The sequence below is a fragment of the Rhizobium oryziradicis genome, from assembly GCF_001939045.1.
GTDB lineage: Bacteria > Pseudomonadota > Alphaproteobacteria > Rhizobiales > Rhizobiaceae > Allorhizobium > Allorhizobium oryziradicis.
This window is the reverse complement of sequence record NZ_MKIM01000021.1, coordinates 115,123-230,465: the sequence shown is the minus strand read 5'-3', so window position 1 is coordinate 230,465 and position 115,343 is coordinate 115,123. Positions and strand designations below refer to the sequence as shown.

Sequence of the window (115,343 nt, the reverse complement as noted above, 5' to 3'; positions counted from 1 at the left end):
CGACCGCTTTCGGCTGCGCGCCAAAACCCCTTTCAAAACAAGCACGATGCCTACCGGAGCCACGCCGATCACCGAAAACAGACCATACAGCACACTGGCCGAAAAGCCCTGCGCACTGGTAAAGCCCAGCAAGGGCCAAAGGCTGGCCGCTGCCGCTTCCCGCGTGCCCCAGCCCCCGACACCCACGGGTATCAGCATGGTCAGCAGACACAGGGGAATGACGGTAACCGCCGCAATGGCGGGCAGCGGCGTTCCCACGGCACTGGCCGCAATGAAAAATGTGGCAACGTAGCTCACCACGATGGTTATGCTCAAACTTGTCTGAACGGCAAATGCCCGGTCCTCCCAAAAGGCCGCCATCAAATCGGGTTTCAAACCGTTCAGCCGCGCGGGCAGGCGCGCCTTGCCAAATCCGACAGCAAGCGCTGCAATAACGATTGCAATGCCCAGGCAAACCCATACCAGTGTTGCGAATTCCTTGGGCAGGTCATCACCCGCAACAAACGGCCAAACCACAAGACCGATTCCCGTCAGCGTAAAAAAGGCGATCTGGCCAGAGAGCCTTTCCAAAAATACGGCAGCGGCGGGCCGTTTCCATCCCCCCTCGCCGTCTTCGGTGGCGCGATAGGCGCGCAGCGCGTCTCCCGCCATGCCTCCGGGAAGGATCTGGTTCAAAAAACTACCGAGGTAATATTCACGCACGGCAAGGCCAAGGGATATGTCATGGCCCAGCCGATGGGCCGTAAAGCGCCAACGCAAAGCCGACAAAATCACCTGAAGCTGCACGATCAACAGCCCCGTCACGATGTGACCGGGTGGAACATTGGCAAAGGCCGTGGCAATCTTTGCTGGATCTACAGCAAGAACGAGGCCTGTGACCAGCGCGAGGCAAAAGGTGATTGTCAAAATTCCGAGTGCGGGCAAGATCAATCCTTCCAAAGCCCCATCCGTGCTGGCAGCCTTTGGGTGAGCAGAGAGAAGTCATGATGCGACGATACAGATTTGACAAGCGCATTCTCGCGGCCGTTGTTTTTTTCCTGATCGCTTTTGTTGTCCTGACACTGCCCGATCATCCGGATGCTTTCTCTGCACGTGCATTTCTACGGCTTCCCGTGGAAGTTCCTTTGCTTGGCTTGACCCTGCTGTTGTTGCCGCAACGGCTCACGGTTTTGCTCAAACCGATCTTTGTCAGTGCAATCGGCATTATGCTTTTTTTGAAAATAGCTGATATTGGCGTTCAATCCGCCTTTCAGAGGCCATTCAATCCTTATCTCGATACCAAGATGCTGGTGGATGGTTGGCGGTTGATGCGCGGCACCATCGGAACGCCTGCTGCTGTGCTGACGATTGGAGCGCTCATCAGCGCATTTTCTGCAGTGATCTACCTCTTTCACTGGTCGGCGACAACGCTCGCTTTGAGGGAACGAGCCAGCGAAAGAAGAGGGGCGGCAAATCGCGTGCAGAAAATCGCAAAGGTTTACGCTGGCATTTTGCTTTTCGGAGCGGCAATCTCGGCAATAGGACCAATGTTTGGCTTCCAGCCTGTTATGGATGCGCGTGCCCTGCCCTATCTCAGTGCTCGCCTCACGTTGGTGGCGGAATCGGTGGCAGATATGCGCCGCTTTGAACGGGAGCTTGCCGCCTACCCATCCCAGGCATTTCACCCCGGCTTGTTTCAAGCGGTGCGCGGTCGTGATGTCGTGTTGATTTTCATCGAGTCCTATGGGCGAAGCGCCGTTGACGATCCACGCTACCGTCCTCTTGTTCGCGCCCGGCAGGCAAGCATGGAGCATGCGCTTAAAGCTGCCGGTTACGGATCAGCAAGTGGTTGGAGCGTCTCTCCCACGGTGGGTGGTATCAGCTGGCTGGCCCATGGCACGTTGTTGTCCGGGCTGTGGATCGATAGTCAGGCCCGCTATGATCGCTTGATGATGAGTGATTGGCCGAGCCTTAATCGCCAGTTTCAACAGGCAGGCTGGCGCACAGCTGCTGTTATGCCCGCCATTACCATGGATTGGCCTGAGGCCAGCTATTTCGGTTATGATCAGGTTTTGGCGTCCAAGGATCTGGGCTATAAAGGCAAGCCCTTCAATTGGGTGACAATGCCCGATCAATATACGCTACATGCTCTTGATCAACTGGTTCGCCAACCGGCAAGGCGCGCGGCAAAGCCGGTTATGGCTGAGATTGCGCTGATTTCCAGTCATGCGCCATGGACACCGATACCAAAGCTGGTTGACTGGGACCAGATCGGTGACGGGACTATCTTCAATGCGCAAGCGGAAGAGGGGGACAGCCCGGCGGTGGTCTGGGCAGATCAAGACCGCGTTCGGCACCAGTATATCCAGACCATTGACTATACGCTGCAGACCGTCAGTGATTACATCACTCGGTTCGGCGATGATGCGGTCTTTATCATTTTGGGAGACCATCAGCCCGCCGCGCTGATCACCGGGTCAAACGCCTCACGCTCGGTTCCTGTTCACATCATCAGCCGGGATCAAAAGTTGATAGAGCGCTTTGGAGCAGAAGGGTTCAGTATGGGCATGACGCCGCAGGCCGATGCGCCCGAGGTGAGAATGGGTAAGCTGCGTCCTCTTCTGGTGCGGCTGTTCTCCACACAATAGGGTTCGGCAAGGGCTGGCTTCACTTTTCCCTGACAAACTCGAGGACATATTTCAGCAAACCAATGGCTGCGAGTGGCCTACCAAAACCCTGACAGCTGTCAGGGTTTTGGTCGCATCGCTTTGGGGTGCGTGTTCGGCTCGACCGTTTATCAGTCTGGTAGGGCAGGGGGCTTGCTTTTCGAGGATGCCGCAAAACGCGTCTGTTTGTAAAACGCTCTTGACAGAAAAAACGATTTCTCTATTTTGAGAAAACGATTTCTCATGTTTGTTTTACCGGTAAGGTCGTGCAAGATCGCAGGTGGGGTGCCAATGAAAAATGCTGACGCGAGCCTGTTGGATGCGACGGGAACAATCGCCCGGGCGACCATCAAGGATGTCGCGGCCGCGGCCGGGGTCTCTGTTTCAACGGCATCCAAAGCCTTGAATGAACGGGGCCGCATGGCATCCGAGACGCGTGAGCGAATTCAGGCGGTTGCCCAGCAGCTCGGATTTCGACCAAATGCGATGGCGCGTGCCCTGGTCGGGCAGCGCTCGTTCACGCTTGGGCTGTTGACCAATGACACCTATGGCCGTTTTACCTTGCCTATTGCAGCCGGGCTGTCTGCGGCCATGGCCGATCGTGGGGTTTCGGTCTTTCTCTGTGCCATCGATGATGAGCCCGAGCGCGTGCGGCTGAATGTGAATGCGATGGAAGATAAGCGGGTCGATGGTCTGGTGGTGTCCGGCAAGCGCGTTGATCGCGTTCTGCCGGTTGATCTTCCTGCGGTTCATATGCCCGTGGTCTATGTGAACGCGGCTTGTCCTCCCGGCGCGATTGGTTTTGTTCCGGACGATGAAGGGGGCGCCCATGCGGCGGTTTCGCATCTTATCAGCCTTGGTCGAAAGCGGATTGCGCATGTGACCGGTCCTCGCAGTTTTAGCGCCGTTGGTTTGCGCGAGCAGGGCTGGCAACGAGCACTTTCCGAAGCGGCGCTCCTCTGCTTCGGCGAAGCGCTGTCTGGCGAATGGTCCGAAGCATTCGGATATGCGGCCGGACAGCGCTTCGTGAGCTATCCGGTGTCTGAGCGGCCAGATGCGGTGTTCTGCGGCAATGATCAGATCGCCCGCGGCCTGATTGATGCATTGACGCTGTCCGGCATCCGGGTACCGCAGGACATTGCCGTTGTTGGCTTCGACAATTGGGAAATTTTTGCAACAGCGACGCGTCCGCCGCTGACGACCGTGGATATGGCGTTGAAAGAGCTTGGGCGTCAGGCGGGGTTAACGCTGCTCGATATGATTGACGGAAAGCCAGTGGAGGCTGGCCAACGTCGATTGCCCTGTCGCTTGAAAGTGCGCGAATCCTGCGGTTCGCCAGCGCCGTGGGCGGAATGAGAGTTTAACAGCACCGGGATCGGTGCGATCTGGGAGGAGACTAGAATGAAAAACTGGATGCTAGGGCTCAGCGGCCTTGCCGCGACAGTGCTCGCCATGCCTCTATCCGCCAACGCGGACACTTTTAGCCTTTGGACACGGTCCGATAGCTCGACCTTCATGCCGAAGCTTGTCGATGCCTTCAACGCCAGCCAGAAGGAGCATCATGCAGATTTGCAGATCGTTCCGGTCAATGAGCTGGTGCAGAAATATGCAATTGCCACAGCCGGCGGCACGGCTCCCGATGCACTGTCTCTGGATTTGATTTATACCCCGGCATTTGCCGCAGCCGGTCAGTTGGAGGACTTGACCGATTACGCCAAAGCTCTGCCGTATTTCAACGCGCTGTCAAAAGCCCACATTTCTGTTGGTACGTATAAGGATCACATTTTCGGCCTGCCATTTTCTGCCGATGGTTCCGTGCTGATCTGGAACAAGAAATTGTTCAAACAAGCTGGGCTCGATCCGGAAAAAGGACCCAAAACCTGGGCTGAAATCCGCAGCGATGCTGAAAAAGTCAATGCGCTTGGCGGCGACATCAAGGGTTTCTATTTCTCGGGCAATTGTGGTGGCTGCAACATCTTCACCTTCACGCCGCTGATCTGGGCGTCAGGCGGCGATATCTTCTCGGCAGATGGCCGCAAGGCAACGCTGGACACACCGCAAATGCGCGATGCGATTGCTTTTTATCAGGGCATGGTCAAAGACAAGCTCGTTCCGGCCGGATCGCAGACCGATACCGGCGCGAATTTCTTTGCCGCTTTTGCCACTGGAAAAATCGGCATCACGCCTTCAGGCTCTTTCGCCATTGGTGCATTGGCAGCTCAAAGCCCGGATCTGGAATATGGCGTGACGCCCTTGCCGGGCGAGGATGGCGGGTCGTCGTCTTTTGCCGGTGGTGATAATTTCGTTGTGACCAAGGGCACGAAGAAGCTGGACGCGGTCAAGGCCTTCCTGACCTTCTCCTATTCGCTGGAAGGGCAGAAACTGCTTGCCCGCAATGGTTCGCTTCCGGTCCGAGGCGACCTCGCCAAGGAAGCGCTGGCAGGGCTGGATTCGCGATATATGATTGCAGCGGAGGCCATGGCGAAAGGCCGCACGCCCTATTCCACAGTGTTCAACGATCTGATCAATTCGGCCAATGGTCCGTGGATCACTATGTTGAACACCGCGTTTTTCGGTGGTCCTGATAGCATCGAGCCGGCAATTCAAACGGCGCAAAGCGCCATGCAATCGATCATCGATACGGCTCCCTGAGGGCGCACAATCCGTTTGTCTTTCGGGAAAGCAGGTTTCCCTCGAAAACTCCGGGTGCGGAGCTATCCCGCTCCGCCTCATCCATCTCATTGGAGGAACAACCTGATGTCGGTCCAAAGCCAGGTGCCCGCCCGTGGTGCGCCTAATGCCTCCCCGCGCCTTGCGCGCAATGCCGCTCGTGGCCCTATGCGCAAGCCCCATCGCGATTGGGCGGGCCTTCTATACGTTGCTCCGGCACTGGCGCTTGTTCTCGTGTTCTTCCTTGTGCCGCTGGGTATGACAGCGTGGATGTCGCTGCACAATTGGCCGCTGATTGGTCTGCCGCGCTGGATCGGACTCGCCAATTACAAAGCGCTCTGGAACGACATTAATTTCTGGAATGCGCTGTCTTTCACCATCCGTTATACGCTTGCGGCAACCTTTGGACTGATGCTGGCGGGCTTCGGGCTTGCGCTGCTGATCGAGCGGCCACGGCCCTTTGCCGGTCTTTACCGCACCGCCTTTTTCCTGCCGGTGGTTATCGGCTTTGCCTCGGCCAGTTTGCTGTGGAGCTGGCTTTCCAATGTCGATAGCGGCGTGTTTTCACCGCTGGCCGAAACGCTTGGGCTCACACACGGTCGCGTCAATCTGCTGGCAACATTTGCGCCCGCCTTCTGGTCGGTTACCGCCATGGTGATCTGGAAAATGGCCGGCTTTTACATGGTCATTTTGATGAGTGGCTTACAGGCCATTCCCGCCGACTTCATCGAAGCTGCGCGGATCGACGGGGCAAATGCGTTTCAGCGCTTTCGCTTCATCACCTTGCCACTGGTGCGGCGCTCTTTCGCACTGGCGCTGATTCTTTGCGTGTCAGGCTCCATGCTCGCTTTTGATCAGTTTTACATCATCCTGGCTGGTGGGCCGCAAAACAAGACGATTACAGCCGTGTACTGGATTTTCAGTCAGTCTTTCGTTTCCTTCCGGTTGGGCTATGGGGCAGCTCTTTCCATGGTGCTGCTTGCCATTCTGGTGGTGCTGAGCGTGATCCAATTGCGCCTGCTGAGTGACAAGGAGCCAACACAATGACCCATGCAGCATCGTCTTTGCCCGCATCGCTCACAGCATCCAAGCCATCACACAGCCGTCGGCGTAGCCGCTTTGGTTGGTACACGGTGCTGTTTCACATCACCTGCATTTTGGTGGCGCTGCTGTTTCTGGCTCCCATCCTTCTTGTGTTGCTGGCGTCTTTCCGCCCGCCTGCCATGGTTGGCAACGGCTTCCTGTCGCTGCAGGGGCTGGATCTCAGCAATTATGGGCGGCTTGAAAATTTTGGGGCTGGCATTTTGCATTATTCTGGCAACAGCCTGTTTGTTGCCTTCGCGACAGCCATTCTGACCATTTTCGTTTCCGTGTTTGCGGGCTACGGGTTTTCGCGCTTTCGCTTTCCCCTCAAGTCGCTCGCTTTCGTGCTGATCCTGTCCACAATCATGGTGCCGTTTCAGTCGATCTTGACGCCGCTTTTTCTCATTCTCGTCAAGCTCGGATTGCAAAACACCTTGAGCGGGCTGGTGTTCATTTACGTGACACTGCAATTGCCGTTTTCGGTCTTCATGATGCGCAATGCTTTTGATGCGGTGCCCAAAGAGATCGAAGAAGCGGCCCGTATTGATGGCGTGAAGGGGCTGCGGTCGCTGATCTATGTCATGGGGCCTCTGGTGTTTCCGGGCATTGTCTCGGTTGGCCTGTTTGCCTTTCTCAATGCGTGGAACGAGTTTCTCGCGGCTCTGGTGTTGCTGACGGATCAGGACCGCTACACGCTTCCAGTGCTGGTGACGGCGGTTCGCTCTGGCCATTACGGCTCCATCGACTGGGGCGCTGTGCAAGCTGGCGTCACCGTCATGATGATCCCTTGCCTCATTCTCTTTGTCACTCTCCAGCGCTTTTACATCCGCGGCCTCACGGCTGGTGCGGTGAAATAAGCCATCTCTTTTGTGAAGGAACCCATAGTATGACGAACTTTTCTTCTGCAAACTCCGCTCATCTCGCTGCAAAATTCCGCCCACCGTCTGTTGATCAGGTGCGCGTCGGTGGCTTTTTTGGCCCGCGTATCGAAACCATTGCCACAACCACCGCCCATACGTTGCTGGATCGCTGTATCGCTGCGGGCATGCTGGATCAGGTAGACCCGGACAGGCCCAATCCGGGGCTGCGCATTCCCTTTCAAAACGGCAATGATACTGTCAGCACCCAGATGTTCTGGGATTCGGATTTTGGCAAAAGCATTGAGGCCGCCGCCTACGGGCTTTTGCACAAGCCGGATGCCGCCCTTGAAGCGCGTATTGACGAGATTGTTGACGCCTATGGACGGCTGCAGGATGAAAACGGCTATCTGAACTCCTGGTATCAGCGCATCGAGCCCGGCAAGCGCTGGACCAATCTGCGCGATTGCCATGAACTGTATAACGCGGGCCACCTCATGGAAGGTGCCGTTGCCTATTACCATGCCACCGGCAAGCGCAGGTTTCTCGATATCATGGCCCGCTATGCCGACCATATCGCCAGCATTTTTGGGCCGGGCGACGGCCAGAAGAGGGGATATTGCGGCCATCCGGAAATCGAGTTGGCACTGGTTAAACTTGGTCGTGCGACGGGAGAGCGGCGCTATCTCGATCTTGCCCGGTTCTTTGTTGATGAGCGCGGTCAGCGCCCGAACGGTCAACATTATTATGATCGCGAAGCACGGGAGCGGGGGAGGGACCCATCGGACTATCATTTCGCCACCTATGAGTATTCGCAGAGCCACATCCCGGTGCGCGATCAGCGCCATGTGGTGGGCCACGCTGTTCGCGCCGCCTATCTCTATTCGGGCATGGCCGATGTTTCGACCGAATTTGGTGATGGCAGTTTGAAGCCCGCTCTGGAAACCATATGGGGGCATTTGACAGACAAGAACCTCTATGTGACCGGCGGGTTTGGCCCTTCCGCCCATAACGAGGGTTTGACGTTCGATTATGATTTGCCCAATGAGACCGCCTATGCGGAAACCTGCGCTGCCGTGGCGCTGGTGTTTTGGGCCAGTCGTATGCTGGGGCTTGGTCCCGACCGCGCTTATGCGGATGTGATGGAACGGGCGCTTTACAACGGAGCCCTTGTCGGACTTTCGCTCGACGGAACGCAGTTTTTCTATGACAACCCATTGGAAAGCCGCGGCAAGCACCATCGTTGGACCTGGCATCGCTGCCCATGCTGCCCGCCCAATATTGCGCGCTTGGTGGCGTCAATTGGCACCTATCTTTATGGCGAGGCGCAAGACGAAATTGCCGTCCACCTCTATTGCGACAGCGTGGCCGAGCTCAAAACCGCAGGGGTTGCGGTTCGCATTCGGCAAGAGACGGCGTATCCCGTCGAAGGCAGCGTGCGGCTGACGCTGGAGCCGGAGCATGCTGCCGAATTCACGCTTTCCTTGCGCTTGCCCGGTTGGTCGCCTCAGGTGACGATCCGTGTCAACGGAGAGGTTTTGGATCCAGCAGGTGTTGAAGAGAAAGGCTATGCCAAGCTCACGCGGCTGTGGCAGGCTGGCGACCACATTGAGCTGGAATTTGCCATGCCGGTGCAGCGCCTCTATGCAAATGCGAAAGTGGGTGTCGATCAAGGGCGTGTCGCCTTGCAGCGTGGGCCGCTGGTGTACTGCCTTGAAGGTGTTGATAATGGCGAAGATCTCAATGCGCTAGTGTTGCAGCCGCAAAGTGGTTTCCGTTGTGAAGTCGTCGACGGGATTGGCGGGCTGCCCGCCCTTGTCACAACAGGATGGCGGGAGAAGAGCGAAAGCGACCATCTCTACACGCTCAGCGCACCGCAGCGGGTGCCAACTGAGATCCGCGCCGTGCCGTATCACGTCTGGGACAACCGCGATGACGGCGAAATGCTGGTGTGGATTCGTGCGGAGGCTGATCAATGAAGCCCGTGAACAGTCCCAAATCCGACACCATGACAAGCGGTGTTGCGTTGAATGGTGTGTCCAAAAGCTTTGGCGCGGTCGACGTCATTCACGACATTGACCTCACTATTGCATCTGGCGAATTCGTTGTGTTTGTTGGCCCTTCTGGCTGCGGAAAATCAACGCTTCTGCGGCTGATTGCCGGATTGGAAGAAACCAGCCGCGGCGAAATCCTTATCGGTGGGCGTGACGTGACCGATGCTGACCCGTCTGATCGCGGCATTGCCATGGTGTTTCAGTCCTATGCGTTGTATCCGCATATGACGGTTGCTCAAAACATGGGTTTTGGGTTGCGCATGGCCCATCGTCCTAAAGAGCAGGTGGCCGAGATGGTGCAGCACGCCGCCGAAATTCTGCATCTTACGCCCTTGCTGGATCGGCGGCCGGGCCAGCTATCCGGAGGCCAGCGCCAGCGTGTGGCCATTGGTCGGGCCATCGTCCGCAACCCCAAGGTTTTTCTGTTCGACGAGCCGCTTTCCAATCTCGATGCGGAGCTGCGCGTCGATATGCGCATTGAAATTGCCAAGCTGCACAAACAGCTTGGCAATACGATGATCTACGTGACCCACGACCAGACGGAAGCCATGACGCTGGCCGACAAGATTGTGGTTCTCAGGGCTGGGCGTATCGAGCAGATCGGCTCACCGTTTGAGCTCTATAATGATCCCGACAATCTGTTTGTTGCCGGTTTTATTGGCAGTCCTAAAATGAATATCCTGCCGGTTGGTGTTGAGCCGCATGCGCTTGTGATTGACGGCCAGCGCTTGCCGTTTGAAGCGCCGATTGCCTTGGCAACCCATGCGACAGTGCAGCTTGGCATTCGCCCGGAACATTTGCGGCTTTGCGATGAAGGCGGGCAGGGGCTTCATCTTGATGTGGATTTCACCGAATTTCTGGGCGGCGTAACCTATCTCTATGGGCATCTCGCATCAGGATTGCCCGTGGTGGTGCAAGGCGCGTCAGGCCTCGCCCCCCGCCTTGGTCAGTCGATACGTGTGACATTCGATCCTGCACATGCGCGATTTTTCGATGCAGACGGGCAGCGCATCCGCGACAACAAGGATGAAGTTGCCGCAGCACAGGCCATTTCAAAGCGGTAATCTTCTATCCCGTAGGTGGTTAGGGCTCTACCCCTGGAAAGTGACAGGCGACGCTGCGCCCTTGGGAGACTGGGGCGAGGGGTGGCCGCACCTGACCACAAATGTCGCGCGCGATGGGACAACGGGTGGAAAATTTGCAGCCTTTGGGCGGATTGAGCGGGCTTGGAATTTCGCCTTTCAGCAGAATGCGCTCCGGCCGTCCTCGTCTATGCGGCTGTGGAATGGCAGATAGAAGCGCTTGCGTATAGGGGTGGCTGGGATTGGCATAGAGTTCATCCGTCTCGCCAACCTCGACAATGGAGCCGAGATACATCACCGCCACACGGGTGGAGACTTGACGTACCACGGCCAGATCATGGGCGATAAACACGTACGTTAAGTTGAGCTTTTCGCGCAAATCGCTGAACAGATTGACGATCTGTGCCTGAACCGACACATCGAGCGCAGACACCGGCTCATCGGCGACAATCACCTTTGGCTCGATTGCCAAGGCGCGGGCAATGCCAATGCGCTGCCGCTGGCCGCCAGAGAACTCATGCGGATAACGGTCGAGGTATTCGCGGCGCAAGCCAACAAGATCCATCAATTCCACCAGACGGTCTTCGATGGCCGAACCCTCGCGGATTTTATGAACTTTCAGCACTTCACCCAGCACATCGCGGATTTTGCGGCGTGGGTTGAGCGAGGCGGAAGGGTCTTGAAAAATCATCTGCATTTTCCGGCGAACCCGCAAAAGATCAGCCCCTTCGGCCTTGGTGATGGTGTCGCCATCAAAATCCAACCCGCCATCGGTGATATCGTAAAGCCTTGTGAGGCAACGGCCGAGGGTGGATTTTCCGGAGCCGGATTCTCCCACCAGTCCCAAGGTTTCGCCTGCGAAAACCTCAAGGCTGATCTTGTCCACCGCATGAAGCGTGCGGCCTGAGCCGGGACGGATGGTTTTGCCAACGGTGAAATTCTTGGTCAGCTCACGGGCGGCCAGAAGAGGCTTTTGTGGTGCAGGCGTGCTCATGCAAGTTCCTCCAGAGGCAAAACGGTTGAGCGCAGCAGGTCTCGTTCTGGCGTATCGAGAACGCAGAGGCAGGCTTGGTCCTGATGGCGGCGTAGCGGCGGATGGGTGCCACAAGCGGCACTTGCGAAGTCGCAGCGGGGTGCAAAGCCGCAAGCCTCAGAGATCATATCGGGCGTGGGCGGCATGCCGGGGATGGATTTCAGCCGAGAGAGCCGCGGACCGGTCAGAGGCGGAATGGAGCCCATCAAGCCCCAGGTGTAGGGATGCATGGGATTGGTGAAAATCTGATCGGTCGGGCCACGCTCGACAATGCGGCCTGCATACATCACCGCCACCTGATCGGCCACTTCGGCAACCACGCCCATATCGTGGGTGATGAGAATGATGGCCGAGCCAAAATCCTTGCGCAACCGCAACAGCAGATCCAGCACCTGCGCCTGCACCGTGACATCCAAAGCGGTTGTTGGCTCATCCGCCACCAGCAGAGCCGGATTGCACGACAGCGCCATGGCAATCAACGCCCGCTGGCGCATGCCGCCGGAGAGTTGATGCGGATAGCGATCAACTGCTTCACCGGGGTTTGAAAGGCCAACCTCGCCCAACAGCTCGATGGCCCGCAGGCGCGCAGCGCGGGCCGAGATAGTCTCATGTGCCCGGATTTGCTCGGCAATCTGCCAGCCGATGGTGTAGACGGGTGTGAGCGCCGTCATTGGGTCCTGCGAGATCAAGCCAATGTCTTTGCCGCGAATGCGGCGCATCTGCTGGGCCGACATTTCCATGATGCGCTTGCCGCGAAAGGCAACGGCACCATCCACCTTGGTGGTTTTTGGATCATGCAGACCCAACAGCGATAGCAATGTGACCGATTTTCCAGAGCCGGATTCACCGACGATGGACAGGATTTCGCCCTCGCGCACCGTAAACGACACATCGCGGACCGATTTAACCATGCCACGGTCCGTGGCAAACGAGACTGACAATCCGTTGACATCGAGCAGGACAGGTTTTTCAACAGCACTCATCGCTCAGTTCCCTCTCACGCGCGGATCGATCAGCACATAGACGACATCCACCACGGCATTGGCCAACACCACGAAGAACGAGGCATAGATCACCGTGCCGAGGATGACGGGAAGGTCGAGGTTTAAAAGCGCCTGATAGGTCAGGCGGCCCACACCGTTGAGGCCAAACACCACTTCCGTCAGCAGCGCCGAGCCGCCGACAAGTGCTCCAAAATCGAGGCCAAACATGGTAACAAAGGCAATCAGCGAGGTGCGCAGCGCATGGCGCAGCATCACACGAGCAGGACTGAGCCCCTTGGCACGGGCGGTGCGGATGAAATCCTCCTGATAGGCTTCCACCAGATTGGCGCGCAGCACCCGGCCATAAATGCCAATGTAAAGTGCTGCCAGCGTGATCCATGGGATGATCAGGGTTTTGAACCAGCCAATCGGGTCCGACAGCAGCGGCTTATAGCCCAGCGACGGCACCCATGAAAACAGCCAGGTATCGTGAAACCGGCTTTGCGATATCAGGTTCATGACCTCGCCCAGCCAATAGACCGGCATCGAGACACCAATCAGTGCCAGCACCATCAGCCCCCGGTCAATCACCGTGTCGCGGGTCATGGCGGCCATCACGCCAACAAACACCGCGCCCAGCACCCACAGCACCGCAGCCCCGGTGACCAGCGACAGGGTGACGGGTGCTGCCTCCATCACCCGAGGCACGACCCGCATGCCGCGATTGACGTAGGAGGAGAGGTCTTGCGTGACAAACAACCGCTTCATCATCAGCACGTATTGCACCGGCAAAGCACGATCAAAACCGAATTCCTTGCGGATGGTTTCAATGGTTTCGGGCGATGCATTGCGTCCGGCAATGCGGGCGGCAGGATCGGCCCCTGGCGTTGCAAAGAAAATCAGAAACACCAGCGCCGAAATGCCAAACAGAACGAAAATCATCTGGGCAAAACGCTGAACAATGGCAACACTCATGATACGCTCCTCAAATGACTTTTGTGCGCGGATCAAGCGCATCACGCACGCTGTCTCCCAGCACATTAAGGGCCAACACGGTCAGCACAATGGCAATGCCCGGTGCCAGTGCCACGATCGGGCGGCTGTAAAGCAGACCTTGCCCGTCCTGAATGATTGTTCCCCAGCTGGCATCGGGGGCCTGAACCCCGATGGAGAGAAAGGACAGCGAGGATTCGGTGATGATGTTGAGCGCCATCATCAGCGGCACAAACACAATCAGCAGCGTGGAAATATTGGGCAGAATATCTTTTAGCAAAATGCGCCAACGCGGAATGCCAAGGCCAATGGCCGCCAACACAAACTCGCTGTTTTTCAAGGCCAGCACTTTGCCGCGCACAGGGCGGGCCACGTAAGGCACATAGATGATGCCGATAATGCCAATGGGCAGCAGCAGGCTGTTGGCGTTGATCTCAATCGGCCCAAGGGTGAGGCCCTGCGAGATCAGCACAATGGAAAGCGAAATGGCGAGCAGATAGACCGGAAACGCCCAGAGGATATCGAGAATGCGCGACAGGATCATATCCGTCGCCCCGCCAAAGAAGCCCGCACAGATGCCGATCAATGCTGCCAAGCCTAAACAGATGACGGTAGCGGAGGCCGAGATGACCAACGAGTTTCGCCCACCATACAACAGCCGCGCCGCCACATCGCGCCCCTGGCTATCGGCCCCCAGCACATATTGCCGCTCCCAGGTAGGGCCAATGGGCGTAACCCCCAAGCCCAAGCCTTCGGTGGATGGCTGCATGACCTTGATGCGTTTGCCATCGACCGTGATTTTGCCGCTCAAATTGGAGCGAAACGGATCGGTCTGCGAGACATAACTGGCGTAAAGCGGAGCCGCCAAGCTGGAACAGATGATTAACAACAGCACGATCGTGGCGGCAATTGCCGAGCGATCGCGGCGCAAGATCCGCCAGGCCCGTTGCCACGGGCTGGAGCCGGCCCTCAGTTTTGGTGCCTCTGCAGGCAGCGTCGATGCGACGATGCCGTTGGACAGGTCAGTCATGTCATATCCTTCAATGGGCGCGTCATTCTTTGAGCTGCGTCAGATGTGTTTTGGAATCTGTCGTTTTGCGGCAGTGCAAGAGGCACCCCCCCTCTGTCCTGCCGGACATCTCCCCCTCACGGGGGGAGATCGGCCATGAACAGACATCTCGATCCTATTTCCTACCCCTTTGTCGGGATGTGCAGCGAATGAGACGGAATGACAGGTTACATCTGACTGATCTCCCCCCGTGAGGGGGAGATGCCTGGCAAGGCAGAAGGGGGTTGCATCCCCACTGCTGTGTCGTTTAGGAAATCACTTCACCCAAGATTGCGACATCACCCAGCGGTTCTGCTTGTTGAACAGGTAATTGCCCAACCGCGCCGAGGTGAAGTTGACGCTTTTTGGCGTAAACAGCGGGGCCAGAGGGGCCTGTTCCATATAGGCCTTGTCAATCTTGGCCCAATTGGCATTGGCTGCATCCGGGTTGGTCACGGCCAGCGCCATTGTTTCCTGCATCTGCTTGTCCAGATCCTTGTTGCAATAGCCTGAGATGTTGATCGAGGAGTCGCTGCCGGGATGGATGCTGTCGCACGAGAGCAGCACGTTGATAAAGTCCGAGGCTGCCGGATAATCCATGAACCATTGCGAGACGCTGATCTGCACATTGTTGTTGGTGTTCTGGATATAGGTGAACTGGATATTGGTGGAGATGGCCTTCATGGAGGCATCAAAGCCCAGCTCGGTCAGCAGGCTCTGCACATAGGTGCCAATGCCGCGGCCAACGGCCGTGTCTTCGGCAATCACCGTCACCTTCTGTCCAGCCGTGCCGCTTTCCTTGATTAGGGCCTTGGCCTTGTCCATATCCGGCTCGCTCCAGCTTTCGCCGGGGTTTTTGGTGTAAAGGCAGCTGGGTGCAAAGCCGGGGAAGTCTGGCGGCAGGATTTGGCAGGTGGGTGTGCCCAGAACGTCACCGCCGTAGAGGCCCACAATTGCATCACGATCCAGCGCGTAATTGACGGCCTGACGCACTTTGACATTGTTGAACGGCGGCAGATTGGTGTTCATTGGCAGATACCAGAAGGCCGCCAGTGGATCGATATGCATCTGCTTGGCATATTTCGAGCCCAATTCCGGCAGGCGGTCCGTGGGTGGTGGGTCAAACATCCAGTCCACCTGACCATTCTGGATGGCGTTGATGGTGGCTTCTTCCGTCATGCCGAATTTGTAGTCGATCTCATCGACATAGCCATCGGGCTGGGCGTCCACGCTCCATTCCTTGAAATGCGGATTGCGCTTCAGCACCATCTGTTCATTGGGATTGTAGCTGACAATCATATAAGGGCCGGTTGCGGGAAGCGGCGTGGTGCCTGCATCCTTGAGGGGCGCATCGGCTGGCAAAATACTGGCATGGGGAACAGCCAGCTTGTCAAAAAACTCCGAATCTGGTGCGACCAGATGAAAAGTGACCGTGCTTGCCGCGTCATCGGCAATCACGCCGCCATCCAGCGTGCAGGTTGCGCCATTGGCAATGCATTTATCCGAGCCAACAAAACCATTGTAGAAGCTGCCAGTGGTGGGGCCATTGACCTTGAAAATGCGCTGAAACGAGGCCAGCACATCCGATGGCTTCAGCTCCTTGCCATTGGAAAACATGATGCCTTTGCGGATTTTGAACACATAGGTTTTGCCGCCATCCTGTGGCTCTGGAATAGCCTCGGCAATATCTGGAACGATCTTGAAACCTTCGGTGCCTGCGGCCTGTTTGAACTTGACGAGGCCGTCATTGGTCATCTGGAAAATCTGCCAGAACTGGCCGGTGTAATTGATGGCCGTGTCCAGCGTGCCTGCGGCGGCAACCGCGGAGAGCACCATGGTGCCGCCGCGATGTTTGGCCATCAGATCCGCGCGCTCATCAGCATGCGCCATGCCGCCCAGCGCCGTATAGGCCAGCAGGCAGCCCGCAAGCCATGATGCCTTCTTTTTTGAGAAAGTCGTCAAACCCAGTGTCATGATCGTGTTGTTCCCGTTGTTATTGTTGGGCAGTTCAGTGTTCTTCACGGAGTTTTCAGGCCGCTTTGGTGTCTAGAAATGCCTGCACAACAGCCATGCAGGCTTCTCTTTCTTCAACATGCGGCATGTGGCTGGAGTGTTCGAAAATGTGCCAGCGCACATCCGGAATTTCATCGGCATAGGGCTGCACGCAGGCCTCGGTGGCCTCATCAAACCGCCCTGAAATCAAAAGGGTTGGTACATTGATGGTGGAAAGACGACCCTCAATGGTCCAATCCTTCATCGTACCGATCACGTGGAATTCGTTGGGACCATTCATGGTGTGATAAACGGTCGGGTCCGCTGCAATCGCATCAAAGGTGCGCTGCACTTCCGGCGGCATAGGCACAATGCGGCACACATGGCGCTGGTTGAAAACATCGCTGGCTTCGACATATTCGGCGCTATCGGTGGTGCCTGCCTCTTCGTGTTTCAACAGTGTGGCCTGCACCTCTGCCGGCAAGGCCTCACGCAGGCGATTTGCTTCTGCCACCCAGGTTTTCAGCGAGGCGGGCGAATTGGCAATCACCAGCGCTTTCAAGCCTTCGGGCTGATCAACGGAGAATTCCGCACCCAGCATGCCGCCCCAGGATTGGCCCAGCAGGCAATAGCCGCCGCGAATACCCAGATGGTCAATCAGATTGTGCAGCTCTGCCTTGAAGAAATCGACAGTCCAGAAATCACCGCCCTTTTCGGGCAGGTGGGTGGATTTGCCATTGCCAACCTGATCATAGTGAATGACCGCGCGACCGGTAGCGGCAATATCCTTGAAACTATCGACATAATCATGGGTGCAGCCGGGGCCGCCATGGGCAACAATCATCGGCACCTTGCCCGATGTCAGATCACCGGTGATGCGATACCAGGTTTGATAGTCGCCATAGGGTGCAAAGCCTTCAACAATAGACACGTCTTTCAGTCTCCCATTTTTATAATGTTCGGCAAAGGTTTATGCTTTTTTCGAAAATGCCCTGTCCTGCCGACAGATGGCCTCAGCCGCATCTTCAAGGGTCATGCCCCAGTCCATCGCCACCCGGCGCAATTGCTGCCAGGCGTCAGCCTCGCTCTCGCTTCCACGCCGCAACAGCTCTAAAATGGCATGCACCACGATTGGCCGTTGCCGCAATCTGGTTTCCAGCACGCGAATATCTTCCGCCTGTGCTCTCGCGCCGTCATAGGCATGGGCGGCAATCAACAAGGCGCTGTAGGCCCCTGTTGATCCCACCGGCTTCAACACATGGGCGTTGGAGCCTTGGGACAGCGCCCAGGCAATACGCCCCGGCGTTTCCGAGCCAATCAGCGCAATCATCGGCATGGGAGCAAACCCGGCGGGCCACGGAAATTGGCCGTCATGGCCCATGTCGGCATCAAAAAACACCACATTGGCGTCAGTGTGGGATTCATTCAGTTGCGGCCAGACCACAGTGACCCGAATATGCAAGGCCTCCAGCTGACGCTTCAGCGCATCAACGGAAGGGTGATCGCGGTGCAATATCACCGCATGCCAGCAATTCAGATCAGGACGGTTCGGGCCAGTCATTTGATCACCGTGAAGCTGCGGGGCGGGCGCGATAATATGGAGGACGGAGTTGAGGACGGGAAAAGCGTTTCCCGGTGGTGGGAACGCAGCAGATAGGGGTCTGCATCCACCGCATCGCGGGCCTGCTGGAAGACGTGGTATGCCCCGCTTGCAGTGGAAACCCCGATATGCGGCCTTAAAGCCGCATGGTGAGTCTTCGGATCAATCCGCAAACTGCCGATGGGTGTCTCAAAGGCGCGGGTTGTCACCATGGTGCGGATGGCCTCCGGCGCATCGGTGCCAGCATCCGCGAGGCAATCTGCCAGCACGCACACCGCCGTATAGGCCGACACAAACGGGGTGGTGAGACAGCGCTCAGCGCCATAGCGTTTTGCGATCTGGGCTTTGAAGGCGGCATTTTCCTGGGTTTCCAGCCCATCGAAATAAACCGATGTGGCAATATGGCCAGCCTTTGCCGTTTCACTCAGATCGATGAGATCGGTTTCGCACAGATTACAGGCGACAACGGGGCGTACCTCAGGCGCAAAATCAGGATCTTCGCGGCGAAGGCCATCATAGGCCTGCAAAAAGGCCATGGCCGATTGCCCGACCAGATTGCTCAAAATGAAATCGGGTTTCTTGTGGCGGATTTCATCAATCAAATGGTCGAGATCGGTTGCGCCAAGCGGCACAAAACGCTCAGATACCACCTCGCCGCCAGCCACCTCGGTGATTTCGCGCGCAATCCGGCTGATCTCCCAGCCCCAGATATAATTGGAGCCGACGATGAAGGGACGACGGCCAAACCGGTTTAGAACATGCGCAAACAGGGGCAGGAGGTGCTGATTGGGGCAGGCACCCAGATAGATCACACTGTCGCTGGCCTCGTAGCCCTCATAGGGAAAAGCATACCATAGCAATGCCCCATGGCGCTCAACCACGGGCAAGATTTCTTTACGGCTCCATGACGTGATAGAGCCAATGATATGACGACAGCCTTGCTGGCGCACGGCCGTCTCGGCAAAATTTGCGTAGCGTTCGGCGTTGCCGCCGGGATCAGCAATCACCGGCTCGATCTGAAATGCATTGTCAGCATTGGAATTGATCTGGGCAATGGCGGTCATGGCACCATCCACGGCCTCCCGCCCCAGCGCACCATAAGCACCGGTGGTGGAGTAAAGAAGAGAGACGGGAACAATGGTCCTGCTCATCGCGCCGGTTCCCGATCATTCCAGTTCACAGCAAACCGCGTCATGCAATCACCTGTCTCTTTGCTCTCACCCGTGTGCAGATGAACCGCAGATGGATGCTGATTTTTGCAAACAAAAAGCCCCGATCCGTCGGCAGACGGAAGTCGGGGCTTTTTTGCCATTGGCACCAATGCCATGTTGATAGCAACGCTACATTTGGATTAGTTTTTAGTCAATAATTTTTTGTGCCTATATTTTGACCCTCTCGAAAACGTGACTGTCTCTCGAAGGTGTGCTGTGCAGGGGCTTGCCTTGTTGTCAGAGCGTCTGCCCCTGTTGGGGGCTATCAATATTCCCCGCTGAGACCTCAGCGTCACCGCGCGAAATTCGGCGCGCCATGGCCGCAATGAGGTCGGTTCTTGTGACGATTCCGACGATCTTGTCATATTCCAGCACGGGAACGGCATCCACATCCCCTTCGCTCATCATGGGCATCAGCACGCTCATCGGCGTTGAGGTGATGGCCCGAGGAATCGTAACGCTCATGATATCGGCGGCCAAAACCGGTTTTTCCCTTTTGCGGTCCACCAGTCGCTTCAGGGCTGGCAAAAAACCACGGTCGAGCCGCAGTGCGTCTTCACGCGCACGGCTGATGAGGTGGATCTGGAAGATAACGCCCAGAAATTTCGAGTTTTCTCCGACCACGGGCAAGGAGGTAAATTTATGCCGCCTGAACAGGTCCGCCACCTCACTGAGCGGGGTGTCTGTCTTCACCGTAATCAGGTTTCGAGACATGATATCGGCGGCTGTTGTCGGGCTGGCGTGGTGGGTTGCGGCCTGCATTTCTGCGGCACCAATCAGACGCGCAAGGTCTTCGACACCCAGATTGAACGTTTGCCGGTAGCGATCGAGAATGGTTGTCAATTCCTGTTCGGAAAGACCCAGCCTGGTCAACGGCTCGGCATCTTGTGTTCCATGCTGGTTTGGAGCATCGAATTGCCGGAAGGGATAGTGCCGACCGGTTAACTTGGCATAGGCGATTGCGACCAGAACAAGGGCGGTTGTTCCAACAGCAACGGGTGTCAGCGCGAACCAGAAACCGAGATCGTGAACGGCAGCAGGGCTCATTGCCGCCGTCATGGCCACCGCACCGGCTGGCGGATGAACCGCGCGAAGCGTCATCATGGCGGTGATGGCAAGCCCGACCGCAAGCGCAATCCGTAAAGCAGGATCGCCCACCATCATGGAAACCGCCACGCCAACCAAGGCCGCAGTGGTATTTCCCACAATGGCAGACCAAGGCTGGGCAAGAGGGCTATTGGGGACCGCGAACAACAGAACCGAAGTGGCACCAAAGGGTGCAACAAGATAAAGGCCAAGCTTTAAATCAACGCTGGGAGATAGCAAAAGCAGCCCGACCAGGCCCAAACCAACGAGTGCGCCGAAGCCCGCCCGAATGGCTTCCACAGAGGAGGTGCGGGCCACGACGGGGCCAAATGAGCGGATAATTTGCAAGAGCTGTTCCTTCTCCAAAATGTCAGCAAAATTCAGACACGTCTCATGGTTATGATATTTGGCAATCGCCGGGTTTCAAAGGCGATGATGATGGCCCGTCCCCTCTCCGGCCATTGTCATGGCAGGGGAGGGGGATTTTCAGGGATGAGGAGCAGAGGCTGGGACATATTCTCCCGGAACATGGGTTCCGCGCCGCGATAATTTTTCGGTCATGATCGTGGTTTTCATGCCGAAAGCAGAGACCAGAAAGGCCGCGACGCAGCCGGTGATCAGCGGCAGCAGGGTGTTGAACTGTCCGGTGATCTCCATGGCAAACAGAATGGACGCAAAGAGGGCACGCGAAGCCCCGGCAAAGCTTGCGGCCATGCCAACAAGCGCTGCCATACGCAAATCCACAGCCAGCCCCATCATGCCAAGCCCTTGGCCAAGAAGAACGCCGAGCGCGCCACCAATTGTAAAGATGGGCGCAAGCGTGCCGCCAGATGTGCCACTGCCAAGTGCGACAGACCACGACACAAATTTCAAAAGGCAGAAAACACCGAGGGCCGCGCCGACGAACTGGCCGCTGAGGATGCGATCAATATTGTCATAACCCACGCCCATGGTATTGGGAGCCACAAACCCGATGATGCCCACCACGAGCCCGCCAATGGCTGGCCACCACATCCAGTGAAGGGGGAGTTTCTCAAACAGATCCTCGATGTGATAGACGGATTTTGTGATGAGAATGGAGAAGGCCCCGAGCGCAAGCCCCTCCAGCGCATAGGTTACGAGCATATCCTGCGTGGCCGGTGGCAAAATAGGCACATTGAAAACGGGAGCCACGCCAAAAAGCAACGGGCGCATTGCCATCGCGACCAGAACGGACAGAATAAGCGGCACGAAGGAGCGGGGACGAAATTCAAAAACCAGCAATTCGATGGCCAGCAGCACGGCGGCAAAGGGGGTGGCAAAAATGGCTGTCATGCCTGCAGCGGCACCTGCGGCCAGCAGCACTTTTCGCTCGTGTGCCGAGACATGAATAAACTGACCAAACACCGAGCCAAGCGCGCCCCCTGTGGCGATGATGGGGCCTTCCGCGCCGAACGGTCCGCCCGTGCCGATGGAAATTGCCGCTGACAAGGGTTTTAGAAATGTCATGCGAACAGGAATGCGGCTTTCATTGGTGAGGATTTGTTCCATGGCTTCTGGAATGCCATGTCCGCGAATGGCCTTGGCCCCATATTTTGCCATGAAACCGACGATGACCGAGCCCACAATCGGCACAAGCACAACCCAGGCCCCAAGATGATTGTTGGCCGGTGACACCAGATCGCCTGAAATGCGACCATAAAAAGCGAGATTGGTTGCAAACCCAATCAGATAGACGAGAAGGCGGGCAACAACAGTCACCACAACCGCAACTGTCATGCATAGCGCGCAAATCAGCAAGCTACGTGCGTCTAGGGCGCGTGGATGTTTCTCCACGGCCGCATTTTCGATCAACGGTGCAAGGCCCGCGGACAGCGGCAGGCCTGCGGTCGTCGAGGCTTTGTCAACATCATGGAAACTCATTGGTCGCTCCCTTCAAAGAAAAGCTGTGGCACCGTCTCGCTCAGACCGGCAGCCTCGGTCAGCGCTTTCAGTCCTTGCGCCAGAGCCGTGCGGTTTTCGCTGGTAAGCGTGGCGATGGCGTCCACGATCTCTTCCTGCGGTGTGCGTCCTTGATCGCGCACAACATTGCGCCCCGATGCAGACAGATAGAGCTCAACCCTGCGCCGGTCGTCCTTCGCAGTTCGTCGCTCAATCAAGCCATTGGCCTCGAGCCGTGCGACCATTTCCGAGGCCGTGCTTTGGTGTGTGTGGGTCAAAGCGGCGAGATCATTGATTGATGCGCCTTCGCTTGTCTCAAGCGTTCTCAAAACAAATATCTGCGCGCTGGTGAAGCCTTCGTACTGCGTCGCGGCCCTTCGGAGTGCCTGGACAATACGGCGAAGGGAATCCATGATGGCTTGCGCCTCAGAGGTCGAATGATCAGTGTTATTCATAATGTATCGGTTCCAATTCAATTGGAACCGATACATTATGAATTGACAAATGTCTACATCGATCAAACCTGACTTAGCCGTTACGCAAAACGCCTTCCGCTCATGGGCGCTGTTGCGCGCGGAACCCTTGGGCATGCTGATCAATTGCCATTTCACGCAACCGTTCATCAACGCATGCATGCGCCGCACTTACCAAAGGAGGATCTGTAAAATATGTAAATATAAGTGGATTAATAAATTGACTTTTAAGGAAATTTTGAAAAAATAAAGATAACAACTTGCCAACGTGGATGAATGTATGCTCGCAATCTTTGCCGACGATCTGACGGGTGCGCTGGACTCTGCTGCTCCTTTTGCGGCACGAGGCCTGCATACCGAAGTCGCACTGGATGCAGACGGCATTGGTCTGGCGCTTGCACTGCAACCCGCCGTCGTCTCCATTAATCTCGGGTCTCGCGATGGCAAGCCAGAGGCGGCTGCTGATGCCACGCGCAGCGCTTTGTCGCAGCTGCCAGCGGGCACACAAGTGTTAAAAAAAATCGACTCCCGATTGAAAGGCCATATCGCCATTGAGCTTGCCGCAATACCCTTTCATCACGCATTGGTGGCACCGGCGATCCCCGAATTTGGGCGCATTGTTGCATCCGGCACTGTCACCGGCTTTGGTGTCGACACACCCATTGCGATTGCCGAGAAGTTGAGCGCGCGGGCCAAGGATTGCACCATTCCGGACATTGCCACTGAGGCCGAGATGCGGGATGCCCTGGAGCGGGCATTTACTGCTGGGGTTGATTTGCTTGTGGGCGCACGCGGGCTTGCAGACGCACTTGCAAGGCGAATGACGGGCGATGCTGCGCCAAAGCTGGCATCCATTCCCAAGGGCAGGGCGCTGTTTGTGATTGGCTCGCGTGATCCGATCACGGTGGCGCAAATTGATGCCCTGAAACGGCTGTGCGAGGTTGATGATCGTCTGGCACCCAACGGACAATTGACGGATGCTGAGCCAAATGCGCAATCGCTTACCCTTGTGCGCGCCGTGCAGGGGCAGGGCGTGTGCTCCGGGCAGGAGGCTGCGGCCTGTCTTGCCGCGTCGGTTGTTCCGGCCATGACGCATGCTGCATCAACATTGCTGCTATCGGGTGGCTCAACGGCGGAAGCCGTGCTTTCGCGCATGGGCATTTCGAGATTTCGGTTGCTTGGCGAATGCCTGCCGGGTTTGGGGTTGGCCTATGTGGATGGGCAGTGCATTATTGCCAAATCCGGCGGCTTTGGCCAACCTGATACGCTGGTGAAAATTGCAGCAGCAACCGGCGATGAGATGGGGCGATAAATGGCAATGGTGAATGGAACGCCGCGAAAAGGCCTTCCCGATATTGTGTTTGAGCGAATGCACCGCGCCATCAAATCGGGAGCGTATAAGCCGGATGAGCGCTTGCCGACCGAGCATGATCTGGCCTCGGAGTTTGAGGTGTCGCGCCCGGTTATTCGCGAGGCGCTCAAGCGGTTGCGCGATCAGGGGCTGGTCTATTCGCGCAGAGGGGCCGGAAGTTTTGTGCGCGCTCTTGGCCTGCGTGAGCCGCTGGGGTTCGGCCAGCTGGAAAATATCGCTGATCTGCTGAATTGTTACGAATTTCGCCTAACCTTGGAGCCAGCGGCCGCCGAGGCTGCGGCTGTGCGCCATGACGAGGCGGCGATGACCGGGATTTTTCAGGCACTCGAATTGATGCGCGATGCCACAAACCGCCAATCGCACCGCGAAGATGCCGATTACCAGTTTCATCTGGCCATTTCACGGGCGGCTCAAAACAATTATTTCTCAACTGCCATGGAGGCGTTGAAAGAGCATATTGCTGTTGGCATGAAGTTTCACGGTGCCTCAATCAAGAAAGAAGCCTCCGGGCTTATTCGGGTTTTTGACGAGCATGAAGCCATTGCCAAAGCCATTTCTGCGCGGGACGGCAAAGCTGCCCGTCAGTTGATGCATGCGCATCTGGCGGGCTCTCGCGAGCGGTTGTTTTTATCCTCGGCGCGCGAATGATGCTCCGGCGTGCGCCTAAGCATCACGACAGACTCTAAAAAGCGCTTTTATAAATCGACAGCACATCCTCAATGCTCATATCGACGGGATTGTTATCCATCAGCCGACGAATGGCGTGCGCATCGGCGGCAAAGTCTGGCAAGTCCTCTTCTTTGGCACCATGGGCTGCAAGAGACATCTCGACGCCCAAATTTTCGCAAAAGCCAAAGGCGGCCTGGCGGAGTTGAGCCTGATCGAGATTCTGGCCGAGCCCGAGAGCATCCGCAACCTCTGCCGTTTTTTGCGGCGTAACCGGCTGGTTGAAGGCCAGAACATGCGGAAAGATAATGGCATTGGCCAGTCCGTGCGGCAGATGCAACCGGCTGCCCAGCGGATAGGCAATGGCATGACCTGCCGCCGTGTTCACCGGCCCCAGACAAATCCCACCATAGTAAGACGCCAGCATCAGACCTTCGCGTGCTTCGGTGTCGTCGCCATTGCGCACGGCGCGGGCCAGAAATTTTCCAACCAGATGGAAGCCCATGCGGGCAAAGCCGTCAATCATCTGATGGGCGCGGCGATTGGTGAAGGCTTCCACACAATGGGCCATGGCATCAATGCCGGTTGCCGCCGTCACCGCCGCAGGCACAGAATAGGTCAATTCAGGGTCTAATACGGCAAGGTCTGCAATCAGATGCGGGCTTTCAACGGCAATTTTGCTACCTTTTTCCGGATCAGAAATCAAAGAGCGGATACCGGCTTCTGAGCCAGTCCCTGCTGTGGTGGCCACCTGGGCAAGCCGTGTGTTGCGTCCGGCAACCTTGTTGGGTCCAGCAACATCGGCAAGTGTCTGGTCTGTATCCCAAAGGGCGGCAACCAGCTTGGCCACATCCATGACGGAGCCGCCGCCAAGGCCAATCACCAGATCGGGTTTGACCTTGCGGGCTTGCAAAAGGGCCGCATCCAGCGTGGCAATATCGGGCTCTCCGGGAATGGCATCAAAGATCGACACTTTGCCCTTGAGCTGAAGGCGATCAGCAAAGCCGGCCGTCATGGGGGTTGCAATGATCAGCGTCGAGCCAACCGCGCCAGCCCAGGGACCAACTTCGCCAATGGTCTTGGCACCAACGATAAGCCGTTTCGGCTGGTGAAGTGTTATCGCCAAAATAGCCATGGGCCTATCCTTTACCGGGGCGGCCGCTGACGAGCTTGCGCGCGTAGGCAATGGCCGAATTCATATTGCCGTGGTTGGCGATGCCCTTGCCTGCAATGTCAAAGGCGGTGCCGTGGTCCACAGAGGTGCGATCAATCGGCAGATCCACAGACACATTGACCGCCGTATCAAAGGCCACCAGCTTGATCGGGATGTGGCCCTGATCGTGATATTGGGCAACGACCAGATCAAAACTTCCGGTATAGGCGCGGTGAAAGACGGTATCCGCCGAAATCGGGCCGTGCACATCAATGCCCTCGCTGCGGGCAGCGACAACGGCGGGGCCAATCTGATCGTCATCTTCTGTGCCAAACAGGCCGTTTTCGCCGCAATGGGGATTAATGCCCGCAACAGCAATGCGCGGTGCGTCATAGCCGATGCGTTTGAGATGGGCATTGCCAGCACGAATTGTTGCCAAAACCCGCTCCGTGGTGGCGCGCCGAATGGCCTCTTGCAGGGACACATGGGTGGAGACGTGGATGACTTTCAGCCGCTCCGAGGCCAGCAACATATAGGCAGCCGCCGAGCCGGTGAGGGTACGCAACATGCCGGTATGGCCGTCATAATGATGGCCTGCGAGATTGAGTGCTTCTTTATTGATGGGAGCCGTGACAATGCAGCCGATTTTGCCCGCCTCCGCATCGCGCACGGCGCGCTCGATGAAGCGAAAGGCCGCATCCCCCGCCACGGGAGACAAATGCCCCCAAGGCAGGGGAGCGCCCTCGACGGGCAAATCCACCACAAAAGGGGTAAGATCAAGGCTGATGCCCAAAGCATCCCGCGCCGCCTCAAGCGTTGGCAGATTGCCGTAGATTTTGGTGTTGGCGCGATCGGTCTCCGACATCTCATTGAGCGCTCGAACCGTGATTTCAGGTCCAACGCCGCAAATATCGCCAATGGTGATGCCAATTGTGGTGCTCATCCGTTTCTCCTGCTTGTCGTCTCGGCCCAGCCTGGAGCCAAACGGACATATTTGATTGCGCGGCGATGATACGTGTAGCTGATATGCAGGCTGCCATCGGGGCCTTCCAACAGCCACGGATAGGACATTTCCTGATTGCGGCCATCGGTGGAATCGTTGGACAGGCAGGTGCCGGGGCCATCTTCCACGACAATCCGGTGCGGAAATGTCAATCCGCCATCTTCGGAGAGGCAAAGGCTGACAGGTGCACGCGGCACGCCCCAGATGGGCACGCAGCCACCAGTCGGGTCGGCGTCAGGCCTGCCATCCTCTATTCCCAATTCGTCATAGAGCGAGGCACGGCGATCCGAGGATTGCGCCGCATTGACGGGATTGCAGATCATGGCAACGCGCCCATCGCTCAAGCGAGTGGCGGCGATGGAGGAATTGTTGTTGGGAACATCGGTGGCTTGCGGCTCTGACCACTGTCGCCCGCCGTTCATGCTGTGCGTTCTATACACAAAATCGGCTTGCCTGCGGCGAAAAAGGGCAATCTGTTGATTATCATCCAACATCACCGGGCTCATGTGAACGCAGCCCGTCGAGTGGGCAACCTCCTCCAATTGCCAAGTGCGCCCCCCATCGCTTGAAATGCCGATTGCTGCATGATCGTGACTGCCGTTCCATTTTTGGCCGGGCAATTGCACGCACCGGAAGATGGGCAGCATCCACGCACCATCCTCACGCAACACCAAAGGGGCGCGGATAAAGCAGCCGCGCGGCAGATCGAGGTAATGGCCGCTGTCTGTCGTCAGAGCTGTTGGATCGTCGCTTGAGCGATGAATTTCCGCCATGCGAATCCGGCATTCATCCTGATTGCCAGACGGCTGCGAGGTATGAAACAGCCAGAGCCTGCCATCGGGGGCGTTAAACAGCACCGGGTTTTGCTCGGAATGCGCATTGTCAAAGCTCAAACGCTGCGGCGGCCCCCAAACATCTGCACCGGGTGTGAGAACGGCTGCAAAAATCGAAATATCCGATTTGCCCTCCAGAGTGCCGCCAAACCAGGCGCAGACCAGGGATCCATCCTTGAGCCAATGAAGAAAACTGGCATGGTTTTGCACCATCGGTGATGGCAAAATGGCTTCGTCGCGATGGGCGCTCACAGATGTGATGGTTCCCGTCATGGCGCGGGCAATGTCGTCAGGCGTCATACTGCACTCCTCTCAAGGCTGGAGCATTGCTGATTTTCAAAAGTTGTCAAGTTTTATGAAATTAAAAAGATGATGAAATTGTGCGATCTTTGTTTTTAACTATATGTTTTTAATATATATTTTTTGAAGACAAATTTTTTGTAAAAATTACATCCTGAAATAATTTGACAAATTTAATCGAACGGGTGATGCTTGGTCAGGAGGAAGGCAAGGCTTGCTTGGTCATTGTCTTGAGATTTGTCGATCTGTCTTTGTGTGCGGCCAGTTTGTGCTGTCAACACCCTATGGCAAGATGGCCTCGCTGTTGGCGGGGCGTAAGGTGAGGGTGCAGAGGACGTCGGAGGTCCAAAAAATTTATCAGCTGGGAGGAGGAAGCGATATGAAATCAATAGTGGTGATGGGCTCGCTCATCATGGCCAGTCTGGCGGCGACTATGTCTCCGGCATTGGCGAAATCGGGCGACATCAAGATTGTCTTGCCGGAAGAGGCGGATCTGCTGGAGCCGTGCATGGCAACGCGCTCAAACATCGGCCGCGTTATCATGGAAAATGTCAGCGAAACACTGACAGAGCTGGATGTGCGCGGCAAGAAGGGCGTCATGCCCCGGCTTGCTGAAAAATGGGAGCAGAACCCGGATGGCAGCTGGCGGTTTCATCTGCGCCATGGGGTTAAGTTTTCCGATGGCACAAGCTTTGATGCCAAGGACGTCAAGCATAGCTTTGAGCGCATCAACAGCGACAAAAACGCCTGTGAATCGCGCCGTTATTTTGGCGGCATCACCGTGAAGCCCGAAATTGTCGACGACTATACCATTGATTTCAAAGCTGATCCTGTTCAGCCGATCATGCCTTTGCTGATGTCCCTGGTGACGATTGTTCCCGAAGAAACGCCGATGGAGTTTATTCGCGAACCGATTGGCACTGGTCCTTACAAGCTGACAAACTGGACGCCGGGGCAGAAAATTGTTCTCACCGAGCGGGATGATTATTGGGGCCAAAAGCCTGAGGTCAAACAGGCGACCTATGTTTTCCGCTCTGATCCATCGGTGCGGGCTGCCATGGTGCAGACCGGCGAGGCCGATATTTCGCCCTCTATTTCGCAGCTGGATGCCACCAATCCGGCAACAGATTTTTCCTATTTGGACAGTGAAACTGTCTATCTCCGGATTGATCAGAACATCCCGCCTTTGAATGATGTGCGGATCCGGCGTGCGCTTAATCTTGCCATCGACCGGCAAGCTTTCATTGGCACATTGGTGCCCGCAGGGGCGGAATTGGCCACAGCCATGGTGCCACCAACAACGCTTGGCTGGAACCCGGACGTGAAGGTTTTTCCCTTTGATCCAGAGGGTGCGAAAAAGCTGATCGCAGAGGCAAAAGCTGATGGCGTGAAGGTGGACACACCGATCACCATCATCGCCCGCACGGCCAATTTCCCCAATGTGACAGAGATTATGGAGGCCATTCAGGCGCAGCTTCAGGAGGTTGGCTTCAAGGTTGATCTCAAGTTCGTTGAAGTGGCAGAGCATGAGACCTATTACTCCAAGCCGTTCAAGGAAGGCCGTGGCCCGCAGCTGGTTGCTGCCATGCATGATAATTCCAAGGGCGACCCTTCCTTTTCGATGTTCTTCAAATATGACTCGAAGGGAACCCAGTCTGGCTTTTCCGATCCCAAGGTGGATGATCTGATCAAGCGGGCATCGGCGGCTGTTGGTGATGAGCGTGCCAAGCTCTGGTCGCAGCTGATTGCCTATCTCCATGATGATGTGGTGGCCGATGTGCTTCTGTTCCACATGGTTGGCGTCTCTCGCGTGTCCGAGAAGCTTGATTTCAAGCCCACCATTGCCACGAATTCGATGCTGCAACTGTCGGACATCAAGTTCAAATAGGTCGGATTATGTCATTGGCGGCGGGCATCACCCCGCCGCCTGTTTTAAACATGAGGGCGATATGCTCAGATTTATCCGCAAGCGCTCCATCGCCAGTTTGATCTCTTTGGTTGGTCTGATGGTGATGGTGTTTTTTCTCTCCCGATTGACGGGTGATCCAGCATCGCTGTTTTTGCCGGTGGAAGCCTCGGAAGAGATGAAGCAGCAGTTTCGTCAATTGCATGGGCTGAATGATCCCATCCTCGTGCAATTCATGCATTATGTTGGCGATGTGCTGACCGGAAATCTTGGGGAATCCTTGCGCAAAGCCCGGCCTGCGCTGGGCGTGGTAACCGAAGCCTTCACCTGGACCTTGCAACTGGCCCTGATTACCATGACACTGGTGACCACATCGGCCATTGTTGTCGGCTCGCTTGCCGCCTTTCGGGTTGGTGGCATCTTTGATCGTTTCTCGTCCGTGGTCTCGCTGATTGGCGCATCTGTGCCTGATTTTTGGCTGGCAATCGTCGGTATCGTGCTTTTTTCGGTGTATCTAGGCTGGTTTCCAACGTCGGGAACGGGGTCGCTGCTGCACTGGATCATGCCCATTGCCGTGCTGTTTGTGCGCCCCTTTGGCATTATTGTGCAGGTGGTGCGCGGCTCGATGATCAGCGCGCTCTCTTCAGCCTATGTCAAAACGGCGCGCGCCAAGGGGGTCAAATCTGGACCGATTATTTTCATTCACGCCCTGCGCAATGCTATGCTGCCAGTCATCACCGTGATTGGCGATCAGGCCGCCAGCCTGCTGAATGGTGCTGTGGTGGTCGAGACCATTTTCGGATTTCCGGGCGTTGGCAAACTGATGATTGATTCCATTTTGCAACGGGATTTCAATGTTGTGCTGGCCGCTATTCTTGTGACCGCACTGGCGATTTTCCTCATGAACCTGCTGATCGACCTTGCCTATGCATTGCTTGATCCGCGCATCCGTCACTGAGGAGCCATTATTATGAGCCTTTCCTCCATCGATCCGGTCACCGCCGATGAGCCGTCGTGGGCAAAGCGCATGGCGCGCATGCTCTGGGCTGATAAGTTTGCCCTGTGCGCTGCCGTGTTTTTAGTGATCATGGTTGTGCTTGCTATCATTGGCCCGGCATGGCTTGGTGATGTGGCGATCAAGCAAAATCTGCGCGGTCGCAATCTGGCGCCCTTTGATTGGCAACGCGAATGGGTGTGGTGGATCGGAGCCGATTCTCTCGGCCGCCCCTTGCTGGCCCGCATCATTGTGGCGGCCCAAAGCACCTTGATGGTGGCGGCAGGCGCTGTGCTGTTTTCGTCGGTGATGGGCACCGTTCTTGGCTTGGTGGCGGGCTATTCATCGCCGCGCGTTGGCCAGATTGTCATGCGGCTTGCCGATGTGATCATGTCGTTCCCGTCGCTGCTGATTGCGGTGATTGTTCTTTATCTGCTTGGCTCTTCTATTCTCAATCTGGTTCTGGTGCTGTCGATCACCCGCATTCCGGTTTATTTGCGCACCACACGGGCTGAAGTGCTGGAAATTCGCGAACGCATGTTCGTGCAAGCGGCCAAAGCCATGGGGGCGTCCTCCAATCGCATCCTGTTTCGCCATATTCTGCCGGTGGTGTTTCCGACATTGACCACCCTTGCGACGCTGGATTTTGCCTATGTGATGCTGGCAGAAAGTGCTTTGTCTTTTCTGGGCATCGGCATTCAGCCGCCGGACATCACCTGGGGGCTGATGATCTCGCAAGGTCGGCAATATCTGACCAACGCCTGGTGGCTGTCGTTCTGGCCGGGGCTTGCAATCATCACCACCACCATGTCGCTCAATCTTTTGTCGAACTGGTTGCGCATTGCGCTGGATCCGGTGCAGCGCTGGCGGCTTGAAATGAAAGGTGGCAAAAATGGCTGATCATTTGCTGGAAGTGCGCAATCTTTCCGTCGAATTCCACACCATGGCAGGCGTGGTGAAGGCGGTGCGCGATATGTCCTATCACCTCGACCGCGGCGAAACACTGGCAATCTTGGGCGAAAGCGGCTCGGGAAAATCGGTATCGTCCTCTGCCATCATGAACCTGATCGATATGCCACCGGGGAAGATCACGTCCGGGCAAATTTTGTTGGATGGTGAAGACCTTTTAACGATGGATGTGCAAGCGCGGCGCGAGGTGAATGGTCGGCGTATTGCCATGATCTTTCAAGATCCGCTCAGCCATTTGAACCCCGTCTATCCTGTGGGCTGGCAGATCCGCGAGGCCATGACCACCCACGGCATGGCTGCAGACAAGGCAGCCGCCGAAGCTTTGCGGCTTTTGGGTCGGGTTGGTATTCCCGATCCGGCTGGTGCTTTGGCAAAATACCCGCACCAATTTTCCGGCGGGCAGCGTCAGCGTGTGATGATTGCCATGGCGCTGGCGTTGCGCCCCGATATTCTGATTGCCGACGAGCCGACAACGGCATTGGATGTAACCGTGCAGGCCGAGGTGTTGGCGCTGCTCAAAGAGTTGCAGCGCGAAACGGGCATGGCTGTTTTGATCATCACTCACGATCTGGGCGTCGTGGCCGACATTGCCGACCGGGTTGTGGTGATGGAAAAGGGCGTGCTGGTGGAAACCGGCAGTGTTCGTGATGTCTATAAAAACCCGACACATCCTTATACAAAAAAGCTGATTGCCGCCGTACCGGGGCAGGGGGCTTTGCACGCGCAAGAGCGGCAGGGGGAGATTTTGCTGTCCGTGCGCGATGTGCGCAAGCATTATGGGGCTTTTGAAGCGCTAAAAGGCATCTCTTTTGATTTGCGTGCAGGCGAAACGCTGGCCATTGTGGGCGAAAGCGGCTCTGGAAAATCCACCTTGGCTCGCCTGTTGTTGCGCCTTGATGAGCCGGATTCCGGCTCGGCCCTTTGGAAGGGCCGCGACCTGTTTCAGCTCTCGCCTGCAGAGCTTTATAAACTGCGCCGTGATCTGCAAATGGTGTTTCAAGATCCAACGCAATCGCTCAATCCGCGCATGACGGTGTTTCAGCTGATTTCCGAGGCGTGGGCAATCCACCCGGATCTTCTGCCAAAAGCAAAATGGCGGGCGCGCGTGGCGGAGTTGCTGGAGCAGGTCCAGCTCAGCCCGGAGCATATGGCCCGTTATCCGCACCAGTTTTCGGGCGGTCAACGTCAGCGCATTGCCATTGCCCGTGCACTGGCCTTACAGCCCAAACTGATTGTCTGTGACGAGGCCGTATCCGCCCTTGATGTCTCGGTTCAGGCGCAGGTCATTGCTTTGCTGGATGGCTTGCGTCGCGATATGGGCATTGCCTTCATTTTCATCGCCCATGATTTGCCGGTGGTGCGCGATTTTGCCGATCACGTGATGGTTATGCAGCATGGAGCAGCCGTGGAGCTTGGCACAGTGCAGCAAATTTTCGAGGCACCAAAACAGGCTTACACGCGCGCTTTGCTGGCCGCCAGCCTTGATCCAGATCCCGATATACAGGCGGCCCATCGCGCAGCACGGCAGGCAAGCGCCGTCTCATTATGATTTTAGCGGAGTTTTCCATGACCAAAGAAATGCCCAAACAAGCCTTTGTCGCACTCGTCACCTGCTTCCATGAGGACGAAACCATCAATTATGACGCCACGCGCGCACAGGTGCGGCGTCAGGTGGCCGCAGGCAATAACATTATGTGCGCAGGCACCAATGGTGATTTCAGTGCTCTGACCTTTGAGGAAAAGGTCAAGCTGACGGAGACCGTGGTGGATGAGGTGGCCGGCCGGGTCAAGGTGATTGTCAACGCCGGCATGCCCGCAACCTTTGAAACATTAAAGCTGGTGCGTGAATTTGACCGCATCGGTGTGGATGCCATTGCGGTGATTACGCCCTTTTTCATCGCCTGCACGCAAGACGGCTTGATCCGCCATTTCTCGACTGTTGCCGATGCGGTGAAAACGCCGATCTATCTCTATGATATTCCGGCACGCACCCAAAACCACATCGAGCCGGAAACGGCGAAAATTCTCGCAGGCCATGGTAATATTGCCGGTATCAAGGATTCCGGCGGGGCGCAGAAGACGCTGGAAGCCTATTTGGCGGTGGCCAAGGAGGTGCCGGGCTTTGAGGTCTATTCTGGCCCGGATCATCTTGTGCTTTGGGCTTTGCAAAATGGCGCGGCGGGCTGCATTTCCGGTCTGGGCAACGCCATGCCAGATGTATTGGCGGGTATTTTAAAGGGCTTCAACAGCGGAGATCTTGTTGATGCCGAGCGACAACAGGACATCTACACCGCATTTCGCACCGATCTATACGCGCTTGGTTTCGCACCCGCCATGGTGAAACGCGCATTGTATCTGCAAGATGCGTCGGTTGGGGCCAGCCGCCAGCCTGCACTTTTGCCAAATGATGAGCAGGACGCGCAAATCAAAGTGATCTTGCATCGCTACGGCCTTCTTTAAGGCATAGATATCCCGTTCAACTGGTGTTGAACGGGGTTTAAGTTTTTGTTTTTAAATCATAATTCAAGAAAATTTAACGTTCGCCTCCTCATAAGACACAAAAAGACGCTCACCAAAGCGGTGCTAAAACCCTTGACTATGATTCGAGGAAGTGCGATTCTCTGCTTGCTACAGTTCGAGAAGGGCTTCCACGACGGAAACGTTTGGGGGCCTTTTTCTTTTGATACGTGTCCTTTCCGAAAAGATAAAAACCCTGCCACCTGTCAGGATTTCAGGTCATTGCGGTGTTGCGAAAAGCGGGCAGCCAGGTCTGGCAATTCACCTTCCAGAAATTTCAGGAATTCACTGCCCAGCGCACCCTCTGCGGATAGGCGAAATTCTTTGGCTGATGTGCTGAATTCACCCAGTTTTTTGCCGTTGCCATCAGAGAGCACGTTGGTGCCGCGCTTCGAATCCGCTTTTGGCCTCACAGCATTCAAAGCACGCTGAAATTTTTGGTCTGAACTCTCGGCCACATCCATTCGGGTCGACAAGACAGATCTCAGCATGTCCAGCACGGCGGGTTCTTGCACAACCGACTTGGCCAACTCCAGCCAGCGCGGGCGCCCGATCTTGGGTGCACGACCGATTGCTTCGATCACATCAGAGGGAAGCGCCCGATACACACTGCGCATCCGCGCCAATTCGGCATCCTCGATAGACAGTGCCGCATAAATATCACGAGGCTTAATGCCTGCGTCATCCATGCGCGAGGCAAACAAGGCGCGCTCGATCCAGGTCAGGTCTTGTCGGCTGGCATTCTCAATACCTTGCGCAACCACGAGATCAAGATCGGAAATCTCGACCTCGATGGCACCAACCGGACGCCCGAGTTGCTTGGCAGCAAGCCAGCGGCGATGTCCATAAACAATCTGATAGCGGCCCGCAGTGCTAGGATGCTTGCGGATCTGGATGGGCACCTTTTGGCCATCGGTATCAATCGAGCGCTTGAATATCTCGAAATCGGAATCATCGTCGTCAGGAAGCCTGTCCGGATAAGGCGAGGGATCGATCAGCGATGGATCGATTTGGCGCACCACAGCGCCGCCCGATTCCACCAGCGCTTTCAGCCGGTCACGTTCTGTCCTGATGTCATCTATGGCTCTATGGGCGGCACCAATGACACCGGCACCAACCCGGTTGACCACAGGCGGGGCGGGCGGAGGGGAGGGATTCTGCTCTTTCTCAGCCGCCAGTTTGCTCTCCAGCTCGGCCGAGAGTAGCCCAAAACTTGCAACAATCGATTTGCGCGGTGATTTGCTCATTCGCGGCCCCAACTTTTGGTAATCAAACTGGCAATCGCCTCATTCACGGCATCAACCGCTTCGCGGGCGCGCTTGTGCGTATCGCGTCCCAACTGCCCCATTTCCAATTCATAAATGGAGCGCTTGGCCAGCCCCGCCGCTTCCACGGCAGTGCTTTCAATCGCAGTGGGCAGCAGCACATCGGTGCCAAACAGGTGACGCATCATCGCCACCACCTGTGACTGAGGGGCGTCATTCGGATTGTGCCGGGTGACGAGATAGCGAATAAAATCCTGATCAAGCTGGGCACCGCTCTCATTGAGAACATTGATCAAATCGCCCATCATCAACAGAAACTGGCTCATGGAGGCCACATCCAGCATGGCCGGATGCACCGTGATGATCATGCTGGTCGCAGCGTAGATGGCGCTGAGCGTCAAAAAGCCGAGCGATGGCGGCGTATCGAGGATAACGATGTCGTAGTCGTCTTCAACCTCGGTCAAGGCCAGCTTGAGGCGTTCAAAAAAGATGGCACCGGAGCTGGATTTATTGGCGAGCACCCGTGGTGTCTCGTGCTCATATTCCATCACTTCCAGATTGCCGGGAATGAGATCAACACCGTCGAAATAGGTCTTGCGGATAATATCACGCAAAGGCCGCCGCTCGGCTTCATCATACCGCAAGGCGGCATAGACGGTCTCATTGGCGCCAACATCCACCTCTGGCTGCGCGCCAAACAGGGCAGACAGAGACGCCTGCGGGTCGAGATCGAGAGCCAGAACGCGGTAGCCTTGCAACGCCAGATAATGGGCCAAATGAACGCAGGTCGTGGTCTTGGCGCTGCCGCCTTTGAAGTTGGCAATGGCGAGAACCTGCAAATGCTCGCCTTCACGCCGACGCGGAAGAAACCGCAGGGCTTCGCTTGGCTTCTGCTTGGCAAAGAGCTCACGCAACTCATTGATCTGCTTGAGCGTATAGACGCGGTGATTGTTCTCAAGCCTGCTTGGAATAGGGCCGCGACCTTCGCTGGACATCAGCTTCAAGGTGGAATCGGGAATGGATGTCAGCTTGGACACTTCATTGGTCAGAAACTGCCGCAGCATTTTCTCCGATTTCGGCGGATACATCCGCGTGCGAAGCTGCTGCAATTGACCGGAGAGCAGGGTCGCATGGCGCGCAATCTTGCTTCCGGCGTCCTCTTTGGAGCCAATTCTCGATTCCAACTGCTGTTCTATCGCCATATTTCCCTCTTGGCGGCCAAATGCCGGTTTGCCGACTGTCGCCCGACAAAAGCTAAAGCATGATTCTCGTAGGCAGTCCAGAATTTTAAAGTTACGAAACAATAAATGGCCTGGACTTGGAACAAAGGACGCGCAATCGGACCCATCAAAAGTGCAGAGGGATCAAAAAAAAATGGCACCTCGAAGGTGCCATTTTTATGCGTGTGCTGCCTGAATGGATCAGGTTGCCCGACCGTCAGCAGCGTTTGGCCGCCACTTGATCAAACGGTTTTCGACAACATCGAGGATGAGGTCGATGATCAGAACGAAGATGGCCAGAATGATAATGCCCGCGAAAACGCCAACCGCATCGAAATTGCCTTCGGCCTGAGCGATCAGGTAGCCAAGGCCTGCAGAAGAGCCGAGATATTCGCCAATGATGGCACCAACCACGGCAAAGCCGACAGATGTGCGCAGCGATGACAGGATCCAGCTGGCTGCCGCCGGGAAGTAGACGTGCCGCAGAAGGTCCGAGCGTTTTGCACCCAGAATCTTGGCATTGGCAAGCACCACCGGATTGACTTCGCGCACGCCCTGCATGGCGTTGAAGAAGGTGATGAAGAACACCAGCGTGACCGCAAGCGCCACCTTGGACCACAGGCCAAGACCGAGCCAAAGCACGAAGATGGGAGCCAAAACCACACGCGGAATGGCGTTGAGGCCCTTGATGAACGGGTCAAGAATACGCGCCGTGCTGCGGCTGAGACCCAACCAGACACCGGCTGCAACACCAAGGCCAGTACCGATGACATAACCCAGAACGGTTTCTGTCAGGGTGATCGAAACGTGACGGTAGAAATTGACGTCCGTGACCCAGGTGATGATCTGTTTGAAGATGTCGACCGGTGCCGGAAAGAAAAACACGTCAATGACACCGGCGCTGACACCCAATTGCCATCCGCCGAGAATGAAAACCAGCAAAGCCAGCTGGATTGAGCGTTCAGTCGCGGTGTTCATAGCTTTTCTCCACTTCGCCGCGCAGCGACGCCCAGATGTTGCGATAGAGATCCATGAAGCGTGGATCGAGTTTGATTTCAGCCACATCGCGCGGCCGCTCCAGATCAACCGGGAAGCTCTCGATGACCCGTGAGCGTGGACCGGCTGCCAAAATGGCGACGCGGTCGCCCAATGCGATGGCCTCTTCGAGGTCATGAGTAATCATCACCACGGCGCGGCGTTCTTCCTGCCACAGACGCAGAAGTTCGTTCTGCATTAGGTGGCGGGTGTGGATGTCGAGGGCCGAGAACGGCTCGTCCATCAGAATGACCTTAGGGCCGGTGATCAGCGCTTGTGCCATCTGCACGCGCTTGCGTTGGCCGCCGGAGAGCTGGTGCGGATAGCGTTGCTCAAACCCGCGAAGCCCGACCTTGGCAAGCCAGGTCATGGATTTTTCACGCCGCTCTTCGGTGCCGACGCCGCGAAACATCAAGCCAAGCTCGACATTTTCGATAGCGGTTTTCCAAGGCAACAGCGCATCCTGCTGAAACAGGTAGCCGATGTCGTTTTGAACACCCGACACTTGCGTGCCGTCGATGGTCACTGCACCCTTGGCCGGCTTGAGAAGCCCGGCAATGGCATTCAGGATGGTGCTCTTGCCGCAGCCCGTTGGGCCGACGATGGCGAGAAATTCGCCATCCGCAACGGTGAGATTGACATCCTGCACGGCCACATAGGCACCGAAGGACATGGTGACCGCATCGATGGACACCATCGCTTTCGGTTTATTCGGCTCAACGCTCAGCGTTGATGATTTTACGGCAGCCAAAGCCATGGCCTCCTCCCTTTTTATCAGTTCGCTAGGGCCTGTGCCTTATCGACGAACGTGTTCGTGTATGTCTTGCTCAAATCAATAGTCTTGGCGGCGACTTTTTCATTGAAGCTCTTCAGCACAGCCAATGGGGTTTCGATGTCGGTGGTGTTGAACTTGCCATCAGTGGAGAAAATCGCCTTGGCGTTGGTGACAGCCTGTGTGTAGGTTTCCTTGTCGCCGGAGATGAACTCGGCGGGCAGGGTTGCGACAATTTCCTCGGCCGTATGGGTGTTCATCCATTTCAGCGCCTCAACGGTGGCGTTGGTGACTTTTTGGATGGTTTCCGGGTTGGCATCGATGTAGCTCTGGGTGGCATAGAGCACCGAGGTCGGATAAATGCCGCCGTAGATTTCCTTGGCACCTTCATCGCTGCGGGCATCAATGAGGATCTTGCCGACGCCCTTGGCGACAATGAAGGTCGCCGCCGGATCGTAATTCACGAGGAGATCAACCTTGCCTTGTTCAAGAGCGGCAACGGCTGCCGAGCCAGAGCCAACGCCAATCAGCGAGACAGAGTCGGCTGGAATCTTATGGCGCTGCAGGTAATAGCGCACAAAGAAATCGGATGACGAACCTGGCGCAGTGATGCCGATCTTCGCACCCTTGATGGTTTCAGGCTTTGCCGGATCGAAGGTTGCATTCTTGCCCCCTGCCAGCACAAGGCCGGAGTTGCGGGCAAGTTCGACAAAGCCGACCACAGACTTGTTCTGCGATTGCATCTGGATGGTGTGGTCATAGAAGCCAACGGCGATGTCGGTTGAACCGGCAACGAGAGCCTGAAGGGTTTTTGAGCCGCCTGAGGCAAAATTCTCAACCGTGACATCCAAGCCTTGTTTTTTATAGAGGCCAAGACCCGCCGCCACAGGAAAAGGCAGGTTGTTGAGATTGTAAGACCCGACACTGATGCGGACCGGCTCGGCATGGGCTGCTGCTGCAAAAGCCACTGTGGCTGCTAGGGCGAGCATCAATTTACGCATGTATTCCTCCATATTATGTGGTGCCCTCCCGGCAACCACTTCAAATTAAGCTGCGCGATCCACCTGCGCAAAAGGTTTGGCAAAAACTCTGCCTTCAAACAGGCGGCGCGCAGTGCGCAAAATGCCGGCAATCATCTTGCCGTCGCGGGTTTCAAGCTTCACATTGAGGCGACCACTGGGATGCTCAAGCGCGAGAAGGGCCGGTGGTTCACGACCGCCAATCAATTGAAAAGCGACCGTATCCGGTGTTACGCAGGCTGTGGCAATGCCAACGGCTCCGGTTGTCGCCAGCGATGGATGGCATTGATGCGGCATGAAATAGCGAACGTTGAGATCGCCGCCAGCTTTGGGCTTGGCAATCAGCACGGGCTTGGGCGTCACCTGATTGCTGACGTCGCCCATGCCCATCCGCCGTCCGGCTTCCAGCCGAAGGGCTTCAATGCGCGCGAGCAGGTCTGCGTTGGCATTGAGTTCGCTGGCACTTTCATAGCCGCTAACGCCCATGGCGCTCGCCTCGAGAACCATCATCGGCATGGCGCAATCGATGCAGGTCACGTCAATTCCGTCGATCGTGTCCCGTGGGTTGCCGGTTGGAAACAGCTTTCCCGTTCGCGCACCAGCGGCATCCAGAAATGCCAGCGCAATCGGTGCCGCATGGCCGGGAACACCGTCAATGGACGCGTCCCCCAGGTAGGCGACATCACCGTGCGGCGTTGGCACTTGGGCCTCAATCAGCTTGCCGGTGTTGACGTTGTGAATGCGCACCCGCGTCATGGCACCGCATGACGCCACAAGACCGGCCTCAATGGCAAATGGGCCAACGGCGGCCAGCATGTTGCCGCAATTGGGCGAGGTATCAACCATCTGTTGATCGACACGGACCTGGGCAAAGAGATAGTCAACATCAGCGCCTTCCACAGTTGCGGGGCCGACAATGGCAACCTTGCTGGTGACAGGGTTGCCACCGCCAATGCCGTCGATTTGCAAAGGATGGCCAGAGCCCATCACCGATAGCAGGATATGGTCACGCTCTTGTGGAGAGGCAGGCAGGTCGGATGCGAGAAAAAATGGTCCCTTAGACGTGCCGCCGCGCATCAGAACACAAGGTATGGAGATCAGATCGTTCATGAGTGCCTGCCAAATACTGATGTGATTTTGATATCAATTCGGTTATTTGTTGCAATTAGCGGCAAAATGATTGATATGTAAAATGCAAATTTCAGATGGAATGATGCGTTATGAGCATTAATTGCGAAATCCTTGACCTTCGTGCTTTTCTCTCAGTGGTTGAGTTGGAAAATTTTCACCGGGCGGCTGATGCGCTGAATCTGTCGCAACCGGCGCTCAGCAGGCGTATTCAAAAGCTGGAACTGGCCATTGGTGCGCCGCTGCTGGAACGCACCACGCGTCATGTTTCAACAACGGCTCTTGGGGCCGAGTTGATCCCTCTGGTTCGGCGCATGCTGGAGGAGTTCGACACGTCGCTGTTTTCGGTTCGTGATGTTGGATCGCAGCGCAGCGGCCTGGTGACCATCGCCTGCTTGCCCACCGCCGCCTTTTATTTTTTACCGAAGGTTATCAAGCAGTTCAGCCTCGAATATCCCAATATCCGGTTCCGTATTCTGGATTTGCCCGCCACTGACGGCCTTCAGGCCGTTGCCCGTGGCGAAGTTGAATTCGGCATCAATATCATGGGGTTTTCAGATCCGGATCTGATGTTTGAACGGCTGATCGAAGATCCGTTTGTTTTGGCGGCACGCAAGGATCACCCTCTGGCCGCCAAGAGTGAAATTCAGTGGGGTGATCTTGCACCCTATCAGCTGATCACAGTGCACCGCTCAAGCGGCAATCGAACCCTGCTCGACGCGGCTCTTGCCAAATCCAATCTCAAGTTGCGATGGTCCTTTGAAGTGACGCATCTCTCGACATCCTTAGGCTTAGTGGAGGCAGGATTGGGGATTTCCGTTTTGCCAAAACTTGCCACGCCGCAGGAGGATCATCCGTTCCTTGTCACGCGACCTATTCGCAATCCCGAGATTTCGCGCACCATCGGTATCGTGCGGCGTCGCGGAGGAACACTGTCTCCGGCGGCGGAACGGTTTATGAGCATGCTGATTGGCACTTGGGCCGAGCCGGCAGCAGCACGGTAACGTGTTGGAGCCGGTGCTCGGTTATTGGCCGTGGAATGCGGGCCGCTCTGCTGGAAGGCTATCCAGCCAATGCGGATCCAGCTTTGGAACCGATGAGAACAACAGCTGCGAGTAGGGGTGCGAAGGCTCAGTCATGGTTTCCACGGCCAGTTCTTCGACGGCCTTGCCACGATACATCACGATAACCTTGTCGCATATGGCCTGCACCACAGACAAATCATGGCTGATGAAAATGTAGGACAAGCCCAGTTCCTGCTGGAGTTCGCGCAAGAGATCAATCACAGCGGCGACAACCACGGTATCAAGCGCCGAGGTGACCTCGTCGCAGATGATCAATTTGGGCTCGGCGGCCAGCGCACGGGCAAAGTTGACGCGCTGTTTTTGTCCGCCGGACAATTCACTTGGTCTGCGACCGCGCACGCTGGTGGGCAGTTGAACCATATCAAGAAGGCCGTTGATTCTTTTGGATTGCGCCTCGCCCTTCAGGCCATGGTAAAAGGCCAGAGGTCGTCCCAGAATGTCATCAATGGTCTTGGAGGGGTTGAGGGCCGCATCCGCATATTGAAACACAATCTGCATTTCCCGCTTTTGCTGCGCGGTCCGTTCCTTGTAGCCCGCGCCAAGCTCGCGGCCATCGAAAATGATATTGCCCTCGGCTGCCGGTAAAATTCCGGAAATGGTCCGGGCAAGCGTTGATTTTCCGCAGCCGGACTCGCCAACAATGCCGAGATTGCGGCCCCGATAAAGCTTGAGGCTGACATGATCGACAGCTTTCACCAGCAAGGAATTGCCAATTGCTGATCGACCGTAGCCCGCCACCACATTTTCAACTTCCAGCAACGGCCTCTGCTGGTCTATGTTGCCCAACACCATAGGAGCGCGATGCGGCTCAAAGGCGGCAATCAGTTCGCGGGTATAGGGATGCTGCGCCCGTTCCAGAATCTGCACCGTGTCGCCAATTTCCTGAACCGCCCCATTGCGCAGCACGGCAATCCGATCAGCCAGTTGCGCAACCACGGCAAGATCGTGCGACACATAGATTGCGGCGGCACCAGCGCGCCGCATCACATCCTTGAAGGCGCGAAGCACTTCGATCTGGGTTGTCACATCCAGTGCGGTGGTGGGCTCGTCAAAAATAACCACTTTCGGATTGGCAATCAAAGCCATGGCCGCCGCAAGCCGCTGCAACTGCCCGCCGGAGACCTGGTGGGGATATCGCTCGCCGATCGTGTCCGGATTGGGCAGGGACAGGGCGCGAAACAGCTCAATTGCCTTTTGCCGCGCGTCCTGAGCGGGCATGATCGCGTGGATCTGTGTCACCTCAATCACCTGATCCATGATGGTTTTTGAGGGATTGAAGGCCAAGGCAGCCGATTGCGGCACGTAGCTCACCACGGCTCCGCGCAGCTTGGCGCGCTCACGCTCCGTCATGGATACTACATCTTGCCCATCGACCATCACGGAGCCTGCGGAAATGGTGCAGCCGGTGCGGGTGTGGCCCATAAGGGTGAGGGCAATGGTGGTCTTGCCCGATCCGCTCTCTCCAATCAGGGCGAGGATTTCGCCGGGGGCAATGTCGAGATCAATGCCCTTGACGATTTCGATCCGGCGGTTGGCATCGGTTTTTGCCTCGACTTTCAGGCCGCGAATTTCAACAGGATTGGCCATTTACGCGCTCCGATCCCGTATTTTGACAGGAAGATTGTCGATGAAAAGATTGATGGCGATGGTGAGGCTGGCAATGGCAAGACAGGGCACAATCACGGCTGGCGCTGCGAATGGCAGACCGTCGATGTTTTCGCGCACCAGTCCGCCCCAATCGGCGTCAGGCGGCTGAACACCAAGGCCGAGAAAGGACATGCCGGACAGCAAAAGCACAATGAAAACAAACCGCAATCCGAAGTCGGTCAGCACCGGGCCAAGAATGTTGGGAAACACTTCCGCCGTGATGATATGGAGCATTTTTTCACCGCGCAAGCGTGCGATGGTGATGTAGTCCATGGCTGCGATGTTGACGGCCAGTGCACGGGCAAAGCGATAGGAGCCGGGAATATAGATCACGGCTAGCATGCCGATCAGAACGGGAATGGATGAGCCAACGGCAGACACGACCACCAGCGCAAAAAGCTTGCTGGGAATCGAGCTCATTGCATCGAAAAACCGGCTTAAAACACTGTCAAACCACCCGCCCGTAACGGCGGCACTCATGCCCAGCACGACGCCGCAGGCACAGGCAATGGTCGCGGCGGCCAGAGAGATCCCAAGCGTATAGCGTGCGCCATAGACAATGCGCGAGAACATGTCGCGGCCCAGATAATCAGAGCCGAGCCAAAAGGCACGCGATATCGGGCCAAAATAGTCCTGATCGACGATATCGCCAATGCCATAGGGCGCGATATGCGGTCCAAAGAGGGCAATAACCAGCCAGAACAGGATAATGAACAGGCCCAACATGCCCGTCGCCTTGATACGGTAGCGCGGCCTTTGTTGGGTAGTGCTTGTGGTCTTGGCGGTCATCGCAACCTCGGATTCGACAGAATGGCAATCAGATCGGCGATGGTGACAAGCACAAGATAGGCGAGACAGAAAATCATCGCGCAGCTCTGAATGAGCGGCAGATCACGGGTTGTCACGGCATCGACCATCAGTTTTGCAATGCCCGGATAATTGAAGATGGTTTCAATGATGATCACACCGCCCAGCAGGTAAGAGAGCGACAATGCCACCGCATTGGCAATGGGGCCAAGGCAATTGGGAAGCGCGTGCGAAAGCACCAGCCTTTTTCGCGAGGCACCTTTCAGCAAGGCCATTTCCACATAGGGGCTGTCGAGGGCATCAATCACCGCCGCTCGGGTCATGCGGATCATTTGTGCGGACACCACGCAGGTAAGCGTGATCACTGGCATCGCATAGGCTCGCATCAAACCCCACAGGCTGTGCACATCACCGGTGAGCGACAAGGCGGGGAGCCATTTCAAATAGACCGCAAAGATCAGCACAGCCGTGGTTGCCACCATGAATTCCGGAATGGAAATCACACCAATCGTAAAAACGGTGACGGTCCTGTCATACCAGGAACTGCGAAACATCGCGGTCGTAATGCCCAGAAACAGCGAAATCGGCAGGGCAAAACCTGTCGTCACAGCGGCCAGTTTCAACGAGTTCAGCAGGCGTGCGCCAATCAACTGGGCAATGGGCATATTGTTTGCGTAGGAAATCCCAAGGTCGCCATGCAAAAAAGCGAGGATCCAGGCCAGAAACCGGAAGAAAGCGGGTTCATCCAGATGCATGGCCTTGCGCAAGCCCGCAATGGCTTCGGGCGTTGCCGATTGTCCAAGCAGGATTGTCGCGGTATCGCCGGGCAGCAAAGTTGTTGCCACAAAGACGATCACTGAAATGATCATCAACGTTAAGATCGTGATGAACAATCGGCTCAGAATGAGAGATAGGATATGTGTGTTCACGGCTCTGCTCCTGTAGAGATGCCTGCGAAAGCAGATGACGTTTGACCGGCGGCTGAGACCGCCGGTCAATCATCGCATCAGGCAGCAAACCAGATGTATTCCGCAAACGAGCCACCCATCAAACCGCCAAACGGACTGGAGGTATAGCCCTTGATCTTCGAGCTCATGGCATCCACGCTTGAGAGATAGGCCGGAATGATGGTGCCAGCCTCTTCGGACACCATGCCCTGAAGCTGATTGTAGATCTCTCGGCGCTTCGCCTCATCCAGCAAGCCACGCGCCTCCAGCAGGAGACTGTCAAACTTCGGCGACTTATAGCGGCTTTCATTCCACGCGGCATTGGAAGAATAGAACAGCGAGAACATGATATCGGGCGTTGGGCGCGGATCGATATTGCCGAAGTGGATCGGTGCCTTGAGCCAGTAATTGTTCCAATAGCCATCCGATGCAACACGCTGCACATCAAGCTTCAGGCCGATCTTGGAGGCCGAGGCCTGGATCATCCCTGCCATCTCGATGGAGAAGGATGCCGCGTCTGAGGCAATGACGGGAATGGTCTGGTTGAGCATGCCGGACTTGTTGAACAGGAATTTTGCCTTGTCCGGGTCAAAGGCTTTGGGCTTGAGTGCCGCGTCATGGAAGCGGTTCGCTGGCGAAATGGGCTGGTCGTTTGCCACCTGACCATAACCCCGCAAGACAGACTTCACGATCTGCTCACGATCGACGATATATTTCATACCGTCAACAAAGTCTTTCTTGTCGCCGGGCGACATGTCCAGTCGGAGATTGAGGTTGGTATAGTTGCCAGCCGAGGCCTGCACCAGCACAAGTGCGTCGTTGCTTTCGATCAATCGCTTGGAGCGCGGGCTGATTTGACCGGCAAGTTGAATATCACCCGACATCAGCGCATTGGCACGGGCATTATCATCGACAATGGCAAAGAACTCGACCGAGTCGAGGTGAGGAAGCGATGCTTTCCAGTAGTTTTTGTTCTTGGTGCCGATGGAGCGCACGCCGGGTTCAAACACTTCTTTGACGAATGGTCCTGTGCCGTTGCCTGCGCTGAAATCCGTCGTGCCATCGGCGACAATCATGAAATGGTTGAGGGCCAGAATGCTTGGCAGGTCGGCATTGGGAGAATCGAGGACAATCTCAAGCGTCAGATCATCGACAGCCTTGAATTCCTTCATCTGCGCGGCCAGCTTGGCAACCTTGGAGCCAATGGCCGGATCCTTGTGGCGCTTCAAGGTGAAGATAACGTCAGCGGAGGTGAGCGTCTTGCCGCTATGGAATGTCACGCCTTTTCGCAGCTTGATGGTCCAGGTCTGGGCGTCCTTGCTCTCGATTGCCTCTGCCAGCTCCATCTTCACATTGCCAGAAGGGTCAAGAATCGAGAGACGGTTGTAAAAGGTACAGAGGCGAACATAATCGGTGGTGGCCGAGGCTTTGGCCGGATCAAGCGTATCGGAAATCGATGAGGACCAGCCCGCGGCCTTCAGCGCGCCGCCAGACACCGGCGTTGCGGCAATCGCCTGCTCTGCACGGCCAAAGGCGAAGCTTGCAGCCGTCATGGCCGCCCCGCCTGCCAGCATCATCTGCAGCAGCTCACGGCGGCTGGCACCGCGTCGGATAGCCTGCTCTACAAAATCGTCATCGGATTTTGACCAATTGTTTGGAGTGTTGTGCATGTCGTTCCCTCTGTTCTTTTGTTTAACCGAACGCCGAACGGAAGTTGCTGTTTCTTGCCGTTTCGGATGCTGCTGTGCAGGTGTTTAGGCCTGCGGTGACGTTCTCCCGTGTTGTGACTCCCATGAGACATGGACCGTTTCCGGCCTCTTTTCGTGCCATCAGTTTCGCATTCTGTGGAGATTGTGTGGTCTGAAGACCATGCTATGCGCGATACAAAATACCGAATTTGCCGCCCGCTACGCTATTTCGTAGCGGGCAGCATCTTCCAAGGTTTATCCGACCATAGCCCTACGGACGTCCGCATCTTCCAAAGTGGCGTCCAGCACAAGGCGTGTGCGCTCAAGGATCATGTCGATCTCGTCATCTGTGCAGCACAGCGGCGGTGCATAGCCCAGAACACCATTGGCAAACGCGCGGATAACAAGTCCCTGTTGCCAGGCGCGATCAAAAATACGCCGCGCCGGTGCGGCATCGGTCGGCAGCGGGGTCTTCTTGGCTTTGTCCACCACCAGCTCGATGGCAGCCAGCATGCCACGACCCCGTACATCGCCCACAAGCGGGTGATCGCGAAGCTTTTCCAACCCTGCCATCAGCCTCTCACCGGCGCGGCGACCATTGGCCAGCAAGCCATTTTCATAGAGGCGAAGAACCTCCAGACCCACGGCAGCGCTCACCGGATGGGCCGAATAGGTGTAACCATGGCCAATGGCCGCAGCACCGGCACCATCGGCCATAACGTCATAAACCCGGTCGGACATGAAGACGGCACCCATTGGCACATAGCCAGAGGTTAATCCCTTGGCCGTTGTCATGAAATCGGGCACGATGCCTTCATCGGAGCAGGCAAACAACGGTCCGGTGCGGCCAAAGCCGGTGATGACCTCGTCGGCGATAAAGAGAATGTCCATGGCAGCACACGCGTCATACATGGCTTTTATCCAGCCCTTCGGCGGAACAATCACCCCGCCGGACCCCTGGATTGGCTCGGCATAAAATGCGGCAACGCGCTCTGGTCCGCCCAGCTCTTCGACCTTGGCATGAAGGGCTTGCAGCGAGGCGGCAATAATGGCCTCTGGTGTGTCGCCTGCCGGATTGCGATAGCTGTAATGGGAGGGAATCTTGTGTTGCCACGAAAAGGGCAGGCCAAAACCGGCGTGGAAGGCGGGCAGCGCCGTCAAGCCAGCGCCAACCGTGGACGAGCCGTGGTAGCCCTGCTCGATTGAAATAAATTGGTCACGCTGCGGTTGGCCTTTGCAATGCCAATAATAGCGGATGAAGCGCACGGTGCTATCAACTGCATCTGAGCCGCCGAGCGTGAAGAAGATATGATTGAGATCGCCCGGCGCGCGCTCGGCCAGCTCGGCGGCAAGGCGGATAGCGGGTTCCGAGCCCATATCAAAATAGCCGGTCGCATAGGGCAGCTCACGCATTTGGCGGGCGGCGGCCTCGGCAATACTGTCTTGACCATATCCGGCGTTAACGCACCAGAGACCCGCGAAGCCATCAACCAGCTCATGGCCGTTCATGTCCGTGACAATGGCACCGCGCGCCGATTTCAAAACACGAGCACCCAGTTCTTCATGGCCGCGATAGGAAGACACAGGGTGAATAAGGTGGCGGCGGTCGAGTTCGATCAAGGAGTTGCTTAACATCTGCTTTTCCAATCCAGCATGGGCGGCTACAGCGGAATGGCCTTTGATCTAATGTTCAAAGGGCGCTGTAACACTTTAAATCGACTGCATAAATGGCTTAAGCCGACTCCGTTTGAGCCATTATGCGGACCTCAAGAGTGTTCCCCATCTCCTGCCGGGGAAGCCTCCGAATCGGGCCGAACAAACGGAATTTTTCGTTGTTGCGCGCCTGCGCCACCGCATCTTCTGCTGACAGTTGAGAACGGCATTTTACGGCCCGCCGTCAGCCACTGTGCGCCATGACACGGTGTGCCGGTTTCTCCCGTTGAATTGGAATTTTCTGCTTTCGCTCATGGGCAATACGGTGAAAGCGGTCTGCCAAGGCGCTCTAGACTGTGTGCAGGCTTAAAAGTTCAACATCGACGATAAGGACAGATGAATGACCACGTTCCGCCCCAAATACGTAACGTTCGACTGCCACGGCACGCTGATCAATTTCAACATGGCGCAAGCGGCACGCGACCTCTTTGGTGACGTGCTTTCGGAACCGGTAATGCAGCAGTTTATCAAGGATTGGACCGCTTATCGTATTGATGAATGCCTTGGTCCGTGGCAACCTTTTGCCGATCTCGTCCATAATTCGCTGGAGCGCACCTGCAAGAGAAATGGCGTGGCGTTCAAGCCAGAAGACGCCGTCATGGTCTATGAACGCATTCCCACCTGGGGACCGCATCCGGATGTGCCAGCGGGGCTTGCCAAAGTTGCCAAGGAAATTCCGTTGGTGATCCTGTCCAATGCGATGGACTCGCAGATCATGTCGAATGTCGAAAAGCTGGGTGCACCTTTTCACGCCGTTTATACCGCTGAACAGGCGCAGGCGTATAAGCCGCGCTTCAAGGCGTTTGAATATATGTTCGACATGCTGGGTTGCGGTCCTGAAGACATCGTTCACTGCTCGTCTTCATTCCGTTATGACCTGATGTCGGCCTATGGCCTTGGTATCAAAAACAAAATCTGGGTCAATCGCGGCCACGAGCCGGCAAACCCCTACTACGGATACAAGGAAATCGCCGATATTTCTGGTCTGGCGGGCGCTTTGGGCCTCTGATTTTTGCGATAAGACCCTGTTTTCTCGAGCATCGTGCCGAAAATCGGAATCGGCGCGATGCTCTCGATTGTTGTTTTCGCATCGGATTTTCCGAAAACCGGTTCCCACGCATCGCACCAAAGCTTTAATTGAGGTTTTCATCGCTCAGCAATCGCACCAGCCAATCGACGAACACTCTGACTTTGTTGCTCAAATGTCGGTTTGGTGGGTAAACAACGTAAAGCGGAAGGGACTCGACCTGCCAATCCGTCAAGACCTGGAGAAGCTCACCCTTTTCAAGCGCTTCTCTAATCATGAAGTGAGGCACGGTGGCTATCCCATGACCACATAATGCAGCATTGAGATAGCTTCTGGCATCATTAACGGCCACGTGGTAGCGCCCGTTGATTTCCAGATGCTCATCGTTCTTCGTGAAATTCAACATCATGGCGCGATTGGTTTGGGCCAGGAAATAGCCCACACAATGGTGGTCTTTTTCCAGATCGCTCGGATGCTGTGGCATGCCGTTTTGTTCCAGATAGCGTGGTGATGCGCAGGCAATCATGGGCACTTCTGCAACCCGCCGCGCAATCAATGACTGATCGTTCGGAACGCCACCGCGCAAAGCACAATCGACATTTTCCGCAAGATAATCGACTGTGCGGTCGCCGACACCGAGATCAACGCGGATGTCGGGGAATGTCTGATAAAAATTGTGCAATGCCGGTATCACCAGCCAATCGGCAAAGGCTCCTGCCATTTCAACGCGCAAGCGCCCACTTGGCTGCGAGTGTGAGTTGGACAGGCTGATGTCCAGCTCATCCAGTTCCATGATAATCTGCTTTGCTCTTTCGTAATAAAGCGCGCCATCGGTGGTCACCATAACGCGCCGCGTCGTGCGGTTTAGCAGTTTGGTGCGCAAATGCGCCTCCAGCCCCTGAATGAGATTGGTGACTGTGGCCTTGGGCAGGCTCAGAGCCTCTGACGCGCGTGTGAAATTGCCCATATCCACAACCCGGACAAAGGCACGCATGGCAGACAATTGATCCATTCACCGCTCTTCCATTTTGCAATGCATTATTATTCGATATTTCGAACAGTGTACTCACATTTGCTATACTTGTTCCAAATTGCGAATAAAGTAAATTCCTTTTCAAGGAAGACGACATGTGGTGGCACTGCTGACGGGCGCAGAGGTCATTCATGGTCACCTGTGCAAAATCCGTGCAGCCGGTTGTTGTCGGCTCCAAAGGGCTTACATGAAAGGGCTTGAGGTTCTCGTGTTTGCCACAGAATCCGGTTTTTACGAAATGGCACATCGAAATATGTGCCGCCGCCACAGATGAAAAGGCTTTTGAAATGCGTACCGCCCGTTATTTGCCAGCATCGGTCATGCTCCTTTCGAGCTGTGTCCTGATTGCACAGTCTGCGGAGTGAACATTCGTGGGCGTTGAGATCAAGGATATGACGCTGGACAAGCCAAGTGTTGGCTCTGTTTCGGTGCGGGTTTATGCGGGTGAGGAGTACGGCAAGGGGCCGCCGGTTGTGATCTATTTTCGCGGCGGTGCGTTTCGTCAGACTGGGCCTGGCGAGTGCGCCATGGCGCAATGTCTGGCAGAGACAGGGGCGATTGTCGTTGTGCCGGATTATAATGTTCTCGGTTCGGTTTTTCCAAAGCCGCTTGAAGTGGGGTTTTCGATATTTTCTTATATGGCAAAAAAGCGTGCCGGTTTTGGGGATCGCAAATCCCTGCTGCTGGTTGGAGGCGAAGAGGCGGGTGGTAACATTGCCGCAGCCGTCAGTCTCAAAGCACGCGACCAGCTTGCCAATGAACTGGATGGTCAGGTGTTGGTTTCACCCTTGCTTGATCCGCTCATGGGCACGCAGTCGTTTCGCAAAGCCGATGAAACGGGCATGCGGAGCTGTTGGGCCGATGGCTGGAGCCACTATCTCAGCGGTGGCATTTGCCATCCCTATGCCGCGCCCTCTGTGTGTTCAAGGTTGTCGGGCATAGCACCGGCCCTGTTGTTCTCGTCCGAGGATGATCCGCTGCTGGATGAGACAATGGTCTATGCTGAACGTTTGAAAAGTGCAGGCGTTGATGTGCGCCCGCATGTTCTTCCCGCCGGGACAGGATGGCCATCCGTCTATGGTGGAAAAACCCAGCAGGTTCCAAGCTGGGATGACAATGTAAAGAGCCAGTTCGCGAATTTTATCCGCGATCTTGGCGTTCAGAGAAATGCTCTGAAATCAACGTGATCTTAAGCGGCATCCCAAGGCCGCAAGGAGTTTGACCATGATATTGCGTGTAAAACGCTGGGCCCTCACGGGCACTGGCCTAGGCCTTGTTGCGTCCATTGCTGGTGCAACATTGCTTTTGAACCTCTCCAATCCCAAGGCGCAGGCCGTTGAAGCGGCCGCTCCTGCGGCAATTCCGGTCACGGTGGATGCGGTTAAAAGCCGTGATGTCACCCTCTGGCAGGAGTTTTCGGGGCGGCTTGAAGCTGTTGACCGGGTTGATATTCGCCCGCGTGTGGGTGGTGCCATCCTGTCTGTGGCTTTTCGTGAAGGAGCCTTGGTCAAGGCTGGCGACTTGCTGTTTACCATTGATCCAGCCCCTTATGAGGCAAGTGTGGCGCAAGCGGCAGGGCAGGTGGCATCGGCACAGGCCAAGGTAGCGCTCGCGAAAACCGAGCTGGAGCGTGGCCGCAGGCTGTCTGACAATCGCACCATCTCGCAAAGTGATCTGGACCAGCGCCAGAATGCCGTGACCGAGGCCGAAGCGGGGCTGAAAACCGCGCAAGCTGTGCTGCGCTCGGCACAGCTTGAACTTGATTATACCCAGGTGCGTGCGCCGGTATCTGGCCGGGTTGGCCGGGTAGCAATCACGGCGGGCAATCTTGTGGCGGCGGGCTCTGCCTCTGCTGTGCTGACAACATTGGTTTCGGTCGATCCGATCTATGCCAGCTTCAATGCCAGCGAAGAAATTGTGACCCGCTCTCTTTCAAAGCTGGAATCGACCGATAGTTCTTTGCCACCCATCTATCAGATCCCGGTTGAAATCGGAACGCTTGCAGACAATGGCACCCCCATAGCCGGCAAATTGCAGATGATTGGCAATCAGGTGGATGCTGCAAGTGGAACGATCCCGGTGCGTGCGGTGATCGACAATCCGCAAGGGCGTCTGATTCCGGGCCAGTTTGTGCGCATCCGCATGGGTGAACCCCAGCCGGACAAGCGAATTCTGGTGAGCGAAAAGGCGATTGGAACGGATCAGGACAAGAAATTTGTCTTTGTGGTCGGTGCCGATAACAAGATTGTCTATCGTCCGGTGGAGCTTGGGGGCAGCGCAGGCAACGAGCGAATTGTTCTGGGTGGGCTTAATGACGGCGATCGGATTGTTGTCAACGGATTGCAGCGTGTGCGTCCCGGCGCACTGGTGGAACCGCAGACACAGGACACGGTTGCCGCCATGAAGTGAGCATTTGGCGACGTCAGGGCTCATATGGTCGCGGGGCGCTAGAGTTTGTCAGGGAAAAGTGGAATCCGGTTTTCCCGAATAGACAAACGACAACAAGGGACTCTAGCACTCCGCTCTTCTATCAAAAGTGCAGTTTACCCGCCGGGAGATGGTTCTCCCGGTGATGGTTGTTTGCGTTTCAATTTCACCCTGGAGAGGGTATCACTATGAATATTTCCCGCTTCTTTATCGACCGACCGGTCTTCGCCGGTGTTCTGTCGATTCTCATTGTGGTTGCCGGTCTGATTGGCATGCGCTCGCTGCCTATTTCGGAATATCCCGAAGTGGTGCCGCCATCCATCGTCGTGCGCGCGGTCTATCCCGGTGCAAACCCGGTGGTCATTGCCGAAACGGTGGCAACGCCGCTGGAAGAGCAGATCAACGGCGTTGAAGACATGCTCTACATGAACAGTCAGGCAACGTCTGATGGCGTGTTGACGCTGACGGTGACCTTCAAGCTGGGTACCGATCCGGACAAGGCCCAGCAACTGGTGCAAAACCGTGTCTCGCAGGCCGAGCCGCGCTTGCCAGCAGAGGTGCGCGCACTGGGTGTTACCACCGTTAAAAGCTCGCCCGACTTTATCATGGTGGTCAATCTCGTCTCGACATCTGATCGTTACGATGTCACGTATTTGCGCAATTATGCCACCTTGAACATCAAGGATCGGCTTGCGCGCTTGCAGGGTGTTGGACAGGTGCAAGTGTTTGGCGCTGGCGATTATGCCATGCGGGTGTGGATCGATCCACAAAAGGCCGCCGAACACGGGCTTGCGGCCAGCGACATCACCAACGCTATCCGTGAGCAAAATGTGCAGGCCGCCGCCGGTATTATTGGCGCCTCGCCAAGCCCCAAAGGGGTCGAGTTACAGTTGAACGTCAATGCCCAAGGACGTCTTCGCACACCGGAAGAATTTGGCGAAATCATCATCAAAACCGGCGATCAGGGACAGATCACCCGCCTGAAAGATGTGGCGCGGATTGAGCTGGGTGCTGCCGATTATACCCTGCGCTCCCTGCTTGATGGCAAGCCTGCGGTCGCGATTGCCGTCCTTCAGGCTCCGGGGTCCAATGCTATCGAGATTGCCGATAATGTTCACGCCACGATGGCAGAGTTGCAGCTTGCCATGCCTGAGGGCGTGAAATTTGAAATCGTCTACGACACCACCAAGTTTGTGCGTGCTTCTATCGAGAAGGTGATCGACACGCTGCTGGAAGCCGTGGCTCTGGTGGTTCTTGTCGTCATCCTGTTTTTGCAAACCTGGCGGGCATCGATCATTCCGCTGATTGCGGTGCCGGTTTCCATCATCGGCACATTTGCGGTGATGTATGCCTTCGGCTTTTCCATCAATGCGTTGACACTTTTCGGTCTGGTGCTGGCCATCGGCATTGTGGTCGATGATGCGATTGTGGTGGTTGAAAATGTTGAGCGCAATATTGAGAGCGGGTTAAAGCCGCGTGAGGCAACCTATCGGGCCATGCGTGAGGTTTCCGGTCCCATTATTGCCATTGCGCTGGTGCTGGTGGCGGTGTTTGTGCCGCTTGCTTTCATCAGCGGTCTGTCTGGACAGTTCTATCGCCAGTTCGCGTTGACCATCGCGATCTCAACGGTCATTTCCGCCATCAACTCGCTGACGCTTTCGCCAGCATTGGCCGCCCTGTTGCTCAAAGACCATCACGCGCCCAAGGATTGGCTGACGCGCGGTATGGACCGGGTTTTTGGCTGGTTCTTCCGGGGGTTCAACCGCGCCTTTGGTGCGGCGTCAAACAGCTATGGCCGTGGCGTTGGTGGTTTGCTTTCACGCAAATCTCTGGTGATGGTGGTTTATCTTGCGCTGATTGCAGCCACTTACTCGGTGTTCAATGCGGTGCCCGGCGGCTTCGTTCCGGCGCAGGACAAGCAATATCTCATTGGCTTTGCGCAATTGCCCGATGGTGCCACCCTTGATCGCACCGAAGACGTGATCAAGCGCATGAGCGATATTGCCATGAAGCAGCCCGGTGTTGCTCATGCCATCGCCTTTCCGGGCCTGTCGATCAATGGTTTCACCATTGGCTCGAACTCCGGCATCGTGTTTGCGGTTCTCGATGATTTCGACAAGCGCACAACGCCTGAGCTTTCCGGTGGCGCTATCGCCATGCAATTGAATCAGAAATTTGCTGGCATTCAGGATGCGTTTATTGCCATGTTCCCGCCGCCGCCCGTCAATGGTCTTGGCTCCACCGGCGGTTTCAAATTGCAAATCGAAGATCGTGCCGGCCTTGGCTATAAATCGTTGGATGCTGCCACCAAGGCATTCCTTGCGAAGGCCTATCAGACACCTGAGCTTGCGGGGCTTTTCTCTAGCTTCCAGATCAATGTGCCGCAGCTCTATGCCGATCTGGATCGCTCAAAGGCCGAACAATTGGGTGTGTCGGTGACGGATGTGTTCGAAACCCTGCAAATTTATCTGGGTTCGCTCTATGTCAATGACTTCAACGCCTTTGGCCGCACCTACAGCGTGCGGGTCCAGGCCGATGCTGCTTTCCGCGCAAAGCCGGAGGATATTGGCCAGCTGCAGGTTCGTTCCAAAACCGGGCAGATGATCCCGCTTGCGGCCTTGCTCAAGGTGGATAGCACCACGGGGCCAGAACGGACCACGCGCTATAACGGTTTTCTCGCAGCGGACATCAATGGTGGCCCGGCCCCCGGCTTTTCCTCCGGTCAGGCACAGGCAGCCATTGAGCGCATTGCCAAGGAAACGCTGCCCAATGGCATTGTGTTTGAGTGGACCGACCTGACCTATCAGCAGATTTTGGCAGGCAATTCGAGCCTTATCGTCTTTCCGCTTGCGCTGCTGCTGGTCTATCTGGTTTTGGCGGCCCAATATGAAAGCCTGACCCTGCCGATTGCCATCATCATGATTGTGCCCATGGGTGTGCTCGCAGCACTGGCCGGTGTCTGGTACACCGGCGGCGACAACAACATCTTCACGCAGATCGGCCTGATGGTGCTGGTTGGGTTGTCGGCAAAGAATGCGATCCTGATTGTCGAATTTGCCCGCGAGCTGGAGTTTGAAGGCAGAACGCCGGTGCGCGCCGCAATCGAGGCAAGCCGCCTTCGCCTTCGCCCCATTCTGATGACCTCCATGGCCTTCATCATGGGTGTGGTGCCGCTGGTTGTGTCCACGGGGGCCGGTGCCGAAATGCGCTCTGCCATGGGGCTTGCAGTGTTCTGCGGCATGATTGGCGTGACCTTCTTTGGCATCTTCATGACGCCGGTGTTTTATGTGCTTTTGCGGCGGGTCACCGGCAATCGACCTCTGGTGCATCATAATCAGGACTTCCCCGGTGAAGATCTGGTGGAAGCCCATCGCAGCGCGGCGGAATAAAGCGTCGCTTCCAAATCGTTGAACATTGGCAAAAGCCTGTCAGATCATCGGAGCTGACAGGCTTTTTGCCGTCCTACCCTCCGGCAAAACAGCCCATTGACAGATCGTTAAGTTTCGATACTCTTTAGTTGCGTATGCTATTTCATAACTACGGAACAATAAAAAGGGGGACGTCATGAGACGCCGATTGGGATTGCTGGCAACGCTGGCTTTTGCATTATTGCCGGGGCTTGCACTGATACCGGGGCATAGTCTGGCACAGGATAAGGGTGGCGTCATCAACGTGGCCACCATTGGTGAGCCTCCGACGCTGGACCCCATGGCCTCCACCGCCGATCTGGTTGGCATGACCACCCAGCATATTTTCGAAACCCTGTTTACCTTTGACGACAAATGGAATGTCATTCCGCTGTTGGCTGAGACCATGCCGAAAATCAGCGATGATGGCAAAACCTATGACATTGCTTTGCGCAACGGTGTGAAATTTCACGATGGCACCGTGATGACATCGGCGGACGTGGTGGCCTCGATTGAGCGCTGGATGGCAATTGCCTCGCGCGGCAAGCAGGTGGCACCGTACATCGATAAAGTGAGTGCTGAAGGCGACAATGCCATTCGCATCACGCTGAAAAAGCCCTATGCGCCGCTGATGTCGCTGCTGGCATTTAACAATTCAGCCGCCGTTATCATTCCAAAATCGACCATCGCCGATCCGCTGACCAAATTCATTGGCACCGGCCCTTATATGTTGAAGGAACGCAAGCCCGATCAATATATTCAGCTTGTGCGGTTCGATGGCTATACGCCGCGCAAAGAAGCACCCAATGGTTTTGGTGGTGCGCGCAAAGCCATTCTGGATGAGATCCGCTTTATTCCCGTGCCGGATGCAAACACCCGGTTGGAGGGTGCCGTTTCGGGCCAGTTCGATTATGTCGATTCACTGGCCCCTGAAGGCTATGATCGCCTTGAGGGATCAAAGGCCTCCGAGCCTGTGGTTTTGAAGCCCTATGGTGCGCCGGTGTTTGTGATGAACACCAAGCAGGGCATGATGACCAGCAAGACCTTGCGTCATGCCATTCAGGTGGCCTTGAACCCGGAAGACATGTTGCTGGCCGCCTTTGGCAATCCAAAATTCTTTGCCGTCGATGGCGCGCTCTATCCTGAAGGCTACGTCTGGCACACCAAGGACGGCATTCAGCGCTACGGCAGTGGCGACCCGGAAGCCGCTGCCAAGCTGATGAAAGAAGCGGGCTATGATGGCAAGCCGGTTCGCATTCTGACCAGCCGCCAATATGAATTTCACTACAAAATGGCGCAGGTGGCCGCTGAATATCTGAAAGCCGCAGGCTTTAAGGTTGATCTGCAAATCTATGACTGGGCAACCCTGACCACCCGTCGCGCTGATCCCGCTCTTTGGGATATTTTCATCACCCATGGCCCGTTCCCACCAGAGCCGGTGCTGAATGGCTGGATGTCGGACAGCTATCCCGGCTGGTGGTCAACACCGGAGAAAACCAAAGCCGTCGAGCCCTTCATTGCCGAATTTGATCCGGCCAAGCGCCAGAAGCTTTTCGGCGAGATCCAGAAGGTGTTCTACGAGGATGCACCGGTGTTCAAGGTCGGCGATTTCAACGCGCTGTCGGCCAAGGCCAAGACACTGGAAGGTTTCCATCCCTCGCCATGGCCTTATTTCTGGAACGTCAGCACCTCCAAGAAATAGCCGTCGCTTTATAGCGCATCGGACCAGACCCTGTTCGGTCCGATGCTCTTCATCATTGTATTTGCGCCTGAGCGAAGTTGAACATCATGTCGAGATCTTTTCCCTCTGATTTTCTCTGGGGCGTGGCAGCCTCTGCCTTTCAAACAGAAGGCGCTGTTGATGCCGATGGCCGTGGCAAAAGTGTTTGGGATGTCTATAGCCACACACCCGGCCGCACCACCAATGGCGATACGGCGGATATTGCCTGCGACCATTATCACCGCTACCCGGAGGATATCGCTTTGATGCGTGGGCTTGGCGTGAAGGCCTACCGGCTTTCCACCGCTTGGCCACGGATTTTCCCCACCGGCAGTGGCCAGATCAATCAGCGGGGATTGGATTTCTACGATCGCGTTATCGATCTTTGCCTGCACGAGGGCATAGAGCCGTGGATTTGCCTGCATCATTGGGACATGCCGGTCGCGGTTGAAGACAATGGCGGTTGGCGCAATCGCGATACGGCCAAAATCTTTGCCGATTACGCCGCTGTTATCGCCCGCCATTTTGGCGATCGGGTCAAGCGCTTTGCGCCGATCAACGAGCCGAATGTGATCCCGTGGGTTGCCTATAATGTCGGCCGCCACGCCCCCGGCAAGCAGGATTATCCCTCCAGCCTTCAGGCCATTCATACGCTCAACCTTGCCCATGGTTACAGCGTCAAGGCGGTGCGCGCCGAAGCACCGCACGCCGAGGTCGGCAATATCGTCTCACTGGGGCCAGTGCGTCCCCATTATGATGATGCTGCCCACGAAGAGGCCCGCATTCTCGGCGATTGCCTCTGGCGCAGAGTGACGGTGGATCCGTTGTGGCTTGGCACCTACCCAGAGCCGATTGCAAAGGACATGGAGCCGTATATTCAGCGAGATGATATGGCCGACATTGCCCAGAAAATGGATTTCTTCGGCCTCAATCACTATAATCCGGTGTTTGTCGGCCCCAATAAAAACACCACATTTGGTGTGGCAGAAACCGCCCCGCCAACCGGCATGGGGCCGCTCACAGACGTGAACTGGATGGTGGATCCGGCGGCTTTTCTGGAACAAATTCGCGATACCAGCGCGCGCTATGGCAAGCCGACGATTTATATCACCGAAAACGGGGCTTCCTATCCTGATGCGCTCACACCAGATCGGCGCGTCATCGACAATGACCGCATAGCCTATTTCAACGGCTATCTGAATGCCCTTCTGGATGCGCTGGACGAAGGCCATGATATTCGCGGCTATTTTGCCTGGTCGCTGATGGATAATTTTGAATGGGGCAGGGGATATTCCAAGCGTTTCGGGCTGGTTTATGTCGATTATCCCACCCTTCAGCGCATTCCCAAACAGTCCTACCATTGGCTGAGCAAGGTGATCAAAGCCAATGCCGTTTGATCTTAAGTCGCTCGGTGCCCGCCAACCGCAAGAGGGCCAATTATGATCAGCTATATCCTAAAGCGTATCCTCGGCATGATCGTGGTGATGTTTCTGGTGGTGACGATTGTTTTCATCATTGTGCGCGTCACGCCGGGTGATCCGGCAGCCGTCATGCTGGGGCCAGACGCCTCCGCGCAAGACATTGCCGATCTGCGATCACGGCTTGGCCTCGATCAATCCCTGATCAGCCAATATGTCCTCTATATCGGTGCGTTGTTGCAAGGCAATCTTGGCCAATCGATCTTCCTCGATATGCCGGTCGGCGCAGCCTTGATGCAACGGGCCGAACCTACCTTTTTCCTCACCGTGTTTTCGCTGCTGATTGCCTGTGTGCTCGCCCTGCCGATTGGTATTTATGCCGCCTATCGGCGCGGATCGCTGATCGATCAGGCAGCAACCACCATTGCCATGCTGGCGGCAAGCGTGCCCAGCTTCTGGCTTGGGTTGATCCTCATGCAGTTTTTGGCCGTCAAAATGCATCTGTTTCCGGTCTCAGGCTATGGCGGTCCGGGTGCCAGTTTCACGGATCGTATGTATCACCTGACCTTGCCCGCTTTCGCACTGGGGCTGGTGTCGTCGTCGCTGATTTTGCGCTTTACCCGCGCCTCCATGCTCGATGTGCTGGGCGATGATTTTGTGCGCACCGCGAGAGCCAAAGGCCTGATAGAGCGGCGCGTGGTGCTGCGCCATGCGCTGAAAAATGCGCTGATTCCAATTTTGACCGTGATTGGCCTCACAGCAGCGGTGCTGATTTCCGGTGCTGTTGTCACTGAGACGGTGTTTGGTCTGCCGGGCATTGGCAGTCTGGTGGTGTCGGCGGTTTTGCGCCGCGATTATCCCGTCATTCAAGGCGCGCTTTTGGTGATTGCCGGTCTCTATGTGCTGGTGAATTTCGCAATCGATATGCTCTATCTGCTGATTGATCCGAGGGTGCGTTACTGATGACCCAGCCCCTATCCTCCGAGACCGTTGCACCCCGCAGTGAGACCGAGACAAGACGTTTCTTGCGCCGCTTTTTACGCCGTAAGACCGTCGCAATCGGGCTTTGCATTCTCACCATCTTCGTGCTTTTGGCCGTACTGGCACCTTGGATTGCGCCTTATTCGCCCTATAAGCTCTCGATCATCAATCGGCTGAAGCCACCAAGCGATATCCATTGGTTTGGTACCGATGAATTCGGGCGTGATGTGTTTTCACGCACCATCTATGCAGGCCGTCTGTCTTTGCTGGTGGGGGCGTCTGTGGTCGCGCTGTCCACGTTGATTGGCGTGACGCTTGGTCTGCTGGCGGGTTTTTTCCAAAAGCTGGATGCGCCCATTGCCCGCCTGATTGATGCAATGATGGCCTTTCCCGATATTCTTCTGGCCATTGCGCTGGTGGCGGCCCTTGGACCATCTTTGACCACGGTTATTGTCGCCTTGTCGGTCGTCTACGCGCCCAGACTTGCCCGCATTGTGCGCGCTTCAACCCTTGTCATTCGTGAGCTGCCCTATGTTGAAGCGGCGCGAGCGCTGGGCATTTCCACCTTCCACATCATGATGCGGCATGTGCTTCTCAATCTCATCTCGCCCATTCTGGTGCAGGCCACCTTCCTGTTTGCTTCAGCCATGCTGGCCGAGGCCGGTCTGTCCTTCCTCGGCGTGGGTGTCAGCCCAGAAATTCCCACCTGGGGCACGATGATTTCCAGCGGTCGGCAATATGTCGATCAGGCCGACTGGATGACGCTGTTTCCCGGCTTTGCCATCATTCTTTCCGTCATGTCTTTGCAGATCGTCGGTGACGGCCTGCGCGATATGCTCGATCCCAGACTGCAAAAGGATATTTGATCATGCCAAATGGCCTGACACCGCTGCTTTTGAAAAACATTCGCCCCATGGCTTTTGGCGCGGATACCTCTGCCACTGCCATCGACATTCTGATTGGCACAGACGGCAAAATCATAAAGCTTGGCCCTGAGCTTGCCATTGCTGAAGATGTCGAGGTGATCGACGGCAAAGGGGCGTGGATTTCACCCGGCTGGGTCGATCTGCATGTCCATATCTGGCATGGCGGCACGGATATTTCCATCCGCCCATCCGAATGCGGGGCCGAGCGCGGCGTGACCACGCTGGTGGACGCAGGATCTGCAGGCGAAGCCAATTTCCATGGCTTTCGCGAATATATCATTGAGCCATCACGCGAGCGGATCAAGGCCTTCCTGAACCTTGGCTCCATTGGCCTTGTGGCCTGCAACCGGGTGCCGGAACTGCGCGACATCAAGGACATTGATCTTGATCGCATTCTGGAATGTTACGCCGACAACAGCGAGCATATTGTCGGCCTCAAGGTGCGGGCAAGCCATGTGATCACCGGCTCTTGGGGGGTGACCCCGGTCAAGCTTGGCAAGAAAATCGCCAAAATCCTGAAAGTGCCGATGATGGTGCATGTGGGCGAGCCGCCCGCTCTCTACGATGAAGTGCTGGAAATTCTGGGACCGGGCGATGTTGTCACCCATTGTTTCAATGGCAAGGCCGGTTCCAGCATTATGGAGGATGAAGACCTTTATAATCTGGCCGAGCGCTGCGCAGGCGAAGGCATCCGGCTGGATATTGGCCATGGTGGAGCCTCCTTCTCGTTCAAGGTGGCGGAAGCGGCCATCAAGCGCGGCCTGTTGCCCTATTCCATCTCCACCGACCTGCACGGGCATTCGATGAATTTCCCGGTCTGGGATCTCGCCACCACCATGTCCAAGCTGCTCTCGGTGGGCATGCCGTTTGACAAGGTGGTTGAGGCGGTGACCCATGCGCCAGCCTCTGTCATTCGGCTTTCGATGCAGGACCGGCTGGTGGTGGGAGCGCGTGCCGATTTCACCATTTTCGATCTGGTCGATTCTGATCTGGAAGCAACCGATTCCAATGGGGATGTCTCGCGCCTGACCAAGCTGTTTGAGCCACGCCATGCGGTGATTGGCCGAGAAGCAATTGTGGCCAGCCGTTACATTCCGCGTGCGCGAAAATTGGTGCGCCACAGCCACGGCTATTCCTGGCGTTGAACCGAATACCAAAAATACATTTCACGAGATCAGAATTGGAAACCGCGTGAGCAAGACTTCGATTTTAACCCATGACCTTTCACAATCACCCTATGAGCGGCTGGCGGCTTTGGGTATTGCTCTGCCGCCGTCACCGCCGCCGATTGCCAATTTCGTCACCCATGTGCGCGAGGGCAATCTGCTGTTTTTATCCGGTCAGGGGCCGCGGGAAGCCGATGGCCATCTATATTCTGGCAAGGTGGGCAATGATGTGGGGATAGAAGATGCCTATCGCCACGCGCGCTTGACCGGCATCAACCTGATTGCCGTGATGCATGACGCGCTGGGCGATCTTGCGCGGGTGCGCAAGATTGTCAAACTGCTCGGCATGGTCAATGCCACGCCAGAGTTTCGCGATCATCCGCAGGTCATCAATGGCTGTTCGGACCTGTTTATGCAGGTGTTTGGGCCTGCCGGTGAGCATGCCCGCTCGGCTGTTGGCTTTGGCTCCCTGCCGGGCAATATCACCGTTGAGATTGAAGCCATCGTGGCGCTGCACGAATGATGACACTCTCTTCAATGGCTGCGCCAGCCCATACGCTTTTCAATCCGCTCTGCCGAGGCCTGCACATAGGCCGTATAGGGGTTGCCTTCCGAAAAGGCTTTTTGCTCTGGCAGAACAATCGAGATGGTGGCCACACAAGCCCCATCGCGATCGCAGATCGGCGAGGCAATGCAGGCGACCGCATAATCGGACTCGCCCGCCTGAATGGAAAGGCGGTTTTCAAACGCCTGGGCTGCGGCATTGGAGAGCGTTTGCGCATCAATCTCAGCACGGCCGGTTGGCGAGGAGCGTGCGCAATGGCGGAAAAGCTCCAGACGGTCTTTCTCAGTCAGATGCCCGACCAGCAGACGGCCAGAGGCGGTCCAATTGAGTGGAACACGGGTGCCGACACGCGAGGCCACCTGAAAATGGCTCGGACCCTCAGCCATGGCCAGCACCAGCATATGGTCGTCATCGCGCCCGCACACCTGCACGGTTTCACCCGCTTCGCGGCACAGATCATGCATTTCCTGCGTGGCAATGCCGATGAAATCCAGCGAGCGCGAATAGGCAAGGCCGTAATGATAGAGCCGTGGCCCAAGCCAGATGGCACCATCGCCATCGCGGGTCAGCATGTTCTTGTCCACCATATCATCAATAATGGTGTAAATGGTGGAGAGCGGCGCACCAACGGCCTTGGCAATAGCATAAGGCCCCACGGGAGCGCCGGTGGTGTAAAGATGATCCAGCACCTGCAAGGCGCGGTCCATGCCGCTCACCCGCGAGCGCCGTTCAGGCACAGCGCTTTGCTCAACGGGCTGGTCGTCATTGGGCATTTGTGCCGCACGTGCCTTGGTCTTCATCGAAAAATCCTTCACCGAATGACTGCCTATTACATTATAACGGCATAGCTGTCGATTGTAGAAATGAGGGGGAGTTCCCCACACCTTCGCCCAAGACATTCGCCTAAGACAATGGAAACGCACATGACACATGATATTAGAACTGAGATTGGCCTACGCCCCGTGATCAACGTCTCTGGCACTATGACCAGCCTTGGAGCATCCATTGTGGTGCCAGAGGCCATTGCCGCCATGACAGCCATTTTGCCGCAATTTGTCGAGATGAACGATCTTCAGCGCAAGGCCAGTGCGATTATTGCGCGGCTGACCGGTGCCGAGGCTGGCTTTGTCACCGCATCCTGTGCGGCAGGCCTCAGCCTTGCTGTGGCCGGCACCATCACTGGGCCCGATCTTCTGGCGGTTGAAAAACTACCCGATGTGACCACACCCAAGAACGAAGTTCTGGTGCAGATGGGCCATCTGGTCGATTACGGTGCACCGGTTGAGCAATCAATTCGCATTGCTGGCGGCAAAGTCGTGGTGGTGGGGCAGGCCACATCTGCCCATCGCTATCACATGGAAAACGCCATGACCGAAAACACCGCTGCCGCCGTTTACGTTGTCTCTCACCATGTGGTGCATTACGGCCTGTTGCATTTGAAGGAATTTGTCGAGATTGCCCATGCACGCGGTGTGCCGGTGATCGTCGATGCCGCATCCGAATATGACCTGCGGACGTTTCTGGATCAGGGCGCAGATATTGTTCTATACTCCGGCCATAAATTCCTAGGCGGGCCCACATCGGGCATTGTGGCCGGGCGAAAAGATCTGGTGCGTCATGCCTATTTGCAAAACAAGGGCATTGGCCGTGGCATGAAGGTGGGCAAGGAAAGCATCTTTGGCGTCATGGCGGCACTGGAAGCTTGGGAAAAGCGCGACCATGCTGCCGTGCGGGCGCGTGAAACCGGCTACCTGCATCTGTGGAAAGAGGCGCTGGATGGTCGCCCCGGCGTGACGGCGCTGATTGAGCCAGACCCGACCCAAAATCCGCTGGATCGCTTGCGGGTGATCTTGTCTGCGCAAGAGGCGCATATCAGCGCCTATGATCTGGCCGGAGCACTTGCACGCGGCACGCCCCCGATCATCGTTCGTGATCACGAGGCCGAGCATCATTATTTCTATCTCGATCCCTGCAATTTGCATCCGGGGCAAGAGGTCATTGTGCGCCAGCGCCTGATTGAAGAACTCGACAAGGCGCGGGCATCCAACGAGGTGCTTGATACACCGCATGAGGAATGGGGCCGCCATCGCTTTGATGCCCTGTTGCGCTGGCCTGATTGATCTCACCGAAAGAGGTATTCCATGACCCTTCCCCAGACCGTATCGCCCACAACCACGGCTCCTGTTCTTGCTGTCGAAAACCTGACCACCTCGTTTCTGGTGGATGGACAATGGAAATCCGTGGTTCGGGACATGTCTTTTTCGGTCAAGCCTGCCGAAACCGTGGCAATTGTCGGGGAAAGCGGTTCTGGCAAAAGCGTCACCTCACTTTCCATCATGCGGCTTCTGCCACCAGCCATGAGCCGCGTGACAGGGCGTGTGCTGCTGGACGGGCGCGATCTTCTGGCCTTGCCGGAAAACGAGATGCGAAAGGTACGCGGCGCGGATGTGGCGATGATCTTTCAAGAACCAATGACCAGCCTCAACCCGCTGTTCACGATTGGCGATCAGATTTCGGAGGCGCTCCTCTGCCACACACATATGAGTGTGGCAGAGGCTCGCTTAGAGACCATCCGGCTTCTGGATAAGGTACGGATTCCGTCAGCCGCAAGCCGTTTTGATGATTATCCGCATCAACTGTCTGGCGGTATGCGCCAGCGGGTGATGATTGCCATGGCGCTTGCGCTGAAGCCCAAGCTGTTGATTGCCGATGAGCCGACCACAGCGCTGGATGTCACCATTCAGGGTCAGATTCTGGATCTGATCAAGCTGTTGCAGGAAGAGGAAGGCACGTCGGTTTTGTTCATCACCCATGATATGGGCGTGGTGGCCGAAATTGCTGATCGCACCGTTGTCATGTATCGCGGTGAGCAGGTGGAAATGGGCACAACCAAAGACATTTTCCGCCATGGTCAGCATCCCTATACGCGCGCCCTGCTGGGGGCGGTGCCGGTGCTGGGATCACTGAGAGCCTTTGAGCGGCCCGTCCGTTTTCCTTTTGTTGACCCGGTGACAGGAGTTGCCGGGGAAACCACCGAGGTCGGCGATACGGTGCAAAGTCATGCTGTGCCGGTGTTACAAGTCAAGGATCTGGTGAAGCGCTTTGATATTCACACGGGCCTGTTTGGCCGCTTGACCGGACGTGTTCATGCGGTCGAAAACGTGTCTTTTGATCTCATGGCCGGAGAAACCCTGTCACTGGTGGGCGAGTCCGGTTGCGGTAAATCCACCACCGGCCGGGCACTTCTGCGCCTGATTGAGCCCGATAGCGGCTCAGTGATGGTGGAAGGCCGAGATATTCTCTCACTGCCAAAGCATGACATGCGGATTTTGCGAAAATCCGTGCAGATGATTTTTCAAGACCCATTTGCCAGCCTCAACCCGCGCATGACAGTGGGAGCGGCCATTGCCGAGCCTTATCTTGAACATAAAATGGGCACCGCCGCCCAGGCCAAGGAGGTGGTCGCTGATTTGCTAACCAAGGTTGGTCTAACCGCCGATATGGCAAAGCGCTACCCGCATGAATTTTCCGGCGGCCAACGGCAACGCATCTGCATTGCCCGCGCTTTGGCGCTTGCGCCAAAGGTGATTGTTGCCGATGAAAGCGTATCGGCGCTGGATGTGTCGGTGAAAGCGCAGGTGGTCAACCTGATGCTGGACCTGCAACAAAGCCTCGGCCTTGCGTTTTTGTTTATCAGCCACGACATGGCCGTGGTTGAGCGGGTCAGCCATCGGGTGGCGGTGATGTATCTCGGTGAAATTGTCGAGATTGGGCCGCGCGCCTCTGTCTTTGGAAATCCCGCCCATCCCTATACCCGAAAATTGATGGCGGCTGTTCCGGTTCCAGACCCAGACAGACGCCGCATCAGGGCCTCTGTGGACAATGACGAGCTGAAAAGTCCGATCCGTTCGATCAACCACATGATGCCGCCACGCACCTACACGGAAGTTGCGCAAGGACATTTTGTTTTAAACTCTTGATGGTTTGCCGGTCGTCTTTAAAGCTTTGGTGCTGAACGTGATGCTTCAAGATCTCGTGCTGGCTTGCAAGCTGTGCGCAATTGCATGGACTGGCTCGCTCCAGACCCCACTTTTGCGCTGGCGAAACAGCTGCACGCTCGGATACCAGGGGCTATCGTTGCGGTCCCGCAGCCACCGCCAATCCGGCGCAAAAGGCAACAGGACAGAGACTGGGCGTCCCATGGCTCCGGCCAGATGCACAATGGACGTGTCCACGGCCACCATGTGATCAATAACCGCAAGGATTGCCATCGTATCTGTAAAATCTGCAATCTCAGTGCCGAGATTGATCAGCGGAGCAGCGCCATAATAATCTGAAATCTGGGCGATGGCTGGTCCCATCTGCAATGACACCAATACCGTGTTGTTCAATTGGCTTAAAGGTGCAAGATCGCGCAAGGCCATGGAACGGTTATAATCATTTCCATGGGTTGGCCTGCCCGCCCAAGCGATACCGACGGATTGATAGCCGCGCGGGATCAGTTGCTCCAGGCGGGCGCGCCAATAGGCTAACTTGGCCGCCTCGGGCCTGAGATAAGGGATCGGTGTGGGAATCGCGTTGAGATCAGTCTTGAAAAGACGCGGCAGCCCCGAAAGCGGGCAATAGGCATCAAATGTCGGCACCTGATCCCAGCGGTCAACATACTGCATTCCGCTCTTTTGCTGCATCACGATTGGCTTCATCTCGGCACTGCAGGCCATGATGATATTCGGGCAGCGCGCTGCTGCTTCTGGTATGTAGCGGCAAAATTGAATTGTATCGCCAAAGCCCTGATCGCCAATCAGCAGCAAGGTGCCATTCGGCATCGGTGTGCCGTCCCATAACGGCCGGTGTGTTGGTGGCAAAAGCTGTGGCGAATTCGGCATGTCAAACCGCCATTCATATTCCTCCCAGCCCTCTGCAAACGCGCCGTTCAGCAGCAGTGCTTCCGCCAGTTCGAAATGTGCGGATGCCATGGTTGGATCAAGAGCGAGCGCGCGCCTTGCGCAGACAATCGCCGCTTCAATCTCCATACGGTCGTAATGCACAACGCCCAGATTGTAATGGGTATTTGCGTCATCCGGTGCCAGTTCCACAGCGCGTTGGCCATGAAAAAGGGCCTTATCAAGCTGCAATTGGCTGCGGCAAAGCTCACACATATTGCGGTGCAAGCGTGGTTCGTCGGGCGCAAGTGTCAGCGCTCGTTGCAAACGCTCGATGGCTTGCGGCATCTGCTTTCTTTTGCAGGACAGGAGTGAGGCCTGAAACAGTGCCTGAACGTCATCGGGCTTTTCACGCAAAACAAAAGCGATAATCTGTTCCGCGTCATCCGGGCGGCCGGCCTGTTCCAGAGACATCGCTTCTGCGATCCATTCTTCCACACTGCGTGTCACGGCGGGCTGGCCTGAGCCTGTTATAAGCGGTTGAACGTCAGTCATTGATGGAATAACCCAGTCGGTGGATGATCGGCTCAAGGATTGGAATGACCGGCTGCAAGTGCTTCAGGTAATGCCGATAACGATAGCGCGAATGATCGCAGAGCTTTTCAGTGACCTGCGCAGAGCTTGCTGTTTTGGTATAGCGCGCGTCAAAGGGCATATCGACAAACGACAGCATGCGGCGAACATGGGTCTCTTGATCGTCGATAATATCCTCATACCGGATCGTCATATATTTCAGGGCCATCTCTCGTCGGTAATGATCAACAAGGTCCATCACCAGAACGTAATGCTGGGCAATGGTCTCTAATTGATTGGTGCAGGAGAAGCCGTGGGTGAGATGGTTGGAATAAACCGATAAGACAATATCCAGCGGATGGCGCAACACGTGCACAAGCGGCGCTTGAGGGAACATCAGGGCAATCAGCCCCATATGCGTCTCGTTGAGCGGCATCCTATCGGTAAAGCGGGTAGATCCGGGTTTAATGATGCCTGACTGTTTTACACGCTGAAGATAGTGATCCCTCAGGTTATCGAGACCATCATATTGATCGCCCATCCACAGATCCGCCAAGGCCTCTGGATAGGTGAGGGGGCTGTTGAGCATGCCTGGTATCAGATTGGTAATATCGTGAATGAATGTCAGTCGGTCACCCGCTGAAATTTTCGGATGCGCTGAGAGTGTCTGCTCCACCATCGTGGTGCCGGAGCGTGGAAACCCGAGAATGAAAATCGGGCGTGGCCCGCTCGCGATTGGCTTTGCCCGAGGCACAATCCTCAATCGGTTTGCGGTGAAATACGCTTTTAATCGTTGCGCGAGCTGCGCTGCATGATCAGCCATATAAACGGTGCCGCTGATGTCGAGATTTTTGCGCTTGCCTTGCGTAAAGGCAGAAAATGCCTCGTCATAACGGCCAATCTTGTCGAGCAGTCGCCCCTTTTCCAAAAGCTCATGGGCGCCCAGACCCATGCCCTGATTGCGCTGCGCCAACTGATCGAGAAGCGACAGTGCCGTATCATAATCCTTGACGCGACCGCGGATAACGGCGCGGTGCAAAAGGATGCTGTGATGGCCGGGGAAAAGCGCTTCTGCCTGATCCAGAATGGCGTAGGCACGGGCAAAATCACGGTCGGTCTCTTCCATGCGCGCCCAGCCCAGCAAGGTTTGCAGCATATCAGGTGCCAGTTTTGTCGACTCTTCGTAAAGCGCCCGCGACTCGCTCATTTTACCCTGATTTTTTAAATTCCAGGCCAGATTGGCAAGAAGAATGGGTTGCCGATGTCCAAGAAGCTGCAATGCCTGACGGTAGTGAAACTCGCCGATCTGCGGTCGGTTCGCCTCCGTCATGATCATGCCCATCAGATTGTGTGACTGAGCGTCTGTTGGTGCGCTGCGCACAGCATTCTTGGCGTGGATTTCAGCCTCACCATAATCACCCTTGCCAAACAGCAGCAAGGCCAATTCCTGTGTTGCCCATACATTGTTTGGATCAAGGGCAACCAGTCTGCGCAGAAGTGCTTCGGCCGCCGGCAACACACCTTCGGCCTTGCGGATCTGGTAAAGGATGGCCAGCGCCCCTCCTTGTCCCGGCACCAAATCCAGAACTTCAAGGCACAAGCGTTCCGCCTCCGCGAACTCACCCCGTGCATGGCATGCAATGGCCTGATCCACCAATGGCAAAAGATGGCGGTTTGCAACGGACGGGCCAAGTGCTGCAAGTTCCAGCTGACAGCAGCGCGCAGACCGAAGCCTGCTGCCACAAGCGCAAAGACTGGGAAAAACTCCGTTCATGCGTGCATACCTTGCAAGTTTGACTATCGGCCGCGCACGGCGCTTCAATATTTCATATCTGACCTATAAATCTCAAAGCGGCTGGCTCTTTGAACAATTATTTTTCAAAAGCTGCGGCGGTATCCATAGCAGTCATATGCCATCAAGCGTATGGAACATCAGAACTTGAAGGAGAATGCACCTTTCATGGCGCTGTCCTTGGCATCGCTGGACAAGGTACCCTGACAGGAAATGCCCAACGGCATCTTCTTCGTCACCGCCGAACTGGCGGCGGAAATCACCCCGCGCGCTATTGGACAGGGTCGCGTTGTTGTGGAGTTACTGGCGGGTGTGTGGTTGCTGGAGGGGGGCGCTCAAAGGCATATGGCATGTGCGGACTGGTGGGGAATACCAAGGCCATTTCCAATGGCTTCTGGTATTCCACCCCCGTTCGCACCGGTCTGTTCTACTGCTTTTGCAAGCCTATATCATCGGCAAGGATTGCAGCGGCTTCGTTCAGCAACACGTCCTTTGCATTCTTGCGGGCCGTTTCAAGGGCAATGTCAGCGCTCAGGCTGCGCTCATCAGATTGCATGCCATCGTCATTGCCGAGATCAACACCGTCATCTATTTTCTGTCGCGCCTTGAGGCGGCTTGCCTGAGCCGCCAACTCATTTTTGCGCTCGGTTTCGTTGAGCGAGACAACGCCTTTTTCGCGAAGCGCCTGCAGTTCTGCGATATCGTCAATAAACCGCTGAAAATCCGGATCGCTGCGCACACGCTCCTCGTGGAGGCGTTGCAGTTGCGGCAGTCGCGCCGCTATCGTGCCAACAGGCGTATAGGTCACAGGCTTGATCTGTGTCCATGGCAGCGCATTTTCATAGCTTGTTTCACCGAAGGTTTTCGGATCATACAGGCCCGGCAAAGTGATATCCGGCGTCACGCCCCGCAACTGCGTTGTACCGCCGTTGACGCGGAAAAACTGAGCAATTGTCAATTTCAGCTCGCCGAATTTCGGTTTGTTGTTGTTGGCCACCTGATCAAGATTGACCACGGTTTGCACCGTGCCTTTGCCGAAGCTGGGTTCGCCGATAATCAGGCCGCGCCCATAGTCCTGAATCGCTGCTGCAAAGATCTCGGAAGCGGAAGCCGAGCCACGATTAATCAAAACGTCAACGGGACCAGTCCAGGCGGGGGCGGGAAGATCGTCGCGTTCTACCTTGACCGCGCCGTCGGCACCGCGTTGCTGAACCACCGGACCCTTGCCAATGAATAGGCCCGTCAAATCAACCGCTTCGGTCAGCGAGCCGCCACCATTATTGCGCAGGTCAATCACCACGCCATCGGCGTTTTCCTGCTTCAGTTCGCCAAGCAGCTTGGCAACATCGCGACTTGCGCTTTTGTAATCCTTGTCGCCGTTCATCCGCGCTTCGAAATCCTCATAAAAGGCTGGAAGCGTGATCACGCCAATTTTGCGTGTGGCATCTCCATCTTTAACAGACAGAATGGTTTTCTTGGCGGCCTGCTTATCGAGGCTGATTTTGTCGCGCGTCAGACTGATGACCCGATGAATGCCTTCCGGTCCGGCCTCTGCGGGCAAGATATCCAGCCGCACGACGGAATCCTTGGTGCCTCTGATCATCTGCACGATCTCGTCAAGACGCATGCCGACCACTTCCTTGATGGGACCGTCTTCGCCTTGACCAACGCCGACAATCCGATCTCCCACCGCGAGCTTGCCCGATAATTGTGCCGGGCCACCGGCGATCAGCTCACGGATCGTCGTATAGTCATTGCGTTCCTGCAACACCGCACCGATACCGACCAGGGAAAGCTTCATGGAAATGTCGAATTCTGCTGATGCGCGCGCACCAAAATAATCTGTATGCGGATCAACAGAATTTGTGAAAGCATCCATGAATGACTGAAAAACGTCATCGCTCTTGTATTTGGAAACACGCTCAAGCGAGCTCTGATAGCGTTTGTCGAGTATGTCGCGAATGGCAGCGTCAGTCTTGCCCGTCAGCTTCAGGCGCAACCAATCGCCTTTGACGCGCTTGCGCCAAAAATCATCTCTCTCGGCTTCAGATTGGAACCAGGGGCTTTTATCGCGCAGGAAGGAATAATCTTCCTTCACGCTGAAATCAAAATTCTGCTTGAGAAGGCTGCGCGCATAATTCATTCGCTCGATGATGCGCTGGTCGTAGACGTTAAAAATCGAAAACGGGATATGCAGGTCTCCCTGCTTGATGGCGTCATCAATCTTGGTGCTGTTGGCCATAAAACCATCAATGTCCGCTTGAAGAAATATCATGCGGTCCGGATCCAGGGATTTGATAAATCGGTCCAGAATTTTGGCAGACAGGGCATCGTCGAGCGGAATGGGTCTATAGCTAAATCGCCCAAGAAATTGCGCGCTCAGCTCAGCGGCTTGCGCTTGTTCCTTCAGCGGCATCAATGGCTGTGGCGCTGCCGCAGCCATTGCATATGTCGAGGATGTGATTGCCAAAAACACACCAAGCAAGCCATAACATTTACGCATTCCACTTAGATCCAATTCATCGTGTCGGGTTATCTGCAGGACGTTGGCAAAACAAATATGGTTTTTGGCAACAAAAGGAAAGCACGTCGCCAATCCGCCAATGTATCCCGCAGATAGCAACGTGCCCGTCAGCGCAGCCACAATGACCATGATGGGGCATTGTGGCTGCTTTTCAGCGTTTATGCGCGTCTCAAACGGATATGTTTATTTTATGGTCTCAGCGCTCTGAGGCTGACGTCGATACCCGCGCCACGCAATGGCGTGATCAATTTGGCGCGAGAGCGTTTGACGATCAACCCTTGGACGAGCGGGCACGCCTGCCGATACTCGCTGCAAAAAGAGGGGTCTCTCTGCGGTTATGATCGCCGCCCGCGGCCTGACGGGCCGCGGCCGCATCTTCAAAACGCACACCCTGGTCTTCGATAAAACGCATGAAGACATCCGTAGGGTGAGCCGTGACCTTGTTTGTGTAGCGTGTCGTGCGATCATCAATCCTCTCGGCAATAAGCTCCCAAACAACATTGACCTGCGTGCGACCATGGGCGGTGAAAACATCCGAAATAGAGTTCATCCGACAATAGGCTGGCTCGGCAACCTCGGCCACATAATGCTGAACGACGAGGCCTGAGCCGATCTGCTCGACATTGATGGACATGCGGCGGCCGTCGTCCGTCCAGGTTAAGCCTGCTGCAATGTGATCTGGAGCGCAGCAGCGGAGATATTCGGCTTCAGGCAGCGTGAAAAGCCAATCGGCAATATCGATTTTTTCCAACGGAACGTCGATCTCCGCAGAATAGGCCGATTGGGAGAGAATGGTATCAAGGACCTTGACCATGGCAGTGTTCCTTCTGTTTGATGGGCTGACCGCCCGTTGACGAGAAGGACAGTGCACCGAATGATTGCAGATGATAACGAACGAAATGGTCGAAACGGTTTTGCGTTGTAGGCAAAGATGAAAGATCCGCGCTTTGCAGAATATCTGGCGGTTTACGTCGATGTCGTCCGTGCTGGAAGCTTTTCTGCGGCGTCTCGCAGGCGTGCTGTTACGCCTTCGGCGGTTGTTCGGCAGATCGACGCCCTTGAACAGGATCTCGGCGTGTCTCTCCTCGTGCGATCAACACGGGCGCTGGCTTTGACGGATGCGGGACGTCATCTTTTTGAGAGATCACAGCGCCTGCTTGATGATCTCGCCGACACGCATGCCGAGGTCGCCGCATTTGACAGTGTCGTCAGCGGCACGCTCAGGATTGCCTGCTTCCCGACCTTTGGAAAACGCTACGTCATCCCCGTTGTTGCAGCGCTCGCGCAGCAGCACCCGAGCTTGGATGTCGAGCTGGATTTGACCGAGCGGCTGGCCGATCCGGTTGCAGAGCGCCTTGATGTGGTGGTGAGAATGGGAGAGTTGAAGGACAGCTCTCTCATTGCCACCAGGCTGGCACCTCTTGATCGCATGATCGTCGCGAGTCCTGCCTATCTTGAACAGCATGGTGTGCCGGAAACGGCGGAGGCACTTCGCCAGCATCGTCTTCTCGATAAGCTCCACGGCCATGATCTTCTTGGTTGGGCAGATATTCTCGGTACACCCGCAGGAGAGGCGGGCGAACGGGTTATCTTTCGATCCGACGATTTTGAAGCACTCAATGGATCGGCGATTGCCGGTATGGGGATCGCGTTTCTGCCGAGTTGGGTCTCAGGACCTTCGGTCCGCACCGGGGATCTTGTGTCAATTTCGCTATCGGGCCCGTGGTGGAATGAAAGGCCGTCCGCGATTTACCTTCTTCGGGCGCTGCAAGTGCCCTCTGCCAAAGTCAGGACCTTTACAGAGGCGCTCAAAAATTACATCGGCGCGCCGCCACGCTGGAGTTGAGAGATGCGCTTAATCCCCGCCAAACGCCATGGAGCCGAACGCCATGGATTGGCGACGGACACCCGGAAAGGTTTCTGGACGAGGTCGCTCAGCCCCCTGGCTTTTCATCCTCAAACGCCCAGAAACCTTCTATTCTCAATGCGGAGCTTCGGCATAATTCCTTACATCGGCATCGATTTCAGGTGAAAATTATACAGCAGATTAAACGTGTTGCACCACATTGACGAAAACACCATCACTGGGCCGCTGCAACACGCGCCCATTCGGGAATCCACTGATCATGCGCGCGCAACAGATCTGTCGTCAGCGACCAGATCTGGTCAAGATCAAGCTCGGCGGCTGTGTGCGGGTCCATCATCGCGGCATGATAAAGGTGTTCGGGGTTTTCGCTCATCAAGGCGGCCACTGTGAGTTCCTGCACATTGATATTGGTGCGCATCAGCGCCGTGAGTTGCGGTGGCAGGGCACCGACATGGGTGGGCTGAATGCCGTTATCATCCACAAGGCAGGGCACTTCCACCGCGCAATTGTTCGGCAGCGAGGTGATGCAGCCATTGTTGCGCAGGTTGCCATAAATCACCGAGGGTTCGCCCGTCCAGACGGAGTTGATGATCGATGAGGCATATTCCTTGGATTGCTTGACCTCGATGCTATCGGCCGAGCGATAGGCCGCGGCCTGATCTTTCCAGCGCTCGACCTGCTCAATGCAGCGCTTGGGATATTCATCCAGCGGAATGCCGAATTTTTCAATCAGATCCTCACGGCCTTCCTTGATGAAATAGGGCGTGTATTCGGCGAAATGCTCCGAGCTTTCGGTGACGAAATAACCCAACCGCGTCAGCATTTCATAGCGTACCTTGTTGGGGCAGCGCGGGTTCCAGGTCGGCTTGGGTGCCCGGCCTTCACGATAGCCGCGCAGCAGATCGGGATAGAGATCACGATAAGAGCCATCGGGCTGGCGGTGCTCAAAATTGAGGTAAAACGCCATGTGGTTGATGCCAGCCGAGCGATAGCGGATTTCCTCATAGGGAATGGAGAGGTCTTCTGCCAGTTCCATCGCCGTTCCCTGCACCGAATGGCACAGGCCAACCTGTTTGATCGCCGGATATTTCTCAGATATTGCCCAAGTGTTGATGGCCATCGGGTTGACATATTGCAGCATGATGGCCTGTGGGCAGACCTGCATCATATCTTCGCAAATGCTCCACAGATGCGGCACGGTGCGCAAACCGCGCATGATGCCGCCCACGCCCAATGTATCGGCAATGGTCTGGCGCAATCCGTATTTTTTCGGCACTTCGAAATCGGTCACCGTGCAAGGCTCATAACCGCCGATCTGAAAAGCGACGACCACGAAATTGGCCCCATCCAGTGCTTTGCGCTGATCGGCAAAGGTCTCAACGGTTGCTGTTGCACCGAGGGTGGAAATCAGCTTTCTGGCAACAACCTCGCTTTCCTCCAGACGCTGCGGGTTGATATCCATCAGCGCAATTTTTGCATCCGACAGCGCCGGGCGCTGCAACACATCGCCAATAATGTTTTTCATAAACACGGTGGAACCGGCACCGATAAAGGTGATTTTGGGCTGTTTTGTCATGATATTTGTCTCGCTGTCTTAGGATCAGGTGGCCACATCAAAGGCTGCTCTGACGAGCCGTTGCGTGTAGGCGGTTTGCGGGTTGTTCAGAATATCTTCCACGGGGCCTTGCTCAACGATCTGCCCAGACTGCATCACCGCAACCCGGTGGCAAAGGGCGCGAACAACCTTGAGATCGTGGGAGATGAAGAGATAGCTCAAGCCCTTTTCGTCCTGCAGCTTGCGCAACAGGTCGATGATCTGGGCCTGAACGGAGAGATCCAGCGCCGATGTCGGCTCATCCAGAAGGATGAATTCCGGCTCCAGCGCCACCGCCCGCGCAATGGCAATGCGCTGGCGCTGACCACCGGAAAACTCATGCGGAAAACGTGACAGGATGTTGCCGGGCATGCCTGCGCTGATCAGCGCCTCGCGCACCCTGTCCAGCCGCTCACTGCGGCTTGCGCCAATAGTGTTGACAATCAAGCCTTCCTCGATGATCTGGCCCACCGACATGCGTGGGTTGAGCGAGGAAAACGGGTCTTGAAACACCACCTGCATACGGGAGCGCAAAGGCCGCATCTGTTCGCGGCTGTTGTTCTCGATGGCTTGGCCATCAAACAGGATGGTGCCGCTTTCCGCATTCATCAGCTTTACCAGCGCCTGACCAAAGGTGGTTTTGCCAGAGCCGCTCTCGCCCACCAGCCCCAGGGTTTCATGGCGATGCAGGGTGATGGACAAGCCGTTGACGGCCACAAGTTCTTTCAACTGCGGTTTGAAAAAGCCGCCGTGTTTGAGCATGAAAGACACGCGCACATCGCGCCCTTCGAGAATCGTGGCGGAACCCACCGGCATGGGATTGGCCATGCCCTTTGGTTCTGATGCCAGCAGATGGCGCGTGTAGGCATGCTGCGGGTTTTCAAACAACGCCGTTGTGGTGTTGTGTTCCTTCACCTCGCCGTTTTGCATCACATAGACATAGTCTGAAAATTGCCGAACAACGGTGAGATCGTGAGTGATCAGGATCACGGCCATGCCGAGGCTTTTTTGCAGATCGCGGATCAGGTTGAGAACTTGCGCCTGCACCGTCACATCCAGTGCCGTGGTAGGTTCATCGGCAATCAGCACATCCGGGTTGTTGGCCAGCGCCATGGCAATCATGATGCGCTGACGCTGCCCGCCGGACAATTGATGCGGATATTGGTTGATCCGGGCCTCCGGCTCCGGGATTTGCACCTGCCGCAACAGCTCCAGTGCGCGCGCCATCGCCTGCTTGTTGCTCATTTTCTGGTGCACGCGGATGGCTTCCGCGATCTGTGCGCCGATGGTGTAAACCGGATTGAGCGAGCTCATCGGCTCTTGAAAAATCATCGAAATCCGGTTGCCACGTAAGCCCCGGCGCTGACGATCCGAGAATTTCAGGATGTTTTGCTCATCATAGGCAATGCTGGAATGGGCTGACAAGGTGGCGCGCTTGGTCAACAGCCCCATGATGCTGCGGGCCGTAACCGATTTTCCAGAACCGGATTCGCCAACAACAGCAATGGTTTCACCGCGATAGAGCTGAAAGGAGACATTCCTGACTGCCTCAACCACGCCGCCTTCCACCTTGAAAGACACGGCCAGTTGGCGGGCATCAATAATGGGGCTGTCGCTATGGCTTGTGTGATCGTGCCGTTGGTCAGGTGCCAAGGTTTGGACGGTTTGTGCCATGATGGGGCCTCCTCAATAGGGGTCAACGGCGTCGCGCAAGCCATCGCCGAGCGCATTGAACGCAAAGACGGTGATCAGCACGAAAGCCACGGGAGACAGGATCCATGGATAGGAGCCAATGACGGAATAGGTGGAGGTATCTTGCAACATCAGGCCCCAGGAAATCAGCGGCGGTTTGACCGCAAAGCCCAGAAAGCCAAGGAAGGATTCCAAAAGCACTACGCTCGGAATAGCCAGCGTGACAGAGACAATCACATGGCTCATCACATTGGGAAAAATATGCTGCAAGATGATGCGCCGGTCTGTGGCCCCAATGGCCATGGCAGCCCGCACATAATCAATACGTGCCAAGGCCAATGTTTTGCCCCGCACCTCACGCGACATTTGCGCCCAACCCAGCGCCGACATAACCACGATAACAAAGCCCAAAAACACATTGGTGGGGGCGGTGACCGGGATCAGCGATGTCAGCGCCAGATAGAGCGGCAATTGCGGAAAGGCCAAAACCAGCTCCACAAAACGCTGCATCCATGTATCAAACCGGCCACCATAATAGCCCGAGACCATGCCAACCGTTGTGCCGACCACAGTGACGATAAACACCACCGTGAGCGCGATCATCAGAGATACACGAGAGCCGTAAAAGATACGTGATAGAACATCGCGGCCAAATTTATCCGTGCCGAGAAAGTTGATCGGCGTGCCATCTGTGGCCCCGAAGAAATGGCGGTCGGTGGGCAGAACACCCAGCAGATTGTAGCTGAACCCCTTGACGAAAAAGCCAAGAGTGACCGGATGTTCATAATCCGGCCCTGACAGTGGCTGGAAGGTGATGGGATCAAGTGTCGTTCCTTCACTCAGCGGATAAGTGCGTGGCCAGACAAGATGGCCTTGCTGATCGGTGATGCTGATTGTCTGTGGTGGCGCGAAAGCTGTGCCTGTCAGCTTTGGATCAACAGGTGCAAAAAACTCGGCAAACACCACCATCAACATCAGCAGGCAGACAAGCACAAGGCCCATCATCCCGGTCCATGAGCGCCGAAGACGTCGCCAGACCAGTGCCATATAGGTTTCGTTGTGGTGTTCGTGGGTGGAAGAAGACATCGCTATGGTTTGAACATCGGCTTTCATGCGTGCGCCCCTCCGCCCAATCTTACCCGTGGATCAAGAAGCGCCAACAGCATGTCGGCAATGATATTGCCGACAATCAGGGTTGCTGACAAAACCAGCATGAAGGTTGCGGTGACATAGACATCGCCAACCCACATGGAGCCGACAATGGCGGGGCCAACGGTGGGCAGGGCAAAGATGATCGCCGTTTCGATTTCGCCGGTCAGCATATAGGGCAGCACCACGCCCTGATACATGATCAGCGGATGCAGCGCATTTGGCACCGCGTGACGCAAAATCACCTGCCGTTCGCTGAGGCCTTTGGCGCGGGCGGTTTCCACATATTGCGCGTTTAGCGTATCCAGCAAATTGCCGCGCATGACCCGCATATTATAGGCCAGCCCACCAAAAGTGGCGATGGCAATCACCGGCCACACATGCTGCAACAGGTCCACAAATTTGCCAAACGACCACGTCGCACCACTGTACCTCGCAGAATTGAAGCTGTTGATTTCCGTGACGTTGAAATGGAACACCAGAATGTAGACTATGATCAGCGCCATCAAAAAGCGCGGCACGGTCATGCCCAGAAAGGAAATGCCAGACAGGAGGCTATCCACCCAGGTATATTGCCGGGTTGCGGCCAGAATGCCAAAGCTGATGCCAATGACAGAGGCGAGGATATGGCACACAAGCGCCAGCGCCAATGTGCGGGGCAAGCGCTCGCCCACCACTTCAGATACGGGTTTGTTGTAAAACAGGCTGTGGCCAAAATCGCCACGGGTGACAATGCCCGTGATCCAATTGATATACTGAACCGGAATCGGCTTATCCAACCCATTGGCAATTTTATAAGCCTTCGCTTGCGCGTCAGCCGCTTCAAACGATGCTCCGCCCTGATTGATCATCTGGGAGCGGATGTAATCGCTATAATCTCCCGGCGGGGCCTTGATGATGGCGAAGGTGACAACGCTGAGAACAAACAGCAAAGGTATGGCAGAGGCAATGCGCACAAGTAGAAATCGGAACATGGAAATATACTCTCTTGTGTTTCAGGCCAGTGTTTCAGGAATGGCCTTCAGCCCGTGAAATTGTCACAGGCTGAAGCGCTGCTGATCAGTTGAGAGGTTTGTTTTCGCCGGGTTTGCCTGGAAGCTGCTGCTTGAACAGCTCATAATCACCCTGCTTGTCGGCAGCCACAAACATGCGTTCGCGGATAATGGTGTCTTCGGCCCAGTTGAACATGAAGATGGGAGCGCCCACCGGAACGTTGGAAAACCGCTTGTTGATGATCAGTGCCCCGGGATATTCCGTCAGCCCAATGGTATCGACATTTTCGGTGGCGATCTTCTGATACTGTTTCATCAAGTCCCGGCGCTCAGCATTGTCCTGAGATGAGATGAATTTGTTGACGATGGCAACCAGCTGCGCCTCATAGGGCATCAGATCCACAGTGCCATCTTTCCCGGCCCGGTGATGCGCGCTTGTGCGTGGTCCGGTGGGTGCCAGCTGTGCGGTGTTTTGCACCACAGATGTCATGTCGGGATCATTGCGGCGGATCATCCAGTCAAATCGGCCGCCATAATTGGCCTGATCGCGCTTGACGCCGTCCAGCGAGTTCAGCACCACTTTGAGGCCCAGCTTTTCCATCTGGCCAATCACGCCTTCAGCAAGGTTGCGGTCGGTGCCATAGTCAGAGCTGGCCAAAAGCACGATTTGCACATCCTGACCACCCGCCACACCGGCCGGAAAATTGACGAAACCGTCGCCATCCGTGTCTTTCAGGCCGGCCTTGGCCAAAAGCGCCTTTGCCCCAGCCAGATCAAAGGGATAATAGACCGTCGATTGACGGTCATAAAAGCTGGTGCCAGACGACAATCCACCCGGATAAATGGCCGTGAACGGCCCTTTCACAAGCGATTCCCCGATCTTCTGGCGATCCAGCGCCATGGTAACGGCTTTGCGGAAATCGGGATTGCGGTTCAGCTCACGCACGGCTTGAGCGCGCGCATCAGGATCACCCCAGCCATTGGCCGAATAATTGAGCCGCAGATTATAGCCAATCAGGCGCGCGCCAAAGGCAAGGCGCGAGGGAGCCGATGGCTGGGCTGCCCGCTTGAGGCTTTCAACAAAATTTTCCGGCTGCTCAAGATTGGACAGATCGCCAGAGCCTGCAATCGCCTGCACATCGCGGTCGGCCCAGGTCGAGAGCTTGTAATGCAGCTCATTGATATAGGGCAGTTGATGTCCCTGCTCGTCCACCTTCCAGTAATAGGGATTGCGGCGCAGCACGATCATGTCGTCAGGACGGTAAGACACTGGCACCCAGGCACCCATCACCGGAATGTTCATATATTCCGGCGGCCAGCCGTTTTTATACTGATCATAGGTGAAGCCCTTGGCATATTTCGGGTGTTTGGTTTTGAGGATATGGGAAGGGCCCGGGCAGAATGTTCCGTAAGCCATGGCGAACAAATATTGCCGCGGGAACGCCTCCTTGAAGGTCCATTCCACGGTGTAATCATCAATGGCTTTCAGCGTTGTGCCGACGCCAAAGGTTTCAGGCGTCGCCCCGTTCAACGGGGTAACATTTCTGTCCAACACATTGTCGTTCCAGTAAAACATCACATCGTCGGAGGTAAACGGCACGCCATCCGACCATTTTGCGCCTTCAATCAGGTGCATGGTGAGCTTGTGTCCATCGGAAGACCATTCCCAGCTCTTGGCCAGGTTGGGCAGAGGCTCCACATCATCGGCCTTCACCTGATAAAGCGGTGCCGTGCGCGTGAGGCACTCTGACATGGCAATGTCGATGCCGCCCCAGCCCTGGGTCTGGCCTGCCGTATAATTCCAGCCCTCGGGCCTGCCGCCAATGACGTGGCGCAATGTGTCACCATAGACACCGATGCCATCGGGCATATTGCCGGTTTTGAACACCAGCGGCTCCTTCGGCAAGCGCTCTGTCACCGGTGGCAATTTTCCGGTTTTAACAAATTTCTCCGTCACCCAATCAGGCTCGCTGTAACTCGGCAGGGCCTTGAACTCCTCAATCGAGTCACGCGGCACAAAGGTAATCTTGCCTTGCCCCGGAAAGGGCGGGGCCTCTGGCACAACGGTCGGCTCGGATGCAAAGGCTGCAACAGCAAAGACCGACACACCCAAAAACAGGGCTGCGGTCTTTCCGGTGTGGATGACGCTTTTCATGGTGATTGTTCCCTCCTCAACTTCAAAATTGTCCGCAAACCGCAACGCTCCCACGCTGCGCAACATCCGGCCCCTCCTCAGAAACCGGATGTTATGCTTTTGTCTGGATCAGCTTGCGGCCTTCAGCTTTGTCGCTTCTTTTTCGGCGCGCAATTCATCAATGGAGCGCACATCGCGCCTGGCAACACCCTTCCAGTCGCGGGTCTTGACGGTTGCCTTGCTCAGACGCTCCTTGGCCTCAGGGACGGCATGGGCATATTGTGGCAGCCATTGGCTTTGCGCCATCACCATCTCATCCACCATTTGCCAGACCTCTTCCGGCGTGCAAATGGCCCCCACCAGCGGATCATGCAGCACCGCCAGCTTCAACAGATCAATATCCCCGGCAATTGCCGCATGAACAGACATGCGCTGCACATTGATGGAGGAAATGCAGGTGGCCGCACAGGCCTCTGGCAAGGTGATGCCCGCCACCATGTTGATGCCGAAACGATCCACAAATCCGGGCGATTCAATAATCGCATCTGACGGCAGATTGGTGATGATGCCATTGTTTTTCACATTGAAATGGCCGCGATAGATCCGCCCGGTTTCGAGTGCTTCCAGAATATGGCTGGCGTGTTCATTGGAGCGTTTGGCCGGGTCCAGCGGCTTGCCCGCACTTTCCAGAAACTGCGGAAACTCGGTTTCAAACCAATTGCGGGTCTCGGTCGAATAGCGCAGATAGCCGCCGGTTTCGCCGTGAATCCAGTCGGACATATCAATCCAGCGGGTAATCTCTTCCGGCCGCTTGCGATACCATGGCAGATATTCCGACAGATGGCCGTTGCTCTCGGTGGAATAAACGCCAAAGCGCTTGAGCACATCAATGCGCAACTTCTCCTGCTTTGAGAACACCGGATGGGCTTCAAACGCATCGACCAATTCCTGCTTGCCAATCTTGCGGCCTTTGACGCGCACATCGACAAACCATGTCTGGTGATTGATACCGGAGCAAACATAGTCCAACTCGCCCGGACCTGCGCCCAAAATCTCGGCAATCTGCTCGGCACCATGCTGCACACCATGGCAAAGGCCAATGGTCTCCACCTTGCCATATTCAATCGCGGCCCAGGTGTTCATGGCCATGGGGTTGGCATAGTTGAGGAATTTCGCGTCCGGCTCGGCCAGCTCGCGGATGTCTTTGCAGAAATCCAGAATGACCGGAATATTGCGTTGGCCATAGAGAATGCCACCTGCGCAAATCGTATCGCCCACACATTGATCAACGCCGTATTTCAGCGGAATGCGAATATCATCGGCATAGGCCCCAAGACCACCAACGCGCACACAGCTGATAATGTAGCGTGCACCCGAGATAGCATCGCGGCGATCTGTTGAGGCTGTGACCTTGGCAGGCAGCTTGTTGGCCTCGACAATCCGGTCGAGGATTGTCTTGATCATATCAAGATTGTGCTGGCTGATATCGGTGAGCGCAAATTCCACATCGTGAAACTCCGGCACGCTTAAAATGTCAGTGAAAAGTTTTTTGGTAAATCCGACACTGCCGGCACCAATAATGGCGATCTTGAAGCTGCTCATGCAATCCTCCTCCATAGGTATCAGGTGGCATTCTGAATGATCGGGCTGAATGATTGGGTAAAATCGGTTCACCCACGCCTGAATGCTGCGCCCATTCTGTAGGCTATAACAATTCTTGCGAATGTCCTGCTCACCAACGTATATTGTCCTCTTGGGGGCCATTATCGGTAAAATTTCCCACTCCACCAGAGAGGTATTATGCTTTCATGGGTAATTCTGTGCTAAAGTCGATGATTGATGCTGGCCCCGCCATGCGCACCGTCTCGCTGCCACGGGGGCGTCATAGCCTGCACACCATGCCGACCAGCACAGGCTATGAGGTTCGCAGTGATGCAACCTATGACTGGGATGGACGTAAACGCGGCCAAACGCCGTTCACGGTGTTGCAGCACACCATTTCCGGTGCTGGAAACCTGCGGTATGAGAACACCAACCACAGGGTCATGCCAGGTCAAACCTTGCTGGTTATGGTACCACACAATCATCGGTATTGGCTGGAGGCGGGCGGGCATTGGGAATTCTTCTGGATATCGATGAATGGCGAGGAGGCGCTTCGAATCCATAAGGCGATCCTGGCGGCGACTGGACCAGTGCTGACCTTGCAGGAAGACACGATAGAGCACCTTGCCGATTGCAGCCGAAGATTGATGTCCGGCGGCGCAGATATGCCCGGCCATGCATCGTCCATCGCTTATGAAGCGGCCATGGCGCTCTACGATGACGTGTTTGGCTCCCACCCTGTGTGGAGCACTGAATTTAGAACAATGCAGAAGGTGATTGATTACATCGCCAACAATCTCGATCAGCCCCTGTCTGTTGCGCAATTGGCAACCATCTCAGGCCTCAGCCGCGCGCATTTTTCACGCGTTTTTGCCGCCAGCGAAGGCATGCCTCCTGCGGAATATGTCTTGCACTCCCGCCTCAAAAGAGCGGTAAAACTCCTCACAAAGGGACCGAATCTCTCCATAAAAGAAATATCGATGATGTGCGGATTTGAAGAGCAAAACTATTTTTCGAAAGTGTTCAGGCGTCATTTCGGCGCGAGCCCAACTGAATTTAGAACAACAGGAATGTATTCAAGTGTGTTGAATCGATCGAATGGTTCTGACTAATATTATATTTTTTAAATTCAATTATATGAATAAAGTGATGTATATTCAATTTTTACAATTGAGCATTTTTATAAATTAAAATGCTTCGCTGCAACCATGCTGAGCAGCGCCATTGCATGGACACAAGGCCCGGCATTGCCCCCCAACGGATCATCGTAACGGCATCCTCAAATCGTATTGGCACTCGGTCATCGTTTGCGCGCGTGCAACAGACTGCGCTCACCGCTTCCACCAAGAGTTGAACATTGATCTATGGTTTTGCGATGTACTCTTTTTGGGTGTATTGCAAAAAATATCACTTTTAGGAGAGTGGTCGATTGCAAATCTACCTTAGCGAGTGATACCGCTACCTATTAGGGTTTTATTCTATTGTGCACTTTTAAAGTGTTTCAAGGGGGCGGAAATGGCGAAACGCAGGTTCTTGTGGTGGACCGCTGGTGCGGTCGTTGTTGTGGCGGGAGTAGCCGTCGTGGCAGCACTTTTGACGGGCGGAGGCGGAGGCCCGAAGCCGGGGCAGGTTAAGGACGAGCCAATGTTGGCCGGTCGCGACCTCAAGTCATTCCCTGCCGCCGATGAAGATTACTTTGCCGATATGGACGGCGGCTACAAGGGCGTGAAGCTCTCCGCCGACGAGGTGAAGGGCCGCAACAACTGGATTGTCTGGACCGGCGGCAATGATCGGTTGTGGGATGGCCTCACCAATTCTTCCTTTGGTAGTTTTGATCTCCTGAAGACGATTTCCAGCTATCCCGGCCTCAAAGCTACGCGCGACAACCGCTGGGGTTATCTCGGGCTGGTCAACGAGCCTTGCTTCAGCAAGCCAACAGCGCCCGATCCCGAACATTTTGGCCTGTGGCTTGATGTGCGCGATTCAAAATGCGCAGCCGATCCCTTTGCCAATGCCGATAAATACAAGGGTGTTGCCATTGGTGGGCGTGGCAAGACGGTGGACCCGAAAACCGGCAAAACTCTGCCGGTTGGCTCATTTTACGGCGAGCCGACAGGCATTGTGGGCTTGCGCCTGTTTCCCAATCCAGCCTTTGATGAGAAGGCGGCCAAGGACTGGGATGCTGAACGCTATTACAATGATCCGAGCTATTACAACCGCAAGGATCTGGTGCGCCCTTACCGGGTGGGCATGGGTTGCGGCTTCTGTCATGTCGGTCCTGATCCGACCAATTCGCCAGCCGATCCGAACAATCCCAAGTGGGAAAATCTGTCTTCGGTGGTCGGTGCGCAGTTTTTCTGGATCGACCGTATCTTCTCGTGGGATGCCAACCAGAAAAACTTCATCTTCCAGCTGGTGCATACGGCAAAGCCTGGCACGCTGGATACCTCGTTGGTCTCAACCGATTACATCAACAATCCACGCACCATGAACGCGGTCTACCAGACCAAGGAGCGAGTGGAACTTGGGCTGAGGCTGGGCAAGGAAAAGCTTGCGGGCGGCGGGCTTGATAACAAGCAGTTCAAGGATTTTCCGGGCTATGAAGCGTTTGATTCCACCTTCAAGGCACCTGACACCGTCTGGACGCCGCATGTGTTGAAGGATGGCGCGGATTCGGTTGGTGTGCTGGGTGCGCTTAATCGCGTCTATATCAACATCGGCCTGTTCAGTGAGGAATGGTTGCTGCACTTCAACCCGCTGGTGGGCGGTAAATCCGTCAGCCCAATCCGCATTGAGGATGGTCGCAAAAACTCCGTCTACTGGCAGGCGACCGAACAACAGACCCCGTTTGTTGCCCAATTCTTCCTCAATAAATCCATCGGTACGCCGCACAAGCTGAAGGATACGCCGGCTGGACAGCAGTTCCTTTCAACCGATGAGGCGATACTTGCCCGCGGCAAAACCGTCTTTGCGGAAAACTGCGCCGCCTGCCACTCTTCCAAGCAGCCGGATTTCCCAGCTAATGTCGATCCGCGCGACAGCATCGGGCCGGACTATATCAAGCGCTGGAATGCCTATTGGGGCTATGTCCAGACCCCGGCTTACAAGAAGGCGATGACGGACATTGCGCTGCGTCCCGACTTCCTCGACGGCAATTATCTTTCAACCGAGATGCGTGTGCCGGTAACGCTTCTGGAAACCAATGCCTGCTCGCCTCTCGCCACCAATGGTATCGCGGGCAATATCTGGGATAATTTCACCTCGCAGTCTTACAAGGATCTGCCCTCGGTCGGCACGATCAAGGTCAAGGATCCCTTCACCGGCGAGCCGACAGACTATGCCATGCCGGCAGGCGGCCGCGGCTATACACGCCCTGCAAACCTCGCCAGTCTCTGGTCGACAGCGCCTTACCTGCTCAACAACAGCGTTGGCAATGATATGGGGGCCTATAGCCCGAACCCGACGGTCGAATATCGCGTCAACGCTTTTGAGGCGGGCATACGCCAGATGCTATGGCCTGAGACCCGCAAGAAAGACGACATCCTGGGCAATAAGGGTGTTGGTGAGATTTATCGCACAGATGCAATCTCTTATCTGGAAGTGCCGGCCGGCTATCTGCCCGATGGTCTTGCCAAGCTCATTGGCCCGCTGGAGCGCTTCCTGCCATGGTTGTTTGGCGATGGCGGCGTGAAGATCGGACCAATCCCGAAGGGCACGCCAGTCAACATCCTCTCAAACCTCGAACTGAGGCTCGACGAGGCCAACAAGATCGAGAACCTCAATCAAGATACGAAGCTTATTTCGCTTCTTCTCAAGATCAAGGCGGACCTGAAAGCGCTTGGTGCCAATGCCAGCGATGCAGATGCCATCAAGGTGTTTGCAAACCTCAAGACCCCACTTTTGTCGCTCAGCAAATGCGCAGATTTCGAGGTGAATCGCGGCCATTATTTCGGCAGTGATCGCGTGCCGAGCATTGGCGGCGTGCCAGCTCCGCAAGGCTTGGACAATGCCGACAAGGAAGCGCTGATCGCTTTCCTGAAAACCTTCTGAGCGCAAGCGGGGTGGCAACACCCCGCTTTTTCATTTTCCAAAACATCGGGGGTTGGTCCATGGTCGGGACAGATACCAGCACTGCGCTGGACAAAAAATTCGAATATATCATCGTGGGATCGGGTGCCGGGGGCGGCACATTGGCTGCCCGTCTGGCCGAGGCGGGAGCGACGGTTCTTCTGATCGAAGCGGGGGGTGATCCACGCACGTTGAAAGGCGGCGATCCCGCCTATCCGGGCGAAAACCGCCTGCCGGATGATTATGACGTGCCGGTCATGCATCCCTTCGCCTCTGAAAATACCGGCATGCGCTGGGACTTTTTCGTGCGCCACTACTCCAGTCGCAAACTGCAAGAACGCGATCCAAAATTCGTTCCCGAAGAGGATGGCGTGCTTTATCCGCGCGCTGGAACGCTCGGCGGTTGCACCGCACATAACGCGCAGATCTTTGTCTACCCGCACAATGCCGATTGGGATGGCATTGCGGAGTTGACCGGCGACGATAGCTGGAACCACGACAACATGCGCAAGATCTTTGAGCGCATGGAAAATTGCCACCATCGCTTCTTTCTCTATCGCTGGTTGGCAAAGCTTGGCTGGAACCCCACACGACATGGATGGAAAGGCTGGCTGCGAACAGAAAAGGCCATCCCGCTTGAGGCCCTTGGCGATAAGGGGCTCGTCTCCACCATCTTCGACAGTGCCGTCAAGGCCATCAAGGCCCAGCCCAACAGAGAGGAAGGGCTTGACTGGACGATTGAAGGGCAAGGCGATCCTAATGATTGGCGCCTGGTGCGCAAAAATGCCACAGGTGTCCGCTATCCGCCCCTTTCCAATCGGAACCACCAGCGGATAGGCACGCGCGAGCGCGTGCTGGAGGTGCAGGCGCGCTATCCGGACCGCTTGACGATCCTTCTCGATACGCTGGTGACGCGCGTGTTGTTTGATGAGCACAATCAAGCCATTGGCGTCGAGGTTATGCAGGGTGAGCGTCTGTACCGCGCAGCCTATAACCCGGTCGAGAGTGAGCCTCCGCGCCGGCAATTCCTGTGCTCGCGCGAAGTGATCCTATCGGGAGGTGCCTTCAATACACCACAACTTCTGATGTTGTCCGGCATTGGGCCGAAAGAGCATCTGGAGGAACACGGCATTCCTGTGCGGGTCGATCTGCCGGGCGTTGGCCGCAATATGCAGGATCGCTATGAGGTGGGTGTCGTCAATCAGATGAACACCGATTGGGAAGTGCTGAAGGGGGCAAAATTTGCCGCGGGCGATCCCCAATATAACGAGTGGAAAAAACGGCGAGGTGGTGTTTATACCACCAATGGTGCTGTGCTTGCGGTTATCAAACGCTCCTTGCCGGAGCGCCCGCTGCCAGATCTGTTCTGTTTCGGCCTGCTTGGTCTGTTTCGCGGCTATTTCCCCGGCTATTCAGCGCTTTTTCCGGCCCATCTGGACTATCTCACCTGGGCCATTCTCAAGGCCCATACGGTCAACACGGCGGGCTCTGTCACATTGCGCTCTGCTGATCCGCGCGACAGACCCCAGATCGAGTTTCGCTATTTCGAAGAAGGCAATGATGACAACGGTGCCGATCTTGATTCTGTCGTCGCCGGCATCAAGTTTGTCCGCACCATGACGGCACCTTTGAAAAGGCTCGGCCTGATCGTCAAAGAACATCTGCCCGGCGAGCAGATGCAAAGCGACGAAGCGCTTCGCCAATTCGTGCGTGACAATGCCTGGGGCCACCATGCCTCCTGCACATGCCCGATCGGACCGCGCGACCAATTTGGCGTGCTGGCCAGCGATTTTACCGTGCATGGCGTACGTGGGTTGCGGGTGGTGGATGCCAGTGTCTTTCCGCGCATCCCCGGCTTCTTCATCGTCAGCGCCGTCTACATGATCGGCGAAAAAGCCGCTGATGTCATCTTGCGACAATCCGGCCGTGCCTGAGGGCAACCACAAACCGTGAGGAAGATGTAATGGATGAGGACTTCGTCGGAACACCGATCGACACCGAAACCCTGCTGCGGCAGGAGGCCTTCGAGATCGAGGGCGAGGTGATATCTCATGATGTTGAAGGCGTGGCGCTGAACCGAAGGCTCAACCGGTTGAACCGCTCGGCACTCTGCATCTCCGGCGGCGGCATCCGCAGCGCAACCTTTGCGCTTGGCGTTCTGCAGGCGCTGGCCACGCATCCGAGGCGGTCCGCAAATCAGGCGGCAAAACCAGAGGACGCCCTTCTCGGGCGTTTTCGTTATCTCTCCACCGTCTCGGGCGGTGGCTATATCGGCAGTTGGCTCTCTGCCTGGCTGAGCCGCGAAAGCTTTGGCGAGGTGCAACAACAGTTGACGCAGCGACCGGAAGGGCCGGACGTGGAACCGCCGCCGATCCGGGATCTGCGCCGCGACAGCAACTACCTGACACCGCAGGTGGGGTTGACATCTGTTGACACCTGGACGGCTGCGGCCATCGTGGTGCGCAATCTGGTGTTGATTTGGCTTTTGGTGATTTCAGCCCTTGCCACCGCCCTTTTGCTGCTCAAAAGCGCGCTGGTCTTTATTTCGTGGGTTGGGGCAACCGGCCCCATGATTGATACATCCGCCGCACGGTGGGCGCTGTTGGGTTCTGGAGGGCTGCTTTTGCTGTTTGGCCAGCGCTATACGCTGACCAATTATTCCCTTGGCAATGGCGAAGGGGGCAATCAGAAGCGGTTCGTGAAATTTGATCTTGCTCTGGCGGGTATCGGCAGTATTTTCCTCACCACCTGGGCCATTCTGCCGATCGGGTGGGATGCGCAACCACCCTCGATACCGCTTGTGCTGGCCATCGGCGTCGGTTTGTTTTTCACAAGCTTCCTCTTGTCGTTTCGCACGCATCGTCTTCAACCTCACAATCCTTGGCTAAGGCTTGTCCGCTGGATGGTGGCGGGCCTTGTCTGGGGAGGGGTTGTTTGCGCAGGCCTGATGGTGTTGGTGAATATCCTCTATGCACCGGCGCGGCTTTTGGTGCTTGTCGTGTTCGGCCCGCCCTGGTTGCTGATGGCGCAGATCACCGCCGAAACCATTTATGTTGCCGCCACCAGCAGCGAAACCCGCTCGGATGCGCAGCGGGAATGGCTTGCACGCGCTGCGGGCCTTTTCGTTGCGGCTGGTATCGGCTGCACCGCGACCATCGTGCTGGGTTTGCTCGGCTCGCGCCTGATGGATGCCTTGCTTGAAGATACGACTTATCTTTACCAGTCCCTGACCGGTGGCGGTCTTGCAGCCACCGCCGGAATTGCCCTTCTCGGCAGTGGTGGTGGCGATGGCGCAGAGCGTGGCGTTGTGGTCAGCTCCTTTGCGCGGGTGCGCAAAATTCTTCAGATCGCTGGTGGGCAGGTGTTTCTGGCCCTGTTGCTGATTGTGTTATCGGGCGTTCTCGACTACCTGCTTTTGGGCGGATCGCTACTGGATCTGCTCTTGGCAAATGCGATCAATGCACCTGTCACGATCAGCGCCGCCAATACGGAACTCGATACGCTGATATTTGGCCAAAAAATAGATCCGCCGGTCTCCGAAATGGAATTGCTTCTGCACCTTTTGGGCGGGTTTATGATTGCCGCCACACTGGCCTATCTCGTCTCGCGCAGCGTCAACATCAACCGCTTTTCCCTACACGACCTTTATCGCAACCGGTTGGTGCGCGCCTATCTCGGTGCCACGCATCGCAACCGAAAACCCAATCCCTTTACCGGCTTCGACCTTGAAGATAATCCGTTGATGAACACCATCTGGCCGCAAGCCACGGAGCGGGATGCGCCTCGTGTGTCTCGCCTCTTCCATGTGGTCAATTGCACGCTCAATGTCGTCTCCACCCGCAACAAGGCATGGCAACAGCGCAAGGCAATCTCGTTTGTCATCACGCCACGCCACGCCGGTGCAGCCGATCTCAATCCACGCAACACCTGGCGCGGCCATTCCGGGCGCTATAAAGGTGCCTATCGGCCATCCGCGCTCTACGGTGGCAAACACGGTATTTCGCTTGGCACGGCCATGGCGGTTTCTGGTGCTGCGGCCAACCCCAACATGGGCTACAATTCGTCACCGTCGATAACGCTTCTGTTCGCGCTGTTCAACATCCGGCTTGGCTGGTGGCTTGGCAACCCCGGGCAGCAAGGCAACCACACCTGGCGTCTGAGCGGTCCACGTCAGGCAATTCTTCCATGGATTGAGGAGGCGTTTGGCCTTACCACGTCTGATCGGGCCTATATCAATCTCTCCGACGGCGGCCATTTCGAAAATCTCGGTCTTTACGAGATGGTCAGGCGGCGCGTTCGACTGATCGTGCTTTCCGATGCGGGCTGCGATCCCGATTTCACCTTTGCTGATCTGGGCAATGCTGTGCGCAAGATCCAGATCGATCTCGGCGTCTCGCTCACCTTTCCTGATTTGGATCAATTGCAGCCGCGCATCCGCACCGGCGACAAGCCAAGCAACGCCCCATATTGCACCATCGGCCGCATCCATTACGCCGATGCGGACGGGGGAGGTGAGGATGGCTATATCCTCTACATCAAGCCAAGTTATCATGGCACGGAAGAGGCCGGTATTCGGGCCTATGCCAATGAGGACGAACGCTTCCCGCACGATCCGACCGCCGATCAGTGGTTTGACGAGTCACAGTTTGAAAGCTACCGTTCTCTGGGCTTCGAAATTGTCGACGAACTGCTCTCAGGCATACCGAAGACGGTGCAAGGTGGTGATCTGGAAGCCATTCTGAATGCGCTTTCTCAGCAACTCAAACCTGCTGACAATGTGGTGCCTATGCACGCCGCATCGAGTGACGCAACTGCGGCAGAATAAGTGCTTCCAACACTGCTTTGGTCCGAAAACCGGAAACCGAGCTTCGGACCAAAGCAGTTAGAGCATTTTGAGCAAAAGTGTATCGCGGTTTTGCGTCTCAAAATGCGCAAAAACAAAAACTTAGAGCAATTTTTCGATTCGAAGAAATCGCAAAATGCTCTAATATCTCCAGGAATTCCGCGTCATCAAAACCCGATGATCCGCTCCGCTGTCCAGTAAAGGCCGATGAGGGCGATGGCAAGCGATGCCGGATAGACGATGCGGGTGCGGTACCAAGGCTTGTCTTTCCACCAGAAAAGCGCAAGGCCACACACAAGACCAACAATCGTGAGCTGGCCAGCTTCGACGCCGATATTGAACGCGAGGATAGCAGCAAGGCGGTCTTGCACTGGGAGCCCCAACTCGGTCAGCACACCGGCAAAGCCAAGGCCGTGCATCAGCCCGAAGCCGAAGACCAGCACGGGCCGCCAAGGTGTCATCTGCCGCACCAGAATATTCTCGATGGCAACATAGCTGATCGAAAGCGCAATCAGCGGCTCAACAATCGAGGCAGGCAGGGCAATAACACCCTCCAGCGCCAGCAGTAGCGTCAGGCAATGCGCCACGGTGAATGCGGTGATCTGCGTGAGCAAAGGGCGCAGCCGCGTTGTCAGAAGAACAAGCCCCAGCACGAACAACACATGATCCGGCCCGCCGGGGATGATATGGGTAAAGCCCAGCTGGAGATATTCGCTGACCAGCTGCACCATGGTCTGTGCCTGCTCCGGAGAAAGCGGCATCGGCGCGCTTGGCTGGTCACCGTCGAGCCAGTGGGTGCGTTCAGCAAGTTGCAGGGCATAGCGACTTTTCAAAAGATCAAACTGCCAGATCATGGATTTGGCATGGTCTGGCATTGCGCCTTCCACCTTCAACACAACAAGCGCCGGGCGTTTGATATCCGCCGGGATTTCAAGCGTCTCAACATCTACCGTGATAGGCACTGCGACGTCATCAAGGGCGACCTGGAAATGGGAGGGGAGCGCGCCCTGAAACTGCTTGAGAATGGCAAGCGCGCGGGCTTCATCAAGGTCGCGGCTTGGGGCCATGCCTGCTGCCAACTCCAGCCGGTTGATGAGCGCGGTCGGCGCGGTGGTGACAAGCGCGGTCCAAGATGCGGCGTTAAGCTGGACGACAACGCGGCTTTCGCCGATTTCGTGGGCGGCAGACACCTGAGACAGCAGCAACGCCACAAGGAGCGCAATTGAGCGCAAAAAGAGGAGAAGGTAGCTTTTCATCAATTTTGTGGCTTTTCGAATGTGAGGGAGGACCAATGGCTTTGCCAATCTTCGCTGCTGAACCAGCCTGCGCGTTCCATCCAGACGATTTGCAGCAACCAGATGCCGCCATGGTCAACGGTCAGAGAAAATCGGCCTTGTGTGTCTGTGCGCACATTTTGCGGGTGGCGTGGGTCGGCACTTGCCCTTGCAATCAAAAGACCGCCGACAAGTGGGTGTCCGTGCCAAAGCACACGCCCGGTCACCAAAGGTGCGCGGTCTTGGGTCGGGTCGCCATCAACGAGGATTTCCAGTGTCTGCCCCAGCGCCTTGCTGCCCAAAGACGGATCTGCCACCGCCCCGCCAAGTAGTATTTTTGCATGACGGTAGAAATTTTCCCGCCCCGGCTCCTTAGCCTCGGAGCGTGTGGCACGCTCACGGATCACCCATTCCAATCCGTGGCTTTCAAGATAGCTGGAAAATCGATCGGCAGGCAGGGTGACTGTTCCGCCAGCCCCGCTATAGGCGATCAGCATCGTGCGCCCGCCATCCGCCACAATCGTGCCCGCCGGGGATAGGCCATCGGCACCAGAGATCGGCTGCGGCGCGTCATCTCCCGCGTAGAGTTCAAAGCGGTCTGTTGTTCGTGTGCGCCGTGGCACGGAATCGCCGACAAATTCCTCGCCAACCTTCAAGTCAATGGCGACGGCTATACCCGCGCCGGGGGTAAAGCGTGATGGCTCTATCCAGAAATCATGCGCAAAGACCGGTCCCGCGAGCAGCAGCGCCAGTGCATAAGCTGGCGCTGACCACCCCGCAGGCCAGCACCCAGTCTTACGTTGTCGCAAGCGCATAGATATTCCGAACCACCTGCCACAGATGACGCAAGATCACGCGCAAGCCTTGCACCACGGCCCAGGAGACCAGCAGCAGCACAATGATTGCCGCAACAAGATAGGGCGTTAGCGAGCGGGTTGGCGGCGGTGCCGGTGGCTTTTCGGGCCAAGGTTCGGCCAGATAAGGAAACTCCGACAGGAACGGTTTGTCGTTTTTCGTCGACCGGGGGAAACCGCCTTCGATGAAGGATAAATCCATCAGCAAACAATCACCTGTTGCGCAGGTCTGGGCAACAACGTCATCGGTAATGAGCCTGCCATTTGGGTAGCCAGCCTTAAATTGATCCGTGTAGATCATCACGTCCGGCTGGTTGTCATATTTGCGCAAAAGAAACGTCGTTTCCATCAGTTCGGCCAGCGCATTGGACCACCACTGGGTATTTCCCCGCAGAAAATTGTAGAGATCATTCGTACGCATCGATTGCTCCATCAGCGCAGGCAGTTGCTGGCTGGGGGCGACCGTGTTGAGAAAGCCAAAGCGCGGCAATTGCGTGCGGATGGAGCGACCGACATGGTCGATCTGCATGCCGTCCTTTGCGGTTGTACCCCACAAAATAAACGTCTTTTGCCCCGCTGGGAAGGCATTGCGGGGGATGCTCATGACCATGCTGATGGCATTGACACCGTAAAAGCGCGGAAAATTGAACGGATCGTCACGCACGCCAAAGCTGGTGCGAATATCGGCCGTGTTCTGCAACCCTTCATATTCGATGCGATCAAGCCCGGCGTCATTGTTCAGGCGGATGCGCACCCTGGCATCGGCATGAAGCTTTGCCGGAGCACTCACCGTGCCGCCATAGCGGGCAACATCGCCGGGATTGTCAAAGGAGACTGGCGTGGTGAGATCAAGATTCACGTCATAGGTGTAGGGCGCAAGATCATAGGGCGGCTTTGTGCTCAAGGCCCGGCGGACATTGAAGATCAGGACCAATCGGTCGCCATCGGGAAAGAAGAAAAGATCGGTAATATTGCTTTCCGGCCCCATCAGGTTGCTCGGGTCCGCATGGTCAGAGGCATTCGCAACACCACCCCATCCAAGACAGGCCATCATCAAGCCTGCCAACACCCCTTGCCACCACGGCCCCGGAGGTTTTCTCTTTCTATCCCGAAAACCGCGCGCCATCCGCTGCGCCATTTGCCAAAGATGCCTGCCCATTTTAGCCTCCACACGCATAAGAAATGCATCTTAAGCGATATTATTTATATTTATGCTCGCAATTGTAGAGTTGCATGAAACAAAACACCCTTCAAGGTAGATTTTAAATTTCAGAATTTCTCCTTCTGGTTTATTTTGGGAGTAGTTGCCGGATCGCAAGGTTAGGTCCGTGGTGCCAGCCTTTTCCATAAGACCCACCGGAGCATCGTGCAGATAATCGGCATCGGCCCGATGCTGTAAAACGACGATGTTTGGAGGCTTCGTGGTTAACCGGTGCAATCAAAGCGGATTTTCTTGCTCGGTCTGCGCTGAGGGCATGATCGTGGAGGCCGCATAACATCCTAAAATCCTGCGATAAAGCGCGGTTTTGTGGGCTTTGGCGCGGGTTCGTTAAAAACGATCTCAAGTCTGCGACAACTGACTTGACAATTGTCGGAACAAGATAGACAAATGTCAAACAACATCACGAGGTGGAGCTTGTGATGGAAGAGAGCCGTGTTGATGCGCATCCTCACAAAGCTGGCTAAAAAGCCGGGCAAAAAATTGGGATGAGCAGAGATTGAAGGCTTTTGCCGCTGCAAGGCGGACCGATTGGGGAGGAGACCCAAGTGGATTATTTGCTCGAAGTCGAAGGACTGCAGAAGTCCTTTGGCGGCGTTGCGGCCCTGCGCGATGGTCGCCTGACGCTGGCCTCTGGCTCTGTTCATGCCTTGTGTGGCGGCAATGGTGCTGGAAAATCGACCTTTCTGAAGATCCTGATGGGCATACACGCCCGCGATGGCGGCGTGATCCGCCGCCGTGGCAAGGACGTGTCCTATTTTACCCCCGCAGAGGCGCTTGCCGCCGGAATTGCCATTATCGAGCAAGAACTCAGCCCCATTCCCTACATGACGGTGGCTGAGAATATCTATCTCGGCCGCGAACCCGCCAGTCGGTGGCGCGGCATAGATTTCAAGACCATGAACCGCAATGCGCAGACTTTGCTCGATCAACTCGAGTTCGGCATAGGCGCAACCCAGTTGATGGCAAACCTGTCTGTCGCGCAAGTGCAGTTGGTGGAAATCGCCAAGGCGTTGAGCCATGACGCCGAGGTGATTTTTATGGATGAGCCAACCTCTGCCATCGGCGAGAAGGAAGCCCAACAGCTTTTTGCGGCCATCCACCGCCTGAAAGCGGCTGGCAAAGGCATTGTCTATGTGTCGCACCGGCTGTCTGAAATTTTTCAGATTGCCGATGCCTTTACGGTCTTTCGCGATGGATGCCACGTGGGCAGCGGTGATCTTGCCAGCATCGACCGGCCAGAGTTGATCCGCCTGATTGTCGGGCGCGCATTGGGAGAGGAATATATTAAAACCAACCGGCCAACACAGGCGGTGACTCTTGAGGTCGAGGGTTTGACGGCACCTGGGAAAATCGAAAATATTTCCTTTGTCGCCAACAAGGGTGAAATTCTGGGTATCTACGGCCTGATGGGATCGGGCCGCACGGAGATATTCGATTGCTTGTTTGGCCTTGATACGCCTGCCAGTGGCACCATCCGGCTTGATGGCGAAACGCTGACAATTCGCAAGCCTGCGGATGCGATGGCCAAAGGGCTGGCCCTGGTGACAGAAGACCGCAAACGCACCGGACTTAATCTCAGTGACAGCGTGCGCAACAATATCTGCCTGGCAAGCCTGCCTGAGATGAGCCCGCGGTTTGCCATGAACAATGGTCTGGAGCGCAAAGCCGGCAGCGACATGATGGCGCGCTTTAATATCAAGGCGGCGCAAGACACCATGGCGGTGTCTGGTCTCTCGGGTGGCAACCAGCAGAAGGTTGTGCTGGGCAAGTGGTTTTTGCGCAATCCCAAAGTGCTTCTGCTCGATGAGCCGACGCGGGGTGTCGATGTGGGCGCAAAGCGCGAAATCTACCGTATTATTTGCGATTTTGCTGAGGCCGGTGGGACCGTGGTGATGATTTCATCTGAGATCGACGAAGTGTTGGGCATGTCGGATCGCATTCTGGTGATGCGGCAAGGGCGATGCACCGGCATTTATCCCAGAGCAGAAACGACCGCGCAATCGCTTGTTCATCTGTCAGCCTGACGCCACACCGCACGCTATTTGCAAACCTGAGGCTATTGAGAGGGCATTCCAGTGTCAACCAACGAGACCCGTCTATCGTCCCCATGGTTTGGCAATGATCAACGTCGTTTGATCATTCAGAACTATGGCATTTTCATCGCCTTTCTTTTGCTGGCCACCATTCTTGCTTTCTCCAACGAGTATTTTCTGACGGCGGGAAATATCTCGAATGTTCTGCTGCAAACATCGATTAATGGCGTGCTGGCCATTGGCATGACGTTTGTGATTTTGACCCGAGGGATTGATCTGTCCGTTGGCTCTGTCGTGGCGCTGGCAGGCATTGTCAGCGCAAGCTTTGCCACCACATCCGCAACGGCGGGCGTGGTGGGCGCGCCATACTCAGCGTTCATCGCCTTGCCGGTGGGCATTCTGGTCGGCATTTGTTGCGGCACCATTGTCGGCGTGATCGTCTCTCGCTTTGCGGTGCCTGCCTTTGTCGCCACGCTGGGCATGCTCTCGGCTGCACGCGGAATGACGCTGATCTATGGCGGCGGGCGGCCTGTTCCGGCCCTGACCACAGAGTTTCGATGGATTGGCACAGGCAGCGTCTATGGCATTCCCATGCCTGTCATTCTGCTGGGCGTGGTGTTTGCCATCTCGTGGTGGGTCTTAAACAGAACGCGTTTTGGCCGCTACATTTACGCGGTTGGCGGCAACCCGCATGCGGCCAACACTTCGGGCATTCCCGTCAGCCGTCTGCGTTTTGCGGTCTATGTCATTTCGGGCGGGCTGGCCGGGCTTGCGGGCATGTTGCTGTCGGCGCGCACCGGCTCGGCACTGCCACAGGCGGGCATTGCCTATGAGCTTGATGCCATTGCCGCCGTTGTCATTGGTGGCACCAGCCTGTCGGGTGGCGTTGGCCGCATCACGGGCACGCTGATTGGTGCCCTGATCATTGGCGTGATGAACAACGGTTTGGATCTGATGGGCATCCAATCCTACTACCAGCAGGTGCTGAAAGGCGTGCTGATCGTGGGCGCTGTGATGCTGGATCAAAAGCGCAATCAGGGTCACTGATCGCTGGTTGCGCAGCAATACGCGCACTGCGGCGCGCGTGGGGTAAACGGTGAGCCGGGGAGGACGCCGTCGTTCAACGGAGGAGAATGAGCGTGAAAAAATTACTGATAGCGTTGGCAGCAGCAACCGCCCTGATGGTATCCCCATCCTTGGCGCAGGACAAAAAGCTCAAGATCGGTGCCGCCCCTTATGGGCTTAATGCCGAGTTCATGCAGATCTGGTCAGCGGCCCTGAAGCAGCATCCTGCTGTCAAAAGCGGCGAGGTGGAACTGACAATCTTTGATGGCCGCTATGATGCACTGGTCCAGCAGGAACAGTTCAACACGATGATCACGCAAAAATACGATGCGATCATCTTTGCCCCGATTGATATTGAGGCCGGTGCCACCGCAGTTCAGGCCGCTCATGATGCCGGAATTCCGGTGATTGGTTCCAACACGCGGGTCAATTCAGATCTTCTCTCGGCCTATGTCGGCTCCGATGATACGATTTCGGGCTATATGGAAGCCAAGACGGTGCTTGATAAAATTGGCTGCAAGGGAAATGTGGTGATCCTTGAAGGCCCGATTGGACAGTCGGCGCAGATTTCGCGCTTACAGGGCAACAAGAAGGCGCTTGCCGAGTGCCCCAACGTTAAGGTTCTGGCCGATCAGACCGCCAATTGGTCACGCGCGGAAGCCCAGACACTGATGGAAAACTGGCTCACCGCCTATCCGGGCCAGATCAATGGCGTGATTGGCCAAAATGATGAAATGGCGCTGGGTGCGATTGAAGCGATCAAATCTGCAAAGCTGAAGGTTGGTGATTTTGCCATCGCTGGCATTGACGGCATCACCGATGCCCTGCATGCGGTGAAAAACGGCACCATGACCTCGATTTTGCAAGATGCCCGCGCTCAGGCGCAAGGAGCCCTCGACCTTGCCATCTTCAAGGCAAAAAAGGGCAATTACAAACCGCAATCAAACATCTGGGCACAATATCCAGCCATGCCTTTCAATGACGGAAAGGACAAGAATTACAATGTGCCCTGGACGCCGGTGACCAAAGACAACGTCGATAAGCTGCTCGCTGAGCGCAATTGATGCGCCGATGACATGGCTGGTGCAGGCGATTGCCCAGCACCAGCCAACAGGTTTTTCCAAAACGCTTTCCAAACCAAAATCTCGACAAAACAAGCCAGAACAAAACAAGGATGTCGCATCATGACGGCACAGGCCCCAGATATCGATTTGAATTTCCCGCTCACGGGCAAGGTTGCCCTCGTCACGGGGGGAGCCTCCGGCATTGGTGCTGCCATTTCCGAGGCCTTTGTTGCCAAGGGCGCGCACGTTGCGGTGCTGGATATCAACGCCGAGGTTGCCAAGGCCAAGGCGCTGGCACTGGGTGATCAAGCGCGCGCGTTTGAATGCAATGTCGCCAATCCAGCCTCTGTTCAAGCCGCTGTCCGCGATGTTGTCTCTGCCTTTGGCGGCGTTGATATTGCGGTCAATAGCGCGGGTGTTGCGGTGTTGGCACCAGCCGATCAGCTCTCGGAGGAGGATTGGGATAAAACCATTAACATCAACCTCAAGGGCAGTTTTCTGGTGACGCAGGCCGTTGGCAAGGTGATGATTGCGGCGGGCAAGGGCGGCAAGATCATCAATCTTGCGTCGCAGGCGGGCACCGTTGCCATTGAAGATCATGTTGCCTATTGCGCGTCAAAATTCGGCGTTATCGGCATGTCCAAGACCTTTGCCGCCGAATGGGGACGCCATGGCATTTGTGTCAATACGATTTCGCCCACCATTGTGCTGACGGAACTGGGCAAGAATGCCTGGACTGGCGAAAAGGGCGAGGCGGCCAAAAGGCGCATTCCCAATGGTCGGTTTGCCTTTCCTGAAGAAATCGCCGCCGCCGCTGTGTTTCTGGCCTCCAGCGGAGCCAACATGATCAATGGTGCGGATCTGCTGATTGATGGCGGCTACACCATTCTATGAGCTTTTCACAAAAACAGATGTGACACCACCAAAGGCTGGGGCTGACAGCTCGGAAGCGAGCAGATCAGCCGCCTGCATGGACCAGCAAACAGGAGAGACAATGCAACGTTTTGTCAACAATCCCGATGAAGTTGTCGAAGATACAGTGAAGGGCTTCATTAAAGCCCATTCTGATCATGTCCGACTGGCTGAAAACCCGCGCGTGGTTATTGCAAAACACGGGCCGCGCGCAGGCAAGGTCGGCGTGGTGACAGGCGGTGGTTCCGGCCATGAACCTGCGTTTATGGGCTATGTCGGCAAGAACATGCTGGATGCGGTTGCGGTTGGAGAGCTGTTTTCATCGCCCACGGCAAAAAGCTTTCATCATGCCATTGTCGAGGCCAATGGGGGGCGGGGCGTTGTCGTGCTCTATGGCAACTATGCCGGTGACAATATGAACGTCAAAATGGCCATCAAACTGGCCGCAAAGGATGGCATCGAGGTGGCAACCGTGGTTGCCAATGATGATGTGTGCTCTGCGCCTTTAACTGAGCGCGAAAAACGCCGGGGCGTGGCGGGCGAAATTTTTATGTGGAAGATCGGCGGTGCCAAAGCCGCAACAGGTGCCTCGCTGGAAGAGGTGCGGGCCGTGGCACAACGGGCCATCGATCAATGCCGATCCATTGGCGTTGGCCTAGGACCTTGCACCTTGCCAGCCGTTGGCCATCCGAATTTCCAGATTGAAGCGGGCACAATGGAAGTTGGCATTGGTCACCATGGGGAGCCGGGTGTGCGGGTTGAACCGTTAAAATCCGCACGCGACGTTGCCAAAGACATGTGCGACATCGTGTTGGAGGACCATAATCTGCCAGCCGGAAGCGAAGTTGCGGTGCTTGTTTCCGGGCTTGGGGCAACACCTGTCAACGAGCTTTACATTCTCAACGACACAATCGAGACAGAGATAACAGCCCGCGGGCTGGTGATCTACAAAACCTATGTCGGCAATTACTTCACCTCGCTGGACATGGTTGGGGCCACACTGACCGTTATGGCCCTTGATGCGGAGCTGAAAGCGCTTCTCGACATTGAGGTCCAGTGCACCACTCTTCTATAGAGCATCGGACCGATGCTCTAAGTTTTTGTTTACGCATCGGATTTATCTGAAAACCGGTTCCCACTTTTCAGCCGATGCTCTAAGAGGACGTAAAGAATGCCGACATTGAACAATGCCAACGCAAGTGCCATCGTCCTGTCCATGGCCGAGCGGATTGTGGAAAACCGCGCCTATCTCAGCGAAATCGATGGCAAGATTGGTGATGGAGACCATGGTGTCAACATGGCAAAAGGCTTTGCCATGGCGGCAGACAGGCTGAAGGGCGAAAACAGCTCGCTTGCCGCATCCTTTGAAACGCTTGGCACCATTCTGATGAGTGAAATTGGCGGCTCCATGGGGCCCCTCTACGGGGTGATGTTTCTGGAGTTTGCCGAAACACTGGCGGACGTTGAGGATATCGACAGTGCCCTGTTTAGCAAGATGCTCCATGCCGGGCTTGAGGGTATTCAGTCGATTGGTTCTGCCAAAGTTGGCGACAAAACGCTGATTGACAGCTTTGCGCCAGCCGTTGACGCTTTCGATCGGGCGATTGCGGCCGGCGCATCCTTTGCAGATGCGCTGGATGCGCTGGTTGTGGCCGCAGAGGAGGGGCGGGATTCCACCATCAATCTGGTGGCCAAAATCGGCCGCGCCAGCCGCTTGGGAGAGCGCTCGCTGGGCGTGCTGGATGCCGGTGCGACCTCCTGCGCTATTCTTCTCAAAGCCTTGTGTTTCGGAGCGAAAGATCGGCTGAGATAACCTGTTTATCCTGCGCCACGTCACTGCGGCGCAGTTCTCGTGAGAATTGTAATGTTGATATCATCACCAGCGGGTGACTCTTGTCTATGACCATGATTACTTTATCTCACCAGAAACCGGAGTCCCCAGGCATTGATGGCGAGCAAGCTACCAAAAACAACCGCAAGCAAAGACACGGGCGTGGATATTGCGGGTCCGATTCCGCTGCGATATGGCGATGATCCCTATGTCTGGGCGTGCTGGTTATATTATGAAGAGAACCGTACCCAGCATGATATTGCTGAAATCATGGGCATATCGCGCGCCACGGTCAACAGCTACCTTGCCGAGGCCCGCAATCGTGGCATTGTCAATATTGCACTGGAGCCATCGCGTCTCAGTTCGCTGGCGATCGCGCAAGAGCTGAAGCGGCATTTTGGTCTTCATGATTGTCTGGTGGTGCCAAGCGATGATGGCTCGCGCGCCTTGATTGACAGGCTGGGCAGCGCCGGTGGGCAGGCCATGGGAAGACTGCTGAAATCGGGCGATACGCTTGCCGTTGCTTGGGGCAGAACTGTCTTGGCGGTTGCGGAGCGGACGCCTGCGAGTGGCCTTCAGGATGTGACCATTGTTCAGGCAACCGGCGGCACAAGAGCCAGCTTTTCCTACACACCCGAACTTTGCGCCAGCGCCATGGCCAGAGCCACCGGTGCGCGACTGATCAGCCTGACGGCCCCAGCCCTTGTGGCCAATGCTGCCGTGCAATCCGCTTTTTTAAACGAGAGCCTGATTCAGGAGCAGTTCGGGGCGCTGTCTCGTGCCAACAAGGCGTTGTTTGGCATCTCGTCCCTGCGGCCCAATTCCACCATTCACACCAGCGGCTTCTTTGAGGATATCTCCATTCAGGCCTATCTGGCCAAAAACGCGGTGGGCGTGGTGGCGGGCCGCTTCATTGACTCCTATGGCCAAGCCGTCAGTGGTCCTCTGGATGAGCGCACCATCGGCTTGTCTCTGGATGTTCTCAAAGCCATGCCAAGTCGCATCGCTGTTGCAGGCGGCTTCGATAAGGTTCCGGCCATTCTAGCAGCCCTTCGCGGTGGTTTCATCAGCGTCTTGATCACCGATGCCGCAACGGGGCGCGGTATTCTCAACGCTGACGGCGTTGCGGAGATAGACCAGAAACTATCACAGCGTATCCGCGGTGACACCAGTCCTGCTGTTGCACACACCATTCGCAGCCACGTCAAAAAATTCCTCAACGACCCCGATGATGTGGTGGATGAAATGCTGGAGGGGGCAACCAAAGCCCATGCCGCCTATCTTGCGCCCATCAAGACATCCAACCGGGCGCTTGTGGCTTGCCATGGTCCCCGGCCGGGCAAGGTAGGGCTGGTGATTGGCGGTGGCACGGGGCATGAGCCTTGCTTTATGGGCTATGTTGGTCGCGGTTTGGCCGATGCTGTTGCTATTGGCAACGTGTTTTCCGCACCCCCTCCCGGACCTATACTGGAATGCGCCAAAGCGGCATCAGGCGGCGCGGGTGTATTGTTTGTCTACGGCAATTACGCCGGAGACGTGATGAATTTCGAAATGGCGGCCGAAATGGCTCAGGAGCAAAGCATTCCGGTGCGAAGCATCCTGACGACCGATGACATTGCCTCGTCTCCGATTGAAGACAAGGAGGGTCGCCGTGGCGTGGCTGGCAATGTCTTCATCTTCAAGATCGCCGGTGCCGCCTGCGATCAGGGGCTTTCTCTCGACCAATGCGAAGCGCTGGCCCGAAAAGCCAATGATCGCACATTTACCATCGGGGTGGCGCTCGAGCCCTGTTCCATGCCGCAAACACAGCGTCACAATTTTGAAATCGGACCGGATGATATTGAAATCGGCATGGGCATTCACGGCGAGCGCGGCGTGATGCGTGACCGCATGATGCGCGCCGATGAAATAACCGACCGGGTGATGGACCGGATCTTCAGCGAGATGAAAGCGCCTGCAGGTTCCTCTGTGGCGGTGCTGGTCAACTCCTTTGGCGCAACGCCTTTGATGGAACTCTATATCCTGTTTCGCCGCGTTGAGCAGCGGCTGAGCGCCAAAAACATCACAATCGAAGTCAACTGGATCGGCCATTACTGCACATCGCTGGACATGGTTGGCGCGTCCATTTCAATCCTGCATCTTGATGCGGAATTGTCGCAATTGCTCCGCCACCCATGCGACACCGCATCATTGCGTATTCCCTGACAACCGAACTGGCGGTGCGCGCCGCCGATATGAGGACATGACCCATGGCGCAGGCCGCACACGATCTTAGCCGGATGTTTCAACTGATCTGCGCGGTCATGCGCGAGCACAAGGATCATTTGTCCGAACTGGATGGCGCGATTGGCGATGCTGACCACGGCATCACGATGGCGCTGGGCTTTTCTGCCGTCAACAGCGCCATTGCAAGGCTTGATGTTCAGCTGACCTTGCCATCGCAAATTCTTGATACGGCGGCCACGGCTTTTCTTGATGCCGTGGGTGCATCCACGGGGCCGCTCTATGCCAGCGGTTTGCGCAAGGCCGCCCGTGCCCTGCAGCCGGAGGAAAGCCTCGATCGGCGCGGCCAAATCGCCTTGATTGAGGCCATAACCCTTGGCATCAAAGAGCGGGGCAAGGGGCAGCGTGGCGACAAGACCATGCTTGATGCCTGGATACCGGCCATGGAGGCAGCCCTTCAGGCCGCACAACACGATCTCGACCTTGATGCGATGTGGGAGAGAATTATCACGGACGCAGACGCGGGTGCCCAGTCCACCGGCGCAATGGTGGCGGTGCGCGGGCGCGCAGCGCGCCTGGGTGAACGCTCCCTCGGCCATATCGATCCGGGTGCCGCATCAGCGGTGTTGATCCTCAACGCAATGCGGGCCACCTTCACAGGACGATAAATGACGCGCCTTGCAGCGAGGATGCTGCGCTCGTTATGCCGCGGATATAACATGCGACAGCGCCGATTTTCCCGGACAAACTCTAACCCAAGAGTGCTGTGAGTTCCGGGGTTGCAGCCGTCAGAGCCGATGCATAGCGATCTGCGGCTTCGTCAATGTCTGCTGCCGTAATAGACAGCGGTGGAGAAAACGAATTCACGGGCACGAAGGGCAGCGCGCGTGTCAGCACGCCCTTCTGAGCGGCGTGGCGTGCTACAATCTTGTGAGGCGCGCTTCCTTCGGGAAAGCTTTTCCGTGTGGCGCGATCGGCCATAAACTCGACCCCAACCATCAGGCCGACCCCTCTCACATCTGCGACATAAGGATGACCGGCAAGACGGTTTTTGAGCGCGCCCAGAAGATGCGGCCCAAGGCGGGCAGAGTTGCCCACAAGATCCTCGCGCTCGATCACATCAAGATTGGCCATGGCAACGGCGCAACCCACCGGATGGCCGGAATAGGTAAAGCCATGCATGAAGGTGCCATTCTTTTCCGATACGGCTTCGAGAACCGACCAGATCCTGTTTGAGACGATAGAAGCCGACATGGGGAAGTAAGCGCTGGTAAGCCCCTTGGCCAGCGAGACAATATCGGGTCGCAGCTTGTAGGTGCCGGTGCCAAACCACTGCCCTGTGCGTCCGAAGCCGGTGATGACCTCATCGGCGATCAGCAAAATATCATGGCGGTCAAGAACGGCCTGGATTTTTTCGAAATAGCCCTCTGGTGGAAGAAACACGCCGCCGGTGCCCATCACGGGCTCTGCGATGAAAGCGGCAATTGTCTCTGGCCCTTCCTTGGCGATCAACGCTTCAAGGTCGGCAACCATGCGGTCGGTAAATTCAACCTCGGTCTCACCGGCGTTGGAAAAGCCAAAATAATGAGGGCAGGACGTGTGCAGCACACCCTCGATCGGCTGATCGAAATCCTTGTGATAGGCCGAAATGCCGGTGAGGCTGCTGCTGGCATGCGTCAGGCCATGGTAGGCACCCAATCGCGCAATGAATTTCTTCTTTTTTGGTAGGCCGCGCATATTGTTGAAGTAGCGCACCAGCTTATAAGCCGTGTCATTGGCGTCTGAACCTGAGGTGCCGAAAAATACCCGCGCCATGTGCGGCGCTGCTGCTTTTTCTCGGAAGAGGGTCAAAAGCCGGTCCGCCAGTTCAATGGCAGAAACGGAGGCCGCACCGCCAAACAAATGCTGGAAACTGAGTTTCTTCATGGATTGGGCTGCGGCATCCGCCAACTCGTCGCGGCCATAACCCACGTTGACACACCACAGCCCGGCACCCATATCGATAAAGTCTTTACCCGCGTGGTTGCGAAGATGCACACCCTCTGCCTGCGAATAAATTGCTGGTCCATTCTTCATGACATCGGAAAGCGACGAGACCGCATGGAAAAGGCTGTTGCGGTCCATATCTTCAAGGTTGTAGTTCGACGCTTGGTCCATCGTGTAAATAGCCTTTTAGAAGGATGGAGGCGCAAGACGAGCCTTGAGGGCTGCCACAGCGCTTCCTGGTGTTGTCAAAACAGGGGCTGATATAACCCCGCGAATAGGATCTGCTGCCCGCGCCAGTGAGAATTGCCCCAGAACGAGCACATCGAGATGTTCGAGGGCCCGGCTGGCCTCGACCGCCAATTGATCGTGGCGGTCACCATCACCTGCTTTTAATGCTGCCAACGCACTGTCTGCGACGATGGTGGTAACGCGAATGTCTTTTCCCCGCTGCTTTGCCATCGCGTGCAACTCTTCTTCGAGGGCAGCACTGGATGGGCCAAAGGTCACGAGCAGGCCGATGTTTGATCCGATCGCCAGCGCGTCTTCAAAGGCGGCTTCATTGGGCCGCAGCACGGGAATGGGGAGTTTTTCCTTCACGGCATCAATGGCTGGACCGAAAGCAGAGCAAGTAAAGAGGATGGCTTGGGTTTGCCCCGCCTTGCCCGTCGTGGCCGTTGCATAATCAGCAAGCGTTTGAAACCTCTGCATCATTGGTTGATCCAGATGTCCAAGATCGGCAAGGTCGATGGCAAGCGACGTGTCTAGCAGGTCGAAACAAAAAGCCTCTGGCCACATGTGCGCAAAAGCATTGCGCGCCGGATAGACCGATTCTTCCAATGCGTGAATAAGAGCAATGCGGGGTGTTGGCTCAACCACGGGCGATCTCCCGCGCCTTCAGCGCATTGATCAGCTTAAAATCACGATCAGCTTCCAGCTCTTCAATCGAGCGGCCTGCCGCCTCCTGGGCAATCCCGTCAATGAGCGCAGCGCAGACTTCGGGCGTCAGGTCCGGACTTCCCAGCGATTGCCAGCGACGAACCTGACTTGGCCCCAGATGTTGCAGATAGTGGGATATGCCGCCAGTGCCGCCGCCGAGGTGATACACCATATGGGCGCCAACGACAGACCAGCGAAGACCGGGGCCATGCACCAGGGCTGCATCGACGGCTTCAACATCGGCAATGCCTTCTGCAACAATATGAACGGCCTCGCGCCAAAGTGCAGACGCCAGACGGTTGGCAATGTGGCCCACCGCATCTTTTTTCAGGCGCACCGGATGGCGACCAAGGTTGCGATAAATGGCTTCTGCCTGCACGACAATAGCATTATCTATGCCATAGAGCTCCACCAGTGGCACAAGATGGGGTGGATTGAAGGGATGCGCTGTGACCAACCTGTGAGGCCATTGCAAATCGGGTGAAATATCAGACCAGGTCAGGGCCGATGTGCTGGATGCGATGATGGCTGACTGCGGCGCATTCTCCTCAATTTCGCGCAACACTGCGCGCTTGAGGGGAATATTTTCCGGCGCATTTTCCTGAATGAGAACCACACCGGCCACCGCTTCGGCAAGCGTTTCCGTCACCGTCAGGCAACCTGCACCCGTTGCACCAAGCTCACGCAACTGAGCGAGGGGGCGATTGACCCGCGCCCCAAAGCCTTCTGCGGTCTCTTGGTTCGGATCAAATGCCCGCACGTTATAGCCATGCGCGAGAAACAAGGCGGCCCAGCTTTCACCAATCAATCCGCAGCCAACAATGGCGATGCTGTCATTCTTTGGGCTCACTGTGCGCTTACCTCTTGGCAGGATATTAAAATCGCGATCTGCGATCGCACTTTGATAGACGCTTATTGAACGCCTTTCAAGCCCTTTGATCGAATGCAGGCTTCACCTCAGACGGCACCGCGCAAGGGCAGAGGATGACCGGAGCGATCTTGTCCGAGAGCGGTCTGGACCTGGAGGTATTTTATCGGAGCTATTGGGAAAAGCTTTGGCAATGCCAGCACGATGCTATCACCCGATCGTAGGGTGTGATCAATATCTCTTTGAAGCAAAACAGATAAAGCGTGACGCCTCAGACATCTTCCGCAAATTTGCCATGCTTCAGCAAAAACGCCATGCCAGCCTGAACATCGCGGGTGATTTCCGCACCGGCATCCTCCGCGCGATTGTCAATCAAGGCCGCAATTGCTGCATCGTGGAAATTCGCATCGGTCATCTGGCTGAGATCTTTGTTGAGGTGCCGGAGGAATGGTGCTGCCAACAGCCACAGCAATCGAATGTGAAGAAACAGGATGTCTGAATTGCAATGCTTGTAAATCGAGAATTTGAGCCTTTGATTATAGTCCAGATAGAGATCGATATCATTTTTTGCGATCGCCTCTTCCAGACCCATGCCAAAGGTTTTCAACTCGTGCAGGCTTTTCTGGCTCATCCTGCCGCAGGCTGCCGTGGTCGCACGCCCCTCCAGTAAGGCACGAAGCTCCATGACATCCTGAAATTTCTTGCGGCTAATCAGCGGGATGGTGAAGGTGCCGTTGGCATTCTGGGTTACGGCCCCTTCCGCCACCAGACGCCCCAAAGCTGCCCTGACCGGCATATCACTGGTGCCCAGTGCTGCTGCCAATTTACGCGAGCTCACCTTTTGCCCCGGCTGAAAGCCGCCCCGCATCAAAACTTCGGTAATTCGCTCATAAACCTTCTCCTGCACAGATTGGTGGTCAATCGGCTGCATGGAAAGAACAGAGGGACTTACTTTATCGCTTTTCATTCGATACCTTGATCACCGCATAAAACAGCGGGCTGCATTCCGAAACGCTGCGCGGATAAAGCACACGCAGTGTTGGTCTGATCAAAAAAGGGCCTCAGCCGTCTGACTGTGATGCGAAATAGTCGATCATAGCCGCAACGCGACCGGGATGAGACGATTCTAATGGCACACTTATTTTCACTTTAAAAGATTGCATTCCATCACGGATGCCGCTTTTCTTAGCGCGGATACAACAGACCACTCAGAAATGTGACAATTTCTTCGGCCGCAAAGGCCCCCGATTCAGCTTTCGATGTGAGCTCTTTTGCTGCACCTGAAAACGCAACAAGCGTGATCAACGATGGAGCATCCGTGCCAAATTGAGCGAAAATCTCACGACAGGCCTGCAAAAAGGCCTCGTCACAGGACCGCCGAACGGCTTCCGTCTCAGCCGAGCCACACAACGCGCCCTCCAATGCGACCGCAGCAGGCCCTGCCCCAAGAATACAGCCTACATAAGAGTGTGCAAGCAGATCGGCAGCCTCTTGCGGGCTGCCAGCCTGGGTGATCTCGGTTCGCATTTTGTCGAGATATCGTTGACAATAGCGCAGATACAGGGCTGCCAGCAGACCCGAGCGGCTGATGAAATGCTCATAGGCAAGCGGCTTCGAAACGCCGCCCCGTTGGGCCAACCGTGCCAGTGTCATGTGCTCAACGCCATCAGCGGCAATCATGTCCCACGCACAATCCAGCAGGTGATCTCGCCGCGCCTCTGCGGTCATTCGCATTGTAAAAGCCCTCTTAGTGCGTTGACGAAGAAACTTACCAATAGTAAGTTACTATTTGTAGGTTATCAAACCATACCATGAGTGACCCGCAAAATCATGCGGATTGATAGAATTCCCTCGGTTTCGACGGTGTCGAACATCGAATAACATCAAGAATCGGAGACAGACAGCTATGAAAACCGTGATTGTAATTGGCGCAAGTGGCAAAATGGGCCAGGCTGCCATGACAGGGCTTGGACATCACCGCATCGTGACGGCCAGCCAGTCTGGCAACGGCTGCGACCACAAGGTTGACATTACGGACCCATCGTCGCTCCACGCCCTGTTTAAAGCCGTGGGCACTTTCGATGCGGTTGTGAATGCCGTTGGCTATTGCGAATACGCTCCCTTTGTCGAAATGACCGATGAGCAATGGCACACGACAATCAACAGTAAGCTGCTGGGGCAAATGAACATTGTCAAAATTGGATCCAGATATATTTCTGAAGGCGGTTCGTTCACGCTGATCTCCGGCATACTCTCGCTCAAGCCCATTCCAATGGCGATCGCCGATGCAACAACCAGTGGCGCAATCGAAACCTTTGCGAAATGCGTTGCCCATGAATTGCCCCGCGCAATCCGGGTTAATGTTATTAATCCGACCGTTCTGGAAGAATCCTGGGATGTTTATGGCGAGATGATGCCAGGCTTCCAGCCTGTACCCGGCAGTCTCGTTGGCAAAGCCTTTCAGAGATCCGTGGATGGCTTTATCACTGGCCAGATCCTGACCGTCGACGCCTGATGCCATGATTGGGCGCGCATTGCTTTGGTGGAGGTCGGCAAAATGTGATGTGCGCCCATTTATTTTGCGCAAACAGCCAATGCGTCAGGCCCTGAGACTGGGCTTCATGAAGCGACAGAAATTAAACCGTGCTTCTATTGCGCGATCGCAGATCGCATATTATAACCTTTCAATCTTCTGACATCGCGACCCGCGCCCGTGTTGGCGCCTTACCTTCGAAGCATTAACGAGGTGCATAATGACAACTGAGCAGTTCTATATCGATGGGCGCTGGGTCGCTCCGCTTTCAAGTGATGGAATGGATATTGTCTCGCCGGGAAACGATGCTGTCTGTGGTCGCGTGGCATTGGGATCTGCCGCAGATGTCGATCTTGCTGTGTCTGCCGCGAAGCGGGCGTTTGTAAGCTGGAGCCAGACCACGCCTGCCGAACGCCGCGCTGTTCTGGAGCGGGTCGTTAAGGTTTATGCCCGTCGGAGCAATGACATTGCCGATGCCATGATGCTGGAAATGGGCGCGCCTAAGACGCTTGCCCGCGGGGCTCAAGCTGGCGCGGGTCTTGGCCATCTCAAGGATTTCGTGCGGGCCATGGATCAAATTCATTGGGAACGCCCCTTGTTTCAAGGGGATACCGAAAATCATATTGTCATGGAGGCAAAAGGGGTGGCTGCCCTGATCACGCCTTGGAACTGGCCGATGAATCAGGTGACATTGAAGGTGGGCGCAGCACTTGCCGCAGGCTGCACCATGGTGTTGAAACCATCAGAACTGTCGCCGATCTCTGCTGCCGTTTTTGCTGAAATTCTAGATGAAGCCGGAGTGCCCGCCGGTGTGTTCAATCTGGTGCATGGTACAGGGCCCGTTGTTGGTGAAAGGCTTGCCGGACACCCGGACGTTGCCGTGATTTCGCTGACCGGATCGACCCGTGCTGGCATTGCCGTGACCAAGACCGGGGCCGATACCATCAAGCGCGTCGGTCTTGAGTTGGGCGGCAAGGGTGCCAATATCATATTTGCTGATGCGGATGTGGAAGCAGCGGCAACCCAGACGGCACAGCATATGTTTCGCAACAGCGGGCAGTCTTGCAATGCGCCGTCGCGGATGCTGGTTGAGCGATCGGTTTACGATCGCGCGGTCGCGGCAGCCGCGGCTGTTGCCGGTCAGGTCAAGGTTGGGCGTCCAGAGGCCGATGATACCCAGATGGGGCCTGTGGTCAGTGCGGCACAGCATCAGCGCATTCAATCGCTGATCCGTACAGGCATTAGCGAAGGTGCGGTGGTTGCCGCGGGAGGCCCGGACAATCCAGAGGGTCTGAATGATGGGTTCTATGTCAAGCCAACGGTCTTTTCAGGTGCCACCAATCAGATGACGATTGCGCGGGAAGAGATTTTTGGACCCGTTCTGACCATTATCCCCTTCGATGACGAGGCTGAGGCGGTGACAATTGCCAACGACAGCGTCTATGGGCTTGCGGCCTATATCTGGACCGGCGATTCCGAACGCGCGCGCAGAGTGTCACGCAAGTTGCGCAGTGGCATGATCCGCCTCAATGGTTCCGACCTTCCGTTTGGTGCGCCGTTCGGTGGCTTTGGCCAATCCGGCATTGGCCGTGAAGGTGGCGTCTGGGGTATTGAGGAATATCTTGAGGTGAAAGCCATCAGTGGTTGGACCGCGGCATAACGCGCGCAAGCAAAACATCATTTTGGCAAAACGCGCATAGGTGAACCCATGCTCGCCAAAGCGCGCATGTCACTATTGCTTTCGATCTAGGTCAGGCGGCTTTCAATCAGAAAGCCGCCTTTTGCATGTCAACAACAGCGATAGGACAGCACGCCCGCGCCCCTGGGCCTGCTTCGCAACGCACCTCCTTTTCTCATATGCTTTTCTTTAAAATGCCTTTTATCGCTCTTGATTTTTGCGATCGCAGATCGTAGAAATAATTTGATCAAATTATTTCTACGATCTGGAGATTTGCCCATGTCACTCGCGAATAAGGTTTGTATTGTGACGGGTGCCACGTCCGGCATCGGGCTTGCGATCGCAAGGGAATTGTCGTTGGAAGGTGCGCATCTTGTGCTCGTTGGCCGCAATGTCGCAAAAGGCAATGCAATCGCGGCCGAGCTTTCCCGCCAAGACCGGAAACCCTTGTTTGTGGCCGCCGACCTCGGCGATCGTGCGGCACCTGAGCGGATCTGCTCAGCCACGCTTGCGCGCTTTGGACGTATCGACATTCTTGTGAACAATGCGGGTCTGTTGATCAATGGCTCTGCGCTGGAGTGTTCCGATGAGGATTGGGACCGGGTGTTGGACGTCAATGTTTCTGCAGCGTTCAGAATGTCGCGTGCGGTTTTGCCGTCCATGCTCAAGCAGCGCTATGGCTCCATTGTCAATGTGGCATCGGACTGGGCATTGATGGGGGCAAGGGGTGCGGTTGCCTATTGCGTCTCAAAGGCGGCGCTCACGCAATTGACCCGCTGCATGGCCCTCGATCACGCCACCGACGGAGTGCGCGTGAATGCAATATGCCCAAGCGACACCGACACCCCGATGCTGGATCTTGCCTTTCCTGGAGACGATCGCGCAGCGAAAGTGCAAGCGCTTGCGGACACAATCCCCATGGGCCGTGTGGGACGGGTTGAGGAAATTGCCAAGGTTGCGGTGTTTTTGGCCTCGGACAACGCCAGCTTCATGACTGGCGCACTGGTGCCGATTGATGGAGGCACATCCGCGCAATAGCTGCAGCTCTTGGCAAAAAATGCCGTGCCGTGGCGATGGCCATCGCCGTGAACAGAAACGTTAATTCAGGTGCCGAAATGCGCCGCAACAGTGGAGTATCCGGGGTGCTGAGCATTCAACAAAACCTGATCGCTGGCATTTGGCGTGATGGCGCAAGCGTAACAGAAAACCGCAATCCGTCTGATGTTTCCGACCTTATTGGCCTCTATGCCAGCGGCACGGCAGACGATGTCGGTGCCGCAAGTGTCGCTGCGGCGCAGGCGCAGGTGGATTTTGCAAAAAAGGGCCCGCAAGTGCGGGCCGACCTTTTGGAAAAGATCGCACAGACGATCGAAAAACGTGAAGGTGAGCTCAGCACCATGCTGGCCCGTGAAGAGGGCAAAATTATCTCTGAAGCGCTGGCCGAAACGCGGCGCGCGGCCCAGGTGTTTCGCTTTTTTGCTGGCGAAGCCTTGCGGCTGCAAGGGGAGGCGCTTGCCTCTGTTCGCCCCGGTGTCGATGTCGAGATCATGCGTGAGCCGGTTGGCGTTGTCGGACTGATTACGCCGTGGAATTTCCCGATCGCCATTCCGGCCTGGAAGATCGCGCCGGTTTTGGCCTATGGCAACGCTGTGGTGTTCAAGCCAGCCGAGCTGACGCCCGGCACAGCCCATCTTCTGGCGCAAATCATTGTT

General features: G+C 56.0%; 90 protein-coding genes (2 of these 90 only partly in view). 44 read left to right on the top strand and 46 right to left on the bottom strand.

Features of this window, described 5'->3' with window-relative positions; all coding sequences use genetic code 11:
- Window positions 1-924, bottom strand: the 5' portion of a protein-coding gene (locus tag BJF95_RS03810) for a lysylphosphatidylglycerol synthase transmembrane domain-containing protein (RefSeq protein WP_075638151.1). The gene continues 3 nt to the left of window position 1, outside the view; 924 of the gene's 927 nt are visible here — the first part of the coding sequence; it begins with the start codon at window positions 922-924; the stop codon falls past the left edge of the window.
- Between the two features lie 62 nt (window positions 925-986).
- Between BJF95_RS03810 and BJF95_RS03805 the strand changes: the two genes are divergently transcribed.
- The 7 genes from BJF95_RS03805 to BJF95_RS03775 all read left to right on the top strand — a co-directional run bounded on the left by BJF95_RS03805 (window position 987) and on the right by BJF95_RS03775 (window position 10,373).
- A complete protein-coding gene (locus BJF95_RS03805; RefSeq protein ID WP_075638150.1) occupies window positions 987-2,627 on the top strand; it encodes a sulfatase-like hydrolase/transferase in 1,641 nt (546 codons plus the stop codon).
- Window positions 2,628-2,936: 309 nt separating this feature from the next.
- Entirely contained in the window at window positions 2,937-4,001 is a 1,065-nt protein-coding gene (locus BJF95_RS03800; protein WP_075638111.1) for a LacI family DNA-binding transcriptional regulator, read from the top strand.
- A 45-nt stretch (window positions 4,002-4,046) separates the two neighbouring features.
- A complete protein-coding gene (locus BJF95_RS03795) occupies window positions 4,047-5,297 on the top strand; it encodes an ABC transporter substrate-binding protein (RefSeq protein WP_075638110.1) in 1,251 nt (416 codons plus the stop codon).
- A gap of 186 nt (window positions 5,298-5,483) precedes the next feature.
- Window positions 5,484-6,362 (top strand): carbohydrate ABC transporter permease, encoded by an 879-nt coding sequence (locus BJF95_RS03790; protein WP_210187720.1) that lies wholly within the window; start codon window positions 5,484-5,486, stop codon window positions 6,360-6,362.
- Window positions 6,359-7,255: a carbohydrate ABC transporter permease gene (locus BJF95_RS03785; protein WP_083638677.1), complete on the top strand. Its 897-nt coding sequence runs from the start codon at window positions 6,359-6,361 to the stop codon at window positions 7,253-7,255. The genes BJF95_RS03790 and BJF95_RS03785 overlap by 4 nt, the downstream gene beginning before the upstream one ends.
- A gap of 29 nt (window positions 7,256-7,284) precedes the next feature.
- Window positions 7,285-9,234, top strand: coding sequence for a glycoside hydrolase family 127 protein (locus BJF95_RS03780; protein WP_075638108.1), 1,950 nt, complete (start codon window positions 7,285-7,287; stop codon window positions 9,232-9,234).
- A gap of 29 nt (window positions 9,235-9,263) precedes the next feature.
- Entirely contained in the window at window positions 9,264-10,373 is a 1,110-nt protein-coding gene (locus tag BJF95_RS03775) for an ABC transporter ATP-binding protein (RefSeq protein ID WP_075638148.1), read from the top strand.
- Window positions 10,374-10,392: 19 nt separating this feature from the next.
- Here the strand turns inward: BJF95_RS03775 and BJF95_RS03770 are convergent, their stop codons facing one another.
- The 11 genes from BJF95_RS03770 to BJF95_RS03715 form a co-directional block, all read right to left on the bottom strand.
- Window positions 10,393-11,385, bottom strand: a complete 993-nt coding sequence (locus BJF95_RS03770) for an ABC transporter ATP-binding protein (RefSeq protein ID WP_075638107.1) — start codon at window positions 11,383-11,385, stop codon at window positions 10,393-10,395.
- Entirely contained in the window at window positions 11,382-12,407 is a 1,026-nt protein-coding gene (locus tag BJF95_RS03765) for an ABC transporter ATP-binding protein (protein WP_075638106.1), read from the bottom strand. Before BJF95_RS03765 ends, BJF95_RS03770 begins: the two co-directional genes overlap by 4 nt.
- A gap of 3 nt (window positions 12,408-12,410) precedes the next feature.
- Window positions 12,411-13,382 carry an ABC transporter permease gene (locus tag BJF95_RS03760; RefSeq protein WP_075638147.1) on the bottom strand — a complete coding sequence of 324 codons (972 nt, stop codon included), beginning with the start codon at window positions 13,380-13,382 and terminating at the stop codon, window positions 12,411-12,413.
- A gap of 10 nt (window positions 13,383-13,392) precedes the next feature.
- Window positions 13,393-14,430: an ABC transporter permease gene (locus BJF95_RS03755; protein ID WP_083638676.1), complete on the bottom strand. Its 1,038-nt coding sequence runs from the start codon at window positions 14,428-14,430 to the stop codon at window positions 13,393-13,395.
- Window positions 14,431-14,724: 294 nt separating this feature from the next.
- Window positions 14,725-16,470, bottom strand: coding sequence for an ABC transporter substrate-binding protein (locus BJF95_RS03750; protein WP_245297223.1), 1,746 nt, complete (start codon window positions 16,468-16,470; stop codon window positions 14,725-14,727).
- 7 nt (window positions 16,471-16,477) lie between these two features.
- Window positions 16,478-17,380, bottom strand: coding sequence for a proline iminopeptidase-family hydrolase (locus BJF95_RS03745; protein ID WP_075638105.1), 903 nt, complete (start codon window positions 17,378-17,380; stop codon window positions 16,478-16,480).
- Between the two features lie 30 nt (window positions 17,381-17,410).
- Complete coding sequence (locus BJF95_RS03740) at window positions 17,411-18,001, bottom strand: ANTAR domain-containing response regulator (RefSeq protein WP_075638104.1); 591 nt, start codon at window positions 17,999-18,001, stop codon at window positions 17,411-17,413.
- Window positions 17,998-19,191 (bottom strand): transporter substrate-binding domain-containing protein, encoded by a 1,194-nt coding sequence (locus BJF95_RS03735; protein ID WP_075638103.1) that lies wholly within the window; start codon window positions 19,189-19,191, stop codon window positions 17,998-18,000. Before BJF95_RS03735 ends, BJF95_RS03740 begins: the two co-directional genes overlap by 4 nt.
- A gap of 297 nt (window positions 19,192-19,488) precedes the next feature.
- Window positions 19,489-20,685 (bottom strand): HPP family protein, encoded by a 1,197-nt coding sequence (locus BJF95_RS03725; RefSeq protein ID WP_075638144.1) that lies wholly within the window; start codon window positions 20,683-20,685, stop codon window positions 19,489-19,491.
- Window positions 20,686-20,823: 138 nt separating this feature from the next.
- Window positions 20,824-22,239 (bottom strand): chloride channel protein, encoded by a 1,416-nt coding sequence (locus tag BJF95_RS03720; protein ID WP_075638101.1) that lies wholly within the window; start codon window positions 22,237-22,239, stop codon window positions 20,824-20,826.
- Window positions 22,236-22,712: a MarR family winged helix-turn-helix transcriptional regulator gene (locus BJF95_RS03715; RefSeq protein WP_175577192.1), complete on the bottom strand. Its 477-nt coding sequence runs from the start codon at window positions 22,710-22,712 to the stop codon at window positions 22,236-22,238. The genes BJF95_RS03720 and BJF95_RS03715 overlap by 4 nt, the downstream gene beginning before the upstream one ends.
- A 298-nt stretch (window positions 22,713-23,010) precedes the next feature.
- On the opposite strand from BJF95_RS03715, the gene BJF95_RS03710 reads away from it, so the two are divergent.
- Both BJF95_RS03710 and BJF95_RS03705 read left to right on the top strand, forming a co-directional pair.
- Window positions 23,011-24,042 (top strand): four-carbon acid sugar kinase family protein, encoded by a 1,032-nt coding sequence (locus BJF95_RS03710; protein ID WP_075638100.1) that lies wholly within the window; start codon window positions 23,011-23,013, stop codon window positions 24,040-24,042.
- Window positions 24,043-24,750, top strand: a complete 708-nt coding sequence (locus BJF95_RS03705; protein ID WP_075638099.1) for a FadR/GntR family transcriptional regulator — start codon at window positions 24,043-24,045, stop codon at window positions 24,748-24,750.
- 34 nt (window positions 24,751-24,784) lie between these two features.
- Here the strand turns inward: BJF95_RS03705 and BJF95_RS03700 are convergent, their stop codons facing one another.
- The 3 genes from BJF95_RS03700 to BJF95_RS03690 are packed head-to-tail and all read right to left on the bottom strand — an operon-like array spanning window position 24,785 to window position 28,057.
- Complete coding sequence (locus tag BJF95_RS03700; protein WP_075638098.1) at window positions 24,785-25,903, bottom strand: iron-containing alcohol dehydrogenase; 1,119 nt, start codon at window positions 25,901-25,903, stop codon at window positions 24,785-24,787.
- 4 nt (window positions 25,904-25,907) lie between these two features.
- On the bottom strand, window positions 25,908-26,864 hold the full coding sequence (gene pdxA / locus BJF95_RS03695) for a 4-hydroxythreonine-4-phosphate dehydrogenase PdxA (protein WP_075638097.1): 957 nt from the start codon (window positions 26,862-26,864) through the stop codon (window positions 25,908-25,910).
- Entirely contained in the window at window positions 26,861-28,057 is a 1,197-nt protein-coding gene (locus BJF95_RS03690) for a sialidase family protein (protein ID WP_075638096.1), read from the bottom strand. Before BJF95_RS03690 ends, pdxA begins: the two co-directional genes overlap by 4 nt.
- Window positions 28,058-28,436: 379 nt before the next feature.
- On the opposite strand from BJF95_RS03690, the gene BJF95_RS03685 reads away from it, so the two are divergent.
- The 5 genes from BJF95_RS03685 (at window position 28,437) to BJF95_RS03665 (ending at window position 34,386) form a co-directional block, all read left to right on the top strand.
- Window positions 28,437-29,945 (top strand): ABC transporter substrate-binding protein, encoded by a 1,509-nt coding sequence (locus tag BJF95_RS03685; protein ID WP_075638095.1) that lies wholly within the window; start codon window positions 28,437-28,439, stop codon window positions 29,943-29,945.
- Between the two features lie 61 nt (window positions 29,946-30,006).
- Window positions 30,007-30,921 carry an ABC transporter permease gene (locus tag BJF95_RS03680; RefSeq protein ID WP_075638094.1) on the top strand — a complete coding sequence of 305 codons (915 nt, stop codon included), beginning with the start codon at window positions 30,007-30,009 and terminating at the stop codon, window positions 30,919-30,921.
- A gap of 12 nt (window positions 30,922-30,933) precedes the next feature.
- The gene (locus BJF95_RS03675) at window positions 30,934-31,857 is read left to right on the top strand and encodes an ABC transporter permease (RefSeq protein ID WP_075638093.1); all 924 of its coding nucleotides are present in this window, start codon (window positions 30,934-30,936) and stop codon (window positions 31,855-31,857) included.
- The gene (locus BJF95_RS03670) at window positions 31,850-33,475 is read left to right on the top strand and encodes a dipeptide ABC transporter ATP-binding protein (RefSeq protein ID WP_075638092.1); all 1,626 of its coding nucleotides are present in this window, start codon (window positions 31,850-31,852) and stop codon (window positions 33,473-33,475) included. The genes BJF95_RS03675 and BJF95_RS03670 overlap by 8 nt, the downstream gene beginning before the upstream one ends.
- A 29-nt stretch (window positions 33,476-33,504) precedes the next feature.
- Entirely contained in the window at window positions 33,505-34,386 is an 882-nt protein-coding gene (locus BJF95_RS03665) for a dihydrodipicolinate synthase family protein (RefSeq protein ID WP_075638142.1), read from the top strand.
- A gap of 263 nt (window positions 34,387-34,649) precedes the next feature.
- On the opposite strand, the gene repB is transcribed toward BJF95_RS03665, so the two are convergent.
- The 6 genes from repB to BJF95_RS03635 form a co-directional block, all read right to left on the bottom strand.
- Window positions 34,650-35,690 (bottom strand): plasmid partitioning protein RepB, encoded by a 1,041-nt coding sequence (gene repB, locus BJF95_RS03660; RefSeq protein WP_075638091.1) that lies wholly within the window; start codon window positions 35,688-35,690, stop codon window positions 34,650-34,652.
- A complete protein-coding gene (gene repA / locus BJF95_RS03655) occupies window positions 35,687-36,910 on the bottom strand; it encodes a plasmid partitioning protein RepA (RefSeq protein ID WP_075638090.1) in 1,224 nt (407 codons plus the stop codon). The genes repB and repA overlap by 4 nt, the downstream gene beginning before the upstream one ends.
- Before the next feature lie 219 nt (window positions 36,911-37,129).
- Window positions 37,130-37,906 carry an ABC transporter permease gene (locus BJF95_RS03650; protein ID WP_075638089.1) on the bottom strand — a complete coding sequence of 259 codons (777 nt, stop codon included), beginning with the start codon at window positions 37,904-37,906 and terminating at the stop codon, window positions 37,130-37,132.
- Window positions 37,890-38,720 carry an ABC transporter ATP-binding protein gene (locus BJF95_RS03645; RefSeq protein ID WP_075638088.1) on the bottom strand — a complete coding sequence of 277 codons (831 nt, stop codon included), beginning with the start codon at window positions 38,718-38,720 and terminating at the stop codon, window positions 37,890-37,892. Before BJF95_RS03645 ends, BJF95_RS03650 begins: the two co-directional genes overlap by 17 nt.
- A 17-nt stretch (window positions 38,721-38,737) precedes the next feature.
- Window positions 38,738-39,736: an ABC transporter substrate-binding protein gene (locus tag BJF95_RS03640; protein ID WP_075638087.1), complete on the bottom strand. Its 999-nt coding sequence runs from the start codon at window positions 39,734-39,736 to the stop codon at window positions 38,738-38,740.
- A 45-nt stretch (window positions 39,737-39,781) separates the two neighbouring features.
- Window positions 39,782-40,864 carry a 4-oxalomesaconate tautomerase gene (locus tag BJF95_RS03635; RefSeq protein ID WP_075638086.1) on the bottom strand — a complete coding sequence of 361 codons (1,083 nt, stop codon included), beginning with the start codon at window positions 40,862-40,864 and terminating at the stop codon, window positions 39,782-39,784.
- 110 nt (window positions 40,865-40,974) lie between these two features.
- On the opposite strand from BJF95_RS03635, the gene BJF95_RS03630 reads away from it, so the two are divergent.
- Window positions 40,975-41,886 (top strand): LysR family transcriptional regulator, encoded by a 912-nt coding sequence (locus tag BJF95_RS03630; protein WP_075638085.1) that lies wholly within the window; start codon window positions 40,975-40,977, stop codon window positions 41,884-41,886.
- A gap of 21 nt (window positions 41,887-41,907) precedes the next feature.
- Here BJF95_RS03630 and BJF95_RS03625 read toward each other — a convergent pair whose 3' ends face one another.
- The 5 genes from BJF95_RS03625 to BJF95_RS03605 all read right to left on the bottom strand — a co-directional run bounded on the left by BJF95_RS03625 (window position 41,908) and on the right by BJF95_RS03605 (window position 48,691).
- Entirely contained in the window at window positions 41,908-43,554 is a 1,647-nt protein-coding gene (locus BJF95_RS03625; protein WP_075638084.1) for an ABC transporter ATP-binding protein, read from the bottom strand.
- Window positions 43,555-44,403, bottom strand: coding sequence for an ABC transporter permease (locus tag BJF95_RS03620; RefSeq protein WP_075638083.1), 849 nt, complete (start codon window positions 44,401-44,403; stop codon window positions 43,555-43,557).
- Entirely contained in the window at window positions 44,400-45,350 is a 951-nt protein-coding gene (locus BJF95_RS03615) for an ABC transporter permease (RefSeq protein ID WP_075638082.1), read from the bottom strand. Before BJF95_RS03615 ends, BJF95_RS03620 begins: the two co-directional genes overlap by 4 nt.
- Before the next feature lie 77 nt (window positions 45,351-45,427).
- On the bottom strand, window positions 45,428-47,038 hold the full coding sequence (locus BJF95_RS03610) for an ABC transporter substrate-binding protein (protein WP_075638081.1): 1,611 nt from the start codon (window positions 47,036-47,038) through the stop codon (window positions 45,428-45,430).
- Between the two features lie 273 nt (window positions 47,039-47,311).
- Window positions 47,312-48,691: an aspartate aminotransferase family protein gene (locus BJF95_RS03605; protein WP_075638080.1), complete on the bottom strand. Its 1,380-nt coding sequence runs from the start codon at window positions 48,689-48,691 to the stop codon at window positions 47,312-47,314.
- A gap of 418 nt (window positions 48,692-49,109) precedes the next feature.
- Here BJF95_RS03605 and BJF95_RS03600 point away from each other — a divergent pair, with 418 nt between their 5' ends.
- The gene (locus BJF95_RS03600; protein ID WP_075638079.1) at window positions 49,110-49,778 is read left to right on the top strand and encodes a haloacid dehalogenase type II; all 669 of its coding nucleotides are present in this window, start codon (window positions 49,110-49,112) and stop codon (window positions 49,776-49,778) included.
- A gap of 124 nt (window positions 49,779-49,902) precedes the next feature.
- On the opposite strand, the gene BJF95_RS03595 is transcribed toward BJF95_RS03600, so the two are convergent.
- On the bottom strand, window positions 49,903-50,808 hold the full coding sequence (locus tag BJF95_RS03595) for a LysR family transcriptional regulator (protein WP_075638078.1): 906 nt from the start codon (window positions 50,806-50,808) through the stop codon (window positions 49,903-49,905).
- A gap of 392 nt (window positions 50,809-51,200) precedes the next feature.
- Between BJF95_RS03595 and BJF95_RS03590 the strand changes: the two genes are divergently transcribed.
- The 9 genes from BJF95_RS03590 (at window position 51,201) to BJF95_RS03550 (ending at window position 63,397) form a co-directional block, all read left to right on the top strand.
- The gene (locus tag BJF95_RS03590; protein WP_075638077.1) at window positions 51,201-52,016 is read left to right on the top strand and encodes an alpha/beta hydrolase fold domain-containing protein; all 816 of its coding nucleotides are present in this window, start codon (window positions 51,201-51,203) and stop codon (window positions 52,014-52,016) included.
- Window positions 52,017-52,053: 37 nt separating this feature from the next.
- Window positions 52,054-53,238, top strand: a complete 1,185-nt coding sequence (locus BJF95_RS03585) for an efflux RND transporter periplasmic adaptor subunit (protein ID WP_075638076.1) — start codon at window positions 52,054-52,056, stop codon at window positions 53,236-53,238.
- Between the two features lie 206 nt (window positions 53,239-53,444).
- Entirely contained in the window at window positions 53,445-56,645 is a 3,201-nt protein-coding gene (locus BJF95_RS03580; RefSeq protein WP_075638075.1) for an efflux RND transporter permease subunit, read from the top strand.
- 175 nt (window positions 56,646-56,820) lie between these two features.
- Window positions 56,821-58,365, top strand: a complete 1,545-nt coding sequence (locus BJF95_RS03575) for an ABC transporter substrate-binding protein (protein WP_075638074.1) — start codon at window positions 56,821-56,823, stop codon at window positions 58,363-58,365.
- Window positions 58,366-58,451: 86 nt separating this feature from the next.
- Entirely contained in the window at window positions 58,452-59,780 is a 1,329-nt protein-coding gene (locus BJF95_RS03570; protein WP_075638073.1) for a GH1 family beta-glucosidase, read from the top strand.
- A 42-nt stretch (window positions 59,781-59,822) separates the two neighbouring features.
- Complete coding sequence (locus BJF95_RS03565) at window positions 59,823-60,764, top strand: ABC transporter permease (RefSeq protein ID WP_075638072.1); 942 nt, start codon at window positions 59,823-59,825, stop codon at window positions 60,762-60,764.
- The gene (locus BJF95_RS03560) at window positions 60,764-61,648 is read left to right on the top strand and encodes an ABC transporter permease (protein ID WP_075638071.1); all 885 of its coding nucleotides are present in this window, start codon (window positions 60,764-60,766) and stop codon (window positions 61,646-61,648) included. The genes BJF95_RS03565 and BJF95_RS03560 overlap by 1 nt, the downstream gene beginning before the upstream one ends.
- A gap of 2 nt (window positions 61,649-61,650) precedes the next feature.
- Window positions 61,651-62,853, top strand: a complete 1,203-nt coding sequence (locus BJF95_RS03555; protein WP_075638070.1) for an amidohydrolase/deacetylase family metallohydrolase — start codon at window positions 61,651-61,653, stop codon at window positions 62,851-62,853.
- Between the two features lie 46 nt (window positions 62,854-62,899).
- Window positions 62,900-63,397 (top strand): RidA family protein, encoded by a 498-nt coding sequence (locus tag BJF95_RS03550; protein WP_075638141.1) that lies wholly within the window; start codon window positions 62,900-62,902, stop codon window positions 63,395-63,397.
- Between the two features lie 11 nt (window positions 63,398-63,408).
- Here BJF95_RS03550 and BJF95_RS03545 read toward each other — a convergent pair whose 3' ends face one another.
- Window positions 63,409-64,212, bottom strand: coding sequence for an IclR family transcriptional regulator (locus BJF95_RS03545; RefSeq protein WP_425348670.1), 804 nt, complete (start codon window positions 64,210-64,212; stop codon window positions 63,409-63,411).
- A gap of 150 nt (window positions 64,213-64,362) precedes the next feature.
- Between BJF95_RS03545 and BJF95_RS03540 the strand changes: the two genes are divergently transcribed.
- Together BJF95_RS03540 and BJF95_RS03535 are read left to right on the top strand one after the other, a co-directional pair.
- A complete protein-coding gene (locus tag BJF95_RS03540) occupies window positions 64,363-65,559 on the top strand; it encodes an aminotransferase class V-fold PLP-dependent enzyme (protein ID WP_075638068.1) in 1,197 nt (398 codons plus the stop codon).
- Window positions 65,560-65,580: 21 nt separating this feature from the next.
- Window positions 65,581-67,419 carry an ABC transporter ATP-binding protein gene (locus tag BJF95_RS03535; RefSeq protein WP_075638067.1) on the top strand — a complete coding sequence of 613 codons (1,839 nt, stop codon included), beginning with the start codon at window positions 65,581-65,583 and terminating at the stop codon, window positions 67,417-67,419.
- Between the two features lie 45 nt (window positions 67,420-67,464).
- On the opposite strand, the gene BJF95_RS03530 is transcribed toward BJF95_RS03535, so the two are convergent.
- The 4 genes from BJF95_RS03530 to BJF95_RS03515 all read right to left on the bottom strand — a co-directional run bounded on the left by BJF95_RS03530 (window position 67,465) and on the right by BJF95_RS03515 (window position 74,025).
- Window positions 67,465-68,877 carry a tetratricopeptide repeat protein gene (locus BJF95_RS03530; protein ID WP_083638674.1) on the bottom strand — a complete coding sequence of 471 codons (1,413 nt, stop codon included), beginning with the start codon at window positions 68,875-68,877 and terminating at the stop codon, window positions 67,465-67,467.
- Entirely contained in the window at window positions 68,870-70,669 is a 1,800-nt protein-coding gene (locus BJF95_RS03525) for a tetratricopeptide repeat-containing sulfotransferase family protein (protein ID WP_075638066.1), read from the bottom strand. The genes BJF95_RS03530 and BJF95_RS03525 overlap by 8 nt, the downstream gene beginning before the upstream one ends.
- 445 nt (window positions 70,670-71,114) lie before the next feature.
- Entirely contained in the window at window positions 71,115-73,190 is a 2,076-nt protein-coding gene (locus BJF95_RS03520; RefSeq protein ID WP_075638139.1) for a carboxy terminal-processing peptidase, read from the bottom strand.
- 292 nt (window positions 73,191-73,482) lie between these two features.
- Window positions 73,483-74,025 (bottom strand): hypothetical protein, encoded by a 543-nt coding sequence (locus BJF95_RS03515; RefSeq protein WP_075638065.1) that lies wholly within the window; start codon window positions 74,023-74,025, stop codon window positions 73,483-73,485.
- A 117-nt stretch (window positions 74,026-74,142) separates the two neighbouring features.
- On the opposite strand from BJF95_RS03515, the gene BJF95_RS03510 reads away from it, so the two are divergent.
- On the top strand, window positions 74,143-75,057 hold the full coding sequence (locus BJF95_RS03510; protein WP_075638064.1) for a LysR family transcriptional regulator: 915 nt from the start codon (window positions 74,143-74,145) through the stop codon (window positions 75,055-75,057).
- A gap of 235 nt (window positions 75,058-75,292) precedes the next feature.
- Here BJF95_RS03510 and melA (BJF95_RS03505) read toward each other — a convergent pair whose 3' ends face one another.
- The 6 genes from melA (BJF95_RS03505) to melA (BJF95_RS03480) form a co-directional block, all read right to left on the bottom strand.
- Window positions 75,293-76,654 (bottom strand): alpha-glucosidase/alpha-galactosidase, encoded by a 1,362-nt coding sequence (melA, locus tag BJF95_RS03505; RefSeq protein ID WP_075638063.1) that lies wholly within the window; start codon window positions 76,652-76,654, stop codon window positions 75,293-75,295.
- A gap of 24 nt (window positions 76,655-76,678) precedes the next feature.
- Window positions 76,679-78,346 carry an ABC transporter ATP-binding protein gene (locus BJF95_RS03500; RefSeq protein ID WP_075638062.1) on the bottom strand — a complete coding sequence of 556 codons (1,668 nt, stop codon included), beginning with the start codon at window positions 78,344-78,346 and terminating at the stop codon, window positions 76,679-76,681.
- Between the two features lie 12 nt (window positions 78,347-78,358).
- Window positions 78,359-79,477, bottom strand: coding sequence for an ABC transporter permease (locus BJF95_RS03495; RefSeq protein WP_075638061.1), 1,119 nt, complete (start codon window positions 79,475-79,477; stop codon window positions 78,359-78,361).
- Window positions 79,474-80,487, bottom strand: a complete 1,014-nt coding sequence (locus BJF95_RS03490) for an ABC transporter permease (protein ID WP_075638060.1) — start codon at window positions 80,485-80,487, stop codon at window positions 79,474-79,476. The genes BJF95_RS03495 and BJF95_RS03490 overlap by 4 nt, the downstream gene beginning before the upstream one ends.
- A gap of 85 nt (window positions 80,488-80,572) precedes the next feature.
- The gene (locus BJF95_RS03485; protein WP_075638138.1) at window positions 80,573-82,660 is read right to left on the bottom strand and encodes an ABC transporter substrate-binding protein; all 2,088 of its coding nucleotides are present in this window, start codon (window positions 82,658-82,660) and stop codon (window positions 80,573-80,575) included.
- A 108-nt stretch (window positions 82,661-82,768) separates the two neighbouring features.
- Window positions 82,769-84,241 carry an alpha-glucosidase/alpha-galactosidase gene (melA, locus tag BJF95_RS03480; RefSeq protein WP_075638137.1) on the bottom strand — a complete coding sequence of 491 codons (1,473 nt, stop codon included), beginning with the start codon at window positions 84,239-84,241 and terminating at the stop codon, window positions 82,769-82,771.
- 206 nt (window positions 84,242-84,447) lie between these two features.
- Between melA (BJF95_RS03480) and BJF95_RS03475 the strand changes: the two genes are divergently transcribed.
- The 4 genes from BJF95_RS03475 (at window position 84,448) to BJF95_RS03460 (ending at window position 93,134) form a co-directional block, all read left to right on the top strand.
- Window positions 84,448-85,353, top strand: coding sequence for an AraC family transcriptional regulator (locus tag BJF95_RS03475; RefSeq protein ID WP_075638059.1), 906 nt, complete (start codon window positions 84,448-84,450; stop codon window positions 85,351-85,353).
- A 403-nt stretch (window positions 85,354-85,756) separates the two neighbouring features.
- Window positions 85,757-88,291: a c-type cytochrome gene (locus BJF95_RS03470; RefSeq protein ID WP_075638058.1), complete on the top strand. Its 2,535-nt coding sequence runs from the start codon at window positions 85,757-85,759 to the stop codon at window positions 88,289-88,291.
- Between the two features lie 59 nt (window positions 88,292-88,350).
- Window positions 88,351-90,243 (top strand): GMC family oxidoreductase, encoded by a 1,893-nt coding sequence (locus tag BJF95_RS03465; RefSeq protein WP_075638136.1) that lies wholly within the window; start codon window positions 88,351-88,353, stop codon window positions 90,241-90,243.
- 29 nt (window positions 90,244-90,272) lie between these two features.
- Window positions 90,273-93,134 (top strand): patatin-like phospholipase family protein, encoded by a 2,862-nt coding sequence (locus tag BJF95_RS03460; protein ID WP_075638057.1) that lies wholly within the window; start codon window positions 90,273-90,275, stop codon window positions 93,132-93,134.
- 185 nt (window positions 93,135-93,319) lie between these two features.
- On the opposite strand, the gene BJF95_RS03455 is transcribed toward BJF95_RS03460, so the two are convergent.
- From BJF95_RS03455 to BJF95_RS03445, 3 genes are read right to left on the bottom strand one after another with little or no spacing between them, the layout of a single operon-like run.
- Window positions 93,320-94,408: a HupE/UreJ family protein gene (locus BJF95_RS03455; protein WP_075638056.1), complete on the bottom strand. Its 1,089-nt coding sequence runs from the start codon at window positions 94,406-94,408 to the stop codon at window positions 93,320-93,322.
- Window positions 94,408-95,241 (bottom strand): DUF4198 domain-containing protein, encoded by an 834-nt coding sequence (locus tag BJF95_RS03450; protein ID WP_075638055.1) that lies wholly within the window; start codon window positions 95,239-95,241, stop codon window positions 94,408-94,410. Before BJF95_RS03450 ends, BJF95_RS03455 begins: the two co-directional genes overlap by 1 nt.
- Window positions 95,222-96,439, bottom strand: a complete 1,218-nt coding sequence (locus BJF95_RS03445) for a hypothetical protein (protein WP_075638054.1) — start codon at window positions 96,437-96,439, stop codon at window positions 95,222-95,224. The genes BJF95_RS03450 and BJF95_RS03445 overlap by 20 nt, the downstream gene beginning before the upstream one ends.
- Before the next feature lie 608 nt (window positions 96,440-97,047).
- On the opposite strand from BJF95_RS03445, the gene BJF95_RS03440 reads away from it, so the two are divergent.
- The 8 genes from BJF95_RS03440 (at window position 97,048) to dhaL (BJF95_RS03405) (ending at window position 106,298) form a co-directional block, all read left to right on the top strand.
- A complete protein-coding gene (locus BJF95_RS03440; protein ID WP_075638135.1) occupies window positions 97,048-98,526 on the top strand; it encodes a sugar ABC transporter ATP-binding protein in 1,479 nt (492 codons plus the stop codon).
- Window positions 98,527-98,577: 51 nt separating this feature from the next.
- Window positions 98,578-99,582: an ABC transporter permease gene (locus BJF95_RS03435; protein ID WP_075638053.1), complete on the top strand. Its 1,005-nt coding sequence runs from the start codon at window positions 98,578-98,580 to the stop codon at window positions 99,580-99,582.
- Between the two features lie 92 nt (window positions 99,583-99,674).
- Window positions 99,675-100,664 carry a substrate-binding domain-containing protein gene (locus BJF95_RS03430; RefSeq protein ID WP_075638134.1) on the top strand — a complete coding sequence of 330 codons (990 nt, stop codon included), beginning with the start codon at window positions 99,675-99,677 and terminating at the stop codon, window positions 100,662-100,664.
- A 120-nt stretch (window positions 100,665-100,784) separates the two neighbouring features.
- Complete coding sequence (locus tag BJF95_RS03425; RefSeq protein ID WP_075638052.1) at window positions 100,785-101,558, top strand: SDR family oxidoreductase; 774 nt, start codon at window positions 100,785-100,787, stop codon at window positions 101,556-101,558.
- Window positions 101,559-101,658: 100 nt separating this feature from the next.
- The gene (locus tag BJF95_RS03420) at window positions 101,659-102,651 is read left to right on the top strand and encodes a dihydroxyacetone kinase subunit DhaK (RefSeq protein WP_075638133.1); all 993 of its coding nucleotides are present in this window, start codon (window positions 101,659-101,661) and stop codon (window positions 102,649-102,651) included.
- 96 nt (window positions 102,652-102,747) lie between these two features.
- Window positions 102,748-103,389: a dihydroxyacetone kinase subunit DhaL gene (dhaL, locus tag BJF95_RS03415; protein WP_075638051.1), complete on the top strand. Its 642-nt coding sequence runs from the start codon at window positions 102,748-102,750 to the stop codon at window positions 103,387-103,389.
- 135 nt (window positions 103,390-103,524) lie between these two features.
- On the top strand, window positions 103,525-105,612 hold the full coding sequence (locus BJF95_RS03410; RefSeq protein WP_075638050.1) for a bifunctional sugar-binding transcriptional regulator/dihydroxyacetone kinase subunit DhaK: 2,088 nt from the start codon (window positions 103,525-103,527) through the stop codon (window positions 105,610-105,612).
- Window positions 105,613-105,656: 44 nt separating this feature from the next.
- On the top strand, window positions 105,657-106,298 hold the full coding sequence (gene dhaL / locus BJF95_RS03405; RefSeq protein WP_075638049.1) for a dihydroxyacetone kinase subunit DhaL: 642 nt from the start codon (window positions 105,657-105,659) through the stop codon (window positions 106,296-106,298).
- 82 nt (window positions 106,299-106,380) lie between these two features.
- On the opposite strand, the gene BJF95_RS03400 is transcribed toward dhaL (BJF95_RS03405), so the two are convergent.
- From BJF95_RS03400 to BJF95_RS03380, 5 genes are all read right to left on the bottom strand, one after another.
- A complete protein-coding gene (locus tag BJF95_RS03400) occupies window positions 106,381-107,787 on the bottom strand; it encodes an aminotransferase (protein ID WP_210187716.1) in 1,407 nt (468 codons plus the stop codon).
- Between the two features lie 15 nt (window positions 107,788-107,802).
- Window positions 107,803-108,492 (bottom strand): aspartate/glutamate racemase family protein, encoded by a 690-nt coding sequence (locus BJF95_RS03395; protein WP_075638047.1) that lies wholly within the window; start codon window positions 108,490-108,492, stop codon window positions 107,803-107,805.
- Window positions 108,485-109,402, bottom strand: coding sequence for a 3-hydroxyacyl-CoA dehydrogenase NAD-binding domain-containing protein (locus BJF95_RS03390; RefSeq protein ID WP_175577191.1), 918 nt, complete (start codon window positions 109,400-109,402; stop codon window positions 108,485-108,487). The genes BJF95_RS03395 and BJF95_RS03390 overlap by 8 nt, the downstream gene beginning before the upstream one ends.
- A gap of 289 nt (window positions 109,403-109,691) precedes the next feature.
- A complete protein-coding gene (locus tag BJF95_RS03385; RefSeq protein WP_075638045.1) occupies window positions 109,692-110,387 on the bottom strand; it encodes a GntR family transcriptional regulator in 696 nt (231 codons plus the stop codon).
- Between the two features lie 218 nt (window positions 110,388-110,605).
- Window positions 110,606-111,154, bottom strand: coding sequence for a TetR/AcrR family transcriptional regulator (locus BJF95_RS03380; RefSeq protein WP_075638044.1), 549 nt, complete (start codon window positions 111,152-111,154; stop codon window positions 110,606-110,608).
- 172 nt (window positions 111,155-111,326) lie between these two features.
- Between BJF95_RS03380 and BJF95_RS03375 the strand changes: the two genes are divergently transcribed.
- From BJF95_RS03375 to BJF95_RS03360, 4 genes are all read left to right on the top strand, one after another.
- Window positions 111,327-111,935 carry a short chain dehydrogenase gene (locus tag BJF95_RS03375; RefSeq protein WP_075638043.1) on the top strand — a complete coding sequence of 203 codons (609 nt, stop codon included), beginning with the start codon at window positions 111,327-111,329 and terminating at the stop codon, window positions 111,933-111,935.
- A gap of 238 nt (window positions 111,936-112,173) precedes the next feature.
- Complete coding sequence (locus BJF95_RS03370; protein WP_075638042.1) at window positions 112,174-113,613, top strand: aldehyde dehydrogenase family protein; 1,440 nt, start codon at window positions 112,174-112,176, stop codon at window positions 113,611-113,613.
- A 297-nt stretch (window positions 113,614-113,910) separates the two neighbouring features.
- Window positions 113,911-114,669, top strand: coding sequence for an SDR family NAD(P)-dependent oxidoreductase (locus BJF95_RS03365; protein ID WP_075638041.1), 759 nt, complete (start codon window positions 113,911-113,913; stop codon window positions 114,667-114,669).
- Between the two features lie 77 nt (window positions 114,670-114,746).
- Window positions 114,747-115,343, top strand: partial view of an aldehyde dehydrogenase family protein gene (locus BJF95_RS03360; RefSeq protein WP_075638132.1) — the start only. The gene runs 873 nt beyond the window's last position; only the first 597 of its 1,470 coding nucleotides appear in the window; the start codon lies at window positions 114,747-114,749; its stop codon lies beyond the right edge, outside the window.

Coding starts and splice junctions, on each gene's coding strand:
- BJF95_RS03805 (WP_075638150.1), top strand. CDS start 987: ATGCGACGATACAGATTTGACAAGCGCATTCTCGCGGCCGTTGTTTTT.
- BJF95_RS03800 (WP_075638111.1), top strand. CDS start 2,937: ATGAAAAATGCTGACGCGAGCCTGTTGGATGCGACGGGAACAATCGCC.
- BJF95_RS03795 (WP_075638110.1), top strand. CDS start 4,047: ATGAAAAACTGGATGCTAGGGCTCAGCGGCCTTGCCGCGACAGTGCTC.
- BJF95_RS03790 (WP_210187720.1), top strand. CDS start 5,484: ATGCGCAAGCCCCATCGCGATTGGGCGGGCCTTCTATACGTTGCTCCG.
- BJF95_RS03785 (WP_083638677.1), top strand. CDS start 6,359: ATGACCCATGCAGCATCGTCTTTGCCCGCATCGCTCACAGCATCCAAG.
- BJF95_RS03780 (WP_075638108.1), top strand. CDS start 7,285: ATGACGAACTTTTCTTCTGCAAACTCCGCTCATCTCGCTGCAAAATTC.
- BJF95_RS03775 (WP_075638148.1), top strand. CDS start 9,264: ATGACAAGCGGTGTTGCGTTGAATGGTGTGTCCAAAAGCTTTGGCGCG.
- BJF95_RS03770 (WP_075638107.1), bottom strand. CDS start 11,385: ATGAGCACGCCTGCACCACAAAAGCCTCTTCTGGCCGCCCGTGAGCTG.
- BJF95_RS03765 (WP_075638106.1), bottom strand. CDS start 12,407: ATGAGTGCTGTTGAAAAACCTGTCCTGCTCGATGTCAACGGATTGTCA.
- BJF95_RS03760 (WP_075638147.1), bottom strand. CDS start 13,382: ATGAGTGTTGCCATTGTTCAGCGTTTTGCCCAGATGATTTTCGTTCTG.
- BJF95_RS03755 (WP_083638676.1), bottom strand. CDS start 14,430: ATGACTGACCTGTCCAACGGCATCGTCGCATCGACGCTGCCTGCAGAG.
- BJF95_RS03740 (WP_075638104.1), bottom strand. CDS start 18,001: ATGACTGGCCCGAACCGTCCTGATCTGAATTGCTGGCATGCGGTGATA.
- BJF95_RS03735 (WP_075638103.1), bottom strand. CDS start 19,191: ATGAGCAGGACCATTGTTCCCGTCTCTCTTCTTTACTCCACCACCGGT.
- BJF95_RS03720 (WP_075638101.1), bottom strand. CDS start 22,239: ATGAGTTTCCATGATGTTGACAAAGCCTCGACGACCGCAGGCCTGCCG.
- BJF95_RS03715 (WP_175577192.1), bottom strand. CDS start 22,712: ATGAATAACACTGATCATTCGACCTCTGAGGCGCAAGCCATCATGGAT.
- BJF95_RS03710 (WP_075638100.1), top strand. CDS start 23,011: ATGCTCGCAATCTTTGCCGACGATCTGACGGGTGCGCTGGACTCTGCT.
- BJF95_RS03705 (WP_075638099.1), top strand. CDS start 24,043: ATGGCAATGGTGAATGGAACGCCGCGAAAAGGCCTTCCCGATATTGTG.
- BJF95_RS03700 (WP_075638098.1), bottom strand. CDS start 25,903: ATGGCTATTTTGGCGATAACACTTCACCAGCCGAAACGGCTTATCGTT.
- pdxA (WP_075638097.1), bottom strand. CDS start 26,864: ATGAGCACCACAATTGGCATCACCATTGGCGATATTTGCGGCGTTGGA.
- BJF95_RS03690 (WP_075638096.1), bottom strand. CDS start 28,057: ATGACGCCTGACGACATTGCCCGCGCCATGACGGGAACCATCACATCT.
- BJF95_RS03685 (WP_075638095.1), top strand. CDS start 28,437: ATGAAATCAATAGTGGTGATGGGCTCGCTCATCATGGCCAGTCTGGCG.
- BJF95_RS03680 (WP_075638094.1), top strand. CDS start 30,007: ATGCTCAGATTTATCCGCAAGCGCTCCATCGCCAGTTTGATCTCTTTG.
- BJF95_RS03675 (WP_075638093.1), top strand. CDS start 30,934: ATGAGCCTTTCCTCCATCGATCCGGTCACCGCCGATGAGCCGTCGTGG.
- BJF95_RS03670 (WP_075638092.1), top strand. CDS start 31,850: ATGGCTGATCATTTGCTGGAAGTGCGCAATCTTTCCGTCGAATTCCAC.
- BJF95_RS03665 (WP_075638142.1), top strand. CDS start 33,505: ATGCCCAAACAAGCCTTTGTCGCACTCGTCACCTGCTTCCATGAGGAC.
- repB (WP_075638091.1), bottom strand. CDS start 35,690: ATGAGCAAATCACCGCGCAAATCGATTGTTGCAAGTTTTGGGCTACTC.
- repA (WP_075638090.1), bottom strand. CDS start 36,910: ATGGCGATAGAACAGCAGTTGGAATCGAGAATTGGCTCCAAAGAGGAC.
- BJF95_RS03650 (WP_075638089.1), bottom strand. CDS start 37,906: ATGAACACCGCGACTGAACGCTCAATCCAGCTGGCTTTGCTGGTTTTC.
- BJF95_RS03645 (WP_075638088.1), bottom strand. CDS start 38,720: ATGGCTTTGGCTGCCGTAAAATCATCAACGCTGAGCGTTGAGCCGAAT.
- BJF95_RS03640 (WP_075638087.1), bottom strand. CDS start 39,736: ATGCGTAAATTGATGCTCGCCCTAGCAGCCACAGTGGCTTTTGCAGCA.
- BJF95_RS03635 (WP_075638086.1), bottom strand. CDS start 40,864: ATGAACGATCTGATCTCCATACCTTGTGTTCTGATGCGCGGCGGCACG.
- BJF95_RS03630 (WP_075638085.1), top strand. CDS start 40,975: ATGAGCATTAATTGCGAAATCCTTGACCTTCGTGCTTTTCTCTCAGTG.
- BJF95_RS03625 (WP_075638084.1), bottom strand. CDS start 43,554: ATGGCCAATCCTGTTGAAATTCGCGGCCTGAAAGTCGAGGCAAAAACC.
- BJF95_RS03620 (WP_075638083.1), bottom strand. CDS start 44,403: ATGACCGCCAAGACCACAAGCACTACCCAACAAAGGCCGCGCTACCGT.
- BJF95_RS03610 (WP_075638081.1), bottom strand. CDS start 47,038: ATGCACAACACTCCAAACAATTGGTCAAAATCCGATGACGATTTTGTA.
- BJF95_RS03605 (WP_075638080.1), bottom strand. CDS start 48,691: ATGTTAAGCAACTCCTTGATCGAACTCGACCGCCGCCACCTTATTCAC.
- BJF95_RS03600 (WP_075638079.1), top strand. CDS start 49,110: ATGACCACGTTCCGCCCCAAATACGTAACGTTCGACTGCCACGGCACG.
- BJF95_RS03595 (WP_075638078.1), bottom strand. CDS start 50,808: ATGGATCAATTGTCTGCCATGCGTGCCTTTGTCCGGGTTGTGGATATG.
- BJF95_RS03585 (WP_075638076.1), top strand. CDS start 52,054: ATGATATTGCGTGTAAAACGCTGGGCCCTCACGGGCACTGGCCTAGGC.
- BJF95_RS03580 (WP_075638075.1), top strand. CDS start 53,445: ATGAATATTTCCCGCTTCTTTATCGACCGACCGGTCTTCGCCGGTGTT.
- BJF95_RS03575 (WP_075638074.1), top strand. CDS start 56,821: ATGAGACGCCGATTGGGATTGCTGGCAACGCTGGCTTTTGCATTATTG.
- BJF95_RS03570 (WP_075638073.1), top strand. CDS start 58,452: ATGTCGAGATCTTTTCCCTCTGATTTTCTCTGGGGCGTGGCAGCCTCT.
- BJF95_RS03565 (WP_075638072.1), top strand. CDS start 59,823: ATGATCAGCTATATCCTAAAGCGTATCCTCGGCATGATCGTGGTGATG.
- BJF95_RS03560 (WP_075638071.1), top strand. CDS start 60,764: ATGACCCAGCCCCTATCCTCCGAGACCGTTGCACCCCGCAGTGAGACC.
- BJF95_RS03555 (WP_075638070.1), top strand. CDS start 61,651: ATGCCAAATGGCCTGACACCGCTGCTTTTGAAAAACATTCGCCCCATG.
- BJF95_RS03545 (WP_425348670.1), bottom strand. CDS start 64,212: ATGCCCAATGACGACCAGCCCGTTGAGCAAAGCGCTGTGCCTGAACGG.
- BJF95_RS03540 (WP_075638068.1), top strand. CDS start 64,363: ATGACACATGATATTAGAACTGAGATTGGCCTACGCCCCGTGATCAAC.
- BJF95_RS03535 (WP_075638067.1), top strand. CDS start 65,581: ATGACCCTTCCCCAGACCGTATCGCCCACAACCACGGCTCCTGTTCTT.
- BJF95_RS03530 (WP_083638674.1), bottom strand. CDS start 68,877: ATGACTGACGTTCAACCGCTTATAACAGGCTCAGGCCAGCCCGCCGTG.
- BJF95_RS03525 (WP_075638066.1), bottom strand. CDS start 70,669: ATGAACGGAGTTTTTCCCAGTCTTTGCGCTTGTGGCAGCAGGCTTCGG.
- BJF95_RS03520 (WP_075638139.1), bottom strand. CDS start 73,190: ATGCGTAAATGTTATGGCTTGCTTGGTGTGTTTTTGGCAATCACATCC.
- BJF95_RS03515 (WP_075638065.1), bottom strand. CDS start 74,025: ATGGTCAAGGTCCTTGATACCATTCTCTCCCAATCGGCCTATTCTGCG.
- BJF95_RS03510 (WP_075638064.1), top strand. CDS start 74,143: ATGAAAGATCCGCGCTTTGCAGAATATCTGGCGGTTTACGTCGATGTC.
- melA (WP_075638063.1), bottom strand. CDS start 76,654: ATGACAAAACAGCCCAAAATCACCTTTATCGGTGCCGGTTCCACCGTG.
- BJF95_RS03500 (WP_075638062.1), bottom strand. CDS start 78,346: ATGGCACAAACCGTCCAAACCTTGGCACCTGACCAACGGCACGATCAC.
- BJF95_RS03495 (WP_075638061.1), bottom strand. CDS start 79,477: ATGAAAGCCGATGTTCAAACCATAGCGATGTCTTCTTCCACCCACGAA.
- BJF95_RS03490 (WP_075638060.1), bottom strand. CDS start 80,487: ATGTTCCGATTTCTACTTGTGCGCATTGCCTCTGCCATACCTTTGCTG.
- BJF95_RS03485 (WP_075638138.1), bottom strand. CDS start 82,660: ATGAAAAGCGTCATCCACACCGGAAAGACCGCAGCCCTGTTTTTGGGT.
- melA (WP_075638137.1), bottom strand. CDS start 84,241: ATGAGCAGCTTCAAGATCGCCATTATTGGTGCCGGCAGTGTCGGATTT.
- BJF95_RS03475 (WP_075638059.1), top strand. CDS start 84,448: ATGGGTAATTCTGTGCTAAAGTCGATGATTGATGCTGGCCCCGCCATG.
- BJF95_RS03470 (WP_075638058.1), top strand. CDS start 85,757: ATGGCGAAACGCAGGTTCTTGTGGTGGACCGCTGGTGCGGTCGTTGTT.
- BJF95_RS03465 (WP_075638136.1), top strand. CDS start 88,351: ATGGTCGGGACAGATACCAGCACTGCGCTGGACAAAAAATTCGAATAT.
- BJF95_RS03460 (WP_075638057.1), top strand. CDS start 90,273: ATGGATGAGGACTTCGTCGGAACACCGATCGACACCGAAACCCTGCTG.
- BJF95_RS03455 (WP_075638056.1), bottom strand. CDS start 94,408: ATGAAAAGCTACCTTCTCCTCTTTTTGCGCTCAATTGCGCTCCTTGTG.
- BJF95_RS03450 (WP_075638055.1), bottom strand. CDS start 95,241: ATGCGCTTGCGACAACGTAAGACTGGGTGCTGGCCTGCGGGGTGGTCA.
- BJF95_RS03445 (WP_075638054.1), bottom strand. CDS start 96,439: ATGGGCAGGCATCTTTGGCAAATGGCGCAGCGGATGGCGCGCGGTTTT.
- BJF95_RS03425 (WP_075638052.1), top strand. CDS start 100,785: ATGACGGCACAGGCCCCAGATATCGATTTGAATTTCCCGCTCACGGGC.
- BJF95_RS03420 (WP_075638133.1), top strand. CDS start 101,659: ATGCAACGTTTTGTCAACAATCCCGATGAAGTTGTCGAAGATACAGTG.
- dhaL (WP_075638051.1), top strand. CDS start 102,748: ATGCCGACATTGAACAATGCCAACGCAAGTGCCATCGTCCTGTCCATG.
- BJF95_RS03410 (WP_075638050.1), top strand. CDS start 103,525: ATGGCGAGCAAGCTACCAAAAACAACCGCAAGCAAAGACACGGGCGTG.
- dhaL (WP_075638049.1), top strand. CDS start 105,657: ATGGCGCAGGCCGCACACGATCTTAGCCGGATGTTTCAACTGATCTGC.
- BJF95_RS03400 (WP_210187716.1), bottom strand. CDS start 107,787: ATGGACCAAGCGTCGAACTACAACCTTGAAGATATGGACCGCAACAGC.
- BJF95_RS03385 (WP_075638045.1), bottom strand. CDS start 110,387: ATGAAAAGCGATAAAGTAAGTCCCTCTGTTCTTTCCATGCAGCCGATT.
- BJF95_RS03380 (WP_075638044.1), bottom strand. CDS start 111,154: ATGCGAATGACCGCAGAGGCGCGGCGAGATCACCTGCTGGATTGTGCG.
- BJF95_RS03375 (WP_075638043.1), top strand. CDS start 111,327: ATGAAAACCGTGATTGTAATTGGCGCAAGTGGCAAAATGGGCCAGGCT.
- BJF95_RS03370 (WP_075638042.1), top strand. CDS start 112,174: ATGACAACTGAGCAGTTCTATATCGATGGGCGCTGGGTCGCTCCGCTT.
- BJF95_RS03365 (WP_075638041.1), top strand. CDS start 113,911: ATGTCACTCGCGAATAAGGTTTGTATTGTGACGGGTGCCACGTCCGGC.